The 113,837-nt window shown below is 72.3% G+C and carries 106 protein-coding genes (2 of these 106 running past the window's edge); 37 read left to right on the forward strand and 69 right to left on the reverse strand.

Annotation, left to right across the window (positions count from 1 at the left end; genetic code table 11):
* Nucleotides 1-1,172, forward strand: the 3' portion of a protein-coding gene (locus ACQEVI_RS04260) for a glycoside hydrolase family 13 protein (protein WP_432895038.1). Its footprint begins 604 nt before the window's first position; only the last 1,172 of its 1,776 coding nucleotides appear in the window; its start codon lies off the left edge, out of view; the stop codon is at nt 1,170-1,172.
* A gap of 40 nt (nt 1,173-1,212) precedes the next feature.
* Here ACQEVI_RS04260 and ACQEVI_RS04265 read toward each other — a convergent pair whose 3' ends face one another.
* Together ACQEVI_RS04265 and ACQEVI_RS04270 are read right to left on the reverse strand one after the other, a co-directional pair.
* The gene (locus ACQEVI_RS04265) at nt 1,213-1,650 is read right to left on the reverse strand and encodes a GntR family transcriptional regulator (RefSeq protein ID WP_432895040.1); all 438 of its coding nucleotides are present in this window, start codon (nt 1,648-1,650) and stop codon (nt 1,213-1,215) included.
* Nucleotides 1,647-2,534: a hypothetical protein gene (locus tag ACQEVI_RS04270; RefSeq protein WP_432895042.1), complete on the reverse strand. Its 888-nt coding sequence runs from the start codon at nt 2,532-2,534 to the stop codon at nt 1,647-1,649. Before ACQEVI_RS04270 ends, ACQEVI_RS04265 begins: the two co-directional genes overlap by 4 nt.
* A 123-nt stretch (nt 2,535-2,657) precedes the next feature.
* On the opposite strand from ACQEVI_RS04270, the gene dusB reads away from it, so the two are divergent.
* Nucleotides 2,658-3,851: a tRNA dihydrouridine synthase DusB gene (gene dusB, locus ACQEVI_RS04275; RefSeq protein ID WP_432895044.1), complete on the forward strand. Its 1,194-nt coding sequence runs from the start codon at nt 2,658-2,660 to the stop codon at nt 3,849-3,851.
* 3 nt (nt 3,852-3,854) lie between these two features.
* Here the strand turns inward: dusB and ACQEVI_RS04280 are convergent, their stop codons facing one another.
* A complete protein-coding gene (locus ACQEVI_RS04280; RefSeq protein ID WP_432895046.1) occupies nt 3,855-5,066 on the reverse strand; it encodes a hypothetical protein in 1,212 nt (403 codons plus the stop codon).
* Between the two features lie 198 nt (nt 5,067-5,264).
* Here ACQEVI_RS04280 and ACQEVI_RS04285 point away from each other — a divergent pair, with 198 nt between their 5' ends.
* Together ACQEVI_RS04285 and ACQEVI_RS04290 are read left to right on the forward strand one after the other, a co-directional pair.
* Entirely contained in the window at nt 5,265-7,085 is a 1,821-nt protein-coding gene (locus ACQEVI_RS04285; protein WP_432895048.1) for a protein kinase domain-containing protein, read from the forward strand.
* A 304-nt stretch (nt 7,086-7,389) separates the two neighbouring features.
* Nucleotides 7,390-8,499: a helix-turn-helix domain-containing protein gene (locus ACQEVI_RS04290; protein ID WP_432895050.1), complete on the forward strand. Its 1,110-nt coding sequence runs from the start codon at nt 7,390-7,392 to the stop codon at nt 8,497-8,499.
* A 48-nt stretch (nt 8,500-8,547) separates the two neighbouring features.
* Here ACQEVI_RS04290 and amaB read toward each other — a convergent pair whose 3' ends face one another.
* The 7 genes from amaB to ACQEVI_RS04325 all read right to left on the reverse strand — a co-directional run bounded on the left by amaB (nt 8,548) and on the right by ACQEVI_RS04325 (nt 16,053).
* The gene (gene amaB, locus ACQEVI_RS04295; protein ID WP_432895052.1) at nt 8,548-10,101 is read right to left on the reverse strand and encodes an L-piperidine-6-carboxylate dehydrogenase; all 1,554 of its coding nucleotides are present in this window, start codon (nt 10,099-10,101) and stop codon (nt 8,548-8,550) included.
* The gene (gene hglS / locus ACQEVI_RS04300) at nt 10,098-11,507 is read right to left on the reverse strand and encodes a 2-oxoadipate dioxygenase/decarboxylase (protein ID WP_432895054.1); all 1,410 of its coding nucleotides are present in this window, start codon (nt 11,505-11,507) and stop codon (nt 10,098-10,100) included. Before hglS ends, amaB begins: the two co-directional genes overlap by 4 nt.
* A 17-nt stretch (nt 11,508-11,524) precedes the next feature.
* A complete protein-coding gene (locus ACQEVI_RS04305; protein ID WP_432895055.1) occupies nt 11,525-12,742 on the reverse strand; it encodes an NAD(P)/FAD-dependent oxidoreductase in 1,218 nt (405 codons plus the stop codon).
* Between the two features lie 167 nt (nt 12,743-12,909).
* Nucleotides 12,910-13,308, reverse strand: a complete 399-nt coding sequence (locus ACQEVI_RS04310) for a Fur family transcriptional regulator (RefSeq protein ID WP_432895057.1) — start codon at nt 13,306-13,308, stop codon at nt 12,910-12,912.
* Nucleotides 13,308-14,237, reverse strand: coding sequence for a metal ABC transporter permease (locus ACQEVI_RS04315; RefSeq protein ID WP_432905787.1), 930 nt, complete (start codon nt 14,235-14,237; stop codon nt 13,308-13,310). The genes ACQEVI_RS04310 and ACQEVI_RS04315 overlap by 1 nt, the downstream gene beginning before the upstream one ends.
* A gap of 2 nt (nt 14,238-14,239) precedes the next feature.
* Nucleotides 14,240-15,073 carry a metal ABC transporter ATP-binding protein gene (locus ACQEVI_RS04320; RefSeq protein WP_432895059.1) on the reverse strand — a complete coding sequence of 278 codons (834 nt, stop codon included), beginning with the start codon at nt 15,071-15,073 and terminating at the stop codon, nt 14,240-14,242.
* Nucleotides 15,070-16,053 (reverse strand): metal ABC transporter substrate-binding protein, encoded by a 984-nt coding sequence (locus ACQEVI_RS04325; protein ID WP_432895061.1) that lies wholly within the window; start codon nt 16,051-16,053, stop codon nt 15,070-15,072. Before ACQEVI_RS04325 ends, ACQEVI_RS04320 begins: the two co-directional genes overlap by 4 nt.
* Nucleotides 16,054-16,199: 146 nt before the next feature.
* Between ACQEVI_RS04325 and ACQEVI_RS04330 the strand changes: the two genes are divergently transcribed.
* The 6 genes from ACQEVI_RS04330 (at nt 16,200) to ACQEVI_RS04355 (ending at nt 22,485) form a co-directional block, all read left to right on the forward strand.
* Complete coding sequence (locus tag ACQEVI_RS04330) at nt 16,200-17,612, forward strand: glycine--tRNA ligase (RefSeq protein ID WP_432895063.1); 1,413 nt, start codon at nt 16,200-16,202, stop codon at nt 17,610-17,612.
* 209 nt (nt 17,613-17,821) lie between these two features.
* Nucleotides 17,822-18,391, forward strand: coding sequence for a hypothetical protein (locus tag ACQEVI_RS04335; protein WP_432895065.1), 570 nt, complete (start codon nt 17,822-17,824; stop codon nt 18,389-18,391).
* 54 nt (nt 18,392-18,445) lie between these two features.
* Entirely contained in the window at nt 18,446-19,492 is a 1,047-nt protein-coding gene (locus tag ACQEVI_RS04340; RefSeq protein WP_432895066.1) for a FecCD family ABC transporter permease, read from the forward strand.
* The gene (locus tag ACQEVI_RS04345) at nt 19,492-20,529 is read left to right on the forward strand and encodes a FecCD family ABC transporter permease (protein ID WP_432895068.1); all 1,038 of its coding nucleotides are present in this window, start codon (nt 19,492-19,494) and stop codon (nt 20,527-20,529) included. The genes ACQEVI_RS04340 and ACQEVI_RS04345 overlap by 1 nt, the downstream gene beginning before the upstream one ends.
* Entirely contained in the window at nt 20,526-21,320 is a 795-nt protein-coding gene (locus ACQEVI_RS04350; RefSeq protein ID WP_432895070.1) for an ABC transporter ATP-binding protein, read from the forward strand. Before ACQEVI_RS04345 ends, ACQEVI_RS04350 begins: the two co-directional genes overlap by 4 nt.
* A gap of 115 nt (nt 21,321-21,435) precedes the next feature.
* Nucleotides 21,436-22,485 (forward strand): iron-siderophore ABC transporter substrate-binding protein, encoded by a 1,050-nt coding sequence (locus ACQEVI_RS04355; RefSeq protein ID WP_432895072.1) that lies wholly within the window; start codon nt 21,436-21,438, stop codon nt 22,483-22,485.
* A 96-nt stretch (nt 22,486-22,581) separates the two neighbouring features.
* On the opposite strand, the gene ACQEVI_RS04360 is transcribed toward ACQEVI_RS04355, so the two are convergent.
* The 5 genes from ACQEVI_RS04360 to ACQEVI_RS04380 form a co-directional block, all read right to left on the reverse strand.
* Nucleotides 22,582-23,379, reverse strand: coding sequence for an isoprenyl transferase (locus ACQEVI_RS04360; protein WP_432895074.1), 798 nt, complete (start codon nt 23,377-23,379; stop codon nt 22,582-22,584).
* Nucleotides 23,379-24,125 (reverse strand): DNA repair protein RecO, encoded by a 747-nt coding sequence (recO, locus tag ACQEVI_RS04365; protein WP_432895076.1) that lies wholly within the window; start codon nt 24,123-24,125, stop codon nt 23,379-23,381. The genes ACQEVI_RS04360 and recO overlap by 1 nt, the downstream gene beginning before the upstream one ends.
* Nucleotides 24,126-24,188: 63 nt before the next feature.
* Nucleotides 24,189-24,818 carry a hypothetical protein gene (locus ACQEVI_RS04370; RefSeq protein ID WP_432895077.1) on the reverse strand — a complete coding sequence of 210 codons (630 nt, stop codon included), beginning with the start codon at nt 24,816-24,818 and terminating at the stop codon, nt 24,189-24,191.
* Nucleotides 24,819-24,889: 71 nt separating this feature from the next.
* Nucleotides 24,890-25,645 (reverse strand): cytochrome d ubiquinol oxidase subunit II, encoded by a 756-nt coding sequence (locus ACQEVI_RS04375; protein ID WP_432895079.1) that lies wholly within the window; start codon nt 25,643-25,645, stop codon nt 24,890-24,892.
* A 141-nt stretch (nt 25,646-25,786) separates the two neighbouring features.
* A complete protein-coding gene (locus tag ACQEVI_RS04380; RefSeq protein ID WP_432895081.1) occupies nt 25,787-26,503 on the reverse strand; it encodes a nucleotidyltransferase family protein in 717 nt (238 codons plus the stop codon).
* Between the two features lie 170 nt (nt 26,504-26,673).
* Between ACQEVI_RS04380 and ACQEVI_RS04385 the strand changes: the two genes are divergently transcribed.
* Nucleotides 26,674-27,264 carry a hypothetical protein gene (locus tag ACQEVI_RS04385; protein WP_432895083.1) on the forward strand — a complete coding sequence of 197 codons (591 nt, stop codon included), beginning with the start codon at nt 26,674-26,676 and terminating at the stop codon, nt 27,262-27,264.
* 66 nt (nt 27,265-27,330) lie between these two features.
* On the opposite strand, the gene ACQEVI_RS04390 is transcribed toward ACQEVI_RS04385, so the two are convergent.
* The 5 genes from ACQEVI_RS04390 to ACQEVI_RS04410 form a co-directional block, all read right to left on the reverse strand.
* A complete protein-coding gene (locus ACQEVI_RS04390; protein ID WP_432895085.1) occupies nt 27,331-28,197 on the reverse strand; it encodes an ABC transporter permease in 867 nt (288 codons plus the stop codon).
* Nucleotides 28,194-28,976, reverse strand: coding sequence for an ABC transporter permease (locus ACQEVI_RS04395; RefSeq protein WP_432895087.1), 783 nt, complete (start codon nt 28,974-28,976; stop codon nt 28,194-28,196). Before ACQEVI_RS04395 ends, ACQEVI_RS04390 begins: the two co-directional genes overlap by 4 nt.
* Complete coding sequence (locus tag ACQEVI_RS04400; RefSeq protein ID WP_432895089.1) at nt 28,969-29,811, reverse strand: ABC transporter ATP-binding protein; 843 nt, start codon at nt 29,809-29,811, stop codon at nt 28,969-28,971. Before ACQEVI_RS04400 ends, ACQEVI_RS04395 begins: the two co-directional genes overlap by 8 nt.
* Before the next feature lie 2 nt (nt 29,812-29,813).
* The gene (locus tag ACQEVI_RS04405; protein WP_432895091.1) at nt 29,814-30,860 is read right to left on the reverse strand and encodes an ABC transporter substrate-binding protein; all 1,047 of its coding nucleotides are present in this window, start codon (nt 30,858-30,860) and stop codon (nt 29,814-29,816) included.
* A 150-nt stretch (nt 30,861-31,010) separates the two neighbouring features.
* Nucleotides 31,011-31,529 carry a nucleoside deaminase gene (locus ACQEVI_RS04410; protein ID WP_432895093.1) on the reverse strand — a complete coding sequence of 173 codons (519 nt, stop codon included), beginning with the start codon at nt 31,527-31,529 and terminating at the stop codon, nt 31,011-31,013.
* Nucleotides 31,530-31,641: 112 nt separating this feature from the next.
* Between ACQEVI_RS04410 and ACQEVI_RS04415 the strand changes: the two genes are divergently transcribed.
* Entirely contained in the window at nt 31,642-32,622 is a 981-nt protein-coding gene (locus ACQEVI_RS04415; RefSeq protein WP_432895095.1) for a DUF2332 domain-containing protein, read from the forward strand.
* Here ACQEVI_RS04415 and ACQEVI_RS04420 read toward each other — a convergent pair.
* From ACQEVI_RS04420 to ACQEVI_RS04480, 13 genes are all read right to left on the reverse strand, one after another.
* A complete protein-coding gene (locus ACQEVI_RS04420; RefSeq protein WP_432895097.1) occupies nt 32,576-35,305 on the reverse strand; it encodes a molybdopterin-dependent oxidoreductase in 2,730 nt (909 codons plus the stop codon). The genes ACQEVI_RS04415 and ACQEVI_RS04420 overlap by 47 nt on opposite strands.
* Nucleotides 35,302-36,135: an FAD binding domain-containing protein gene (locus ACQEVI_RS04425; protein ID WP_432895099.1), complete on the reverse strand. Its 834-nt coding sequence runs from the start codon at nt 36,133-36,135 to the stop codon at nt 35,302-35,304. Before ACQEVI_RS04425 ends, ACQEVI_RS04420 begins: the two co-directional genes overlap by 4 nt.
* 11 nt (nt 36,136-36,146) lie before the next feature.
* Complete coding sequence (locus tag ACQEVI_RS04430; protein ID WP_432895100.1) at nt 36,147-36,980, reverse strand: MurR/RpiR family transcriptional regulator; 834 nt, start codon at nt 36,978-36,980, stop codon at nt 36,147-36,149.
* On the reverse strand, nt 36,977-38,287 hold the full coding sequence (locus ACQEVI_RS04435) for a Zn-dependent hydrolase (protein ID WP_432895102.1): 1,311 nt from the start codon (nt 38,285-38,287) through the stop codon (nt 36,977-36,979). Before ACQEVI_RS04435 ends, ACQEVI_RS04430 begins: the two co-directional genes overlap by 4 nt.
* On the reverse strand, nt 38,284-39,573 hold the full coding sequence (locus ACQEVI_RS04440; RefSeq protein WP_432895104.1) for a pyridoxal-phosphate-dependent aminotransferase family protein: 1,290 nt from the start codon (nt 39,571-39,573) through the stop codon (nt 38,284-38,286). The genes ACQEVI_RS04435 and ACQEVI_RS04440 overlap by 4 nt, the downstream gene beginning before the upstream one ends.
* On the reverse strand, nt 39,570-41,036 hold the full coding sequence (allB, locus tag ACQEVI_RS04445; protein ID WP_432895106.1) for an allantoinase AllB: 1,467 nt from the start codon (nt 41,034-41,036) through the stop codon (nt 39,570-39,572). The genes ACQEVI_RS04440 and allB overlap by 4 nt, the downstream gene beginning before the upstream one ends.
* On the reverse strand, nt 41,033-41,983 hold the full coding sequence (pucL, locus tag ACQEVI_RS04450; protein ID WP_432895108.1) for a factor-independent urate hydroxylase: 951 nt from the start codon (nt 41,981-41,983) through the stop codon (nt 41,033-41,035). The genes allB and pucL overlap by 4 nt, the downstream gene beginning before the upstream one ends.
* Nucleotides 41,984-42,295 (reverse strand): hydroxyisourate hydrolase, encoded by a 312-nt coding sequence (locus ACQEVI_RS04455; protein ID WP_432895110.1) that lies wholly within the window; start codon nt 42,293-42,295, stop codon nt 41,984-41,986.
* On the reverse strand, nt 42,292-42,810 hold the full coding sequence (uraD, locus tag ACQEVI_RS04460; RefSeq protein ID WP_432895112.1) for a 2-oxo-4-hydroxy-4-carboxy-5-ureidoimidazoline decarboxylase: 519 nt from the start codon (nt 42,808-42,810) through the stop codon (nt 42,292-42,294). Before uraD ends, ACQEVI_RS04455 begins: the two co-directional genes overlap by 4 nt.
* A 78-nt stretch (nt 42,811-42,888) precedes the next feature.
* Nucleotides 42,889-43,287 (reverse strand): metallophosphoesterase family protein, encoded by a 399-nt coding sequence (locus tag ACQEVI_RS04465; RefSeq protein ID WP_432895114.1) that lies wholly within the window; start codon nt 43,285-43,287, stop codon nt 42,889-42,891.
* A 9-nt stretch (nt 43,288-43,296) separates the two neighbouring features.
* Nucleotides 43,297-44,430 carry an amidase family protein gene (locus ACQEVI_RS04470; protein ID WP_432895116.1) on the reverse strand — a complete coding sequence of 378 codons (1,134 nt, stop codon included), beginning with the start codon at nt 44,428-44,430 and terminating at the stop codon, nt 43,297-43,299.
* 168 nt (nt 44,431-44,598) lie between these two features.
* Nucleotides 44,599-45,723: an acetamidase/formamidase family protein gene (locus ACQEVI_RS04475; RefSeq protein ID WP_432895118.1), complete on the reverse strand. Its 1,125-nt coding sequence runs from the start codon at nt 45,721-45,723 to the stop codon at nt 44,599-44,601.
* 27 nt (nt 45,724-45,750) lie between these two features.
* Complete coding sequence (locus ACQEVI_RS04480; protein ID WP_432895120.1) at nt 45,751-46,566, reverse strand: NmrA family NAD(P)-binding protein; 816 nt, start codon at nt 46,564-46,566, stop codon at nt 45,751-45,753.
* A gap of 203 nt (nt 46,567-46,769) precedes the next feature.
* Between ACQEVI_RS04480 and ACQEVI_RS04485 the strand changes: the two genes are divergently transcribed.
* The 7 genes from ACQEVI_RS04485 to ACQEVI_RS04515 are packed head-to-tail and all read left to right on the forward strand — an operon-like array spanning nt 46,770 to nt 52,559.
* Nucleotides 46,770-48,248, forward strand: a complete 1,479-nt coding sequence (locus tag ACQEVI_RS04485; protein ID WP_432895122.1) for an MFS transporter — start codon at nt 46,770-46,772, stop codon at nt 48,246-48,248.
* Complete coding sequence (locus ACQEVI_RS04490) at nt 48,245-49,240, forward strand: AvrD family protein (RefSeq protein ID WP_432895124.1); 996 nt, start codon at nt 48,245-48,247, stop codon at nt 49,238-49,240. Before ACQEVI_RS04485 ends, ACQEVI_RS04490 begins: the two co-directional genes overlap by 4 nt.
* Nucleotides 49,241-49,286: 46 nt before the next feature.
* Nucleotides 49,287-49,982, forward strand: coding sequence for an AAA family ATPase (locus ACQEVI_RS04495; RefSeq protein ID WP_432895126.1), 696 nt, complete (start codon nt 49,287-49,289; stop codon nt 49,980-49,982).
* Nucleotides 49,979-51,019, forward strand: coding sequence for a beta-ketoacyl-ACP synthase 3 (locus ACQEVI_RS04500; RefSeq protein ID WP_432895128.1), 1,041 nt, complete (start codon nt 49,979-49,981; stop codon nt 51,017-51,019). The genes ACQEVI_RS04495 and ACQEVI_RS04500 overlap by 4 nt, the downstream gene beginning before the upstream one ends.
* A gap of 8 nt (nt 51,020-51,027) precedes the next feature.
* Entirely contained in the window at nt 51,028-51,306 is a 279-nt protein-coding gene (locus ACQEVI_RS04505; protein ID WP_432895130.1) for a phosphopantetheine-binding protein, read from the forward strand.
* Between the two features lie 15 nt (nt 51,307-51,321).
* Nucleotides 51,322-51,933 (forward strand): AAA family ATPase, encoded by a 612-nt coding sequence (locus ACQEVI_RS04510; protein ID WP_432895132.1) that lies wholly within the window; start codon nt 51,322-51,324, stop codon nt 51,931-51,933.
* Nucleotides 51,934-51,938: 5 nt separating this feature from the next.
* On the forward strand, nt 51,939-52,559 hold the full coding sequence (locus ACQEVI_RS04515) for an HAD family hydrolase (RefSeq protein ID WP_432895134.1): 621 nt from the start codon (nt 51,939-51,941) through the stop codon (nt 52,557-52,559).
* A 48-nt stretch (nt 52,560-52,607) separates the two neighbouring features.
* Here the strand turns inward: ACQEVI_RS04515 and ACQEVI_RS04520 are convergent, their stop codons facing one another.
* The 6 genes from ACQEVI_RS04520 to ACQEVI_RS04545 form a co-directional block, all read right to left on the reverse strand.
* Nucleotides 52,608-53,414 carry an MBL fold metallo-hydrolase gene (locus tag ACQEVI_RS04520; protein WP_432895136.1) on the reverse strand — a complete coding sequence of 269 codons (807 nt, stop codon included), beginning with the start codon at nt 53,412-53,414 and terminating at the stop codon, nt 52,608-52,610.
* Nucleotides 53,411-54,241, reverse strand: a complete 831-nt coding sequence (locus tag ACQEVI_RS04525) for a helix-turn-helix transcriptional regulator (protein ID WP_432895138.1) — start codon at nt 54,239-54,241, stop codon at nt 53,411-53,413. Before ACQEVI_RS04525 ends, ACQEVI_RS04520 begins: the two co-directional genes overlap by 4 nt.
* Complete coding sequence (locus tag ACQEVI_RS04530; protein WP_432895140.1) at nt 54,238-54,873, reverse strand: thioesterase domain-containing protein; 636 nt, start codon at nt 54,871-54,873, stop codon at nt 54,238-54,240. Before ACQEVI_RS04530 ends, ACQEVI_RS04525 begins: the two co-directional genes overlap by 4 nt.
* A gap of 126 nt (nt 54,874-54,999) precedes the next feature.
* Nucleotides 55,000-55,665, reverse strand: coding sequence for a TetR/AcrR family transcriptional regulator (locus ACQEVI_RS04535; RefSeq protein WP_432895142.1), 666 nt, complete (start codon nt 55,663-55,665; stop codon nt 55,000-55,002).
* Nucleotides 55,662-57,284, reverse strand: coding sequence for an FAD-dependent monooxygenase (locus ACQEVI_RS04540; protein WP_432895144.1), 1,623 nt, complete (start codon nt 57,282-57,284; stop codon nt 55,662-55,664). The genes ACQEVI_RS04535 and ACQEVI_RS04540 overlap by 4 nt, the downstream gene beginning before the upstream one ends.
* A gap of 85 nt (nt 57,285-57,369) precedes the next feature.
* Nucleotides 57,370-57,966: a TetR/AcrR family transcriptional regulator gene (locus ACQEVI_RS04545; protein ID WP_432895146.1), complete on the reverse strand. Its 597-nt coding sequence runs from the start codon at nt 57,964-57,966 to the stop codon at nt 57,370-57,372.
* A 72-nt stretch (nt 57,967-58,038) separates the two neighbouring features.
* On the opposite strand from ACQEVI_RS04545, the gene ACQEVI_RS04550 reads away from it, so the two are divergent.
* Genes ACQEVI_RS04550 through ACQEVI_RS04560 form a run of 3 tightly spaced genes read left to right on the forward strand, consistent with a single transcriptional unit; the run spans nt 58,039 to nt 59,897 of the window.
* Nucleotides 58,039-58,953: a DMT family transporter gene (locus ACQEVI_RS04550; RefSeq protein ID WP_432895148.1), complete on the forward strand. Its 915-nt coding sequence runs from the start codon at nt 58,039-58,041 to the stop codon at nt 58,951-58,953.
* Between the two features lie 27 nt (nt 58,954-58,980).
* On the forward strand, nt 58,981-59,385 hold the full coding sequence (locus tag ACQEVI_RS04555) for an ArsR/SmtB family transcription factor (protein WP_432895150.1): 405 nt from the start codon (nt 58,981-58,983) through the stop codon (nt 59,383-59,385).
* Nucleotides 59,382-59,897 (forward strand): SRPBCC family protein, encoded by a 516-nt coding sequence (locus ACQEVI_RS04560; protein ID WP_432895152.1) that lies wholly within the window; start codon nt 59,382-59,384, stop codon nt 59,895-59,897. Before ACQEVI_RS04555 ends, ACQEVI_RS04560 begins: the two co-directional genes overlap by 4 nt.
* Here ACQEVI_RS04560 and ACQEVI_RS04565 read toward each other — a convergent pair.
* From ACQEVI_RS04565 to ACQEVI_RS04575, 3 genes are all read right to left on the reverse strand, one after another.
* The gene (locus ACQEVI_RS04565) at nt 59,882-60,703 is read right to left on the reverse strand and encodes a DUF3626 domain-containing protein (RefSeq protein WP_432895154.1); all 822 of its coding nucleotides are present in this window, start codon (nt 60,701-60,703) and stop codon (nt 59,882-59,884) included. The two genes, ACQEVI_RS04560 and ACQEVI_RS04565, sit on opposite strands and share 16 nt — an antisense overlap.
* A gap of 40 nt (nt 60,704-60,743) precedes the next feature.
* Nucleotides 60,744-62,462 (reverse strand): 2-isopropylmalate synthase, encoded by a 1,719-nt coding sequence (leuA, locus tag ACQEVI_RS04570; RefSeq protein ID WP_432895156.1) that lies wholly within the window; start codon nt 62,460-62,462, stop codon nt 60,744-60,746.
* Nucleotides 62,463-62,811: 349 nt separating this feature from the next.
* Nucleotides 62,812-64,974 (reverse strand): hypothetical protein, encoded by a 2,163-nt coding sequence (locus ACQEVI_RS04575; protein ID WP_432895158.1) that lies wholly within the window; start codon nt 64,972-64,974, stop codon nt 62,812-62,814.
* Nucleotides 64,975-65,196: 222 nt separating this feature from the next.
* Between ACQEVI_RS04575 and ACQEVI_RS04580 the strand changes: the two genes are divergently transcribed.
* Nucleotides 65,197-65,994, forward strand: coding sequence for a 4'-phosphopantetheinyl transferase family protein (locus ACQEVI_RS04580; RefSeq protein ID WP_432895160.1), 798 nt, complete (start codon nt 65,197-65,199; stop codon nt 65,992-65,994).
* Here the strand turns inward: ACQEVI_RS04580 and ACQEVI_RS04585 are convergent.
* From ACQEVI_RS04585 to ACQEVI_RS04610, 6 genes are all read right to left on the reverse strand, one after another.
* Entirely contained in the window at nt 65,976-67,556 is a 1,581-nt protein-coding gene (locus ACQEVI_RS04585; RefSeq protein ID WP_432895162.1) for an alpha/beta hydrolase family protein, read from the reverse strand. The genes ACQEVI_RS04580 and ACQEVI_RS04585 overlap by 19 nt on opposite strands.
* Before the next feature lie 103 nt (nt 67,557-67,659).
* A complete protein-coding gene (gene era / locus ACQEVI_RS04590) occupies nt 67,660-68,628 on the reverse strand; it encodes a GTPase Era (protein ID WP_432895164.1) in 969 nt (322 codons plus the stop codon).
* On the reverse strand, nt 68,625-70,016 hold the full coding sequence (locus ACQEVI_RS04595; RefSeq protein ID WP_432895165.1) for a hemolysin family protein: 1,392 nt from the start codon (nt 70,014-70,016) through the stop codon (nt 68,625-68,627). Before ACQEVI_RS04595 ends, era begins: the two co-directional genes overlap by 4 nt.
* Before the next feature lie 5 nt (nt 70,017-70,021).
* A complete protein-coding gene (ybeY, locus tag ACQEVI_RS04600) occupies nt 70,022-70,474 on the reverse strand; it encodes an rRNA maturation RNase YbeY (RefSeq protein ID WP_432895167.1) in 453 nt (150 codons plus the stop codon).
* Complete coding sequence (locus tag ACQEVI_RS04605) at nt 70,471-71,535, reverse strand: PhoH family protein (protein WP_432895169.1); 1,065 nt, start codon at nt 71,533-71,535, stop codon at nt 70,471-70,473. The genes ybeY and ACQEVI_RS04605 overlap by 4 nt, the downstream gene beginning before the upstream one ends.
* 103 nt (nt 71,536-71,638) lie before the next feature.
* Entirely contained in the window at nt 71,639-71,989 is a 351-nt protein-coding gene (locus tag ACQEVI_RS04610) for a histidine triad nucleotide-binding protein (RefSeq protein WP_357445759.1), read from the reverse strand.
* Nucleotides 71,990-72,250: 261 nt separating this feature from the next.
* Between ACQEVI_RS04610 and ACQEVI_RS04615 the strand changes: the two genes are divergently transcribed.
* Nucleotides 72,251-74,017, forward strand: coding sequence for a helix-hairpin-helix domain-containing protein (locus ACQEVI_RS04615; RefSeq protein WP_432895171.1), 1,767 nt, complete (start codon nt 72,251-72,253; stop codon nt 74,015-74,017).
* The gene (locus ACQEVI_RS04620) at nt 74,014-74,862 is read left to right on the forward strand and encodes an OmpA family protein (RefSeq protein ID WP_432895173.1); all 849 of its coding nucleotides are present in this window, start codon (nt 74,014-74,016) and stop codon (nt 74,860-74,862) included. The genes ACQEVI_RS04615 and ACQEVI_RS04620 overlap by 4 nt, the downstream gene beginning before the upstream one ends.
* Before the next feature lie 76 nt (nt 74,863-74,938).
* Here the strand turns inward: ACQEVI_RS04620 and ACQEVI_RS04625 are convergent, their stop codons facing one another.
* The 3 genes from ACQEVI_RS04625 to hrcA are packed head-to-tail and all read right to left on the reverse strand — an operon-like array spanning nt 74,939 to nt 77,895.
* Nucleotides 74,939-75,703 carry a 16S rRNA (uracil(1498)-N(3))-methyltransferase gene (locus tag ACQEVI_RS04625; RefSeq protein ID WP_432895175.1) on the reverse strand — a complete coding sequence of 255 codons (765 nt, stop codon included), beginning with the start codon at nt 75,701-75,703 and terminating at the stop codon, nt 74,939-74,941.
* A gap of 10 nt (nt 75,704-75,713) precedes the next feature.
* Nucleotides 75,714-76,835: a molecular chaperone DnaJ gene (dnaJ, locus tag ACQEVI_RS04630; protein WP_432895177.1), complete on the reverse strand. Its 1,122-nt coding sequence runs from the start codon at nt 76,833-76,835 to the stop codon at nt 75,714-75,716.
* Between the two features lie 40 nt (nt 76,836-76,875).
* On the reverse strand, nt 76,876-77,895 hold the full coding sequence (gene hrcA, locus ACQEVI_RS04635) for a heat-inducible transcriptional repressor HrcA (protein ID WP_432895179.1): 1,020 nt from the start codon (nt 77,893-77,895) through the stop codon (nt 76,876-76,878).
* Nucleotides 77,896-78,255: 360 nt separating this feature from the next.
* Between hrcA and ACQEVI_RS04640 the strand changes: the two genes are divergently transcribed.
* From ACQEVI_RS04640 to ACQEVI_RS04655, 4 genes are all read left to right on the forward strand, one after another.
* Entirely contained in the window at nt 78,256-78,453 is a 198-nt protein-coding gene (locus ACQEVI_RS04640; RefSeq protein WP_432895181.1) for a hypothetical protein, read from the forward strand.
* 73 nt (nt 78,454-78,526) lie between these two features.
* Nucleotides 78,527-81,472 (forward strand): helix-turn-helix transcriptional regulator, encoded by a 2,946-nt coding sequence (locus tag ACQEVI_RS04645; RefSeq protein ID WP_432895183.1) that lies wholly within the window; start codon nt 78,527-78,529, stop codon nt 81,470-81,472.
* Nucleotides 81,473-81,553: 81 nt separating this feature from the next.
* Nucleotides 81,554-82,420 (forward strand): DUF3097 domain-containing protein, encoded by an 867-nt coding sequence (locus ACQEVI_RS04650; protein ID WP_432895185.1) that lies wholly within the window; start codon nt 81,554-81,556, stop codon nt 82,418-82,420.
* Between the two features lie 36 nt (nt 82,421-82,456).
* On the forward strand, nt 82,457-82,990 hold the full coding sequence (locus ACQEVI_RS04655) for a DUF4870 domain-containing protein (RefSeq protein ID WP_432895187.1): 534 nt from the start codon (nt 82,457-82,459) through the stop codon (nt 82,988-82,990).
* Between the two features lie 77 nt (nt 82,991-83,067).
* Here ACQEVI_RS04655 and ACQEVI_RS04660 read toward each other — a convergent pair whose 3' ends face one another.
* The 6 genes from ACQEVI_RS04660 to ACQEVI_RS04685 all read right to left on the reverse strand — a co-directional run bounded on the left by ACQEVI_RS04660 (nt 83,068) and on the right by ACQEVI_RS04685 (nt 90,963).
* Nucleotides 83,068-83,946, reverse strand: a complete 879-nt coding sequence (locus tag ACQEVI_RS04660) for a hypothetical protein (RefSeq protein WP_432895189.1) — start codon at nt 83,944-83,946, stop codon at nt 83,068-83,070.
* 90 nt (nt 83,947-84,036) lie between these two features.
* Nucleotides 84,037-85,077: a hypothetical protein gene (locus ACQEVI_RS04665; protein ID WP_432895191.1), complete on the reverse strand. Its 1,041-nt coding sequence runs from the start codon at nt 85,075-85,077 to the stop codon at nt 84,037-84,039.
* A gap of 128 nt (nt 85,078-85,205) precedes the next feature.
* Nucleotides 85,206-86,525, reverse strand: coding sequence for a radical SAM family heme chaperone HemW (gene hemW / locus ACQEVI_RS04670; protein ID WP_432895192.1), 1,320 nt, complete (start codon nt 86,523-86,525; stop codon nt 85,206-85,208).
* Nucleotides 86,526-88,406 carry a translation elongation factor 4 gene (lepA, locus tag ACQEVI_RS04675; protein WP_432895194.1) on the reverse strand — a complete coding sequence of 627 codons (1,881 nt, stop codon included), beginning with the start codon at nt 88,404-88,406 and terminating at the stop codon, nt 86,526-86,528.
* A 140-nt stretch (nt 88,407-88,546) separates the two neighbouring features.
* Nucleotides 88,547-89,578 carry a CNNM domain-containing protein gene (locus ACQEVI_RS04680; protein ID WP_432895197.1) on the reverse strand — a complete coding sequence of 344 codons (1,032 nt, stop codon included), beginning with the start codon at nt 89,576-89,578 and terminating at the stop codon, nt 88,547-88,549.
* Complete coding sequence (locus ACQEVI_RS04685; RefSeq protein WP_432895199.1) at nt 89,575-90,963, reverse strand: hemolysin family protein; 1,389 nt, start codon at nt 90,961-90,963, stop codon at nt 89,575-89,577. The genes ACQEVI_RS04680 and ACQEVI_RS04685 overlap by 4 nt, the downstream gene beginning before the upstream one ends.
* A 289-nt stretch (nt 90,964-91,252) precedes the next feature.
* Here ACQEVI_RS04685 and ACQEVI_RS04690 point away from each other — a divergent pair, with 289 nt between their 5' ends.
* Nucleotides 91,253-91,993, forward strand: coding sequence for a maleylpyruvate isomerase N-terminal domain-containing protein (locus ACQEVI_RS04690; RefSeq protein WP_432895201.1), 741 nt, complete (start codon nt 91,253-91,255; stop codon nt 91,991-91,993).
* A 4-nt stretch (nt 91,994-91,997) separates the two neighbouring features.
* On the opposite strand, the gene ACQEVI_RS04695 is transcribed toward ACQEVI_RS04690, so the two are convergent.
* From ACQEVI_RS04695 to ACQEVI_RS04705, 3 genes are read right to left on the reverse strand one after another with little or no spacing between them, the layout of a single operon-like run.
* The gene (locus ACQEVI_RS04695; protein WP_432895203.1) at nt 91,998-92,849 is read right to left on the reverse strand and encodes a transglutaminase family protein; all 852 of its coding nucleotides are present in this window, start codon (nt 92,847-92,849) and stop codon (nt 91,998-92,000) included.
* The gene (locus ACQEVI_RS04700) at nt 92,846-93,775 is read right to left on the reverse strand and encodes an alpha-E domain-containing protein (RefSeq protein WP_432895205.1); all 930 of its coding nucleotides are present in this window, start codon (nt 93,773-93,775) and stop codon (nt 92,846-92,848) included. The genes ACQEVI_RS04695 and ACQEVI_RS04700 overlap by 4 nt, the downstream gene beginning before the upstream one ends.
* Nucleotides 93,769-95,388, reverse strand: a complete 1,620-nt coding sequence (locus tag ACQEVI_RS04705) for a circularly permuted type 2 ATP-grasp protein (RefSeq protein ID WP_432895207.1) — start codon at nt 95,386-95,388, stop codon at nt 93,769-93,771. Before ACQEVI_RS04705 ends, ACQEVI_RS04700 begins: the two co-directional genes overlap by 7 nt.
* Nucleotides 95,389-95,539: 151 nt before the next feature.
* Here ACQEVI_RS04705 and ACQEVI_RS04710 point away from each other — a divergent pair, with 151 nt between their 5' ends.
* The 3 genes from ACQEVI_RS04710 to ACQEVI_RS04720 all read left to right on the forward strand — a co-directional run bounded on the left by ACQEVI_RS04710 (nt 95,540) and on the right by ACQEVI_RS04720 (nt 97,477).
* Entirely contained in the window at nt 95,540-96,331 is a 792-nt protein-coding gene (locus ACQEVI_RS04710; RefSeq protein ID WP_432895209.1) for an alpha/beta fold hydrolase, read from the forward strand.
* Between the two features lie 55 nt (nt 96,332-96,386).
* Nucleotides 96,387-96,821, forward strand: coding sequence for a type II toxin-antitoxin system PemK/MazF family toxin (locus ACQEVI_RS04715; RefSeq protein WP_432895210.1), 435 nt, complete (start codon nt 96,387-96,389; stop codon nt 96,819-96,821).
* An 83-nt stretch (nt 96,822-96,904) separates the two neighbouring features.
* Nucleotides 96,905-97,477: a type II toxin-antitoxin system PemK/MazF family toxin gene (locus ACQEVI_RS04720; RefSeq protein WP_432895212.1), complete on the forward strand. Its 573-nt coding sequence runs from the start codon at nt 96,905-96,907 to the stop codon at nt 97,475-97,477.
* 32 nt (nt 97,478-97,509) lie between these two features.
* Here ACQEVI_RS04720 and ACQEVI_RS04725 read toward each other — a convergent pair whose 3' ends face one another.
* Nucleotides 97,510-98,634, reverse strand: a complete 1,125-nt coding sequence (locus tag ACQEVI_RS04725; RefSeq protein ID WP_432895214.1) for a calcium:proton antiporter — start codon at nt 98,632-98,634, stop codon at nt 97,510-97,512.
* A 244-nt stretch (nt 98,635-98,878) separates the two neighbouring features.
* On the opposite strand from ACQEVI_RS04725, the gene rpsT reads away from it, so the two are divergent.
* Nucleotides 98,879-99,139: a 30S ribosomal protein S20 gene (gene rpsT, locus ACQEVI_RS04730; RefSeq protein ID WP_432895216.1), complete on the forward strand. Its 261-nt coding sequence runs from the start codon at nt 98,879-98,881 to the stop codon at nt 99,137-99,139.
* A gap of 178 nt (nt 99,140-99,317) precedes the next feature.
* Here rpsT and holA read toward each other — a convergent pair whose 3' ends face one another.
* From holA to ACQEVI_RS04760, 6 genes are all read right to left on the reverse strand, one after another.
* The gene (gene holA, locus ACQEVI_RS04735; RefSeq protein ID WP_432895218.1) at nt 99,318-100,325 is read right to left on the reverse strand and encodes a DNA polymerase III subunit delta; all 1,008 of its coding nucleotides are present in this window, start codon (nt 100,323-100,325) and stop codon (nt 99,318-99,320) included.
* Nucleotides 100,326-100,354: 29 nt separating this feature from the next.
* Nucleotides 100,355-101,209: a neocarzinostatin apoprotein domain-containing protein gene (locus ACQEVI_RS04740; RefSeq protein ID WP_432895220.1), complete on the reverse strand. Its 855-nt coding sequence runs from the start codon at nt 101,207-101,209 to the stop codon at nt 100,355-100,357.
* A complete protein-coding gene (locus ACQEVI_RS04745) occupies nt 101,209-101,898 on the reverse strand; it encodes a hypothetical protein (RefSeq protein ID WP_432895222.1) in 690 nt (229 codons plus the stop codon). The genes ACQEVI_RS04740 and ACQEVI_RS04745 overlap by 1 nt, the downstream gene beginning before the upstream one ends.
* Nucleotides 101,899-101,908: 10 nt before the next feature.
* Complete coding sequence (locus ACQEVI_RS04750; RefSeq protein WP_432895224.1) at nt 101,909-102,700, reverse strand: hypothetical protein; 792 nt, start codon at nt 102,698-102,700, stop codon at nt 101,909-101,911.
* 169 nt (nt 102,701-102,869) lie between these two features.
* On the reverse strand, nt 102,870-105,248 hold the full coding sequence (locus tag ACQEVI_RS04755) for a ComEC/Rec2 family competence protein (RefSeq protein ID WP_432895226.1): 2,379 nt from the start codon (nt 105,246-105,248) through the stop codon (nt 102,870-102,872).
* A complete protein-coding gene (locus tag ACQEVI_RS04760; RefSeq protein ID WP_432895228.1) occupies nt 105,245-106,192 on the reverse strand; it encodes a helix-hairpin-helix domain-containing protein in 948 nt (315 codons plus the stop codon). The genes ACQEVI_RS04755 and ACQEVI_RS04760 overlap by 4 nt, the downstream gene beginning before the upstream one ends.
* 233 nt (nt 106,193-106,425) lie before the next feature.
* Here ACQEVI_RS04760 and ACQEVI_RS04765 point away from each other — a divergent pair, with 233 nt between their 5' ends.
* Nucleotides 106,426-107,304: an alpha/beta fold hydrolase gene (locus ACQEVI_RS04765; protein ID WP_432895230.1), complete on the forward strand. Its 879-nt coding sequence runs from the start codon at nt 106,426-106,428 to the stop codon at nt 107,302-107,304.
* Between the two features lie 27 nt (nt 107,305-107,331).
* Here ACQEVI_RS04765 and ACQEVI_RS04770 read toward each other — a convergent pair whose 3' ends face one another.
* Nucleotides 107,332-108,213, reverse strand: coding sequence for a DegV family protein (locus ACQEVI_RS04770; protein WP_432895232.1), 882 nt, complete (start codon nt 108,211-108,213; stop codon nt 107,332-107,334).
* A gap of 92 nt (nt 108,214-108,305) precedes the next feature.
* On the opposite strand from ACQEVI_RS04770, the gene ACQEVI_RS04775 reads away from it, so the two are divergent.
* Together ACQEVI_RS04775 and ACQEVI_RS04780 are read left to right on the forward strand one after the other, a co-directional pair.
* Nucleotides 108,306-110,021: a helicase HerA-like domain-containing protein gene (locus tag ACQEVI_RS04775; protein WP_432895234.1), complete on the forward strand. Its 1,716-nt coding sequence runs from the start codon at nt 108,306-108,308 to the stop codon at nt 110,019-110,021.
* 179 nt (nt 110,022-110,200) lie between these two features.
* Nucleotides 110,201-110,902 (forward strand): DUF3800 domain-containing protein, encoded by a 702-nt coding sequence (locus ACQEVI_RS04780; RefSeq protein WP_432895236.1) that lies wholly within the window; start codon nt 110,201-110,203, stop codon nt 110,900-110,902.
* A 134-nt stretch (nt 110,903-111,036) separates the two neighbouring features.
* Here the strand turns inward: ACQEVI_RS04780 and leuS are convergent, their stop codons facing one another.
* A protein-coding gene (gene leuS / locus ACQEVI_RS04785; protein WP_432905789.1) for a leucine--tRNA ligase crosses the window boundary here: on the reverse strand, nt 111,037-113,837 show its 3' portion. 151 nt of this gene lie beyond the right edge of the window; only the last 2,801 of its 2,952 coding nucleotides appear in the window; its start codon lies off the right edge, out of view; its stop codon occupies nt 111,037-111,039.

The raw sequence follows: 113,837 nt of genomic DNA on the forward strand, positions 1-113,837 counted from the left end.
ACCTGAACTGGGAGAACGCCGAGGTCCGAGCCGAGCTTGAGGACGTGCTGCGGTTCTGGCTCGACCGGGGCGTGGACGGGTTCCGCGTCGACGTCGCGCACGGCATGATCAAGGCGCCGGGCCTGCCGGACTGGGACGGCCGGGCGGCCATGGTCGAGGGCACCGTGGACGGGCCGGCGACCGACCCGGCCGCGCCGGAGGACGGCTCCACCGGGGCCGGCAACCAGGGCCCGATGTTCGACCAGGACGGCGTGCACGAGATCTACCGCGCCTGGCACGGCGTCCTCGCCGAGTACCCGGGTGACCGCTGCCTCGTGGCCGAGGCCTGGGTGGAGCCGCTGAGCCGTCTGGCCCGCTACGTGCGGCCCGACGAGATGCACCAGGCGTTCAACTTCTCGTTCCTCACCGCCCCGTGGGACGCGGCGAAGATGCGCACGGTCGTCGACGTGTCGCTCGGCACCATGGACGCCGTCGGCGCCCCGACCACGTGGGTGCTGTCCAACCACGACGTCGTGCGGCACGCCTCACGCTTCGGCCTGGCCGAGATCGGCGGCCGCCAGCTCAACGGCATCGCCGCGACCGACCCGCAGCCCGACGCCGCGCTCGGCCTGCGCCGGGCCCGCGCCGCGACGCTGCTGATGCTCGGCCTGCCGGGCTCCGCGTACCTGTACCAGGGCGAGGAGCTGGGCCTGCCGGACCACACCGCGCTGCCCGCCGAGGTACGTCAGGACCCGTCCTTCTTCCGGACCGGCGGCGCCGAGCCCGGCCGGGACGGCTGCCGCGTGCCCCTGCCGTGGGCCGGCGGCGCCCCGGGCAACGGGTTCGGCCCCACCGGGAGGACCTGGCTGCCGCAGCCCGACGTGTACGCCGACCTGGCCGCCGACCGGCAGTACGGCGTCGCGGGCTCGACCTACGAGATGTACCGGACGGCGCTCGAGCTGCGCCGGGCCGAGAAGATCGGCACGGCCGGGCTGGCCTGGGTCGACTCGCTGGCCGGCTCCCCTGACGTCGTCGCCTTCCAGGTGTCCGGCGTCGTGGTGGTCAGCAACCTGGGCGCGGCTGCCGTCACCCTGCCTGCCGAGGTGGAGGTGCTGGTGGCATCGGGCGACCTCACGACGTCGGACGGCGTACGGGCCGTGCCGTCGGACACGACGGTGTGGCTGCGCGCATGATCTCGGCGGTCGAGATCCCTGGCCGGTAGGAACCGCACGGTCACCCTCCGCGCGGCCCAGGGAGCAGCGCACCCCGGACGAGGGCCAGTACCGCCTCGTCGCTCAGCCCCTGCGCGCGCGCCCGGGCCACCAGCGCGCGGGCGTCGTCGACCAGCCCGCTCGTGCTCGACGACGGCCCGTCGGCCGGCCCCTGCGGCTCGCCGCCGGGCTCCGACCCGTCGCGCGGGCCGCCTGCCGGCGGCTCCGCGACCACCGTCCCGACCCGCCGCCGGCTGGTGACGACGCCGCTCGCCTCCAGCTCCCGGTAGGCCCGCTGGACCGTGCCGACGGCGATCCCCAGGTCCCGGGCCAGGTCCCGCGAGGCGGGGAGCCGGTCCCCCGGAGCCAGGCCGCCCACCGCGACCAGCGCGGCGACCTGGCTCCGGATCTGCTCGTAGACGGGGACCGGGGAGGTCAGGTCGACCCGCAGCGCACTCATGCCGCAGGCCCCTGCGCGGCGATGCGCTGCGCGTCCGCCGTGGCGGCGGCGCGCCGAGAGGGCAACGCCGTGGCCGCGATCACCACGGACCCGACGAAGACCACGAGTGCCAGGAGCAGGCAGACGAGTCCGCCCGCCAGTGCGTCGACCCTGAGCAGCGCGCCGGCCGCGAGGGCCAGATGCGCGGCTGCGCCAAGCCCGACCCAGAGCTGCGCGCCGGCGAGCACCCGGGCCGCGGACGTGCGCCGGATCGCGTCGTCCTGCGCCGGGGAGAGCAGCCCTATCGGCGGACGCCGGGTCACGGCGCGCAGCGCCACGAACGTAGCACCGACGGCGAGTGCGAGGACGAGCAGCGTGGGCAGGCCGATCGCCCAGCCGGGGTACGGCCCGGCGCCGTGGGTCTCCCGACCCGCGTCGAGCACCCGCTCGACGCTGCGCCCGTCGCCGGCCGCGGTCAGCCCGAACACCACGAGAGCGACGACGAGCCCCGCCACAGTGCCCGCGAGGAGCGGCAGCCGCCACCCGCCCTGGTCCCGCAGACCCCGCCGCACCAGCGGTGCGCTGCGGACGTCACCGGTGGGGCGCGGCCAGCGCGCCTCACCTACCGCTCGGGCCAGGCCGAACGTCAGGGCCGCGGCGAAGGGCGCCACACCGAGCAGCACACCGGGCTCACCCCAGGTCACCGCCGCGATCCAGAGGGCGACGACCACCACGATGCTCGCCGTGGCAGCTACGGCCGAGATGCGCGTCTCGTGTCCACGGGCCGCCACGACCGTGGCGTCGAGGTCGTGCGGCGGGCCTCCCCGGCGGGCGACCAGCAGCACAAGAAGGGCGACTGCCAGGACAGGCAGTCCCAGGGCGATCACGATGACCAGTGCGTGCACGGTTCCTCCACTAATGAATCAATGCGTTGATTCATTAGATCATGGTGTGGTGCCCCGGAGCAACGAGGCGTGAAGGTCGCCACACACGGCCATCCGCCGCGGCGCAGGTGGAACAATGGCATCGTGACCTCCGCCCTCGACACGCCCACCGCCCTGCTCAAGCCCCTGCAGATCGGGCCCATCACCGTCGCCACGCCGGTGGTGCTCGCACCCATGGCGGGGGTGACGAACCGCGCCTTCCGCACCCTGTGCCGTGAGGCGGGGCAGTCGACAGGGTTCGATCCGGGCCTGTACGTCGCCGAGATGGTGACGAGCCGCGCGCTGGTGGAGCGCAACGTCGAGGCGCTGCGGATCGTGACGTTCGGCGAGGACGAGCAGCCCCGCTCCGCCCAGGTGTACGGCGTGGACCCGGCCACGGTGGGCGCCGCGGTGAAGATCATCGCGGGCGAGGACCGCGCCGACCACGTCGACCTGAACTTCGGCTGCCCGGTGCCCAAGGTGACCCGCAAGGGCGGCGGAGCCGCGCTGCCCTGGAAGCGGCAGCTCTTCACCGACATCGTGAAGGCGGCCGTCGACGCCGCCGAGCCGTACGGCGTGCCCGTCACGATCAAGATGCGCAAGGGCATCGACGACGACCACCTGACCTACCTCGAGGCGGGTCAGATCGCGGAGTCGCTCGGCGTCGCCGCCGTCGCGCTGCATGCCCGTACCGCCGCGCAGCACTACTCCGGGCAGGCCGAGTGGGAGGCCGTCGCGCGCCTCAAGGAGGCCGTCCGCACGGTTCCCGTGCTCGGCAACGGCGACATCTGGTCCGCCGAGGACGCCCTGCGCATGGTCGAGGAGACGGGCGCCGACGGCGTCGTCGTCGGCAGGGGCTGCCAGGGCCGTCCCTGGCTCTTCGCCGACCTGGCCGCCGCCTTCAACGGCTCCGACCTACGGGTCCGGCCGGGCCTGCGCGAGGTCGCCGAGACGGTCTACCGGCACGGCGAGCTCATGATCGAGTACTTCGACGGCGACGAGGGCAAGGGCATGCGCGACCTGCGCAAGCACATGGCCTGGTACCTCAAGGGCTACGCGGTGGGCGGCGAGAAGCGTCACGAGCTCGCCCTGATCGACACCCTCGCCGAGCTGCGCGAGCGGCTCGACGCCCTGGACCTCGACGCCCCGTACCCCGGGGACGACGCCGAGGGGCCGCGCGGTCGCGCCGGTTCGCCGAAGACGCCGCACCTCCCGTACGGCTGGCTCGACTCCCGCGACCTGTCGGAGGAGTTCGAGGCAAAGCTGCGCGAGGCCGAGCTGAGCGTCAGCGGCGGCTGAGCGTCACGGCTCCCCTGGTGGCAGCACCCGCCCCATGATCGACGACGCCATGACCAGCCCCGGTTCGTCCCTGGCCGCGGCCGGCTCCCGGTCGGCCAGGAGTGCGGCGCCGTCCCGCGCCCAGACGAAGTCCTGCCGCTCCGTCGCGGCCCCGTAGAGCACGTCCAGGTGGTCCGGGTGCCGCTCCGCGAGCAGGTCCAGGACCCAGGAGGGGACGTCGGGGTCGGCGAGCACCTGCGCGAGCCGCTCCGGCTTCCACGACGCGAAGGGTGCGGTGTGCACCTCACGGAGCTGGGCGTACCAGTCGAGCAGCCGCAGCCCTTTGACGGGGTGGTGCACCAGGGCGAACGCCTCGTCGTCCGGGTCCGCGGCGTCGTCGGGCAGCCAGCGTTCGTCGCGGAGCGACGGGAACAGCGCGAACTCCTCCGCCGGGGCACCGATCCGGGCCTTGAACCGGAGGTAGCAGTCCATGACGTGCGACGCGGTGCCCTGCACCAGCACGTCCCCGAAGAGGTCGTGGAACGCGCGGTGGTGGTCGGCGACCAGCTCCCGGGCGCGGGCCAGGGTGCGCGGGTTGCGGTAGGCGGGACACGGCGTGGAGGTCAGCAGCCCGACGACGCCCCGCACCACGCCGACGACGGAGTCCGGCGAGAAGACCAGCGGGGTGTCCGCGAAGATCCACGCCGCCCCGACCGGGAGGAGGCGCACGGACAGGGGCAGGCCGGGCACGAGCGCCGTCGAACGGATCCCGGAGCACCCCGTGTACACCCGGTACTCCAGGTCGTCCTCGAGGTTGTGCAGCACCACGTGCTCGTCCACCAGGTCGGTCACCATGAAGTAGCCCAGCACGCCGCCGTCGCGCCACTGCTCGAGCAGCGCACGCTCGGCGTCGGTCACGGTGAGGCCCGCCGGCACGTCGCCGAGGAGCCTGCCGACCAGCGAGCCGCCCGTCTCGCGCGGCCCGGCGTGCACGAGCATGTCGACCGCGCAGTCGCGCGTCATCGCGTCGCGCAGCTCGGTGTCGACGTCGTCGGGCACCAGCGACTGAGACCGCACGTAGGCGGTCTGCCTCCGGACGGCCTCGGCGTTGCCGGGTCGCCGTACGTGCTCGACCAGACGCTGCTCAAGCCGGGTCGCGAGGTCGAGGCGTTCGTGCAGGCCGAGCAGGCTGAGCGGGCCGGCAGCGGGGCTCGTCGAGGATGGTGTCGAGGTCATGCCTCCATGCTCTGTCAGGAAGCGCTACGGAAGCTGTCCAAGAAGCCGCACCTGTGGATAACCAGAATCAGCACGAACCAGGGGGCGGTGGTGCGATCCGGCCCGGACCAGTTCGGTTACGCTCGTGCAGCCGTCCGGCGAGCGCGCCGATCAGTCGGCCGTCCCTGACCGAGCACCCACTACCCGAGGGAGTTCTCCGTGCTGTCCGACGTGGCGCGACGTGTCCGCGCACCCGAGATCGCGCCGCGCACCGCCGACGACCCGACCGAGCTCGGCGGCTACGCGATCCGCGGCCGGCTGGGCAAGGGCGGTATGGGCATGGTGTACCTCGGCGCCACCCGGAGCGGTCGGCTGCTCGCGATCAAGGTCATCCACCCGGAGAGCACCGGCGAGCACGAGTTCCGGGCCCGCTTCCGCCGCGAGGTGTCGGCCGCGACGAGGGTGCGCAGCCGCCGCACGGCGGTGGTCGTCGACTTCGACGTCGACGCGCCCCGGCCCTGGCTGGCCACCGAGTACGTGCCCGGACCCACCCTGGCGCAGGCCATCGCCGAGCTGGGGAGCCTGCCCGAGGCCGCGGTCCGCGAGCTCGTCGCAGGCCTCGCGGAGGCCCTCGACGCGATCCATCGCGAAGGTCTCGTCCACCGCGACGTGAAGCCCACCAACGTGCTGCTCGGCCCCGACGGGCCGGTGCTGATCGACATGGGCATCGTCTCCGACTCGGATGCCACGTCGTTGACCAGCACGGGCATCCAGCCCGGGACGCCCCAGTTCATGTCGCCCGAGCAGGCCCGCGGCGAAGCCGTCACCACCGCCTCCGACATGTGGTCGCTCGGCGCCGTCGCCCACCTGGCGGCGGCCGGGACCCCACCGTTCGGGACGGGCAGCCTCGCGACCGTCACCTACCGGATCGTGCACGAGAGGCCCGACCTCGGCACCCTGCCGCCCGGCCTGCGTCACGTGGTCGGCGCCTGCCTCGCCAAGGATCCCGCCGCGCGCCCGACGGCGTCGGCGGTGCTCACCTCGCCCGCCGACCCGCCGTACGTCGAGCCGGTCGACACCGGCCTGGCAGGTCCCGGCCTGGCCGACCTGGACACGGTGCTGGGCTCGGCGGCACCGCCCGCCGACCCGACCGCGGAGGACAGTGCGGAGGCACCGGCGCCGGCCGACCGGATACGCCGCAGGGTCCTGACCGGCCTGGTCGCGGTGGGTCTGGTGCTGGCCGGCGGGGGCGCTGCGGCAGCGGTCGCGCACTTCCTGGCCCCCGACGACTCGACGGCGGTCGCCGCACCCCGGGGCGGGGAGCCGACGTCGGCCGAGCCGTCCGGCGCACCCAGCCCCGGTGCGTCGAAGAAGACGGAGCCGTCGGCGTCGCCGTCGCCCGAGACATCTCCTGTCGCCACGCCCGTCGACGAGCCGGCCGGTACGCCCGAGCAGGACGCGGCCCCGGCCCGGTTCCGGCCGGGCACGGTGGTGATCCCGACGCGGGTCCAGGTGGGCCAGGAGATCGTCGCGGAAGCTACCGGCTGGACGCCGCGACCGGCCGGCACGACGTGCCTGTGGAGCATCGGCGGCGAGGAGCGGGACAACCTCGGGTCGTGCACCTACACCGTCGTGCTCGACGACGTGGGCAAACCCGTCCAGGTCAGGCTCACCGCGACCCGGTCCGGATATGCCGAGGCGGCGGTGCTCTCCAATGCCACCGGCACGGTGCCGCAGCCGACCGTGCCCCAGCCGAGCTGTTCGATCCTGCTGAGCCCGGGCAAGGTGAACTCCGGCTGGTTCGCCCACTGCGACGTCGACCAGGACCCGAACGTCACCTACACGTGGTCCTGGGTCGACGTCACCCAGGACGAGACCATCAGGTGGGCGAACTACACGCCCAGCCGGCGGATCTGGATCGGGGGCGGCCGGGCCGGTCACCAGGCGAGAGTGACGGTGACCGCGGAGCGGCCGGGCTACCGTTCCGCCGAGTTCGGCACCACGTTCACCCTGCCCGACGAGTGGGTCCCGAGTGGGTGAAACACCCGCCTCGGTAGCGCGTCACCGGGGCTACAGAGGCTAAATCTTGCTCGTAAAGAGCACAAAGGGCCCAACATGGTCCAAGATCAGCCTTGCACCATGTCTTCTTCAGTCGGGTTCCGAGCACGCGTCCCGGCAGTACCGCCTCACCGACCCGTACCGACCCGTACCGACGGAAAGGGATACACCCATCATGGCATCGGAGAAACGCCCCCGACGCGTTCCTGCGGTCATCGCCGACATACGCAGAAACCCAGGGTTCTTCCTGGGGGCCTTCGGCCTCTCGGCCTGGGCCTACATCGGCATGTCACACACCATCGCCGCCTATGAGGGGCCCGAGCTCGGCTACGCGCTTGGTGTCGCGTACGAGGCGCTGGTGATCGGCCTGGCCTGGGAGGGGCGGCGCCGAGCCGACAGGGCGCTCGAGAGCGGCCGTCCCCCTTCAGGTCACGGACGCTGGCTCGGCGGCGCGATCATCGTCGGCATCCTGTCCGGCGCGCTCGCCGCCTGGCACGGCTGGCTGCTCGGTGAGGGCATCTTCGCCGCCTCTCGCGCCGTCGCACCCGTCCTGGCGGCGGTAGCGGTGCACCTGTTCTTCCAGTCGGCGTCGAGTGCGCGCGACCTCGACCGGCTGGCGCAGATCGAGCTCGACCGTGAGACGGCCGTGCTGGACATGCTCGACGCGGTGCGGCTGGCGCAGATCGCCCCCGAGGACGAGCGTGACGCACGTATCGCGGACGTGAACACCGCGGTGGCCCGGGTCCACCGCCACGTGCCCGCCGGTGTCACCGCGGAGGTGACACGCCCGCACCTGGAGTCGGAGCGCACGATCCGCGACGTCGTCCAGGAGGCCGCGGCGCTGGCCGGCGAGTGGATGCCCGACCAGAGCGAGCTCGAGCGGGTGGCGTCCGACCGCGCACTGACCCGTGTGCACCTGCCGGAGCTGTCCCTTCCCGCCGGCGTCCAGCTCGGCCTGGCCGTGACCGACGGCGGCGAGCACGACCGGTCCGCGCACGACGAGCCTGCCCTGACCGGCCGTACCGACCCCGAGCCGGCCGCCGCGCCCGAGCGCATCCGGTCCGAGCCCGCGCTGACCGGTGAGACCGAGCGCGTGCAGCTGGAACGCAAGTACGCGCCCGTGACGCCGGCAACGGACTGGGAGACGCGCCCCAGCACCGGGACGGTGCCCACGGTCACCGGGTCGACGCCCGCGGTCACCAGCTCGGCGCCGTCGCTCAGCACGCACCAGATCAGCCAGATCCGCGTGCTCCGGTGGGAGCAGAACCTCAGCCTCGACGAGGTCGCGGAGCGGGTGGGAGTCTCCGTGAGCGCGGTGAACAAGTACGCCCCCAGCACCGACGTGCCGACCACCGAGACCGGCTCCATGGCCAAGGTCTCCGCGGGTCTTTCCTGACTTTCGCTGGTCGAGCCACCAACGGTGGCTCGACCAGCGATGGCCCGGTCAGCCGAAGTTGACGCCCTGCGCCAGCGGCAGCTCCGTCGAGTAGTTCACCGTGTTCGTGGCGCGGCGCATGTACTGCTTCCATGCGTCCGACCCGGACTCGCGCCCGCCGCCCGTCGACTTCTCGCCGCCGAACGCGCCACCGATCTCCGCGCCGGAGGTCCCGATGTTGACGTTCACGATGCCGCAGTCCGAGCCGGCCTCCGACATGAACGTCTCGGCCTCGCGCACGTCCATCGTGAAGATCGCCGACGACAGGCCCTGGGGCACGTCGTTGTGCAGCGCGATCGCCTCGGACAGCTCCGAGTAGGTCAGCACGTACAGGATCGGCGCGAACGTCTCCCGCTTGACGACGTCGGCCTGCGTCACCATCCGCACGATCGCGGGCTGCACGTACGCCGCGTCCTCGGCACCGGGCACGGTGACCGCTGTGCCGCCCACGACGAGCCTGCCGCCCGCGTCCACCGCCTCGTCGATCGCGGCGAGCATGCGCTCGCGCGCACCGGCGTCGACCAGCGGGCCGACCAGGGTGCCCTCGGCACGCGGGTCGCCGACCGGCAGGTCGGCGTAGACCTTGGCGAGCCGCGCGACGACCTCGTCCGCCACCGACTCGTGCACGATCAGGCGCCGCAGCGAGGTGCAGCGCTGGCCGGCCGTGCCGGCCGCCGAGAACACCGCGCCGCGTACGGCGAGATCGAGGTCGGCCGACGGCGCGACGATCGCCGCGTTGTTGCCGCCCAGCTCGAGGAGGTACCGGCCGCCGCGCGCCGCGACGACGGGGGCGACCTGCTGGCCCATCCGCTCGGAGCCGGTCGCGGAGACCAGCGCCACGCGGGAGTCGGCCACGAGGGCCTCGCCGGCCTCACGGTCGCCGAGGAGCAGCTGCGAGACGCCCGCCGGGAAACCTGCCTCGGCCAGCGCGCGGTCGAGCAGCGCCGAGGCGCCCACTGCCGAGAGCAGCGTCTTCTCGCTCGGCTTCCACACCACGGTGTCGCCGCAGACGAGCGCGACGGCGGTGTTCCAGGACCACACGGCCACCGGGAAGTTGAACGCGCTGATGACGCCGACGACGCCCATCGGGTGCCACGTCTCCATGAGGCGGTGCCCCGGGCGCTCCGAGGGCATCGTGCGTCCGCCGACCTGCCGCGACAGCCCGACGGCGAAGTCGCAGATGTCGATCATCTCCTGGACCTCGCCCAGGGCCTCGCTCGTGACCTTGCCCGCCTCGATGGTGACCAGCTCGGCGAGGTCGGTCTTGTGCTCGGTCAGCAGCTCGCCCAGGCGCTTGATCACCTGGCCGCGCACGGGGGCGGGTACGGAGCGCCACGTCGTGAAGGCCTCGGCGGCCCGGTCGACGGCGGCGGTGGCCTCTGCGGCGCCGTCACGACGCACGTGGAGCAGGGGCTGGCCGGACAGCGGCGACACGACGGCGAGGTCGCCGTCGGTCGAGCCTGTCGAGACCCCCGGAGCCGTGGCACCCAGCCGCTCCAGGGCGGCAAGTGCGGCCTCCCGCAGCTCGGTGGTCAGCGGGGTGTGGGTGGTGGTGCTGGTCATCGCGATGCTCCCGTTGTGCGGTTGGGCGTGGTGAGGGTGGCCGGGTCGACGCCGAGGGTCTCGGCGGCGGCGGCGAGCGACCTGTCCACCTGGTCGGCGTACAGGTCGAAGGGGTCGTTGAGCTCGCGGCCGAGCGCGCCGGACATCCAGTCGGCGTCCCGGTCCGTGCCCTGCTGGCTCGCGTCCTTGGCGCCGTCCGAGGTCAGGTTGGACTGGAAGATGCCGGCCGCGGAACGCGGCAGGAAGTCCTCGTAGACGACGGGCTCGCGGCGGACGCCCGTGCCGTCGCCGTCCACCTCGTAGGTGAACCAGCCGAGGCCCTGGGCGGCGAGCTCCGTCTCCGTCGTCGGGAAGGTCCGCTGCCAGACGGCGCGGGCGGTCTCCTGGCGCTGGGCCTCCGTGAAGCCGGGGTCCTCGGCGCGGGCCGCGGCGGCGGCCTCGTCGATCTGGACGACCGCGGCGTCGTACGCGGCGCGGCCCTCGCGGGTCAGCGCGATGCCGCGCGCCTCGACCTCGCCGAACCGGACGCGCAGGGAGTCGCTCACGATCTCGCCGTCGGCCGTGCGGAAGGTGCGCGGCTCGGCGAGCGCGCGGAACGACGTCTGGCGCAGGAGGACGTCCGGACCCGCCCAGCGCGGAGGGCCCTGGATCGCGTCGATCATCGTGATGCCGCGGGCCTCCATGCGCGCGTACAGGTCGTCGATGTCGAGCACGCGGGGCGTGAGGTGGTTGATGTGCGTCGAGGCGATGCCGCCGATGTCGGCGGCCACGGCGCTGACGGCCTCCAGCTCGCGGTACCAGGCCTGGTCCACGGGCTCCCGGGACAGCTCGAACGCCTCGGTCGCCAGGCGCAGGAACTCCGCCGCCTGGTCCTCCGGCAGGCCGCCCTCGGCCTCGGCACGGTCGGCCAGGGCCAGCAGCTCCGGGCCGAACAGCGTGCGGGCGCCGAGGAAGTTCTCCAGGCGCCGCTCCAGGTCCGCGGTGAAGAACCGACGGTCCGCCGTGACGAGCATCGACGTGAAGACCCGGAACGGGTTGCGCGCCAGCTCCGCGCGCTCGATCGGGCGGAACGCCGTCGAGATCACCGGGACCGAGCTCGACGACGCGTCGCGCAGGTCGTAGAACCCGACCGGCTGCATGCCCATGGCGCCGAAGATCCGGGCGACCTGCGACATCTCGGTGGGCGTGCCCACGCGGATCGCGCCGTGCCGCTCCGCGGTGACGCGCGCGATGGAGCCGAGCCGTTCGGCGTCCGCCCCGTGCTTCGCCACGAAGTCGGCGTTGACCTCGTGCGACACGTCGAGCAGCGTGGTGTAGGCCGGAACTTCCTTGCCGTACATGTCCGAGAGGCTGCGCGCGAACGCGGCCCTCAGCCGCCAGGGCTCGAGGAACGTCGGTGCCGACATCGGTGTCTCCTTCTCCGTCAGATGATGTTGGCCTCGGGGCCTCGTCGCCCCGGGCCGGTAGTGGTCGTGCCGGAGGCGTCCGTGGCGAACCGGTCGGCGCTGAACCCGGACACGTCGATCGGGGGCGTGCGGCCCGCGTACAGGTCGCGCACCGCCTCGCCGACCGCGGGTGCCTGCAGGAACCCGTGACCGGAGAAGCCGGCGGCGTAGAGCACGCGACCCGGCACGCCGGTCGCCTCGCCGATGAGGGCGTTGTGGTCCGGCGTCATCTCGTAGAGGCCCGCCCAGCCGCGCGCGACGGGCACGTCGGACAGCTCAGGAGCGCAGGCCCCCACCGCGCCGCGCAGCAGCGGCAGCCAGGCCGGGTCGTACGTGCGCTCGAAGGCGATGGGCGTCGCCGGGTCGGCGATCCCGAGGAGCAGGCCGTCGGGCGCCGCGTTGTGGAAGTAGAAGGTGGTGCCGTAGTCGATCGTGAACGGGATCCGCGACGGCGCCGGGTCCAGCGCGGGGGTGAAGCCGATCTGTCGCCGGTAGGGGTCGACGGGCAGGTCGAGCCCCGCCTTGGTGGCCACGTCGCGCGTCCACGCGCCCGCGCACAGCACGACGGCGCCGGTCCGCACCCGGCCCTGGTTCGTCCAGACCGCGACGACGTCGTCGCCCCTCGTCTCGACGTCGACGGCCGTCACGTGCGTGCGGACGGTCGCGCCGTGGCGCTCGGCCCCCGCGGCGTACCCCTCGACGACGGCCTTGGGGTGGGCGAACCCGTCCCGCGCGGCATAGGCGGCGCCCCGGTACCTGTCGACGTCGACGTACGGGTTGAGCCGGCGGACGGCGTCGGGGCTGAGCATGCGGCTCGCCACCCCGCGCTCGTTCTGCATGGCCACCGACTCCTCGAAGAGCGTGACGTCGGCGGCGTCCGGCAGGAGGAACAGGTAGCCCGGCTGCTGCAGCCCGATGTCCGCGCCCGGACGGTCGGCGAAGTCCTCGTACAGCTCGAGGCTGCGGTTGCCGAGGTCGACGTTCGCGGGGTCGGAGAACTGCGCCCGCACTCCCCCGATGGGCTTGCCCGAGCTGCCCGAGGCGAGCTCGTCGGCCTCCAGGAGCAGCACGTCGACGCCGTCCTCGGCGAGGTGGAACGCCACCGACGCGCCGATCGCACCGCCGCCGACGACCACGACCTCAGCGCGCGCGGGGAGCCTGCCCCGCCGGTCCGCGGGGTGCCGTGCTGAGGTCATGCACGCATCCTGCCACGTGCTCCTGCGAATGCGGACACCCGCCGGAAGTCTTCCTGCCGTGGCAGCCCTGATCCGGGAACACACCTGTCAGACGCATGCCCACGTGTCAGACGTACAGGTCACCCGAGTGACCTGTACGTCTGACAGGTCGGGGCGGGTCTGACAGGTCAGCTCGCGGCGGACGCGCGGCAGTCCGCGCAGGTGCCCCAGAGCTCGATGGTGTGCTCGATGTCGTCGAAGCCCTGGGCCGCGGCGACCTTCGAGGCCCAGGCCTCGACCGTGGGGCCGTCGATCTCGACCGTCCGGCCGCACATCCGGCACACCAGGTGGTGGTGGTGCTCGCGGCGCGCGCACCGGCGGTAGAGGCTCTCGCCGTCCTCGGCCCGCAGGACGTCCACCTCGCTCGCCTCCGCGAGCGCCTGCAACGCCCGGTACACCGTCGCGAGACCCACGGACTCGCCGCGGGCGCGCAGGGTCTCGTGCAGCTGCTGCGCCGAGCGGAAGTCCGCGATCTCGTCGAGCGCCTCGACAACGGCTGTCCGCTGGCGGGTCATACGTGCGGCCATCAGCGGCACTCCTTCGCGGCGGCCACCGCACGTTCCGTTGCGGCGGCAGGCAGGTCGACGTCGTCGGGCAGGTCTGGATGCGGGTCGTGCGCGGGGCGCCGCCGGGTCAGGAACGGCGCCACCACCGAGACCACCGCGTAGACCGCGATGGCAAGGACCACGATAGTCGCGCCCGGCGAGACGTTGTACCAGTAGGTGATGGTCAGGCCGGACACGCAGACCACGACCCCGACGACGCAGGCGGTGAGCATGGTGCGCCCGAAGGCGTGCGTGACCTGCTGCGCCACGGCCACGGGAACGATCATGAGCGCGCTGACGAGCAGCAGGCCGACGACGCGCATGGCGACCGTCACCGTGAGGGCGGAGACGACCGCGACGATGATGTTCAGCGCCCAGACGGGCAGGCCGGACGCGACGGCGAACTCCTCGTCGTGGCTCACCGAGAACAGCGCGTGCCGCAGGCCGACCCCGACGGCCAGCACCACGAGGGAGAGCACGACGGTGAGCCAGAGGTCGCTGTCGGTCACCGTGGAGATGGAGCCGAACAGGTACTGCATGAGGTTGCCGGAGGAGCCGCCGGCGATCCCGATGAGGAAGACGCCGCCGGCGATGCCGCCGTAGAACATGATGGCGAGCGCGAGGTCGCCGGAGGTGCGTCCGCGACGCCGGACCACCTCGATGAGGACCGCACCGATCACCGCGGCGACGACGGCGCCGGGGATCGCGAGGGCGTCGTTCGGCGTCAGCCCCATGCCCGCGCCGACGAGCCAGCCGAGGGCGACGCCCGTCAGGGCGACGTGCCCGATCCCGTCGCCGAGCAGGGACAGCTTGCGCTGCACCAGGTAGGTGCCGACGACGGGGGCGGTGATGCCGACGAGGAGCGCGGCGACGAGCGCCCGCTGCATGAACGGGTCGGTCAGCATGAGCATGATCACGGTCGCACCTCCAGGTCGAGAGCCCTGGCTTCGGCGTCCCGAGCTGTCCGGTTGTCGTTGTCGTCGGCGTGCGGGTGCTGGTGCCGGTGTCCGACGCGGTCGTGGTCGTGCCGGGCGCGCGGCGGGGCGCCGTCGTGCACCACCTTGCCGTGCCGCAGCACGACGGCGCGGGTGACGAGCGGCTCGAGCTCCCCGAGCTCGTGCAGGACGACGAGCACGGTGAGGCCGCCGTCGACCAGCCGCTGCATGGTGGCGGCGAACGCCTCCTGGCTGGCGACGTCCACGCCCGCGACGGGCTCGTCCAGTACAAGAACATCGGGTTCCCGGACCAGGGCGCGCGCGATGAGGATGCGCTGCTGCTGGCCGCCCGACAGGAGGTGCACGGGGTCGCGCACCCGGTCGGCGAGGCCCACCTGCCCGAGGGCGGTGTCAACCCGGTCGCGCCAGCCGCGCGGCGGCCACAGGCGGCGTCCGTGCAGCAGGCCGGAGGCGACGACCTCCTGCGCGGTGGACGGGATGCCGCCGCCCGCGGTCGCACGCTGGGGCACGTAGCCGATGCGGCTCCAGTCGACGGCGGCCCCGCGTGGGCCGGCCCCGAGAGACTTGCCGAGCAGGCGGACGGTGCCCTCCGACGGCGAGTTGATGCCGACGAGCGCGCGCACGAGGGTCGACTTGCCGGAGCCGTTCGCGCCCAGCAGCGCGACGACCTCGCCGCGGTCCACCGTCAGGTCGATGCCGCGCAGGATGTGGCTCGCGCCCGCACGGAAGTGCAGGCCGCGGGCCTCGATGACGGGTTCGCTCGTCTCGGTCACCTGCCTAGTGTCCGTCATTCGCAGACCAGGCCCTCCTCCAGTGCGGCGAGGTTGGCCCGCATGACCGAGACGTAGTCGTCGCCGGCGGCCGTGGACTCCTCGGACAGGCCCTCCAGCGGGTCCAGCACGGCGGTGTTCACACCCAGGTCGGCGGCCAGGGTCTCGGTGACCTTGGGGCTCACGAGCGTCTCCGAGTACAGGGTCTTGATGCCGCGCTCCTCGACGATGTCGCCGATCTCGCGCAGGCGGGCCGGGGACGGCTCCACCTCGGGGTCGAGCTCGGAGATGCCCACCTGCTCCAGCGCGTACCGGTCGGCGAGGTAGCCGAACGCGGCGTGGCTCGTCACGAGCGTGGCGCCCTGGCACGCGGCCAGCCCGTCCGCGAACTCCTGGTCCAGCTCGTCGAGCTGCTGGCCGAGGCGCTGGGCGCCGGCGGCGTACTCGTCGGCGTGCTCCGGGTCCACGGCTGCCAGCTCGTCGGCGACGACCTTCCCGACGGCGGCGAGCCGGCTCGGGTCCAGCCAGAAGTGCGGGTCGGTGGCGCCGTGGCCGTGCTCGTCGGCGTGCTCCGCGTGCTCTTCCTCGGTCTCGCCCGCGTGCTCCTCCTCGGCCTCCTCGGCATGCTCGACGAGGCCCGCGGCGTCGGCGGCGTCGACCACGTGCTGGGGTGCGCGGGCCTCGACGCCCTCGTCGACGGCGTTCTGGAAGCCGGACAGGTAGACCACCAGGTCGGCGGTACCGATCTCGCGGACCTGCGCCGGGGAGAGCTCGAGGTCGTGCGGCTCGGCGGCCGGGGGCGTCAGGTTGTCGACGGTGACCAGGTCGCCGCCGATCTGCTGCGCGATGTACTGGAGCGGGTAGAACGAGGCGAGTACGGTGACGCCGTCGGACTCGTCGGAGGAGCCGCCTGCGCCCTGCGTCGAACAGCCTGCGAGCGTCGCCGTGGCGACAAGAGCGAGGCCGGCGAGAGCAGCGCCGGTGGCGCGAGTCTTTATCATGAGAACGATTCTCACGCCTGTTGAGAACCGTTGTCAAAGATCGGTGCCGAGAGGTCCGTCACTGGGTTATTCGCGCAGGCTCCAACCTGCCCGGACGGTAGGCTGGGCGGACATTGTTTACCGCCTGTTCCCCTGGAGAGACCCTCGTGTCCGACAAGTCAGTGCGCTCTGCGCAGACCGCCAAGCTCGACGCCGTCGTCTCGCTCGCGAAGCGACGAGGTTTCGTCTTCCCGTCGGGTGAGATCTACGGCGGAACGCGCTCTGCGTGGGACTACGGCCCCCTCGGTGTGGAGCTCAAGGAGAACATCAAGCGCCAGTGGTGGCGGTCGACCGTCACGAGCCGTGACGACATCGTCGGCCTCGACTCGTCGGTCATCCTGCCCCGCCAGGTGTGGGTCGCCTCCGGCCACGTCGGCGTGTTCACCGACCCGCTCACCGAGTGCCTCTCGTGCCACAAGCGCTACCGCGTGGACCAGATGCAGGAGGCACACGCGGAGAAGAAGGGCATCGACGACCCGGACTCCGTGCCGCTGACGGACCTGGTGTGCGTGAACTGCGGTACCCGCGGCCAGTGGACCGAGCCGCGCGACTTCAACATGATGCTGAAGACGTACCTCGGCCCGGTCGAGGACGAGTCCGGCCTGCACTACCTGCGCCCCGAGACCGCGCAGGGCATCTTCGTGAACTTCGCCAACGTCGCCGCGGCGGCGCGCAAGAAGCCGCCGTTCGGCATCGGCCAGATCGGCAAGTCGTTCCGCAACGAGATCACGCCGGGCAACTTCATCTTCCGCACGCGCGAGTTCGAGCAGATGGAGATGGAGTTCTTCGTCAAGCCCGGCGAGGACGAGGAGTGGCACCAGTACTGGATCGACCAGCGCACCGCCTGGTACACCGACCTCGGCATCTCGGCCGACAACCTGCGCCACTTCGAGCACCCCAAGGACAAGCTGTCGCACTACTCGACCCGCACGGTGGACATCGAGTACCGCTTCGGCTTCCAGGGCAGCGAGTGGGGTGAGCTCGAGGGCATCGCGAACCGTACGGACTTCGACCTGAAGACCCACACGGAGAGCTCCGGCAAGGACCTCGCGTACCGCGACCCGGTGACGAACGAGAAGTACTACCCGTACGTCATCGAGCCGGCCGCGGGCCTCACCCGGTCCCTCATGGCGTTCCTCGTCGAGGCGTACGCGGAGGACGAGGCGCCCAACACCAAGGGCGGCGTCGACAAGCGCACGGTGCTGCGCCTTGACCCGCGCCTGGCGCCCGTCAAGGCGGCGGTGCTGCCGCTGTCCAAGACTGCGGACCTGCTCCCGGCGTCCGAGGCTCTGGCCGCCGAGCTGCGCAAGTACTGGAACGTCGACTACGACGTGACGCAGGCCATCGGCAAGCGCTACCGCCGTCAGGACGAGATCGGTACGCCGTTCTGCATCACGGTCGACTTCGACACGCTCGACGACCAGGCAGTGACCATCCGGCACCGTGACTCCATGCAGCAGGAGCGTGTGGCGCTGGACAAGGTCGTCGGCTACCTGGCCGGCCACCTCGTCGGCGCCTGAGGCTCTCGACAGCTCGACCAGCGGCGATGACCATGCGGTTGCTGCCAGACCACCACCCGGTCTGGCAGCAACCGCATGGTCGTTCCTGCCGCCCTCCCCCGACGACCTCACCCGGGTGAGGTCACCACGGATCCAGTCAGAATGTGCGGCCCCGGAGGTCTGGTAGTCGTAGCGGGCCCCGTCCAGGGTGCCCCAGGACCCAGAAGAGGTTGATCCCCATCATCCGCCGAATCATCGCCGCCACCGCGAGCGCTGTCGCGCTGGCCCTCGCGGCGTCAGTGCCCGCGCACGCGGCTCCCGCACCCGCACAGGCACTCCAGGCCGCCTACGCCACCGAGCTCGCGACCAACGCCAAGCCCGAACCGGTAGCCAGGCGGAAGCCGGTCACCGTGACGGGAACCCTCAAGGTGCAGCGGGGTGGGAAGTGGTACCCGCTGACCAACCAGGTCATGGCGATCTACTTCGACCCGGCCGGATCGGTCGGCATGAGCAAGGTCGGCACGGTCCGGACCACCAGCACCGGCAGCTACACGAACAGGTTCGCCGCGACCCGCACGGGCACGTGGATCGTGAAGTACGCGGGCAACAGCCGCTTCCGGCCCGCCCGGGCGACCGACTCCGTCTGCGTCTACGCCGAGGGCAGGTGGCAGTGCCCCGTCTCGCGCACCAACCCCGACCTCGACTGCGATGACGTCCGCAAGAAGGTCTGGGTGGGGACGGTCGACTACCACCGCCTCGACGCGGACGACGACGGCTGGGGCTGCGAGTCCTACTCCTGACCTTCGCAGGTATGCGCGTACCGACCATCCCAGGCATTGTGGAAGACTTAGGCAATGCTTACCTCACCTGCGGCAGCGCCCGCGGGACGCCGTGAGGGTGCGGAAGCCGTAGCTCACCGTGCCCGCCGCAGGACGCTCGCGCTGGCGACGGCGCTCGTGGCCCTGCTGCTCGTCGTCCTCGCGAGCCTCGCGCTCGGCGTCCGCGACATCAACCCGGCAGAGGTCTGGCGGGCACTGACGGCGCCGGTCGCCGGGTTCGTGGACCACGACGTGGTCCTGGACCAGCGACTGCCGCGCACCGTCGTGGGCCTGGCGGCCGGGATCGCGCTCGGCACCGCGGGCACCCTGATCCAGGGAGTCACGCGGAACCCGATCGCCGATCCCGGCCTGCTGGGCCTGAACTCGGGCGCTTCGCTCGCCGTGGTCTGCGCGGTCTGGCTCTTCGGCATCACCTCGCCGATCGGCTACGTCTGGTTCGCGTTCCTCGGCGCCGCCGCCGCCGCGGCGATCGTGTTCTCGGTGGGGCGCGGCCAGCCCGTGCGGCTCGTGCTCGTCGGCGCCGCCGTGACGGCGCTCATCACACCCCTCATCACGCTCGTGCTCCTGCGCGACCAGCAGGCGTTCAACCTGTACCGGTTCTGGTCCGTCGGCTCCCTGACGGGACGCGGCCTGGACACCGTGCTGTGGCTGTGGCCGTTCATCCTGGTCGGCGTGGTCCTCGCCGCCGTGCTCTCGCACCGGCTCAACATGCTGGCCCTCGGTGAGGACGTCGCGACCGCGCTCGGCCAGCGGGTGGGCACCACGCGTACCCTCTCCGCGATCGCCATCGTGCTGCTCGCCGGTACCGCGACGTCGCTCGCCGGGCCGATCGCGCTGGTCGGGCTCGTGGTCCCGCACGCGGCGCGCCGCCTCGTCGGCACCGACTACCGGTGGGTCATGGCGATCGGCGCGCTCCTGGGCCCCGTGATGCTGCTGTCCGCCGACGTCCTCGGACGGCTGATCCTGCCCCGGTCGGAGCTCGAGGCCGGCGTCGTCGCCGCGCTCCTGGGTGCGCCGGTGCTGATCGCCGTCGCCCGGAGCCGGAACGTGGTGGGAGCCTGATGACCGCCGGCACCGTCGACACGACTGCCGTCGCCGGCCTGCGCGCCGTCCGGCGCCGCCGTCAGATCCTCGTCGTCGCAGGGATGACCCTCCTCGTGCTCGTCGCCGGGACCGGCGCCCTGCTGGTCGGCGCCGCCGGGCTGACCCCGGGCCAGGCGATCGCCGGCGCCGTCGGGCTGGGCGACAAGGGTGACGTCTTCATCATCCAGAAGCTGCGCCTGCCCCGCATCGAGGCCGCCGTGGTGGTCGGTGCAGCCTTCGGGCTGGCGGGCGCCCTGTTCCAGTCGACCCTGCGCAACCCGCTGGCCTCGCCCGACATCCTCGGGATCTCCAGCGGGGCGAGCCTCGGGGCCGTGACCGGCCTGCTCGCGCTGGGCATGAGCGGGGTGGCCCTGTCCGGCCTGGCCTTCTCGGGCGCCGGCCTCGTCGCCCTCGCGATCTGGCTGCTGGCCTGGCGCAAGGGCCTGCACTCGATCCGGTTCGTGCTGGTCGGCGTCGGGTTCGCGTACCTGTGCTCGTCGATGGTCGCCTGGGCGATGGCCCGCGCCGAGGAGAACGAGGCAGCGGGTGTGCTCATCTGGACCGTCGGCTCCGTGTCCGACATCCGCGGCGAACAGCTCGCGCTCGTCGCCGCGGGCACGCTCGTGCTCGCCGTCGTGGTCGCGCTCGTCGCCCGGACCCAGGGGCCGCTCTCGCTCGGGGACGACAACGCGCGCGCCCTCGGCGTCCACGTCGACGCCGCCCGGGTCGGCACGCTGCTGATCGCGGTCGCGCTCGTCGCGCTCGCGACCAGCGCGGCCGGCCCGATCGCCTTCGTCGCCCTGGTCGCCCCCGCCATCGCCCGCCGTCTCGTGAACGACGGCGGCGCCGCGCTCGTCGCGTCCAGCGCCACCGGTGCGGCCCTGACCCTGGTGGCGGACGTCGTCGGGCAGCACGCGCTGCTCGGCGTGGCCGCCCCCGTGGGCATCGTCACGGGGCTCGTGGGCGCCCCCTACCTGCTGTGGCTGCTCGCCACGAACGAGAAGAGGAGCCGATGACCAACCTGCGCGCCGAAGGCGTCAGCCTGGGCTACGAGGGCCTACGCGTCATCGAGGGCCTCGACCTGACACTGCCCGACGGCAAGATCACCGCCGTCGTCGGGCCGAACGCCTGTGGCAAGTCCACGCTGCTGCGCGGCCTCGCGCGGCTGCACCCGCTCGACGGCGGCCGGATCACGCTCGACGGCACCGACATCACGGCGATGCCCCGCAAGGAGCTGGCCCGCAAGGTCGGCATGCTGCCACAGTCGTCCATCGCGCCCGACGGTGTCCGCGTCGCCGAGCTCGTCAGCCGCGGCCGCTACCCGCACCAGGGCTGGTTCGGCCGCCACTCGTCCGACGACGACGCCGTGGTCACCACAGCGCTCGAGTCCACCGGCGTCGCGGAGCTCGCGGACCGGCCCGTCGCCGAGCTGTCGGGCGGCCAGCGCCAGCGCGTGTGGATCGCCATGGTCCTGGCCCAGCAGACCGACATCGTGCTGCTCGACGAGCCGACGACGTTCCTCGACGTGCGCCACCAGCTCGACCTGCTGGACCTGCTCACGGAGCTGAACCGCGACCGCGGCACGACCGTCGCGATGGTGCTGCACGAGCTCAACCTCGCCGCACGCTACGCCGACCACCTGGTCGTGATGTCGGCCGGGCGGATCGTCGCCGAGGGGGCGCCGTCGGACGTGCTGACCCAGGAGGTCGTGAGCGAGGCGTTCGGGCTGCGCGCCCAGGTGGTGCTCGACCCGGTGGCGGGCTCGCCGCTCGTCGTTCCGGTCGGCCGTTACCACTCCGGCGCGTAACGCACCTCACTTCAGGCTCCCCAATTTCGCAACATCGTCGTTACCTAATGTGGTTAGGCTTACCTCATCTCGACCGGCATCCGCCGGTCGTTCGCCTGAACCCCCAGGAGTAACCGTGCGCCCTCGCCGTTCCCTCGCGGCGGCCGTCGGCATTGTCGCCGCGTCCGCCCTCGCCCTGTCGGGCTGCGCGTCCGAAGCCCCCGCCGCGGACGACGCGACGCCGTCGGCCGATGCTTCCGGTGCGACCGACGAGTTCCCCCTGACGATCGAGCACGCCCTCGGCGAGACCACCCTCGACGAGGCGCCCGTGCGTGTCGCCACGTGGGGCTGGGGTTCGACCGAGGCCGCGATCGCCGCGGGCGTCTACCCGGTCGCCGTCGCCGAGCAGACCTGGACCGTCGGCGAGGGCAACCTCCTGCCGTGGGTCGAGGAGGCCTACGACGAGGCAGGCATCGACAAGCCCACCGTGCTGACCGACGCCGAGTCCGGCGCGTCCGTGCCGTACGAGGAGTTCGCGGCCGCGGAGCCCGACGTCATCATCGCTACCTACTCGGGCATCACGCAGGAGCAGTACGACCTGCTCAGCGAGATCGCCCCGACCGTCGCCTACCCGGAGACGGCGTGGCAGACGCCGTGGGACCAGATCATCACCTCCACGGCCGACGCCCTGGGCCGCAGCGCGGCGGGCGAGACCAAGGTCGAGGAGATCAACACCTACCTGGCTGAGCAGGCAGATGCGCACCCCGAGTTCGCGGGCAAGACGGTCGCCGCGATCGTGGACTCCCCCGAGGAGGGCCTGGTCTACGTCTACCGTGCCGGTGACCCGCGCGCCGGGTTCCTGGAGGGCCTCGGCTTCGAGACCGCCCCGGCCGTAGAGGAGCTCGCGCCGGACGACGGCCAGTTCTTCTACACGCTGTCGTACGAGGAGCTCGACAAGCTCGACTCCGACCTCGTCGTCGCCTACACGTACACCGAGGAGCAGGCCGAAGCGCTCCCGACCAAGAAGGAGCTGCAGGCCCTGCCCGCCGTCAAGGACGGCATGGTGGTCCAGCAGGTCGGCACCGTCGCGGTCTCCGCGGTCTCGCCGCCCACGGCCCTCTCGGTCGAGTACCCCGAGGGCATGCCGAAGCTGATCGACTCCCTGGCCACGACCCTGGCCGAGTAACCCGTCCCGCCGAAGCAGAACTGTGGCGAGATAGACTGTGGCGAAGTAGAACCCAGCTCGGGTTCTACTTCGCCACAGTTCTATCTCGCTGCCGCCCTACTTCGGCGTGGGGGTGTCCAGGGCGCCGCCGTAGCGGCGGTCGCGCCTCGCGTACTCCTCGACGGCGCGCCAGAGGTGCCGGCGGTCGACGTCGGGCCACGGCTCGTCGAGGAACACCATCTCGGCGTACGCGGCCTGCCACAGCATGAAGTTGGACGTGCGCTGCTCGCCGGACGACCGCAGGAACAGGTCCACGTCGGGCAGGTCGGCCAGGTACAGGTACTTCTGCACCGTCTTCTCGTTGATCCGGTTCGGGTTCAGCCGGCCGGAGGCCGCGTCGCGCGCCATCGCCGCGGCGGCGTCGGCCAGCTCGGCCCGGCCCCCGTAGTTGACGCACATCGTCAGGGTGCAGAGGTCGTTGTCCTTGGTGCGCTCCTCGGCCTCCTGGAGCACGTTGATCACCGACTTCCACAGCTTCGGACGGCGTCCGGCCCAGCGGATCCGCACGCCCCACGACGCCATGACGTCGCACTGACGCCGCATCACGTCCTGCGTGAAGTTCATCAGGAAGCTCACCTCCTCGGGCGAGCGCTTCCAGTTCTCGGTGCTGAACGCGTACGCCGAGACGTACTCGACGCCGACGTCGACGGCCCCGGCGACGACGTCGAGCAGCGACATCTCACCCGCTCGGTGGCCCTCGATACGAGGCAGGCCACGGGCGTTCGCCCAGCGCCCGTTGCCGTCCATGACTATGGCGACGTGGCGCGGCACGAACTCCTTCGGGATCCGGGGGGCCTGCGCGCCGGACGGGTGCGGGAAGGGCGTGACCAGCTCGCGGCTCGTGGTCCGGGCCATCAGCGCTCCACCATCTTCAACGATCGCAACGTTCTCTCCAGGTAGTACTGGCCATAGGCGGCGACGAGGCCGCTCGCCTCCTTGCGGTGCCGCGCGTCGGACGCGTCGGCGGTCTCCCAGTCGCCCGCGAGCAGCGAGGACAGCAGAGCAAAGGTCTCGGACGCCGGCGCGGTCGAACCCGGCGGGCGGCAGCGCGGGCAGACGGCGCCGCCCTGCGCCACGTTGAACGAGTGGTGCGGCCCTGGCTCACCGCAGCGCGCACAGTCCTCGAACGACGGCGCCCAGCCGGCCACCGCGAGCGCCCGCAGCAGGTACGAGTCGAGCACCAGGCCGGCGTCGTGGTGCCGCTCCGCCAGCGCGCGCAGCCCGCCGGCGAGCAGCCAGTACTGCTGCACGGACGGCTCGTGCTCCTGCGCGACCAGCCGGTCGGCGGCCTCGAGCATCACGGTGCCCGTCGTGTACAGGTTGTAGTCCTGGCTGATGGCCCGGGCGTACGCCCCGATGGTCTCGACCTGCGTCACGGTGTCGAGCCCCATGCCGGGGCGCGGGCTGCGGCCGGTGTGGAACTGCACGTCGACCGCCATGAACGGCTCGAGCCGCGCGCCGAACTTGGACGACGTCCGCCGCACCCCCTTGCCCACACCGCGCACCTTGCCGTGCTCGCGCGTCAGGAACGTGACGATGCGGTCCGCCTCACCCAGCTTGTGGGTGCGCAGGACAATCGCGTCGTCTCGGTACAGGGGCACGAGAACATCATCCCAGGTGCGTCTGACACTCCGCGCCCCTGGCGGGGTCGAGCCTGTCGCGACCTACCGCTCGACGAATCGGGTGCCGTCCGACGTCAGCTCCGGCTCCCACACGAACCGGTGGATCACGTGCTTCTCGAGCACGCCGCGGACGATGAGCGCGACGGTCCCCCAGATCGCGAAGAGCAGGACGGTCTGCAGGAAGTTGTTGGCGATCTTGTCGAACCCGGTGAGGGCGAGCGTGGGGATCAGGAACATCAGGCCGAGGAACGCGGGCAGCAGCTGCACGCCTACCCACTGCACCACCGAGAGCAGCTCGACGCGGCGTTCGGCGAGGACGCCGTGGAAGTCCATGACGTTGACCACGTGGTCCGCGCGCCACTTGGCGACGTGCCGGGCGACCGTCCACTGCGCGTCCCTGGCGTCCAGGGAGGAGCTTCCGGTCGGCAGCCAGATCCCGAGGATCTGGTGGATCTCGGCGGGCGTCAGGTAGCCCTTGTCGAGGATCGTCAGGCCGTGCACCGGCGGCTGGCGCGTGTTCGTCGGCAGCACGAGCGCGGCCAGGAACAGCAGGACGCCGCCGGAACCGAGCAGCGCCACCAGCGCGTCCGGGAGCCATGGCAGGAGCAGGGTCGCGGTGGCGAACGCCAGCGCGCCGAGCAGCGCGCAGACGATGCGGTTCTTCATGGTCATGGTGAGCAGGACTTTACCGGCATCTCGCCCTGGCCTGTAGCAAAAGTCTGGCAGCTGACCAGAGGAACCGATCAGAAGAACAGGTTGTCCCGCCTGCCCAGCGGGCGCGCGATGAGCCACCACGCGAGGACCTGGAGCGCGAGGATCACCGGCAGCACCGCGATCGCCACGAACCCGAGCGACGCCATGGCCTCCGGGGAGATCCCGCCCTCGAGGAGGCGTTGCCACGCGGCGACGGCGGTCCCGACGACGGGCGCCGTGATCATCACCGAGGTGACGATCACCGGCAGCGGTCCGGTGCGACGCAGGCGCCACGCGACGACGGCGTCGCCGTGCAGGCGCGTCACCACCACCGCCACGATGCCGAGGGCCAGGGCCGCGAGACCGTTCCCCCACGCCACGCCGAGCAGCGCGCCCCAGCTCCCGGCGAGCGCGATGCTCGCGACCACGAGCACGACGTCCCACACGTCCCGCCAGATCTTGCCGGACCGCCTGCTGCGCAGCCAGATCCCGGCGTCGCGCAGCACCCATGACCCGATCAGCACGATCGCCACCGGAGACGCTGCGTCCAGCAGGTCCGCCGTCGCGTGCGGGAACACACCGATCAGCACCCCGAGCGCGGCGACCAACCACACCTCGCCGGGCACGAGCAGCGGCCCGACGGCACCCAGCACCACGCGCCGCGCCGCCGGTCCGCGCCGCCGGTTCCCGCCGTCGTGGCCGCGCTCCTGCAGCAGGGTCGCGCCGGCGCCCTGAACGGCGCCGTCGAGCAGCACCCACCCCGTCACCAGGACGGTCAGGAGGACTGCCCAGACCGCTGCGTTCATCGGACCACCTCCGGATCGGGCCTCGCGTCCGGTGTTCCGGCACGCTCCAGAGACTACGTAGCCGGACCGGCCACTGCGACAGGATTCGGGCAGAACTGGGGAAAGGTCAGGGATCACCCCGAGGAGGTGTTCGGGCTGGCCCTACCCACGGCCGGGCCGGCCCTCCCCACGGCCGGGAGAGCCCGCGGGACCGGCCCGGTCGACGTCGTCCCCGCCACCCAGGTCCGTGCAGTCGACGGCGGCGGCGGCATGGGCGCGCAGGTACGGACCGGCGCCGGTGTCGCCCTGTACCGCGTCGGCCAGCGGCCGCCAGTGCGCGCGGCCTACCAGCACGGGGTGCCCGGGCTCGCCGCCGTAGACGGCACGGGCCAGCGCGTGGCGCGCGGCGTCCGGCTCCCCGGACACGGCGAGCACCCGGCGGACGGCGTCGGCCCGCAGGCCGGGCAGGTCCACGAGGGAGACGACGGCGACGTCGGCTCCGCTCGCCCCGCCGGCCGATCGTCCGGACGCCGTCGCCCTGCCGGCCGGCAGGCTCTCAGCCGCTGCGAGGCCCGCCCGCAGCGACGCCGCTATCCCGGACGCCCAGTCGGTGGCGACCACTACCGTGGCTGTGGCGGGCACCAGGTCGCGCGCGTCGTCGGCCCGCGCCCCGAGCACCACGACGACGTCCACGCACCCGCCATCGAGCAGCGCCCGGCACGCGAGCTGGACCCACGGGACACCGTCATCGTCCCGGACCAACGCCTTGGGCATCCCGAACCGGCTCCCGGCCCCTCCTGCCAGCACGATCCCGACCCCTGCCACCTTCCCCGGTCGCCCAGGACCAGTGAGAACGGGGCTATGTTCCTCAGGGTCCATGACAGGAACATAACCCCGTTCTCACCGGTGGCCGGCTACCCGGCCTGCATCCGAACGACCTGAGCCGGCTCCGCTCGGCCTGGCTGGCGCTGCTCGCCTATCCAGGTTCCGCCGCCGTCGGGGCCTGCGCGCTCGCACTCCTGGGAGTTGCCGGGCTACCTCCGAACATCGTGCCCGAGGCCGCGTTCCCCGACGGGTCGGGCCACGAACCGCGCGACGGGATCGTGCTCCGGCAGTACCGGCGGTTCCCGCGCGTCGCGGCAGGCGGCCGGTTCGCGGCCGAGCCCGCCCACGCACTTGCTCAGGCCCTGCCCACGCTCGACCGCGAGCACGGGGTGGCGGTCATGGACTCGCTCCTGAACAAGCGGATCCTCACGCGGTCCGGCCTGCGCAAGGCGAGACGACTCATCGGGAAGCGCCGGGACTGCGCCAAGACCGAAGGATGGTGGGAGCTGGCCGACGGCAGGTCGCAGTCCCCCGTCGAGACAGCCGCACGACTGCGCTGTGTCGATGCGGGGATCCCGCCCGACGACCTGCAGCGCGACCTGGTCGACGCCGCGAACCAGTTCCTCGGTCGCGCCGACCTGGCCTGGTACCTCGGCTACGGACGCTGGCTCCTGGTCGAGCTCGACAGCGACGAGTTCCACACGTCGGCCGACCAGGTACGCCGGGACGCCATCCGGTCCGTCCTGACCCGCGAGGCCTGGGCCCCGAACCGCCCCATCCCACCCCGCCCGCCGGCCCGCCGCCGACGCGGCTGATCGAGAACCGGGTTGTGTTCGCCCAGAGGACGCCTGGGAACATAACCCCGCTCCCGACCGGCTTGCTTATCCGCGGCCGTAACGGGCCAGGACGATCGACTCCGCGATCTGGGCCACCAGGTACAGGACCAGGGAGGCCAACGTCACCACCAGGACGCACGTCCAGACCAGGTTGTTCTCGGACCGGCCGACGGCGTTGACCACCATGCTGCCGATCCCCCGGCCGGTGATCAGCCACTCCGCGAGCAGCGCGCCCGTGATGGCGCCCGGCACCGAGATCCGGATCGACGCGAACAGCGCGGGCAGCGCCGACGGGAACGCGACCTTGACCAGCAGGGCGAACGGTCCGCCGCCGTACACGTGCACGACGTCGGACATCTGCGTGGACACCGAGCGCAGCCCCTGGACGATGTTCACCAGGGCAGGGAACAGCACGACGATCCCGGACACCACCGCCACGCGGACCAGCTCGTCGGAGAAGAGCAGCCGGATGATCGGCGTCAGCGCGATGAGCGGCACCGCGCGCAGGATCAGCGCCACCGGCATGACGGCGGTCTCGACCGGCCGGAACAGCACGATCAGGGCCGCCACGACGATCGCCGCGAGCATGCCCGCCACGAACCCGATGGCGGCGTCGCCCAGCGTGATACCGAGGGCGGTGACGATCTCCGCGCGGGTCTGGGCGGCGTCGTCGTCGGCGAAGACGAACTCGTAGACCTCGGCGGGGCCCTTGGCGACGAAGGTGTTGTCCACCAGGGCCACCGACACGACCCACACCACGGTGAGGATCACGAGCATGAGCAGCGCGGTTCCCACTGCCCTGCCCAGACCGGTCGCGAGGGCGCGGCCGGTGCCTCCCTTGGTCAAGACCCTCGAGGCCCGGCTCGCCGCATCAAGCTGTGCCCGGACCAGCTCTGTCGAGAGCCCGCTCATCCTCGTCCCCCTCCGGTCGACCACGGCACCGCTACCCGGCCCAGCACGCCGAACACCGCGTACCCGAGCCCCGCGACGAGCGCGCAGGCGAACATGATTCCCCAGGCACGCTCGACCATGAGGCCCTGGCCTGCGGCGATGAGCGCCGGTCCGACGCCGCGGTCCACGCCGCCGATGTACTCCCCGAGGATCGCGCCGAGGAACGCAGCGGGCGCCGCGATCTTCAGCGCGCTGGTGATCTCCGGCAGCGCGGACACGAGCTGCACCGTGACGAGCTGCTTCCAGCGGCCCCCGCCATACACGCGGACGACGTCGAGCGCTGCTCGGTCCGCCGAACGGAACCCGAGCACCGCCCCGACGACCGTGGTGAAGAAGACGGAAAGCGCCGCCAGCACGACCGCGGTCGGCGAGGGGTCGCCCGAGTCCGGCGGGCCGAGCACGATGTACAGGATCGGCAGGACCGCGATGGTCGGCACGCAGTAGCTGATGACCGCGATCTGCGAGATCACGGGTTCGAGCCGCGGCGTGAGCAGCACGAGGGCCGCCAGCACGAGCGCCAGGCCGTTGCCCCACGCGAACCCGATCAGCGCCTCCACCACGGTGCCGCTGAAGTTGTTCGCGTAGAACGCCCAGCCGTCGGCGGCGTACTGGCGCAGGACGCCGGGCGGCGTCGGCATCGACGAACCGTCGAACACGGTGACCGCGAGCAGCCACCACAGCGCCACGAGGCCGACCAGCCCGGCACCGCCGCCCAGCCAGGCGCGGGCGCGGTCAGGCATCGTCGTCCGCCGTGAACAGCAGCTCCGACGCCTGGTCGTGCAAAGCGTGGAACTCCGGGCTGCGCATCATCTCGGGCAGGCGCGGGCGCGGCAGGTCGACCTCGATGATCTCCTTGATCCGACCGGGACGCGGGCTCATGACCGCTACCTGGTCGGACAGGAAGATGGCCTCCGAGATGCCGTGCGTCACCATGAGCGTGGTGGCCGGCTTCTCGGTCCAGATCCGCAGCAGCTCCAGGTTGAGGCGCTGGCGGGTCATGTCGTCCAGCGCCCCGAAGGGCTCGTCGAGCAGCAGCACCGACGGCTTGACCACCAGGGCGCGCGCGATCGACACGCGCTGCCGCATGCCGCCCGAGAGCTGACCCGGCTTGGCCTTCTCGAAGCCGGTCAGGCCGACGAGCCGGATGAGCTCGGCGATCAGCTCGCGGTCGACGGGCTCGCCCGAGACCTCGAACGGCAGCCGCAGGTTGGACTCGACGGACCGCCAGGGCAGCAGGGCGGAGTCCTGGAACGCGATCCCGAGCTCGTGGCCCGCGCGCAGCTGCTGCGCGTCCTTGCCGTCCACCTTGGCGGTGCCCGACGTCGGCGCCTCCAGCCCCGCGAGGATCCGCAGGATCGTGGACTTGCCACAGCCGCTCGGGCCCAGCAGGGACAGGAAGCTGCCCTGGTCGGTGTGCAGGGTGACGTCGTCGAGCGCGGTCACCGTCCTGCGGCCCGACCCGAACGACTTGGACAGGTTGGCGATGTGCAGGCCGGTGCCGGCCCCACCCTCCAGGGCGCGGCCGGCACCGGACGTGACAGCTGTGCCGGGCTGAGTGACGGACTGGTCTGTCACGATCAGCCCTTGAGCTCGGGCTTCTCTGCCAGCAGCTCGTCCAGGAGCGACAGGTCGAAGACGTCCTCCTGGGCGGCATCGATCCCGGCCGCCTCGAACGTCGCCATGTTCTGGGCCAGGAGCTCGTCGCTGATCGTGAAGAGGCCGTTCTCCGCCGTCTCGTCGGAGTTGATCAGCTCCTCGCACTGGATGGTGTTCTGCTCGATCTCCTTGTCCAGGTCGAGGTCCAGGTCGGCGCCGTACTCGTCGACGGCGAGCTTCGCGCCGCCCTCCAGGTCGGTGCAGGCGTCGGTCCAGCCCTTGATCTCGGCCTCGAGGAACGCCTTGACCACCTCCGGCCGCTCGGCGATGGTCTCGTCGGTCGCGATGACCGACTCGGCCACGAACGGCAGGCCGTTGTCGGCGAACAGGAGGTTGGTCACCTCCTCGCCCTGCGAGGAGACGATGATCGACTCGTTGGTCACGTACGCGAGGAACCCGTCGACCTCACCGTTGACCAGCGGCTGCGGGTCGTACTGCACGGGCACGATCTCGACGTCGTCCTCGGTGAGGCCGTTGGCCGCCAGGAGGGCGGAGAACAGCAGGCCGTTGCCGCCGTCCTGCACGCCGATCCTCTTGCCCTTGAGGTCCTCGATCGTCGCGATGTCCGCGCCGTCCTTGAGGGACAGGATCGTGAACGGGTTCTTCTGGAACGTGGTGCCCACGATCTTGATGGGTGCGTCCTCGTTGGCCACGACCTGGCCCACCGTGACGGCGTTCGTGAGGCCGAAGTCGGCCTTGCCGGAGGCCACGAGGTTCTCGGTGGCGCCCGGGCCGGCGTTGAACGTGACCTCGCCGAAGCCGGCGTCCGTGTAGTAGTCCTTGCTGTCGGCCATGAACTCGCCGGCGAACTCCGCGTTCTTGATCCAGGAGAGCTGGACCGTGAGGTCGCCGAGGCCCTCCCCCTCAGCAGGGGCGTCGTCGCCGGAGGCGCACGCCGCGAGGGCGAGCGAGGCAGCGGCCGCGACGGCCGTCAGGCGCGCAGCGCGCCCAGGACGGGAAAGCATCATGAGTGATTCTCCTGTTGTGCTAAGTGGGGTGAGCCGAAACCCGCGTTTCTTTTCGAGCCGGACGCTAGGGACCCGTGGTTTCGCGCCTGGCGTCCACGGGTTACGCCGCCGTAAAACGTGTGGCGCGCGACCGGATCGTTACCCGGGCGGTCAGTACGGGGTGCGCGCGGTGTACGCACGCCATGCCTCGAAGGGCTCTCCCGCGCGGGTGATCCTGTGCTCGACGACGGGGTTGGGCCAGGTCGAACGGTCCCGCGCCAGGAGCTCGTAGAACTCGCGGTCGTCGAAGCCTGCCCGCTCGGCGTCGTGCCGGTCCGCGGCGAAGACGACGCGGTCCGCGCGCGCCCACAGCGCCGCGGAGAGGCACAGCGGGCAGGGCTCGCACGACGCGTAGAGCGTCGCCCCGGCCAGCGAGAAGGTCTTGAGGGCCTGGCAGGCGGCCCGGATCGCCACCACCTCGGCGTGTGCGGTGGGGTCGAGGTCGCGGGTCACCCGGTTCCCGGCCGCCGCCACCTCGACGCCGTCGCGCACGACGACGGCCCCGAAGGGGCCACCGCCGTCGGCCACGTTCTGGGTGGCGACCTCGACGGCGCGGGCGAGCCAGGTCTCGTCGTCCGGGCCCACGGAGGCCGGGGACGATGTGCCGGACTTCTCGATATGGCTGATCACCCTCCGATGCTCGCACCGCGGCGTTTCAACCACATTCCCAGCAGGTCACCCCCACGAAACACCTGTTTCGCCCCCGTCTCGCACCCGCGGTCCGGTCGGTAGCGTGAGAGGTGTGGATACCGCCGCCGTCTACCGCCAGTTCGCCGGGAGCCAGGCGCGTAACGGCGGATCGCCCACCTACCAGGACTGGGCGCGCGGGGTCGCCGTCGACCCAGGGCTGTGCGCCCTGCTCGACACGCTGCCCGAGCCCAGGCGGCAGCCCAACCTGCTGTTCGCGGCGGCACGGCTGGCCGGGGCGCCGACCCGTGCCTGGGCCGAGGTGCGGCCCTGGCTGCACGCCGCGTGGCCCGATGTCGAGCGCGTGATGCGCACCCACACCACCCAGACCAACGAGTCGCGGCGCTGCGCCACGCTCCTGCCGGCCCTCGCGGCGATCGAGGGGCCGATCGCGCTGGTCGAGGTGGGCGCGTCGGCGGGACTGTGCCTCTACCCGGACCGGTACTCGTACCTGTACACCTCCCCCGACGGCGGCCGGACCCGCCTCGACCCGGCCGACGGCCCGAGCGCCGTGCTGCTGCCCTGCACCATCGAAGGTCCGGTGCCGACGCGGATGCCCGACGTCGTCTGGCGTGCCGGCATCGACCTCAACCCCCTGGACGTGCGCGACCCGGCCGACCTCGCCTGGCTGGAGGCACTGGTCTGGCCCGAGCACACCGACCGGGTCGCGACGCTCCGCGCGGCCGCACGCGTGGTGGCTCAGGACCCGCCACGCCTGGTCGCGGCCGACATGCTCGACGGCCTGCCGGACCTGGTGGCCTCGGCTCCCGCCGAGGCCACCGTCGTCGTGCAGAACTCCGCGGCGCTCTACTACCTCACGCCCGCCGAGCTGGTGAGGTTCGAAGCAATGATGGCCGGCCTGCAGCGGACGCGCGGCACCGTCTGGCTGAGCAACGAGGGCTGGACCGTCCTGCCCGACGTCGCGGCCAGGCTCCCCGAGGGCCTGTCGCCCCAGTTCATCCTGGCCCGCGACGGCGAGCCGGTAGCGCTCACCGACCCGCACGGCCGGTCGGTGCGGCTGCTGCAGACCGTGTGATCGGTGCGCGCAGCAGCTCCCACAGCCGGTCCCGCTGTATCGGCAGGTCACGCGGGCGGACTCCCGTGGCGTCCGCTATCGCGTTCGCCAGCGCCGGGGCCACCGGGTTGTACGGGGCCTCGCTCATCGACTTCGCACCGCGGGGTCCGAGTCGGTCGACCGTGTCGGCGAACAGCACCTCGGTGACCGGGACGTCGGACAGCTGCGGCACCCGGTAGTGCCGCAGGGCGCGCGTCACGACGACGCCGTCGCGCACCACCATCCGCTCCGTCGTCGCCGAGCCGAGCGCCTGCCCCACCCCACCGTCGATCTGCCCGCGCAGCTGCTCCGGGTTGATGACGACTCCGGCGTCGGCGGCGTGCACCGACTGCAGGACCCTTACCTCCCCGGTCCCCTGATGCACGGCCACCCGAAACCCATGAACGTTGAACGCAACCGACCGAGGCGACCCGTCATGCGTGGCCTCGGCCCACACCCCAACCAGCTGAGTGCTGGGTATTTGTCCTGCCGAACCGTTTCGATGGGGCAAATACCCAGCACTCAGCTGGTCCAGCTTGAGCTTGAGGGACGATGCCGCTTCTTGGACCGCCAGGCCCGCTACCACCGAGCCCGCCGAGCCGAAGGCGCCCGTGTCGTAGCCGGCCGTCGACGTGTCCGACGGGCGCACGCGCACCCGGTCGACCGGCACACCGAGCTCCGTGGCCGCGAGCTGCGCGTGCACCGTGGTGGTGCCGTTGCCGAACTCGGCGGTCCCGACGTCGACCACGAAGTCGCCGTCGGCGTCGACCGAGACCTTGGCGTGCGTGAAGTGGCCACGCGGCGGGATGGTCGCGATCATCGCGAGGGCGACGCCGCGGCCCTCGGTCCAGCCGTCCGGGACGGAGTCGCCCCGCCCCGAGGCGAGCGCGTCCTCGACCAGGTCGAGGCACTGGTCCAGGCCGTAGGACCCGTACTCCAGGTCCCCGTCCACCGGCCGCCCGACGACGAACGCGTCGCCCGGCCGGACCACGTTCCGGCGCCGCATCTCGACGGGATCGATGCCGAGCCGCGCGGCCAGCTCGTCGATCGCGCCCTCGATGGCGAACTGCACCTGTCCCAGCCCGTACCCGCGGAACGCCCCGGACGGCACGTTGTTCGTGTAGACCGACTCGGCGTCGACCCGCTTGTTCGGGGCCCGGTAGACAGCCATCGACTCGTGCACGCCGTGGAACATGACGCCGGGCGCGTGGTTGCCGTAGGCGCCGGTGTCGGCCAGGACGTCGATGGCGAGCGCCGTCAGCCGTCCGTCGGCGTCGGCGCCCGCGCGGACGCCGATCCGCATCGGGTGCCGGCACGGCACGATCGTGAACTGCTGCTCGCGCGTGAGCTCCCACTGCACGGGCCGGCCGGTGCGCAGGGTCGCGAGCGCCACGACGTCCTCGACGAGCAGCTCCTGCTTGCCGCCGAACCCGCCGCCGACGCGGCCCGCCACCACACGCACCCGCGCCTGGGGGAGGTCCAGGAGCCGGGCCAGCTCGTCGCGCACGAGGAACGGCACCTGCGTGGAGGTGCGCACGTGCAGGACGTCGCCGTCGGGGCCGGGCGCGAGCCACGACCGCGCGCCGTGCGTCTCCAGGGCGACGTGGTTCACGCGGTCGGTGGTCCAGGTGCCCTCCACGGTGGCGGCCGATGTCGTGAGTGCCGTGGCGACGCCGTCGTGCCCCGGCTCGGCGTACTCCTCGTGCAGCTGCGCGACGACGTTCCGGCTCGCCTCCGCGACGCGGTGCTCGCCAGGTGTCTTGTCGGGGTGGAGCTGGGGCGCACCGGGCTGTCTGGCGGCCTCCGGGTCGAGGACGGCGGGCAGCGCCTCGTAGTCGACGTGCACGAGGGCGAGCGCCGCGCGGGCCTGCCGGGGCGTCTCCGCGACCGCGACGGCGACGCGCTGGCCCACGAACCGGAGCACGGGGTCGAGGATGCGGGTGTCGTCGGGGTCGTCCAGTCGGTTCTCGTGACGGGCGGTCGAGTAGAGGGTGCCGGGGACGTCGTGATGCGTGAGCACGAGGTGCACACCGGGCGCTCCGCGGGCCGCCGTCGCGTCGATGCGGGTGATCCGGGCGTGCGGGTGCGGGCTGCCGAGGACCGCGACGTGCAGCAGTCCGGGTGGGGCAGGCTCGTCCAGGGTGTAGGCCTCGCGGCCGCTCACGATCCGGGCGGCGGCAGGTGCGACGACGGCGCGGCCGAACGCCTGGCCGGGCTCCGCCACCTCGGTGTTCACACGACCGGCGAGGGCGTCCCGGATCGACCGGTACCCGGTGCACCGACACAGGTTCCCCTTGAGCTCGTCCCCGGCCCCGCTGCCGGCGATCGTGCACACCATGCCCGCCGTGCAGAAACCGCACTGGAACCCTGCGGCCTCGACGAACGCCCGCTGTACGGGGTGCAGGTGGTCGGCGTCCGCGGCAGGGTCGCCACCCGGCCCGAACCGTCCCAGCCCTGCGGCCGTCACCACCTCGGCGTCGACCGCCCGGTGCGCGGGGACCAGGCACGACTGCACCGGGGCGCCGTCGAGCAGCACCGTGCACGCGCCGCAGTCGCCCGCGTCGCAGCCCTTCTTCACTGCCGTGGCGCCCTGCTCCCGCAGGTAGGTGCGCAGGCACTGGCCGGGACGCGGCTCTGCCGCCGCCTCGCTGCCGTCGATCCTCATGACCCACCGACCAGCTCGTCCAGCGCCTCGTGGGCGAGCCGTCGGGTCATCGCGGCGCGCCACTCGCGGCTGCCGTGCACGTCCTCGAACCACGCACCGGTGCTGTCCAGCAGGTCGATCCACCGGTCGACCGCTGCGTGGTCGTGGGCGTGCAGGCTGAGCGGTGACGGCACGGATGCGGTCACGATGATCGTCGGCCCCTGGCCGCCCGCCCGCCCCGTCACCATCGCTGCCGTACGACCGGTCGAGGTCAGCGACACCCGGAGGAACACCGTTCGCTGCGCGAGCACGGCAGAAGGCACCCGCACCTCACGCAACACCTCCCCCGGCGCCAGGTCCACGACCTCCGCGGCGGTGACGAGATCCGCCACGGCAACCTCCCGCGAGCCGCCCTCGACCGAGCCGCCCGTCCAGATCACCGCCACCGCGTCCAGCGCCGCGAACAGCCCGACCATGGACCCGGCCGGCAGCCCCAGTGCGAGATTCCCGCCGACGGTCGCCACCCGAGCCACCTTGGACGAGAGCGTCAGCGCCGAGACACACGGCGCCACGAGCCCGAGCGCACGATACGGCCCACTCGTGTCCGCGCCCAGAGCACCCGGCCCGGACACGAGCTCGGCGAGCGTGCACGTGCCCGCGACCCGCAGCCCCGCGCCGTCCACGGACCACGGCTCCCAGCCCAGCCCGGTCAGGTCCACCAGGCCGGTCACCCCCGCGGGAACCGGCTCGGAGTACAGGGACGTGCCCCCGCCCAGGAAGGCCTCGCCAGGCCGGAGCACGCAGTCCGCCCGGGTCCGCGCCACCCGCACGGTGTCGATGTCGAGGTCCATGAGGCTACTGATCACCCTTCGTCGATCTCGCGCAGCAGCGCGTACCTGGCGTCTATCGCCTCGACGCGGCCGGCCGCGCCGTCGAGCACCTCGTGCACCCGGTCCGACAGGACCGCCACCACGCTCACGGGCGCCACCATCGAGTCGAAGGCCCCCTCCGTGGTGATCGGGCACTCGATCCACCAGGTCACGGCGCTCGCGAGGTGCCGGAGACTGGAGTCCGCGAGCAGGAGCACCCGGACGCCGTCGGCCAGCAGGGCCTCGACCATCGCCGGCACCTTGAACGCGTGCCGGCGGATCGAGACCACGACCACCACGTCCTCTGGCCCGAGCCCGACGAGGTCGTCGGCGAGCGACTGGCCGGGTCCCGGCGCGAGGTGCACCCGGCCGCGCACCTGGATCAGGTTGCGCCGCAGCTGGGTGGCCGGCCCGAGCGAGCCACGGCGTCCGACGACCACCACGTCGCGCGCGGTGGCGAGCGCCCCGGCGACGTCGTCGAGCATCGTGTCGTCGAGCGTCGAGTAGACCTTCTCGAGGTTCTTCACCTCCTGCTCCAGCCGCTCGCGCAGACCCGGCGACGGGTCGACGGCGATCGGCAGCCCGCGCCCGCGCTGCACCCGGAGGTGCTCGCGCAGCCCTTCGAAGTCCTCGTACCCGAGCTTGCGGAACAGCCTGCTCATCGTCGCCTTCGAGACACCGGCGAGCGCGGCGAGCTCCGTGGCCCGGTACGTCCCGAGGTCGCCGAGGTGGTCCAGCAGGGCGTCGGCGGCCCGCCGCTCCTGCGGCGACAGGTCGCGGTAGCCGGCGGTTATCCGCGCCTCGAGCGGTGTCGACCCCGTCTTCATCGCGCCTCCTCCTGCTCGCGAGCCAGCGCGAGCACGGCCTCCGTGAACGCGTCGAGCGCGACGCCGACGTCGTCGGCCTCCACGTGCTCGTCCGGGTGGTGGCTGATCCCGTCGCGGCACCGCAGGAACAGCATGCCGACGTCGGTCACCGCGTCCATCGCCATGCCGTCGTGCCCGGCGGGGCTCCAGAGCCCGAGCACAGAGTTCGATGGCGCCGCCGCCCCTGCGGCGCTGGTGGCCGACGTCGTCCCCGTCGCCTCCCTGATCCCCGCCGCCACCGCGGCCTGCATCCGTTCGGCGCAGGCGGTCGACGGCGCCCGGTGGGTCTCCACCACCTCGAGCTTCACGCCCCGCTCCTGCGCGATGTCGTGGCCGGCCGCCGAGATCTGCTCCCACAGCGCATCGCGTCCGTCGTCGGTCCGGCCGCGCAGGTCGAGCGTGAGCTCCGCCAGGCCGGGGATCACGTTCACGGCGCCGGGCTCCACCCGGATGTCGCCGACGGTGGCGAGGCAGTCGGTCGCCCTGGCCAGCTCCTCGATCCGGGTGACGAGGTGCGCGGCGGCGACCAGTGCGTCCCGCCGTCGGCTGAACGGGGTGCCGCCCGCGTGCCGGGCCTCGCCGGTGAACGTGACCACGAACCGCCGCGCCCCCGCGATGGACGTGACGTAGCCGAGCGGCAGGTTCGCCGACTCCAGCACCGGCCCCTGCTCGATGTGCGCCTCGAGGTAGCCGACGAGGTCCGCAGGGTCCCGGGCGGCGTCGCCCACGCGGTCCGGGGCAAGGCCGAACTGCAGGAACGCCTCGCGCAGGGTCACGCCGTCGGCGTCCGCCTGGTCCCACCAGGCGGAGTCCCACTGGCCCGACGCCGCGCAGCTGCCCAGCAGCGCCTTGCCGAACCGGGTGCCCTCCTCGTCGGAGAACCCGACGACCTCCAGCGCGAACGGGAGCGGGACGTCCCGCAGCCGGTGCGCGACCGCGATGGCGAGGACGACGCCGAGCATGCCGTCGTACCGTCCGGCGTCAGGCACTGTGTCGAGGTGCGAGCCCAGCACGAGCGCCGGCTCGCCGGGGGTACCCGGCCGCTGAGGTGTGCCGTCGGCGGCGCGGCGGCCCCAGAGGTTGCCCGCGGCGTCGGTCTCGGTGTCGAGGCCCGCGTCGAGCATCCAGGCCCGGACCGCCATGTTCGCGGCGGAGTGCTCTGGCGACAGGTAGACCCGTTCGAGCGCGTCGGCCCGGGACGAATGGCGGGTGAGGTCGTCACACCGCTCCATCACCCACTCGGCGGTTCCGATCCCGGCCCCGTTCACGGCTGAACCTCCGAGGCGAGAGCGGGGTTGTGCTCGGTTCCGGTGCCCACGGGGACATAACCCCGTTCTCGCTCGGTCTCGTACTCCGTCAGGGCGGCCTGGACGCCGCCGCTCGGGGGGACCGTCAGGCCCGCGCGGCGGAGCTCCGTCTCCAGGGCCGCGAGGGTGGTGAGGACGGCGTCGCGGCGGGCGTTGAAGCCCATGGTCCCGATCCGCCAGACGACGCCGTGCAGCGGACCGAAGGACGTGCCGATCTCGATCCCGAAGTTGTCGAGGAGCCCGCCGCGGACGGCGTCCCCGTCCACGGCGTCGGGGATGCGCACGGCGACCACGTTGTGCATCTTGTGGCCGACGTCGCCGAAGACCTCCAGGCCCAGGCCCAGCACCCCGGCCAGCATCGCGCCGCCGTGCCGCGCGTGCCGGTCCACCGCCGTCGCCATGCCCTCGTCCTTGAGCAGCCGCGCGCACTCGCGGGCCGCGTACAGCATCGACGTGGCCTCGGTGTGGTGGTTGAGGCGACGCGGGCCCCAATACTCCATGATCTGGGCGAGGTCGAGGTAGTTGGACACGATCGGGGCGCCGCCCGGGGCGACGTCGCCCGACGTGCGGATGCCCGCCTCGACGTGCTTGCGCCGGTCGATCGCCGCGGCCGCAGCGGGCGACAGCGTCACCGGCGCGCTGCCCGACGGCCCGCCCAGGCACTTCTGCAGCCCGGCGGTCGCCGCGTCGATGCCCCACTCGTCGGTGTGGAACGGGTTGCCGCCGAGCGTGGCGGTGGCGTCGACGTACAGCAGCGCGTCGTGCTCGTGGGCGATCCGGCCCAGCTCGGCGAGCGGCTGGGCCATGGTCGTGGAGGTGTCCCCGTGCACGACGGCGACCACACGCGGCCTGACCCGGCGGACGGCGTCCTCGATCTGCCCCGGGTCGAAGACCGTTCCCCACTCGGTCTCGATGGTGTGCACCTCGGCCCCGGCGCGCGCGCAGATCTCCGCGAGGAGGTGCCCGAACCGGCCGAACACGGGGACCAGCACCCGGTCCCCCGGCTCCAGCAGGGACACCAGTGCCGCCTCGATGCCGGCGCGTGAGGTGCCGTCCACGAGGAAGGTCTGCTCGTTGGCGGTGTCCCAGACGGTGCGCCACAGCGCCATGGCCTCGGTCATCGTGTCGGTCATGAAGGGATCGAACTGCCCTACGAGCGGCGCGGCCATGGCGCGCAGCACGCGGGGATCGGCGTCGACGGGCCCGGGCCCCATCAACAGCCGAGCCGGTGGATGAATCTGCCTCATAGCGACCTCCTCAAAAGCGTCCCAGCCGTCGTTGAGTGCGGGATTTTCGCCCTGTCCAGGCCCCCTGACAGGGCGAAAATCCCGCACTCAACGACGGCGCCGGTGACGGTCAGGCCGTCGTAGGCGCTGATCTTGTTCTTGTGCGCCATCTCCGACGCGCGGAAGGTTGTCGTCGCGTCAGGGGTGTAGACGATCAGGTCGGCGGCGGCGCCCTCCGCGATCACGCCCTTCGGACGCGCGCCCCGGTCCAGGCCCACCAGAGCGGCGGTGTTCGCCGACGTCCAGCGGGAGACGTCGGCGAGGGAGACGCCGCGACGTCGGGCGGCGTCCGCCAGGGCGAGGAACCCGGCCTGCAGGCCGGAGATGCCGCCCCAGGCCTGCTGCAGGTCGACCTCGCCCGGGGCCGCGCCCCGGTACTTCTCCTCGGCGGTGGCCGGCGAGTGGTCGCTGACCACGCAGTCGAGGATGCCGGCGCGCAGGCCGTCCCAGAGCGCGTCCTGGTTGCCGCGGTCCCGGATGGGCGGGCAGCACTTGAACGCCGCGTCGCCGTCGGGGATGTGCTCGGCGTCGAAGACGAGGTAGTGGTGGCAGGTCTCGGCAGTGACCGGCAGGCCCTCGTCCTTGGCCTCAGCGATCAGGTCGAGGGCTCGCGCGGACGACAGGTGCAGCACGTGGGTCCGCGTACCCGTCTCGCGGACGGCGTCGAGCAGCCCGGCGATCGCCGTCGTCTCCGCCTCGTCCGGGCGCGAGAGCAGGAAGTCCGCGTACGCGCGGCTGCCGCCGTGCGGGGCGGCCGCGAGGGCCGCCGGGTCCTCGGCGTGCACGATGAGCAGGCCGCCGAACCGCGCGATCCGGTCCGCCGCGTCCAGGAGCTGGTCCGGCGCGAGCGGCGGGAACTCGGGCACTCCCGAGTCGGCGAGGAAGCACTTGAAGCCGAAGACCCCCGCGTCCCAGAGCGGCTCGAGGTCGTCGGCGTTGCCGGGGACGGCTCCGCCCCAGAAGCCGACGTCGCAGTGCAGCTCGCCGCGGGCGCGGACGGCCTCGGCCGCCGCGCGCTTCGTCTCCAGGGCCGCCGCGGTGGTGGTCGGCGGGAGCGAGTTGAGCGGCATGTCGACGATCGTCGTGATCCCGCCGAGCGCCGCGGCCCGGGTCGCCGAGGCGAACCCCTCCCATGCGGTGCGGCCGGGCTCGTTGACGTGCACGTGGGTGTCGACGACGCCGGGCAGCACCACCCTGTCGCCCAGCTCGACGACCTGCGGCGGGGGTGCGGGGACGGCGCCGAGCACCTCGCCGAACAGATCGTCGGCCGGCTTCAGGACGGCGGCCGGGTCGGACGTGCCCCACCAGACCTGGTCGATCCGGCCGCCCTCGATCCGCAGGACGGCGGGCCGGAGCTCGTCCTCCACCAGGACCCGCTCGGACGCGACGACCAGGCTCCTGCTGTCCTGCGGGGTGGCACTCATACGAATCCTCCGATGGTGGACCAGACGGGATGCTCGGCCGCCGGGGCGCCGGAGCCGTCCGGGACGGCGTCGTCCGCGGAGCGCTGGACTGCCGCCTCGATCAGCCCGTAGGGCCGGTCGGCGGCGAAGAACACCTCGCCGGGGTTGTCCAGGCCGAACGGGTCCAGGTCGACGAGGAAGTGGTGATTGTTGGGGCACGAGAGCCGGATCTCCGCGATGTCCGGAAACGCCTCCAGCACCGCCCTGCCCATCGCGTAGACGGTCTGCTGCAGGGCCAGCGAGTGCAGGTTCGCGAAGGTCGCCAGCAGGATCGAGCGGACGGCCGCGAACCGCTCGTCGTACTCCCGAGGGCCCGCGGTGTCGACGAACGACGGCGCGTACCGCCACCAGGCGCTGACGTCGGTCGCGAGGACCCGGTCCTCGGTCTCCGCCAACGTCGTGTACCGGTCACGCGGGAACCCCGCGAACTCCGAGCCCGTCGACTTCAGTACCGTGACGTCCCGCAGCCCCGCGAGCACGGTCAGGCCGGCGGAGTCGGCGTGGACCAGCGCCGTCCGCCGCTCGGCGCCGCCCCGCACGAACGAGTGGTCGTGGCCGACGCCGCCGCCCCGCCCCGGATCCGTCGCGATGCGCTCCCAGCCGTACTGCTCCGCGAGCCAGCGTCCGCCGCTGATCTGCGGCTCCTGGAGGAAGTGCCGGGCGAGCCGCAGCAGGAACGTCTCCGGCGACCCGACGCCGTCCCGTGCGAACGCGTACACGGTGTTCTTCTGCGTGTCCGTCGCGACGACGCCGGTGTTGTCCCCGGACTCGTGCGGGGCCCGGAAGTCGCCGCGGAGCTGCGAGGTGACGCTGAGGTCGGTGATGCGGTGCCGTGCCGTGTCACGGTCGACCCGCACGAGCCGCACCTCGGCCTTGCCGTACTGGTTGGGACCCAGGACTATCGACATTCAGCTCCCCCGGTAGGTGGTGTAGGCGAACGGGCTCAGCAGGAGGGCGACGTGCGTGTGGTCCGCCCCGAGGACGACGTCGAGCACCACCTGGCCGAAGAACGTCTCCCGGTCCTGCGCCGCGAACCAGTCGCCGGCTGCGAAGGTCAGGACGTGCCGCCCGGGCGTGACCTCGCCCCAGCTGATGCGGCCGTCGTCGTCGGTCACCGCGTGCCGCTCGGTGGTCGATCCAGTCGGGACCAGCGTGACCGCCAGCCCCGCTGCCGGGAGGCCACGGGCGGCGTCGAGCACGTGCGTCGAGGCGGTGCTCATGACGCCGCCTCAGCAGGGTCCGCCGCCGGTTCCTCGACGAGCGTCTCCAGGCGCAGCAGCGCGATCTGGCGGAGCTGCTCGGCGGTCACCAGGGCCTCGGTGGCTGGGTCGTTGCCGAGGCGTTCGGTCAGGTTGGCGAGGATGTCGTCCGCCGTGCGCCCGGCGGCCCGGACCAGGTAGATCCGGCCGAACCTCGCCTCGTACGCCGCGTTGCCGGCGGCGATCCGGGCGGCGGTCGCCTCGGCCGCCGTCGGCTGCTCGGTGCGGGACAGCCGCGCCTCGGTGCTGTCCCCCGCCGCACGCTCGCCGATGCGGGGGTGATGCGCGAGCGCCGCGTCGACGTCGGCGGCCGTCCACTCGGCGGCCGCCCGCATCGCGCGCAGCAGTAGCGAGTCCCGGCACAGGTAGGGACGGCCGGCCACCACGTCGTCGACCCAGGAGCCGATGTCGGCGCACGGGCGGACCGTCGTAGCGGCGTCGGCGGCGGGCAGGGCGTTGAAGGTCGTGAGGTCCACGAGGACAAACCTAGTTTCAAACTGTCCCCCACGGTGAGACGCGCGTTTCAGATGGGTAAATCTTCACCTGCTCCGGCGTCAGGCGAGCCGGCCCGTCCGGAGCATGTGGGCGAGGGCCGGCTGGCCCAGCTCGTCCGCCGACAAGGCGAGCACCCCTGCGACCGGCTCGACGGTGAGCGGGAGCGAGCCGAGCCACGCGCGGTCGGCGTCGGCCAGGACGCCCGAGGCGATGCGGTCGACCGTGCCCATCTCGTCGTACGGCAGCGTCAGCACCTGGCGTTCGTGGTTGCCGCGGACGGTCACGATGTCGGGCCGTGTGGCCAGCAGGTCCAGGGTCCCGCGCGGGTCGACGGCGCCGGAGATGATGTCGCCGAGATTCAGCACGAGGTCCACCGCCTCGGCGTCGACGGCGGCGAGGACCGCCGCGAGCGCCGGGGTGTTGCCGTGGACGTCGGAGAGGACGGCGATGCGGGTCATCCGCGCAGGCTAACGGCCCGCCAGCTCGAGCAGTGCCCGGTCCGACCCGGCCGGCCCCACGAGGCACGCGCCCGCCGGCAGTCCCGACACGGTAGTGACCGGCACCGAGACGGCGGGCAGCCCGCCGATTCCCGCGATGCAGGTGAGCAGCATCGTCGCCTCGCGCGCGGCCTCTGCCTCCTCCGGGCGGGGTGCCGCGGTCGCCGTCGACGGCAGCACGAGCACGCGCTCCCCCAGCCGCTCCCGGATCTGCGCCCTTGCCTGCCCGACGGCGGCCCGGGCCGCCTCGGTGTCCGCCGCGCCGATGGCGCGCGCCCGCTCGAACCGCCCGCGCACCGCCGGCCCGAGCGTGTCCATCCGGCCTTCGAGCCAGCCGCCGTGGACGGCCCAGGCCTCGGCCGCCTGGAGGGTCTGGAACGCGGCGAGCCAGGCAGGCTCGGGCGCCCAGTCGAGGGGCCGCGCCCCGGCAGCGCGTGCGAGCTGCCCGACGGCGTCGCGCACCTCGGGCGCCGCCAGGGCGAGCAGGGCGTCGCTCAGCACGAGGGGGGCCGGGTTCGGCAGCGTGACCATGTCAGCCGGGAGCAGCACGTCGCCCACCCGGGCCAGCGTGGCGGCGTCGCGCGTGAGCCAGCCGACCGTGTCGAACGACGGCGCGAGCGGCAGCAGCCCGTCGTCGGACACCGCGCCGTGCGTCGGGCGGATGCCCCACAGCCCCTCGTAGGCGGCGGGCACCCGCACGGAACCGCCGGTGTCGGTCCCGAGCGCGATGCTCGCCTCGCCGGCCGCGACCGCCGTCGTCGGGCCCGACGTCGAGCCGCCGCTGATGCGCCCTGGTGCCCGCGGGTTGGGCGGCGTGCCGTAGTGGGCGTTCGCGCCGGTCAGGGAGTAGGCGAACTCCTCGGTCTGCGCGATCCCGGCGAGTGCCGCCCCGGCATCCAGCAGCCGCGCGACGGTTTCCGCGTGCGTCCCCTCGACGGGCGCGTTCGCGAGCCAGGCCGGGTTCCCCGCGCCGACCCGCTGCCCGGCGACGGCGAACAGGTCCTTGACGGCCACGGTCTCACCGTCGAGCACGCCGGAGCCGGTCGGGGCGGTCAGCGGGCCGGGCTCAGGGCGCACACGCCACACGCTGGGGTCGGAGGCCATGCGCACATGCTGCCAGGGTCTCGGCGCTGCCGAAGCAGGACGACAGCCGGACCAGACCTCTGACTCGGCGCGCAAGGTACGCCGAGTCAGTTCGTCGGTCCGACCACTGTGCTGACTCGGCGCCGGTCGGACGCCGAGTCAGTCAGCCGGTCCGCCAGCCCGGCCGGCCTACCTCAGCAGGAAGTCCGCCTTGCGGATCTTCGCGTGCACGCCCTTGACGACGTCGACGACCTGCGAGATGTCGAAGTCCGTCGCGGCCGACAGGTACGCGTAGGCGTGCGCCGACGACATCCCGTACCGGACCTCCAGCAGCGCGATCGCGGCCCGGACGCAGTTCTGCACGGCGACGTCGAGGTCGCGGTCCAGGCCGGTGGGGACCAGGAACTCGGCGGTCTCGGCGAGCGGCCCGGCCAGCTTCCCGAACGTCGCGACGGCGTCCGACGCCGGGATCAGGTCGAAGCCCAGCCGTACCCGCAGCGATGCCTCGAAGGCGGTGAGCGCCACCTCGCCGTCCCCCTGCGCGAAGTGCGGGTCGCCCACGTAGGCGAGCGCCCCAGCCGCCTGGACCGGGAGATAGAGCGTGGACCCGGCGCCCAGGAGGTTGACGTCGATGTTGCCGCCGAACGGGCCGGGCGGCACCGAGTGCGGCCGTTCGTCCCCCGCGGCGGCGACGCCCATGATGCCGAGGAACGGGTGCAGGTCGAAGCCCACGGTCCGGTCGGACCCCTCGAAGAGCGGGAGGCTCCCGCGCCCGGCGCCGTCGGACCAGGAGTCCACCTCGGCGAAGACGCTGACGCTGTCCGCGCCTCCGGCCGGGTACTCGTCCGGCAGGGCCCCGCGGCCGTGCCGGTTGGAGATCACCCCGTACGGGACGCGGGGCTCGGTGGCCAGCACGCGGATCGCGAGCAGGTCGCCGGGCCGGGCGCCGCGGACCGCTATCGGCCCGGTCACGACATGGCCGCCGTGCGCGCCGGGCACCCCCGGCAGCCCGGGCACCCGGTCGCCCAGCAGGGAGCGACGGGCGCCCGCCAGCTCGACGGCGTCCGCCAGGACGGCGGCCTCGGCGACGCCACGCTCCGCGAAGTACGCGAGGGGGTCGCCGCCCTGGTCCTCGAGGATGCCCTCGTGGGACAGGGTGTCGACGATCACCTCCTGCCCGGGGTCCACGGACAGCACCGCGCGGTCCGCCGCGCAGGGCAGGCGGCCCCAGTAGGCGGTCTCGACAGTGGTGGGCAGGTAGGCGGCCCCGTCCGGGAGGTGGCTGCCGGGCTGGAGGATGGTCTGCTGGTGCACGGGCCGAGGGTAGCGGGCCGACGGGACTCAGACCCGGTCCGGGCGCAGCACCGCGACGCTCCGGGCCGCGGCCGCCACAGGGTCGGTGATCGGACGCCCGAGGAGCGTGCGCAGGTCAGGGCTGGTGCGGCTCAGCAGCCCGTGGCGGACGCCGGAGGCGATCGACGCGAGCATGGGTGCCTGGAAGGGCAGCAACCCGTCCGACGCGAGGAGGCGTGCCCGGTACTCGCCCAGCCCGATGCTGCCGTGGCGGACGCCCAGATGACGAGCGACGTCTGCCGCCGTGATGGGATCGCCGACAAGGTCGTAGGTCTTTCCCGCGTGGTCGGAGGGCGCGGCGGCGACGACAGCTGCGGCGACGGCGAGATCCTGCCGAGCCACCGCGGACAGTGCGCCCGTACCGTAGGCCGACTCGAGCCCGTCCGTCGTCCAGGTCATCAGTGCGCCGAAGAGCTCGGCGTACAGGCCGTTGCGCAGGATGGTGAAGCCGAGCCCGCTGTCCCTCAGGAGCTGCTCTGTCACGCGGTGCGCCAGGGCGAAGCCGAGATGGTCGCCGGCGGTGGTCAGGCTCGTGTAGACAACATGGGAGACGCCGTCGCGTCCTGCCGCGTCGACGACCCTCGCGTGGCGGGCGATCACCCGGTCGTCCTCCGCATATCCCGCGGACACCAGCACCAGGGTCGACACCCCCCGCAGGTCCAGGCTCGCCGGGTCGTCGAAGTCGAGGTACCTGACACCGTTCCCCGCTGTGCGGCTGCCCCCTACGGCCCGAGCTCCGCGCGCTCGCAGCTCGGCCAGCGCCGCGGACGCCAGCTGGCCAGTGGCCCCGGTTACCAAGATCATGTGCGTGAGTGCCCTTTCGCGGTCATCATCGATGACTACCGATGATCCGTGCGCACCCGGGGTCGTGCACCCGGAGAACGGCGGCGGGGCGGCAGCGCGGCCGGGGAGACGGTCCGCCAGCCTGGTGGTCCTGGTACCAGGTGCGGCAGTCCTGCTCTGACGCGGTCCTGGATAGGTCGGGCGCCCGCTCCCACGATGGGGCCATGGCCCAGACACAACCCGCGACGCTCGAGCGGCGAGGCACCATCGTCCTCGTCGTCCTGCTCGCTGCACAGTTCATGTTCGCCCTCGACTTCTCGATCGTCACCGTAGCCCTCCCCGTGATCGGTGCCGACCTCGGCATGGGACCGGGTCAGCTCTCGTGGATCGTCACGCTCTTCGCCCTGTCCGCGGCGGGGCTGATGCTCCTGATGGGGCGCATCGGCGACTACTACGGCCGCAAGAAGCTGTTCCTGATCGGCATGGCTCTGCTGACGATCGGCTCGTTCATCGGTGGTGTCGCCACCGAGCCGAACGTGGTCTACGCCGCACGAGTACTGCAGGGCATCGCCACCGCGATCACGACGCCGTCCGCGCTCGCCCTGCTGACGACGTCCTTCGCCGAAGGGCCGGCCCGCAACCGGGCGCTCGGGCTCAACGGGGCACTCCTGTCGCTCGGGTTCGCGGCCGGATCCGTGCTCGGCGGGGTGCTGACCGAGCTGCTCGGGTGGCGCTTCACGTTCTTCATCAACGTGCCGGTCGGGCTCGCCGTGCTCGCCATCGCCCCGTTCGTCATCCGGGAGTCGTCGGAACCGTCCCGCAAGAAGCTCGACGTGCCTGGAGCGATCACGCTGAGCCTCGCCCTGCTGGCCCTGGTCTACGGCCTCACCCAGGCAGGTGAGACAGGCTGGGCCGCACCGCTCGCCCTTGGACCGATCGCCGCGGCGATGCTGCTCCTGCTCGCGTTCTGGTTCATCGAGTCCCGGTCGCCGCACCCGCTCGCCGCCGTGACGATCCTGAAGCGTCCCTCCGTGGCGCTCGGCAACCTGGGTGGCCTCGCCACGTTCGCGATGGAGAGCGGCAAGGTCTTCCTGCTGACCATCTACCTCCAGCAGGTTCTCGGTGCGTCACCACTGCTGACGGGCATCGCGTTCACCGTGCTCGGCGCAGGAGCCTTCACCGGCGGCATGCTGGCCGCCCGGATCATCAACAAGCTCGGGGCACGCAACACCCTCGTCCTCGGGCTGCTGATCCAGGGCGGCACCGCACTGGCCTTCCTGGCGCTCGGGCAGAACTTCGCCGCCGGCTATGCGATCATCCTCGTCGCCACCGCCCTCGGCGGGTTCGGCCACGTCATGGTCATCGTCTCGTACACGGTGGCGGTGACCTCAGGCCTGCCCGACGAGGAGCAGGGGCTCGCGACCGGCCTCACCGCCATGACCCAGCAGGTGGCGTTCACGCTGGGCACGCCGGTGCTGGCCGCGGTGGCGATCGCGGCAGGGGTGTCGGCCACGGCATCGCCCGACCAGTATCTCGGCGGCGTGCACACCGGTCTCCTCGTCAACTCTCTCGTGCTCCTCGTGGTCGCCGGCCTGATCGCGGCGTTCTACCGGCAGCCACGGACCGCCACACCCGCGCCGACCGTCCCGGTCGGCGCCGAGCACGACGACGCCGAGCGCGACGAGCAGGTCACCGCCCGATGAGCACGCCGATGTCCGCCGTCGGCGGCGCCCGGGAGCACCAGGCGTGGCGTGACGTCGACGACTACCTGGGCCCGGCCCGCGACCGGTTCTTCGGATCCGGGTACCGCGGGACCAGCCCTCGCCTGCTGGACACGACGATCCAGCACCACTCCGACCGGTCCACGCTGCTGGCGACGGGCAGCCTCGCTGTCGCCGGCGCGTGGTCCGTGAAGGACGGGACGGTCCAGCGACCGCACCTGGCGACCACGGACGTGCTGGCCTTCGCGGCGCAGGCTGCCGGTGCGCTGCTCACCACCCGGTTCGACCGGACGAGGGCGGACGACGCCCTGGTGACGGCGGTGGACATCCGCGCCTCGACGGCTCCGCTCGAAGATCTCGACGCCTTCCCCGTCGAGGCGACGCTCGAACCCGCGAGTGCCGAGGAGACGAGCGACACGACGATGTCGCTCTCCGCGACGGTCGGGCCGCTGCGGGCCACGGGAACCATCACGTGCCCCGTCACCACGCCGGACGCGGCACCCGCTGGTGGCACCGCCGTGTCCGACATCCTGTCCGACACCGCGGGAAGCACCTACACCACACGCCTCGTGTCCCGGATCCTCCGGCTGCGTGACGTGCGGATGCACGACGGCGCCATCGCGGCGTCGCTCCAGGTCTCGGACGAGCCACCGGTCACGCAGCCGGTCGGGATCGAGGCCGGTCACCAGCCCGCGTACTCGCTCGTCGACGTGTTCGTCGCCGCGCTGCAGCTCGGCCAGGTGCTGCTCTACGAGCTCGACGGTCTCGATCGCGGTTCCAGCAGCACGCTGTGGATGCGCAGGACGACCATCCGGACCGACCGACCGCTACCTGTGGGCTCCCCCGTGCCCGCCCGGGTGGCCCTCGAGCGTGGCCGCCTCGTCGAACGCGACGGTGAGCCCTGGCGCCTCGCCGACATCGTCGCGGAGATCGGCCCGTACCGGGTCGTGTGCTCCGTGGCCCATCAGATCTGACCTCGACCGATCGAACCCCAGACCGAATCGACCGAAGGAAACACCTGTGCGCCTCGCCGTCTCCGGAACCTATTCCACGGGCAAGACTCTCACCACCATGGCCTTGTCCCACTACACCGGCATCACCCGCAGCGCCGCCATGACCATGCGCGAGCTGCTCCCCATCTCCGTGCCCGGCAAGACCCTCGAGCAGTGCACGGGGGCGGAGATCCTCATGCTCATCACCCGCCGCAACCAGGAGCGGGCGGTCAGCGAGTCCCACCTGGGCGACACGTTCATCTCGGACGGGTCCTCGCTCCACGAGTGGATCTACGGCACCGTGCGGGTGCTCGTCGGCATCAACCCGTCCGCGACGACCTCCCTGGCGAACGTGGAGCGGACCCCGGAGCTGGAGTTCTTCGAGGACGTCATCACTCAGCTCGGCGTCCCGGCGAAGCAGCACGCGAAGGCGGGCTACGACGCCTTCGTACGGCTGCCCATCGAGTTCCCCATGGTCGACGACGGGCACCGGCCGGTGAACGAGCGGTTCCGTGCGCTCGCCGACGAGATGATCCAGGACGAGGTCGATGCGCTCGGCATCCCGACGATCACCGCGGGAGGCAGCATCGAGAAGCGACTGGAGACCATCGCCGGGCACTTCGACCTCCCCCGCGTGATCAGCATCGACGAGGCCGTGCGCCGCGCCAGGGCGGACTACGACGCGATCGACACCCGAGGCGAGCTCGAACGGGTCCAGTCATGACGGACCGCGTAGCGGTGCTGGCCGGCTACGGGGCCGACGCCCCGGACCGGGTAGTGACGAACCTCGAGCTGGAGAGCACGCTGGACACCACCGACGCGTGGATCACCTCCCGCACCGGGATCCGCGAACGGCGGTGGGCCGACCCGGGGACCTCGACGGGTGACATGGCCGTCCGCGCGGGACGCATGGCGATGCGCCGTGCCGGAGTCACGCGCGTGGACCGGGTGGTGCTGGCGACCTCGACGCCGGACCACAGCTGTCCGGCGACCGCGCCGTGGGTGGCGCACCAGCTCGGGCTCGGCACCGTGCCCGCGTACGACGTCGCAGCGGTGTGCTCCGGGTTCCTCTACGCGTTGGCCGGGGCTCGCGAAGCGGTCCTCGCCGGGACGTCGGACACGGTGCTCGTCATCGGCGCGGACCGGTTCACGAGCATCGTCGACCCTGGGGACCGCGGCACCGCCGTCATCTTCGGGGACGGAGCCGGCGCCGTCGTCATCCGGGCGGGAGCGTCCGGCGAGGTCGGCACCCTCGGTGACGTCGTCCTCGGGTCCGACGGGTCGCAGTCGGACCACATCATGGTGCGCGCCGGCGGCGCACGACAGCCGCTCACGTCGTCGACCCCGCAGCGGGACCGTCATTTCGCGATGCGCGGTCCAGAGGTCTTCACCGCCGCGGTCTCCCGGATGACCGATGCGGCCGCCACCGCCCTGGACCGGTCCGGGTGGGCCACCGGTGACTGCGACTGGCTCGTGGCGCACCAGGCGAACTGGCGCATCCTCGCCGCGGTCGGCCGCGCGATCGGCATCCACGAGGACAGGGTGGTGTGCGACCTCGACCGGTTCGGCAACACCTCCGCCGCGTCGATCCCGATGGCTCTGGCGCACCACGCCGCCGGGTTCCGGACCGGCGACCGGCTGGTCCTCGCGGCCTTCGGCGGCGGGACCACCTGGGGCGCCACGACCCTGACCTGGCCGGGGCGGACCAGCAGGTCCGCCACCACCGGCCGTACCGAAGTCCTGTCCGAGCTCACGAGATGAGGCCACCCATGACCCACGAAATCACCGGACACCCCGCTCTTGACCTGACCGAGATCGTTCGCGCCATCACGGAGTCGGTACCCGACATCCCGGCGGACCTGGACCCGCACGCCCAGTTCGACGACGTCGACATCGACTCCCTCGTGCTCGCCGAGACCGCCGTCGTCGCCACGCGGATCTTCCGAGTGAACATCGAGGACTGGGAGCTGCGTGACGCGGGGACCCTCTCCGCCGCCGCGTCTCTCGTCCAGCACCGGGTCGCGGCGGCCCGCGCGACCGACGTCTAGGACCGAGGACAAAGAGTGCGGGTAGCCCTCGTCGGCGCTTACGGAGCCGGCAAGACGACCTTGGCCGACGCCGTCTCGGCGGCGACCGGATGGCCGATCCCTCAGGTCGGTCCGATGGCCGATCCGGTGCGTGGCACGCCCAGGACGCTCGGCCAGTGCTCACTGGACGAGGTGTTCCGGCTCAGCCTGCGCCGGCTCGACGAACGGGCACGGTCGGAGGCGGCGTTCGGGAGCTCGTTGATCTCCGACGGCTCCGTGCTGCACGAATGGGTCTACCTCAGGGTGCTGGCGGCCGGTGTCCACCGGCCGCCAGCACCCGGCACGCGGCGGGCACCGGACGCCGAGGTGCTGGAACGCCTTGCGGAACAGGCCCTCGCCGAGCACGCCCAGTCGCTGCCAGAACGGTACGACCTCGTGGTCCACGTCGCGCCCGAGCATCCCCTGCCGCCGACGGCGCCGATCGGGGCCGCGTTCCAGCACGCGCTCGACACCGAGACGAGGCGTGTCCTGGCCGGTTCCGCGGCACGCGTCGTCACGGCCGGCGGGACGGTGCACGAGCGGACGCTCGCAGTGCTCACCGCTGCCCGTCATGGCTATCCGGCCGACACCACGAACGGGACACAGTGATCGACGTGAAAGCCGTCTACACCGACATCGACGGCACAGTGACACAGGGCACCTCGATCTTTGACCTGCTGCGGTTCGACGCCGGCCGCCGCGACCAGGTCCGTGTGGGCGAGGCGTTCATCAACGCGCTGACCGAAGCCGCACGTGCCGGCACACCGCGTGCGGTGACCAACCGCCGCTACTTCAGGTGGTGGACCGGCCGGACCGTGGACGACGTCGACAGCACAGCCAGGGAGTGGCTCGACCGGCAGCGCTCCGACGGCGGTCCCTGGTTCGTGGACACCGTCGCCGACGAGATCGAGACGCACGTGGCACGCGGCGCGCGCCTCGTCGCCGTCTCCGCGTCCTTCCCACCGGCGCTGGTGGCGGTCCGCGCCCGATGGCCTGGAATGTGCCTGCTCACCACCGAGGCTCACGTGCGCGACGGCCGGTACACCGGGACGGTGGAGACACCGCTGGTGGGCCAGGCAAAGGCCGACGCGGTGCTCGAGCACGCCCAGCTCTACGGCGTCGACCTGTCCCAGACCGTCGGCTACGGCGACCATGCCTCGGACCTGCCGTTCCTCCGGGTCCTCGGGGCCGGCTACCTCGTCGGGCAGCACGGCCGCACGGTGCGGGTCGGCTGAGCCGGTGCGGGTCGGCCGAGCCGGGGCGCCGCCGCCCGACGAGCCCGGTCAGGCCACGGGCTCCCACCGGCCGGCCCGCACCCGGCCGAACGGCACGTCGGCGAAGTGGGTGGCGACCGCGACCGTTCCCGGGGTGTCGAGCTCACGCAGCATGCGGGCGCGCGAGTCACGCGAGCGGGCAGGGTCCACGTCGAAGCACGAGCTCAGCCGGGGGACCTCGACCTGCAGCGAGCTGTGGAACGTGTCGCCGAGCACGACCAGCCGCCGGTCCTCTCCTGCCACGACCAGCGACAAGTGCCCCGCGGTGTGTCCCGGCGTCGCGATCGCGGTGACACCGGGGACGATCTGCTGCCCGTCGTCCACGTGCTCCCAGCCCCGGGGCGCCGGCTCGTCCCGCCCCACGAGGTGCGGCGCTCTCGCGACTCCCGGCAGACCAGGCCAGCCACGCCGCGCCCATCCGACGTGGTCGTCGTGCGCGTGGGTGAGCACGACGGCGTCCACCTCGCCGATCACCTGGGCGAAGGACGCCAGGCCGCCACCGCGCATGACGCCGAGCGCCGGGTGCGTGGCGTCGGCAGGCACCGACGTCGGGCCGAGCCCCGCGTCTACGAGGATCCGCCAGCCGGGGCCCTCGAGCAGGAGCACACCGATCGAGGCGACAAGGTAGCCGGACGCGGCGACCAGCTCCGGCCGGTCGTCGTACAGATCTGTCGTCTCGTCGAGCGAGAACCACCGTGCGGGATGCAGCTCGACGTACCCGTCCGGAAGGTACGTGGCGGTGATCTCGCCGAGCGTGAGGCTCCGCCGTACCGCGGGCTGCGCCCAGCGCGCACCCGAGAGGGCGCTCGGCCTCATGCCACTCCGTCCAGCAGCGCCGCGGTAGGTGTGCCGTCAGCGGGGATATAGACGAAGACCCGCACGTCGTGCACGCCGAACGGCGTGAGCACGGCAGTGGAGAACGTGAGGTGGCCCAGGCTCGGGTGGTCGTAGACCAGGTCACCGTGCGGGTGCATGCCGACGATGTGCGCGTCCCACAGACAGCGGAACGCCGGCAGGTTCTCCTTGAGCTCGTCGATCAGGTCAGCGAACCGCTGGTCACCGGCGTACCGCGCGGCATGCTCGCGGAACTGCGCGACGAGCATGCGGCCCACCGCGGCGCGGTCCGGGAAGCGCTGCGCCACCGACTCCTCCATGAAGAAGTCGACGAGACAGTTGCGGCCAGGACGCACGCCGAAGACGTACTCGGCCATGCGGTTGGTCGCCATGACCGTCCAGTACCGGTCCACGCTGTAGGCCGGACGGCCCTGGACCGAGTCCAGGAGCTCCTGCTGTCCCTGTGGTGGGAGGTCCTCGCCGTCGGACGGTGAGAGAGGTACGCCGGCGACCTCCCTGAAGTAGGCGTTCTCCGCCGCGGTGAGCCGCAGCGCCCGTGCGATCCCCTCGAGCACCGGTACCGACATCGTGAGCTCGCGGCCCTGCTCGATCCACGTGTACCAGGAGACCCCCACGTGGGCGAGCACCGCGACCTCCTCGCGGCGCAGCCCAGGGGTGCGCCGCCGTTCGCCGGCGGGCAGGCCGACGTCCTCGGGCCGTGTCGCTTCTCGTTTGCGCCGCAGAAAGCTGGCCAGCTCGGCCCGCCGGAACGCGCCTGCCCGGTCATGGGCCTCGGTCTTCGCACTCAAGCGGCTTCCTCCACGGTGTCTTCCTGACCGAGTACGTTCCGCAGGACTGCACTCACGTCTCCGCCAGGTGCGATGTGGAACAGGTGGCCGGCATGACGCAACGTGTGCCAGCCCGACCCCATACTGCCCCGGACCGTCCAGGCCCGCGCGTCGCGCTCGTCCACGACGCCGTCGAGCTCGCCCCACAGCACGTGCACGGGGATTGGGAGGACAGCGCGCGACGGCACGTACTGCCGGACCCGTTCGAGGCCCTGGACCGTCCGGATGCTCAGTGCGTGGTCCGGCCCGAGGGCCGGAGCCGGTCCCGGCCCTCCGGGCGCCGGCGGTGATCCGAGCACGACCGCGCTGGGCACCTGGTGCGGGTCGCCGTCCGCGAACGCGGCCACGGCTGCCTCGAAGGCGACAAGAGCACCCATGCTGTGGCCGTAGTAGATGCCCGACCGGTCGCTGGTGCTCTGCCTCCAGTGCTCGGCCAGAGCACCGATGGTGGCGTGCTCGGCGCCACCCGTCGTCTCGAGGTCCGCCGGGATCACGCGCATTCCGGGAAGCTGTTCAGGCCACCGCCGAAACGCCTCAGGACCACCGCCCGCGTGATGGAAACAGTGGACGAGCCTGGTTGCACGAGTACTCATGTCACCCCCCACGGTCACATCCGCCGTCCCGTCCAGAACAATCGAGGCAGAAGCGGCCGAGAAAGCGGACAACACTGCGATTTTATCCCAGGCCGGACAGGGTGTCAGCGAAAGTCGATCCCACCTTTACCCAGGACGGGGTGATTTGCGGAGGCGGGACAGCGGCTCTCGTTGTCGCGGGATCATCCCCGCCTGCCCGTAGACGGAGCGCAGGTACTCCAGCAGCTCGTCGGCGTCGGGCGGCCCCGGGCGCAGCAGACGGTAGACGACGGCCCCGACCGTCATGTCGATGAGCGCCTCGATGTCCGTCTCCGGCGGCAGCACCCCCTCCTCGACGGCGCGCGACAGCGCGAGGTGCGCGGTATGGCGTCTGGGCAGGATGTGGTTCTGCCAGAAGGCGGCCATGAGTCCCGGGTGGGTGACGCTGGAGCCGAACACCTGGGCGAGCATCGCGCGATAGCCGGGCTCGGCGAGGGTCCGCGCGCTGACCGGCAGCGCGTCGACGATCACCTGGGAGATCTCGGCGTACGACATGCCGGCGAGATCGTCCGCGCCGGGGCTGGGTATCTCACCCCGGGCCGACTCCACGGCCGCCGCGATGAGCTCGTCCTTGCTCCCCCAGCGCCGGTACACGGTGAGCTTGCCGACGCCGGCCCGCCGCGCGATCGCCTCGATGCTGGTCCCCGCGTGGCCGTGCTCGGTGAACAGCTCCAGCGCCGCGCGCAGGATCGCCTTGTCGGTGCGGGGGTCGCGCGGTCGTCCGCGACCGCGCGCCGCGTCGTCGGCGCTCACCGGGTCCGCCCGGTGCGCAGCAGGTCGGCGAGCCATGGCGTGGCCGACGCCGGGTCGGTCCCGCGCCAGGCCAGGTGACCGTCCGGTCGCACGAGCCAGGCCTCGGCTACGCCGTCCGTCCGGGTGAGTCCTGTCGGCTGGACGGCCAGTTCGGCGCCGTGCTCGGGCTCGGGCTCGGCACCCGTGGTGTCCGACGGCGGCACGAGCAGCGCCCAGCCCCCACCCAGCACGGTGTAGAGCTGGGCAGGTGTCCCGTCACCCCGGGTGCAGTCGAGGTCCGCCACCCGGTCACCGACGCAGGTTCGCCGACCGATCCGGGCGTCCACCCGCTCGGCCCTGCCGACCCCCAGGGGTCCGGACCGGTAGCTCACCCAGAGCTGGGAGGTCGTGAACGTGACCCAGCGCTGGACCCACGGCTGGTTGAAGAGCCGGATGAGCACCTGGTCCCGCAGGAACCGCCCGACGGGGCTGCGCGCCACGTTGACGCGGGTCACGTTGGCGGTGCCGCGCAGCACGTCGGTGGCCAGCGGACGCCGTTCGGCCTCGTAGGTGTCGAGCAGCGCGTCGGCAGCCCGGTCGTGCGCGACGAGAGCGAGCTTCCAGGCCAGGTTCTCGGCGTCGCCGAGGCCGGTCAGCATGCCCTGCCCGCCGAACGGTGCGTGCGCGTGCGCGGCGTCGCCCGCGATGAGGACACGGCCGCGCCGGTACCGGTCGGCCAGCCGACGGTGGATGGTGAACTCGGACAGCCACTCGCTGTCCAGGATGCGTACGTCGCGGCCGGTGCGCTCGGGCAGGATCGCGCGGAACCGGTCCAGGATCTGCTCCTCGGTCAGGCGGCTGCGCCGGCCGTAGGCGTCGGCGGCTCGCGGCTCGCCCGCCGTCCCGGGCACCGACGCGTCCGCCGTCCGCTCCAGCTCCGCGCTCGCGGGGTCGTACGCGATCAACCGCCAGAGGTCGCCCCGGCCCTCGTCGTCGGGCATCGGCATGGCGCCGAGCATCCCCGTCGGGTGCACCCAGCCGGAGGTCCCGGTCCGGTCCGCGTCCCAGTCCAGGTGCAGGTCCGCGAGCAGGAACCGCTCGCTCAGGCGCACGCCCGGGGCGTTGATGCCGACGGCCTTCCGCACCGCGCTGGCCGTGCCGTCACAGCCGACGAGCCACCGCGCGCGCACGGTCCGCCCGTCGTCGAGCTCAGCGGTGACGCCGTCGTCGTCCTGCGTGAGGGACGCGAGGGACGCGCCCCACTCGGGAGTCACCCCGAGCTCCGCCAGACGCCGCCGCAGCTCGCCCTCCACCAGCGCCTGCGAGACGACCATCGGCGGCGCGGCCGTCCGCAGGCCGGGGTCACCGAACCGGATGCGCATCATCGGCCGGTCGCCGAGGTAGGTGGTGATCCGCATCGCCCGTACGGACCGCTGCGGCAGGTCGCCGAGCGCGCCCAGCCGGGCGAGCACCTCCGACCCGCGTACGTGCACGAAGTTGGCCCGCGACGTCGTCGCCGGAGCGGGCAGGCGGTCGACGACGCGCACGCCGACCCCCTGCAGCCTGAGCCCGCACGCCAGGGCGAGCCCGGTGGGTCCGGCTCCGACCACGAGCACGTCGGTGACGCCGTCGTCTGCCATCGCGGCTCCTTTTGTTAACGGATCGGTACCGTTAACAAAATAGCGCGGAAAGGACCCGACCGGAAGCCCCTGCCGGGTGACCGCTTCAGCCGGCGGGCGCGAGCAGCCCCCGCGCCGCCGCCCGGGCGGCGGCGAACGCGTTCGGCTGTGCTCGTGTCGTGTACGCGACCATCGCGCCCTCGTAGAGCAGGTGGACCTGCGCTCCGAGCTCCTCCGCGTCGGGCCGCCCGGCGTCGCGCAGCAGGCCCGTGAACACGCCGAGCATGTACAGCTTGTCCGTGAGGATCACCGCGTTGCCGGGGTGCTCGGACCCGCCGATCTCGCCGTGGGCGTTGACGAACGCGCAGCCCCGCTCGTTCTCCCGCGCCCACTCCTCCGCGAGCTCCAGTGCGGCCACCACCTGCTCGACACCCCGCGCGGCCCCGGCCCCGGCCGCGCCACGCGCCGCGAGCCGCTCGCCGAACCACGCCGCCCAGCGCTCGTGCCGGCGCGTCAGATAGGCCGCCACCAGCGCGTCCTTGGAGCCGAACCGGTCGTAGAGCGTCTTCTTGGTGACCCCTGCCTCGTCGGCGATCAGGTCGACGCCGACAGCGCGGATCCCCCGGTGGTAGAAGAGGTCGGCCGCCGTGGTGAGGATCTTCTCGCCGGCCGGCGTGTGCGGGTTGGGGCTGCGTCGCGGCATGCGGATCGCTCCGTCCGGGCTGGGGTCAGGGTGCACTGCGAGTATACCGACCTGTGTGGTTACCTGGCGATCATGCGAAAGAGCCATCTGGGACACCTCGCCCCCGCGCTGCTCGTCGTGCTGTGGAGCTCGGGCTTCGTCGGCGCCACCTTCGCGGCGCCCGTCGCCCCGGCCACGACCACGCTCCTGTGGCGCTACGTCGTCGCAGCACCCCTGATGCTCATCGTGGTGCTGGTGCTCCGCCGCCGCTACGGGGCCCGCTACCTGCGGCGCGAGGCCGTGCTCGGGGTGCTCGGCCAGGCCGGATACCTCTACGGCGTGTTCCGCGCGGTCGAGGCAGGGCTGCCGGCCGGGACGGCGGCCCTGCTCGCCTCGCTGCAGCCCGCCCTGGTCGCCGTCGTCCTGTCCGGCTTCGGCAAGAAGGGAGGACGCCGTCAGGCGGCGGGCCTCGCCGTCGGCTTCGCGGGAGTGGCCCTCGCCGTCGGGCCCGACACCGTCGCCGGGACGGGCACGGAAGGGGCCCTCTGGGCGCTGGCGGGCATGCTCTCGCTCTCGGCCGCCGCGGTGCTCGGCGACCTGTGGCCGGCACCCGACGAGAAGCACGACGTGCTGGACTCCCTTGCCGTGCAGGGAGCCGTGGCGCTCGCGCTCTTCGCCGTGGTGGCGTTCGCGACCAGGCAGGCGGCGCCGCCGTCCGATCCATCGTTCTGGCTGGCGATCGCCTGGCTGGTGGGCCTCGCGTTCCTCGGCGGCTACGGCATGTACCTGTACGTGCAGCGCACGCGCGGTCCGGTCGCGGTGAGCACGTGGCTCTACCTCACCCCGGCGGTCTCCGCGGCATGGGCCTGGGCCGTGTTCGGCGAGCGGCTGCCGCTGCTCACGGTGGTCGGGTTCGCGATCAGCCTCGCGGGCGTGCTCGTCGCCCGGCCGGCGCCGGACCGCGAGCAGGCCCACCGGGACCGCCCGCTAGCAGCAGCTCGCACTTGACAAATTGGTAACCCCAGGGTTACCAATATGACCATGGATGCCTTCGCCGCCCTCTCGGACCCGGTCCGTCGCGAGCTGCTGCGCCAGCTCGCGGCCGGGCCGGCGAGGGTGGTCGACATGGCGTCGGCCCATCCGATCAGCCGCCCGGCCATCAGCAAGCACCTCCGGGCCCTGGGCTCGGCGGGGCTCGTGACCGCCGACGACGTCGGCCGGGAGCGGCACTACCGGCTGGACCGGGCGGGACTCGCACCCGTGTCCGCGCTCCTCGCCGAGCTCGCACAGCCGGCTCCTGCCCCGCCGATCGCCGAGCAGGCGTTCGACGGCCTGGAGCTCGAGGTGCGGCGCGTCGGCCGGGACCGGCGGACGGCGCCGACAGCACACATCAGCACCGAGCACGTCACGACCGAGCACATCGACGAGGAGACAGCATGAGCACCGACATCACCGCCACCGGCCGTACGGAGCAGCGCCCGGACGGCGCCTACATAGTGCTCACCCGCACGTTCCGCGCCCCGATCGACGACGTGTGGGCGGCGGTCACCGAACCGGACCGCCTGGCCCGCTGGATCGGCCGCTGGACCGGCGATCCGGCGACGGGAAAGGTGGCTGTCGAGATGCTCTACGAGGGGGACGACGTCGAACCCGAGGAGTACACGATCGACACGTGCAAGGCCCCCCACCAGCTCGAGCTCACCTCACAGGGGACCTACGGCGAGGACGTACCCGCGACCTGGCACCTGAAGCTCGACCTGGCCGAGGCGGACGGCGTCACCACGCTCACCTTCGCGCAGTCGATGGACGACCCCGCGATGGCCGAGAACGTAGGGCCCGGATGGGAGTACTACCTGGACCGGCTCGTCGCCGCCGAGACGGGCGGCGACCCTGCCGCCATCGACTTCGTCGACTACTACCCGGCGATGTCCGAGCACTACCGCACCCTGTAGTCCCCCCAGCGGGCCACGTGGTGCCAGACCTTCTTGAGGTCCTGCGGGTCGTGCTCGCCGGCGAGCACCGCCTCCCCGGTCACCCGCGCGTCGAGCCAGCCGTCGCGCGTGTGCCCGACGGCGACCGCGCGCGCCACGTCCACGATCGCCGGTCCGCGGAACTCCGGCCGTTTCGCCAGCTCGTCCACGTGCAGGCGGAATCCGTGGTGCCACTCGACGTCGACGCCGAGCCCACGGGCGGCGTCTGCCACGGGGGTATCGCGGTAGCAGGGGTCCAGGACGAGCGCGGCGACGTCGTCGGGCAGGGCTATCGCGCCGTGCACCTGGGCCTCGACGTAGTCGTCGAGGAGGTCGTGAGCACCGGCCGCCGTGTCGGCGTCGGCCATCGCGACCAGCGGCTCCGGGTCCACGGCGGCGAAGTGCTCGGGCTCCAGGACGGAGTCGGGGTAGCAGAAGGTGGTGCGGGCCAGCACGTGCGGGCGGAGCCGCAGGTGGGCGGACCCGAACCGGACGGCGCCGCCCGCGGCCCGGCCCCGGTGGTTCAGGGCGCCGTAGCGCGGACGATCGTGCGGAGGGCCGTCGTCGTACCGGCCGTCGAACATGCGCCGCTCCCAGCGCCACCGGTCCCCGCCCGGGTGCGCCGTGAGACCGCCGTTGCTGGTGCCGGTCTCGAACTGGGAACGCCAGACGCGGTCGTGCGCGAGGCGCTCGATCAGGATCTCGCTCCCGTCAGCGACGAGCCGATCAGGGTGGAAGTTGATGGTGACCGGCCAGTCTTCGCTGAGTGCTGGGTATTTGCGCTTCATGGACAGTGAAAGCCGCAAATACCCAGCACTCAACGGGGGGTCAGGACGTGCGGTCCGCTCGGTTGACCGCCGAGACGATCGCCTTCAGCGACGAGAGCGTGATCGACGGGTCGATGCCGACGCCCCACAGGACGTCGTCGCCCACCGCGCACTCGACGTAGGCGGCGGCGCTGGCGTCGCCGCCCTCGGACAGCGCGTGCTCGACGTAGTCCAGCACCCGTACCTTGACGCCGACCTGCGCGATCGCGTCCACGAACGCGTCGATCGGCCCGTTGCCCGTGCCGGTCAGGGTCAGCTCCTGCCCGCGGTCCAGCACGTCGACCTCGAGCGTGTCCTGCTCGCCCTCCACCGACACGGCACGCGTACCGCGCAGCTCGAGCCGGCCCCAGTGCTCCAGGCCGGACGGGGCGTTCTCCTCGATCGGCAGGTACTCGTCCGTGAAGATGCGCCAGATGTCCGCGCCGGTCACCTCGGTGCCCTGGGCGTCGGTCACCTTCTGCACCGCGTGGGAGAACTCGATCTGCAGGCGCCGGGGCAGGTCCAGCTTGTGCTCGCTCTTGAGCAGGTAGGACACACCTCCCTTGCCCGACTGCGAGTTGACCCGGATCACTGCCTCGTACGAGCGGCCGACGTCGCGCGGGTCGATCGGCAGGTACGGCACGCCCCAGGTCAGCTCGTCGACGGTGACCCCTGCGGCCTCCGCGCGGCCGGCCATGTGCTCGAAGCCCTTCTTGATGGCGTCCTGGTGCGAGCCGGAGAACGCCGTGAACACCAGGTCGCCCACGTACGGGTGCCGCTCGTGGACGGGCATCTGGTTGCAGTGCTCCACGGTCCGACGGATCTCGTCGATGTCGTGGAAGTCGATCTGCGGGTCGATGCCCTGGGAGAACAGGTTGAGGCCCAGGGTCACCAGGTCGACGTTGCCGGTGCGCTCGCCGTTGCCGAACAGGCAGCCCTCGATGCGGTCGGCACCGGCCAGGTAGCCCAGCTCGGCGGCCGCGACGGCCGTACCGCGGTCGTTGTGCGGGTGCAGGGACAGGATGACGTTCTCGCGGTGCGCCAGGTGCCGGCTCATCCACTCGATCGAGTCGGCGTAGACGTTGGGCGTGGCCATCTCGACGGTCGCGGGCAGGTTGATGATGACCTTGCGCTCCGGCGTCGGCTCGAAGACCTCGATGACCTCGTTGCAGATGCGCACGGCGAACTCGAGCTCGGTGCCCGTGTACGACTCGGGCGAGTACTCGTAGTAGATCCGCGTGTCCGGGACGGTCTCCTCGAGCTTGCGGCACAGCTTGGCGCCGTCCAGCGCGATGCTCACGATGCCGTCCTGGTCGGACCGGAAGACGACCTCGCGCTGCAGCACGGACGTCGAGTTGTACAGGTGCACGATCGCCTGCTTCGCGCCGGTGATCGCCTCGTACGTGCGCTCGATCAGGTGGGCGCGCGCCTGTGTCAGGACCTGGATCACGACGTCGTCGGGGATCCGGTTCTCCTCGATCAGCTTGCGGACGAAGTCGTAGTCGGTCTGGCTCGCGGAGGGGAACCCGACCTCGATCTCCTTGTAGCCCATGGAGACCAGCAGCTCGAACATGCGGAGCTTGCGCTCCGGGTTCATCGGCTCGATGAGGGCCTGGTTGCCGTCACGCAGGTCGACCGCGCACCAGCGCGGAGCCTTCTCGATGCGCTTGGTGGGCCAGGTGCGGTCGGGGAGGTCCACGGTGATCTGCTCGTGGAACGGGAGGTACTTCCTCGTCGGCATGCCAGAGGTCTGCTGCGGGTTGTCTTCGATGATTCCGCCCGCTGCGCCATGCACTCCTGCGCCGTTCGGTCCAGTGTCGTGAACTCCGCCGGGGGTGGTGGCGGTGATGCTGTTCTCCATCATGTGTCCTTCGCTCGGTGAGGTTGGCCGGCACACCAAGCCTCCGCGACGAGGGACCGACCTGTCTAGGCCTCGTCGCGGCAGGGAAGGAGAAGGATCACCGTCATGCGCACGCCGTCACTGTACCCCCGGAGCTGACTTCGACCACCCAGCACGCCCACGATCCGGACGTCTCCGGCGAGGTAGAGCGCCTGTCCGGCTGCACGCTCTACCTCGCCGGAGCAACGGGTCAGCGGCGGTTGCGCAGCGCGGCGTCGACCTGCGGGTCGCCGAGGGCGCCCAGCCAGTCCAGCAGGGCGGGGTACGTGGACGGGTTGGCGGCGACCTGCGGACGCAGGTGCGGCGCCTCCTGCACGATCTTCGCCAGGTCCGCCAGCGGGGTGGCCGGGTCGAGCGCCACCGCCGGCGTCCACCTGCCGCCCACGGGGGGCAGCACTGCCGTGTGACCCGACTCCGACCCGTAGTCCGCGGACGCGGGACGCTGGCTCTGGTCCTGCCCCTGGCCGACGACGACGCGGCGCGTGACCTGCTCCTGGACCGCGTCACCGGCGGCCGCACCGGCGCCGGCCTGGGCCGCCTGCTGACCGGTCACGGGCCGGATACGCGCCGTCGGCTGGGCGGAGGCCGCCGGCTGGGCGGGTGCCACGGGCTGCGCGGCGGATACCGGCTGGGCGGACGCCACCGGCGTGGCACCGGACCGGACCGGCGGCATGGTCGCCGTCTCGCTCGTCGACGAACCGGCGGGCGCGCCCGCTGCCCGCATCTCCTCGACGGTGCGCATCGCGCTGATCGGGACCTCGCTCGACTCCGGCTTCGCGGACTGCACGGGAACCACCCCGTGCTGGACGGCGGCGGCACCCGCGACGGTGCGCACGGCGCCCGTCGAGGTGACCCGGCGCGGCTCGGCGGGACGGCGCAGCTCGGGCGCCGACCGCACGGGCTGCTCCGGGAGCGAGACGGGCGGCGCCTTGTCGCCCTTGGGGCGCGGCGGGGCCCACAGGTAGGCCTGGCTGCGGTCGACGTCGGTGTCCCCACCGATGCCGACGGTCTGGAAGTGGTCACGCACCGCCTTGGGGATCATCAGCGCGGACGCCGCGACGACCGGCAGGCCGAGGGCCATCAGGAGGTCGCCGAGGTTCACGCCGAGGCTCGCACCGGACGTCGCGATGACGACGACGAGCCCCAGCACGCCGGCCACGCACGCCGCACCGACGGCGGGCACGTGCCCCGTGCTGGGGTCGCGCTGCAGCGAGCGCCGCGCGAACCAGGCGATACCGCCGACGACGACGCCGAGCACGAGCCGCACCACCAGCGTCACGCCGGCGCCGGACCCGATGAAGCCGGGGTCGATGAGCTGCACGAGCGCGGCCAGCGCGCTGCACACGGCGAGCAGCACGATGACGTCGAACGCGCGCATGGCGACCCGCACCCACAGGCCGGCGGCCTGCTCGGTGCTGACGTCCTCCTCTGCCGCGGGGTCGCGGCGCACCGCGGGCGCACCGGCGACGGCGGCGGCCAGCGGCAGGAGCACCAGGCCGAACCGGCTCGGGTCCGTGACGCCGGGGCGCATGGACTCGAGGCCGGTCAGCGAGTCACCGGAGGTGAAGATGAAGAGCAGCGCCAGCACGATGCCCGCGGCGACCAGCACGAGGCGTGAGGGACGGTCGTGGCGGACGGTGCCGCCCACCAGCAGCCACGCCAGGCCGACGACCAGCGCGAGCCACACGGGCGCGAGCAGGCGGTCGCCGAGCGTCGCGTCCTCGGCGAGCTCCGCGAGCAGCGTGGCGGTGACGGCACCCACCGCGATCAGGATGCCGACGCCGGCGAGGCCGAGGCGCCAGCCGCGCACGACGGCGCCGTCCTCCTCGATGGGTCCGAGCTCGCTGTCGCGCGGGGTGGCGGCGAGCGCCGCACCCGCCAGCGCGAGGCCCAGGCCGGTGCCGACGCCCGCACCGCTGCGGACGTCGAAGACGAGGTGCAGCAGGGCGATCACGGCGAGCGGCAGCCCGGCGAGCAGGCGTGCGCGGCGCGTGGAGTGCACGGTCCACGTGGCCGGCAGCACGCCGAGGCGCGCGAGGTAGGGCAGGGTCAGCGAGGCGAGGGACAGTGCGACGGCCAGGACGACCTCTACGCGGTCCGCTCCCCGGTCGGCCAGGTTCCACGGCAGCGCGAGCGACACGAGCAGGGCGAGTGCGGCGATGGCGTCGCGCACGTAGTCGGCCACCGCGATGTTGGCGAAGGGTCTGGTGTCGTCGGGCATGTGCCCGGAGCCGGTCTCCGCGGAGATCGTTGCGACGTGCTCGTGGCCGAGACGTTCGGTCGGCGCGCCGTTCGCGTCCTGCGCGCCGTCTGCCGAATCTCTCTCGTCACGCTCGGAAGCGTGCTGGTCCATCATCCGTTCACTCCTCGATAACGCCGCTGGTCGAGACTGGGGAAGTGTGGCTGGTGGCGTTGGGTCCCCGACGTTACTACCCGCCGGGTACGGAGCCTGTCAGGCCGAACCACGGCGAGTCCGGTCACACCTGCATTTCTGCGCACGTCCATCACATTCGACGTGCGTGGAACACCGCCGTCGGCCGCAGCCGACAGCTCGCCGAGGTCACAGGAGAACGCAGTGGACTTGAGCGCCGCACCGGCACCCCGCACCTGCGACGTCTGGCTCGTTCCGGTCCGACGTCGGAACGCCTGGACACGCCTGCTGACCGTACCGGATCGCGAGCACCTCGTGGGCCTCGACGAGGTGGCCACCACGGTCCACCTGACGTCGCGTGCCGCCCAGCGGCTGATCCTGTCGCGCTACCTCGGCGTCCCGCCCGAGGACATAGCGGTGGACCGGTCGTGCGAGCGCTGCGGCGACCCGCAGCACGGGCGACCGCACGTGTCGGGTGCGGTCCTCGACTACTCGGTGTCGCACACGCGGGCCTGGGTGCTGGTCGCGGTGGTGGGTGACGGCAGGGTCGGTGCGGACCTCGACGCACGCCCGGCGGACGGCGACCTGGAGGACCTGGCGGCCGCCGCGCTCACGCCCGCCGAGCGGCGGGCCTGGCGGCGCCTGCCGGCCCGCGACCGGGCGGACGCGCTGCTCGCGTACTGGACCCGCAAGGAGGCGACCGCCAAGCTGACCGGACACGGGCTGACGATCCCGCTGCGCGATCTCGACGTCAGCGGCCCGCGGCCGACCCTGCTGGGGCGGGACCCGTCGGTCCGGCTCCCCTACCCCCGCCCGTACCTGACGCACATGCCCGCCCCGGCGGACCACAGCGCCGCGCTGGCCACGACGACGCACGTGGACCAGGTGCGGCACCTGCGCCTCCCGGACACGGTGCCCGACGACGTCGTACCGCGGCCGCTCGTGCGCCGGGCGCCGGAGCTGTTGCGGCTCGGCGGGTCCGGTCAGATGCCCAGCTGGTAGGCGCCCCAGTACGCCAGGGTGACGAGCAGCGCCGTCGCGCCGAGCACCGTCGCCCAGAAACCCGTCCGGACGACGACGCCCGCGGCGCCGGCCTGCTCCGCGACGGTGACCCGCTGCGCCGTATCCATCCCGGCCGGGCGCACGACCCTGCCCCGCAGGTCGCGGAGCCGGTTGAGCAGCAGTGCCGCCGCCACGACCGTCGCGATGCCGAGCAGCCGGACGCCGACCCAGCCGCCCTGCACCACCAGCGCGTTCTTCTCGTAGTCCAGGGCGAGGCGCGCGACCGCCGCCAGGTACACGGCGAGCCCGACGGTGGTCACCACCGCGCCGATCGCCAGACCCGCCAGGGGCGCGCGCAGGCCCTGGGCGAGGTGCGTGCCCGGGCGACCGGGACGACGTCGGGCGAGGCGGCCCGCCAGCGCCGTACCGCCGATCAGCAGCGGGCCCACCAGCAGCAGCCCGGCCGCGGTGATCACCACCCCCACCAACCAGTCGCCGTCGCCGTACCACTGCGGCTGCGGCACCGGTGCGGCGAGGTAGTCCTGCCGGGGCTGGGCACCGGCGAGCTGGGGCGGGGCCGACGCCGTCGCGGGCAGCCCGAGCACCCAGTCGGCGACGTCAGTCGCGAAGTCGGGGTGCAGCACCAGCCCGTCGGGCGTCTCGACGTTGATGCCGTGATTGGCGTGGTCGTAGAACCGGACGGTCACGTCGCGGGCGGTGTCCAGGAGCTCCTGCGTACCCTGCTCGAGCGGCATCGACGCGTCGTTCGTGCCGTACACGGCGAGGATCGGGTCCTCCTGCCGTTCGAGCCAGGGCCGCACCTCGAAGTCGGCGTACTCGAACCCGCCGCCGGGCAGCCTCATCCCCACCGCGCGCGGGATCGCGCGGAAGACCCCGGCCGGGACGTCGGTGTTCCGCAGGTAGTTGTCGACCGCGTAGGCGGCCTGCTGCCGGGGCGGGACCACCGGAGCGGAGACCAGGATCTGGAACGCGAGCCGTGGGTCGTCCACCATCATCACGGGCGACACCCACGCGCCCTCCGACTCCGCGTACAGCCCGATGTCGTCCGGGTCCACGCCCGGGACGTCGCGCAGGTAGCGCACCGAGTGGGCGTAGTCGCGCGCCATGGCCTCGTAGTCCCGGTGCCGCGTGGAGTAGTTGTCCAGCCGCTTGTCCGGCACGAGCGTGGTGATCCCCGCGCTCGCCAGCGCCGTCGCGGCAAGGGTGAACGCGTCGACGGCCTTGCCGGTACCCGCGCCGTGCACGAACACGATCCCTGGGTGGTCCTCGGAGCCGGCGTCGACCGGCTCGCGGAGCAGCCCGCCGACCTCCAGCCCGTCGGCGAGCGGGATCGTCACCTCGGTCTCGCGCACCTCGTGGTCACCGGGCTCCCCGCCACCGGACCCGCCGCCGGACAGGGCACCACCGATCGCCGTCGACGTGGAGCCGAGGCGCAGGTGCGAGGTCACGGGCGCGGGCTCCCAGACGGGACCTGCGACGGCGCCGGTCAGCGCCAGGGCGACAAGGACTGCGGCGGATGTGGCGACCGTCCGAAAGAACACCATCGGATGCTACGCCCGCGGGCCCCGGCCATCGCCGTGGCGGGCGCGGCGAGTCATTCGGGCGACCGCGAGCAGCACAACGTGCACGGCGAGACGCCGAACACTAGAAGCCCAGCTTGCGGAGCTGCTTCGGGTCGCGCTGCCAGTCCTTCGCGACCTTGACGTGCAGGTCGAGGTAGATCCGCTGGCCGAGCAGCTTCTCGATGCCCTGGCGTGCCTCGGTGCCCACGGCCCGCAGCCGGGACCCGCCGCGGCCGATGATGATCGCCTTCTGGGAGTCACGCTCCACGAAGAGGTTGACCCGCACGTCGAGGAGCGGCGGCCGGCCCTTGTCGGGGTCGCCCGTCCCCTCGCGCGGAACCATCTCGTCCACGACCACCGCGAGGGAGTGCGGCAGCTCGTCGCGCACGCCCTCCAGGGCCGCCTCACGCACGAGCTCGGCGACCATGACGGCCTCCGGCTCGTCCGTCAGCTCGCCGTCCGGGTAGAGGTCGGGGCCCTCGGGCAGGTGCGAGATGAGCACCGCCTCCAGCTCCTCGACCTGGTACCCGTCCTTCGCGGAGACGGGCACGATGTCGGCCCACTCGCGGTCCACGGCTCTGGCCAGCTGGTCCACGGAGAGGAGGTGCTGCATGAGCGTCTCGCGCGGGACGAGGTCGGCCTTCGTGACGACGGCGACGACGGGCACCCGCCGGCGCCCGGTCATCAGCTCGGCGAGCTGCGCGGCGATGTAGCGGTCGCCGGGGCCGACCTTCTGGTCGGCGGGCATGCAGAACGCGATGACGTCCACCTCGGACAGCGTGTCCCGCACCAGGTCGTTGAGCCGCTCCCCCAGCAGGGTCCGCGGCCGGTGCAGGCCCGGCGTGTCCACCAGCACGAGCTGGGCGTCCGGCCGGTGCACGACGCCACGGATCGTGTGCCGCGTGGTCTGCGGCCGAGCCGACATGATCGCGACCTTCTGCCCCACCAGCGCGTTCGTCAGGGTGGACTTGCCGGCGTTGGGGCGGCCCACCAGGCAGGCGAAGCCGCTCCGGTGCTCGGCGGTCTGTTGCACTGCGGGCTGGTCGCTCACGAGGTCACTTCCTTCTGGTCACGCTTCTGATCACGGTGGTCGTGCTGATCCAGGCCACCGTTGCTGTCGTCCGGCTCGGCGGCCGGCTCCGTACGATGTACGAGTATCGTCGAGATCTGCTTGCGGCGGCCCTCCACACGCTCCGCCTCCAGGTGCACGCCGCCCACCTCGACGGACGAGCCCGCGAGCGGCACCTTGCCCAGCACCTTGGCGAGCAGGCCTCCGGCGGTGTCCACGTCGTCGTCGTCCAGGCGCAGGTCGAACAGGTCGCCGAGTTCGTCGACGGGTAGTCGCGCGGGCACACGGAACACGCCGTCGCCGAGGTCCTCGACCTCCTGGACGGGCACCGTGTCGTGCTCGTCGGTGAGCTCGCCCACCACCTCCTCGAGGAGGTCCTCGATGGTCACCAGCCCCGCCACGCCGCCGTACTCGTCCACGACGAGCGCGATGTGGCTGGCCGAGGCCTGCATCTCGCGCAGCAGGTCGTCGATCGGCTTGGACTCGGGCACGAAGACGGCGTCGCGCGCGACGTCGGCGGCGGGACGCTGCGAGGGCCTGCGCGCGGAGCCGTCGTCCACGGGCCAGTGCACCGCGGCCACGACGTCCTTCAGGTAGGCGACGCCGACGACGTCGTCCACCGACTCGCCGACCACCGGCACGCGCGAGAAACCGGACCGCAGGAACAGCCGCAGCACCCGGTCCAGCGAGGTGTCGGCGGTGACGGTCACCATGTCGGTGCGGGGCACCATGACCTCGCGGGTGATGGTGCCGCCCAGCTCGATCACGGAGCGGATGAGCTCCCGGTCGGACTCCTCGAACGCGCTGCTCTCCGAGAGGCTCTCGCCCACCCGGTCGGCGATGTCGCGCAGCTCGGCCTCCGTGGGCGGGGACGGGTCGTAGCGCGGCACCGAGAACCTGGTGAGCCAGGCGACGGCACGCGACACCCCGGTCAGCGGACCCACGAGCGCGAGCAGCACGGCCACCGGGTTGCGGAAGCCGAGCGCGCGCGGCGAGACCCGCACGAAGATCACGCCGATGACGACCCCGACAACCAGCGCGACGAGCATCACGGGCAGCTCGTCGGGAACGCCCTCGCCGGGCATGGTCTGCTGCACCAGCAGCGTCCCGGCCGCGATCGCGACCACCTCGGACATCACGCGCACGAGCGCGAAGGAGGCGACGATCGCCGTCGGGTCGACGACGAGCGCCTGGGCCCGCCGGATGCGCGAGGCGCGGTCCGGATCGGGCGACCGCCCCAGCTCGGCCTCCGCCAGCGCCTCCGTGAGGGAGGCGCGGGTGACCCGCAGGAGCGCGGCCTCGCCGGCCGAGAGCATGCCCGCCAGCGAGAGGCCGACCAGCATGACAAGGGTGAGGAGCAGTGCGATCACGCCGGTCACCGAGTCGCGAGGAAGGTCAGGAGAAGTTTCCGCTGCAGCGTGAACATCTCCTTCTCCTCCTCCGGCTCGGCGTGGTCGTAGCCGAGCAGGTGCAGGATCCCGTGCGTCGTCAGGAGCAGGAGCTCCTCGGTGGTGGAGTGGCCGGCGGCCTTGGCCTGGGTGACCGCGACCTCCGGGCACAGGACGATGTCGCCGAGCGTCCCGGCCGGGGTGACGTCACCGTCGCGGCCGGGGCGCAGCTCGTCCATCGGGAAGGAGAGGACGTCGGTGGGACCCGGCTCGTCCATCCACTGCACGTGCAGGTCGGTCATGACGGTGGTGTCGACGAAGATGATCGACAGCTCCGACTGCGGGTGCACCCGCATGGCGTCCAGCACGAACCGGCCGAGCGCGGCGAACTCCGCCTCGTCGACCTCGAACCCCGACTCGTTGTTGACCTCGATGCTCACCGGCGCTGCCTCTTGCTCCCCTGGTTGCTGCCCTGACGATAGTCCTGCGGCTGGCGGCCCGGACGGCGGTCGTCGGTGAGGACGTCCCACCGCGCGTACGCGTCGATGATGTCGCTGACCAGCCTGTGCCGCACGACGTCGGACGACGTGAGGCGGCAGAACTCGACGTCGTCGACGCCCAGCAGGATGTCCTCGACCACGCGCAGGCCCGAGGTGGTGCCGCCGGGCAGGTCGATCTGCGTGGCGTCGCCCGTGATGACCATCTTGGAACCGAAGCCCAGACGCGTCAGGAACATCTTCATCTGCTCGGTAGAGGTGTTCTGCGCCTCGTCCAGGACGATGAAGGAATCGTTGAGAGAACGACCCCTCATATAAGCCAGAGGAGCTACCTCGATGGTGCCCGCCTCGATCAGCTTGGGCACCTGTTCCGGGTCGACCATGTCGTGCAGCGCGTCGTACAGCGGGCGCAGGTACGGGTCGATCTTCTCCGACAGCGTGCCGGGCAGGAACCCGAGGCGTTCCCCCGCCTCGACCGCGGGACGCGTCAGAATGATCCGGTTGACCTGCTTGGCCTGCAGCGCCTGGACGGCCTTGGCCATGGCGAGGTAGGTCTTGCCGGTACCGGCCGGGCCGATGCCGAACGTGATGGTGTTGGTGTCGATCGCGTCCACGTACGCCTTCTGCCCGACCGTCTTGGGCCGGATGGTGCGGCCACGGCTGGACAGGATGTTGAACGTGAGGACCTCGGCCGGGCGTGACGCCGACGCGGCGCTCAGCATGGCTACCGAACGCTTCACGACCTCGGGGGTGAGCTGGGTGCCCGCCTCGACGACCTCGATCAGCTCGTCGAGCAGCTGGGTGACCAGGGCGACGTCGCCCGCCGGTCCGTTCACGGCTATCTCGTTGCCACGGGCGTGGACATCGACGCCGGGGAAGCCCTCTTCGACGGCCCGCAGCACCGAGTCCCGGCTCCCGAGGAGCGCGACCGTCGGGATGTGGGCCGGAACGACGATCTTGTGCTCGATCCGGGTCTGCGACTGTGTGCTGGGCGTAGTTGTCATGAGCCGGCCCGCGGGGCCGATCCGCTCCTTTGTGCGGTAGGGATGACTATGTTCCACATCCTATCGACCAGAAGGGACGGCGCCACGGTCTTTCCGTCGCACATCAGGCGAAGCCGGGTAGCTCCCCGCCCGCGAGCAGGTGCGCGTGCACGTGGAAGACGGTCTGCCCGGCCTTGGGCCCGGTGTTGAAGACGAGGCGGTACTGACCGTCGGCCAGCTCGCTCGCGACGCCGTCGGCGAGCCCGATGACGCTCGCCAGGCCCGCGGCGTCCGTCGCGGCGAAGGCCGGCACGTCCGGGTAGTGCTCCTTCGGCACCACGAGGACGTGTACGGGCGCCTTGGGGGCGATGTCCCGGAACGCGATCGCCGTGTCCGACGACGCCACGACGTCCGCGGGGATCTCCCCCGCCACGATCTTGCAGAAGAGGCAGTCAGGGCTGTCGGTGCTCGTCATGCTCTGCAGGCTACCGGCGAGGGTCGGGACCGACCCCCGGAGCCGGCCCGGACGCCCGCCCGGACGCCCGCCCTGGCGGGGCTCGGGGCATATTTTTCCGTACCGTTACACAGTTCGTAATGCCCGGGTGAAAGGGATGTGGGAGAGTTTGCGGCATTCGATGGAGATTGGCGCGCTGCGACACCATTTCGTCGCCCTCCGTCCCGCGGGTCCCGTCGTCACCCTCACACCACACATCGCAGTAGTCACCTGGAGGTTCGCGTGGGTTGGTTCATCGCCCAATCGCTCGCATTCATCATCATCGCGGCCCTGATCGGCCTCGCGATAGGCATCTGGATCGGCTGGCTCGTCTGGGGCCGCCGGGCCAAGGGCAAGCACACGGCGGAGAAGGCGGAGGCAGCCGCGCGCACGGCCGCCGTCGCCGAACCGGTATCCGGCGCCGAGGCGGAGTCCGCCGAGCCCGCTCCCGCCCTTGCGGTCGCCGCCACGGGCACCGCGGCGGAGGCAGGCGCCGAGACGCCGGAGGCCGAGCCCGCGGCCGGCACGGTCCTGCCGGTCGCGGACAGCACGACGGGATCTGACGACACGTCCGACACCGATGGTGCGGGCACCGGCGAGGCAGGCGCCGGCGGCACGGGCGAGGCAGAGGTCGAGGCCGCCGGGTCCGACGTCGTCGCCGAGGCCGAGGCCGTCGCGCGCAAGGCCGCCGAGGCGGAGGCCGCGACCAAGGCCACCGCCGTCGCCCCCGCCGACGAGGCTGCCGACTCCCCCGCCGACGAGGCCGCCGCTGCCACCGAGCCCGACGACCTGCAGCGTATCGAGGGCATCGGCCCGAAGATCGCGTCCGCACTGGTCGCCGCGGGCTACCCGACGTACGCGTCGATCGCCGCGTCGAACGAGGAGGAGCTGCGCCAGGCCGTCGCGGGCCAGGGCATCAAGTTCGCGCCCGCTGCCGCCAGCTGGGCCGATCAGGCCCAGTACCTGGTGGACAGCGACACGAAGGGCCTCGACGAGTACCAGGACTACCTCATCGGTGGCCAGGAGCGGCGCGCGAAGTTCAGCGAGAAGGTCGACTACACGGACGTCGACGAGATCGCCGACGCCGACGCCAAGGCCGCGGCGATCGCCGCTGACGAGGCGGAGGCCGCCGCCGTCGTCGCCCCTGAGCCCGAGCCAGAGCCCGAGCCCGAGCCCGAGCCCGAGCCCCAGGATCTGCAGCGCATCGAGGGCATCGGCCCGAAGATCGAGGCCGCACTCAAGACGGCCGGATACACGACGTATGCCAAGGTCGCGGCCGCGTCCGAGGCGGAGCTGCGCGAGGCGCTGACCGCGGCGGGCATCAAGTTCGCCCCCGCCGCCACGAGCTGGGCCGACCAGGCCCAGTACCTGGTCGACGGTGACGAGGACGGCCTGCGCGAGTACCAGGACTACCTCGTCGGCGGGCAGGAGCGGCGCGCCAAGTTCAGCGAGAAGGTCGACTACACGGACGTCGACGAGATCGCCGACGCCGACGCGAAGGCCGCGGCAATCGCGCAGGACGAGGCGAAGACCGCCGCCGCCGTCGTCGCCGCTGAGCCGGAGCCGGAGCCCGAGCCCGAGCCCGAGCCGCAGGATCTGCAGCGCATCGAGGGCATCGGCCCGAAGATCGAGGCCGCACTCAAGGCCGCCGGATACACGACGTACGCCAAGGTCGCGGCCGCGTCCGAGGCGGAGCTGCGCGACGCGCTCGCCACGGGCGGCATCAAGTTCGCGCCCGCGGCCGCGAACTGGGCACACCAGGCGCAGTACCTCGCGGACGGCGACGAGGACGGCCTCCAGGAGTTCCAGGACTACCTGGTCGGCGGGCAGGACCGCGCGGCGAAGTTCAAGAAGAACGTCGACTACACCGACGTCGACGAGATCACTGACGCCGACGCCAGGGCCGAGGCGATCGCCGAGGACGAGGCCGAGGCGGCGGCAGTCGGCGACGGCACCGAGTCGGACACCAAGTCGGACACCAAGTCGGCGGACTCCGGGGCGAAGGCATGAACCTGAGGTCGGTACTGCCCCCGGTCATCGTCGCGGTCCTCGGGCTGGGCGCGCTCTCGGGTGTCCAGGACACGGGGTTCCGCGAGGGCATCGAGGCCGACCTGACCGAGCGTGCGGAGAGCGCGCTCGCCGCTGCCGACCTCCACGGTGTGGACGTCGAGGTCACCGGCCGGGACGCGGACGTGACCGCGGCGACCGACGTCGACGCGCTCCTGGCCGCAGACGTGGTGAGCGACGTGGAGGGTGTCCGGACAGCGGTGGCGTTCGGGCCGAACGGGCCGGTGTCCGGAGACCTCGGGCCGGCCCAGGCTTCCTTGACCGAGAGCGATCCACAGGCCACGGCGGTGCAGGACGCGACGGACGACGCCTCCGTCGAGGCGACGCCCTCGCCCGAGGCGAGCGACCCGCCGTCCGACGGCGCCTCGGCCGACCCGGTGAAGGACGAGGCCGAGGAGGACGAGCCGAAGCGTGAGCCGACCCGTCAGGAGCGCGAGGAGGCCCAGGAGGACCTGGTCGAGATCCCGAACATCACGTTCGTCACGGACAGCGCGAAGCTGACCAAGAACGGCCGCGCGGTGGTGCGGGAGGCCGCGGAGGTGCTCGAGGAGCACCCTGAGGTCGAGGTCCGCATCGAGGGGCACACGGACTCGCGCGGGACCTGGGAGGGCAACCAGGAGCTCAGCGAGCGCCGCGCCGACGAGGTGCTCGACCGGCTGGTGGACCTCGGCGTCGACGAGGACCGGCTGACCGCGAAGGGCTACGGCGAGTCGGACCCGCTGGTCGTGCCGAAGACCTTCGCCGACCTGGAGAAGAACCGCCGCGTGGAGTTCATCGTCCAGAACTGACCCCTCCCATCCGTTGAGTGCTGGGTATTTGTGGGATTGACGCGTCACCACTCACAAATACCCAGCACTCAACGGGCTACCAGCGGTCTAGGCGGGTACTTGTCAGGGCTATCGCCACCGGGCCCGCCGTCGACGTGCGCAGGACGTGCGGGCCCAGGCGGGCGAGCACCGCGCCCGCCTCGATCAGCACGGCGACCTCGGCCTCCGAGATCCCGCCCTCGGGGCCGACGACGAGGAGCACCTCGCCAGCGGAGGGCAGCGCAACCGTCGCCAGGCCCGCCTTCGCCTCCTCGTGCAGCACGGCGACGGTCCCGCCCGCGGCGACGACGGAGCGGGTCCTGGCCGCGAGCTGCTTGGTGCTGAGCGGCGGCTCGACGTCGGGTATGCGGCAGCGGCGGGCCTGCTTGGTCGCGGCCCGCACGGTGCTCACCCAGCGTGCCCGCGACTTCGCGGCCCGGTCCCCGCGCCACACGACGACGGACCGCTCGGCCTGCCACGGGATGATCGCGTCCACGCCGACCTCGGTGGCGGCCTCGATGGCCATCTCGTCGCGGTCGCCCTTCGCGAGGGCCTGCACGAGCGTCACGACGACGGTGGGCGCGGGCTCGGTGTCCACCTCCTCGACCCGGAGGTGCACCTCGGCGCCGGCCACCGACTCGACGACGGTCCGCAGGCGCACGCCCGCGCCGTCGACGACGTCGATCCGCTCCCCCGGGCCGCGCCGCTGGACGACGCCGGCGTGCCGGCCTTCCGCGCCGTCGAGCACGTAGACCGAGCCCGCGGCGTACTCGGACAGCGGATGGGCGGTGGACGCCTCCGCGAGAAAGACTGGCGCGCTCATGGGTCGGCGGTCAGCGCCCGCTGAGCTTGTCGCGCAGCCGCGAGAACACGCCGCCGTGCACGGACGCGAGGCGGGACTCGGGCCGCTCCTCGCCGCGCAGGACCGCGAGCTGCTGCAGGAGCGCCGTCTGCTCCTCGTCCAGGGCCGTCGGCACCTGGACCTCGATGTGCACGTTGAGGTCGCCGCGCCCGGTCGAGTGCAGGTGCCCCACGCCGAGGCCCTTGAGGGTCATGACCTGGCCGGGCTGCGTGCCCGGGCGCAGGTCGATCTCCTGGAGCCCGTCCAGGGTGTCGAGCTCGAGGACGGTGCCGAGCGCGGCCGCCGTCATCGGGACCTGGAGGGTGCAGTGCAGCTCGTCACCACGCCGCACGAACGTGTCGTGCGCGCGCTCCCGGATCTCGACGTACAGGTCGCCGGCGGGGCCGCCACCGGGGCCTACCTCGCCCTGCGCGGAGAGCTTGATGCGCGTGCCGGTGTCGACGCCCGCCGGCACGTTCACGGAGACGGTGCGGCGCGAACGCACGCGGCCCTCGCCGGCGCAGTCGGTGCAGGGCTCGGGGATGACCGTGCCGAAGCCGCCGCAGGCGGAGCAGGGCTGGTTGGTCATGACCTGGCCGAGGAACGAGCGGGCCACCCGCTGCACGGAACCGCGGCCGTGGCAGACGTCGCAGGTGCGCGCCGAGGTGCCGGGCCGTGCGCCGTCTCCGGCACAGGTGTTGCACACCACTGCCGTGTCGACCTGGATCTCGCGCTTGGCACCGAACACCGCCTCGGCGAGCTCGAGGTCGAGCCGCACCAGCGCGTCGTTGCCGCGCCGGGCGCGCGGGACCGGCCCGGCGGGCTGCCCGCCGCCGAAGAAGGTCTCGAAGATGTCCTGGAAACCGAACCCGGCGCCGAACCCACCACCGGCGCCGCCACCCGGCGCGGTCGGGTCGACGCCCATGTCGTACTGCTGGCGCTTGTCCGGGTTGGACAGCACCTCGTAGGCGCGCGCGACATCCTTGAACCGGTCCTCGCCCACGTCGCCTGCCACGTCGGGGTGCAGCTCGCGGGCCAGCTTGCGGTATGCCTTCTTGATCTGCTCGGGCGAGGCGTCGCGCGGAACACCGAGGATCTCGTAGTAGTCGGTCACATTTCTCTCTTTGTGGGGAGGTTTGTGGAAGGTGGGGATGTCAGCTGGGCAGCACTCGCGACAGGTAGCGCGCGACGGCGCGCACCGAGGCGATGGTGCCCGGGTAGTCCATACGGGTGGGGCCGATCGAGCTCAGGATCGCGACGGTGTCGCCGTCGGACGAGCCGTAGCCGGACGTGACGACCGAGGTCTCGGACAGGCCCGCCAGCCGGTTCTCGTGGCCGATGCTCACGGCGACCCCCGCGTCGTCGGTCATGTCGGTGAGGAGGCCGAGCAGGACCACCTGCTCCTCGAGGGCCTCGAGCACGGGACGCAGGCCCTGCTCGAACCGCATGCTCGAACGCGCCAGGTTGGCCTGGCCCGCCAGCACTATGCGCTCCTCGCTCTCCTCCGCGAGCGCGGCGGTGACCACCTCGGCCACGGCCGTACCCAGCGCGCGGTGCTCGTCGGGCATCGCCTCGGTGACTCGCGCGAAGGCGGTGCCGATCTCGGTGAGCCGGTGGCCGGCGGCCGCGGCGTTGAAGCGCGCGCGCAGCTCGCCGAGCGTCGCGTCGTCCATCCCGAGGGGCACGTCGAGGTACCGCTGCTCCACCCGTCCCGTGTCCGTGATGACGACGACGAGGAGGCGCCCCTCGGCGGAGGGCACGAGCTCCAGGTGCCGCAGCCCGGAGCGGCGCAGCGACGGGTACTGCACGACGGCGACCTGGCCGGTCAGCTGCGCGATGAGGCGTCCGGCGCGGGCCACCACGTCGTCCAGGTCGACCGCCTCGGACAGGAACGTCTCGATGGCGCGCTTCTGGGGCACGGTCAGCGGCCGGACCTCGGCGAGCTGGTCCACGAACAGGCGGTAGCCCTTGTCCGTGGGGATGCGACCGGCCGAGGTGTGGGGCTGGGCGATGAGGCCGGCCTCTTCCAGGGCGGCCATGTCGTTGCGCACGGTCGCCGGGGACACACCGAGCTTGTGCCGCTCGGTGAGTATGCGGGAGCCCACGGGCTCCCGTGTCCGGACATAGTCCTCCACGATCGCTCGCAAGACATCGAGCCTGCGTTCCTCGCTCACCGCGCTCACCTCCGTCCCAGGTAGAACGTCCGGGACCTGCACCCGGGTTCCGGCCGGCGCTCCAGCACTCTCGCCAGCCGAGTGCCAATCCTACGCGGCACACGCCACAGGCCAAGTCCCCGACCCGCCACCCGTCCCCGCCGGCCGGACCCGAACGGACAGACCCGCAGGTCAGGGTGCCTCACCCTAGTCCGCCGCGTTCGCGAGGGGCCGCCTAAGGCATTTGCCCTAGGCGCCGCAGAACGCCTCGGCAGACCCGGCCCGAAAGATGCGGCGACCGCCCGATCCGCCGGCGGTACCTCACGGACGAACCTTGAGTCATCGCCGGCGACGGGCCGGCGACGACCAGGAGGCAACACCATGTTCGGTTTCACCGACTACGCCGAGTACCGCACGAACGAGCAGGACCTCGACCGCCGGGCCGAGCAGTCGCGGGTGGCCCGCGAGCGCAAGGAGATCGCCCGCCGGCAGGCGGCCGAGCACCGCACCGCCGAGCGTGCCGCAGAGCACGCCGGGCGGGCCAAGGCCGCGGGCACGGCCCGCCCCCGCGTCGCCTGACGCACGGCGCGAGCCCGTGCAGGACAGCCATGACCAGCGGACCGACAAAGAACCGGCATGGGACGATGAGCCCATGCCGGTTCCCCGCGCCCGTCTGGTGGGTCGAGCCCGAGAGCTCGGCGAGCTCACGGCCGCCCTCGACGCAGTCCGCTCGGGTGGCAACCGCACGATCGTGATCGCGGGCGAGGCAGGGATCGGCAAGACCCGCCTCCTCGACGAGCTCACCGCGCGCGCCGACGGCGTCGCCGTCCTCACCGGGCAGTGCGCCGACGAAGGGTCCGGGCCCCTCCCCTATGCCGCCCTCGCCGGGCTGCTGAGCGGGATCGTCCGGACCGTGGGGCCCGAGGCAGTGGTCGCCGCGGCCGGGCCCGCGGCAGGCGCCCTGTCCGTCGTCGCTCCGCAGCTCGTCGCCCCGGCGTCCGACGCCGGAGCGGACCGCCTTCCCGAGGTCCTCGCGAACCTGCTCACCGAGCTCGCCGCCCAGCACCCCGCCGTCGTGATCATCGAGGACCTGCACTGGTCCGACGACGTCACCCGCGCCGTCGCCCTCCGCCTCGCCCGCACCGCACCCGACGGCCTGCTCCTGCTGCTCACCTACCGCAGCGACGACGTCGGCCGGGCGCACCCCCTGCGCACCGTCATGGCCGAGCTCGACCGGGCCCGGCTTACGACCCGCCTCGACCTGGCCCGCCTGGGCGTCGCAGAGGTCCGGGAGATGGCGCACGACCTGCTCGGCGGCTCCCCCGACCCGCAGAACGGCCCGGCGCTGGACCGGGACACGGGCCTGGACGCCGGTCTCTCCGCCGAGCCGTTCGCCGACCTGGCCGACCTGGCCGACCTGGCCGACCGCAGCGAGGGTGTCCCCTTCTACGTCGAGGAGCTGGTCGGCTTCCTGGACACCGACCTGCCCGACTCCCTGCGCGACATCCTGCTGCTGCGTTACTGGAACCTGAGCCGCGAGGCCCAGGCCCTCTGCCGGATCGTCGCGGCCGCCGGCCCGCGCGTCTGGCACGACGTGCTCGACGACGTCCTGACCGATGTCACCACCGGCGTCGGGCCCGAACCGGAGGAAGGACTGCGCGAGGCGGTCGACGCGCAGGTGCTGGTCACCACCGACATCGGCTACGCGTTCCGGCACGCGCTGGCCCAGGAGGCCGTGTACGCCGAGCTGCTGCCCGGCGAGCGACGCCGTCTGCACGCCGCGTACGCGCGGGCGCTGGAAGGCGCCCTCGTCCGGCGCGCCCGGTCCGTCGCCAAGCTGTCGCGGATAGCGGACCACTGGTGGCGGGCCGGCGTCCTGGACCGGGCGCTCGCGGCGGCCGTCGTCGGGCACCGGGCGGCGGCGGACGGCGCCGCGTCGTCCACCGCGGTCGCGCTCGGAGAGCGCGCCCTGGAGCTCTGGGAACAGGTTCCCGACGCCGAGGCCGTGGCCGGCCTGCCGCACCACGCGCTGCTCCGCACCGTCGCCGAGTCGCTGCGCGGGTCCACCCGGACCACCCGCGCCCTGGCCGTGGCCCACGAGGCGATCGCCGAGTGGCCCGACGACGATCCCGCAGGCCTCGCCGGCATGCTCTCCGACACGGCGCTCATCGCGGGCCACGCCGGCTCGGGCGAGGGGCCCGCGCTCATCGAGCGGGCCCTCGCGCTCGTGGAACCCGGCCGGGACGACGCCGTCCGCGCCCACCTCCTGATGCTGCGGGCGCGCCACGCCATGCTCGACGGCCGGACCCAGGAGGGCATCGAGGCCGCGACCGCTGCCTACGAGGCCGGGCTCGCGATCGGCAGCCCCGAGGTCGTGTCGGTGGCCCTGAACCTGCGCGGCGTGAGCCGGGTCCAGCGCGGCGACTCCGGCGGCTTCGCCGAGATCGACGCCGCCCGCGATGCGGCCGGGGGCGTCTGGCAAGGCCTGAGCCGTTACTACACCAACGGGTCGGACTCCCGGATCCTCGTCGGCGAGTGGGACCGGGCGGTCGAGATCGCCCAGGAGGGCGTCACGGAGGCACGTCGGCACGGCGCCTCCGAGGGCTCGCGGATCATGATCGAGGGGAACGTCGTCGAGGCCTGGATCGGGCGTGGCGACTGGGCCGAGGCGGCCGCCTGGTACGAGCGCACGGTGCCCCTGATCCACGACAGCGTGTACACCGCCTACCTGACCGAGCGCCGCGCCTGGCTCCTGATGTGGCGCGGCGACGTCGAGCGGGCGCAGGCCGAGGCCCGCCACAGGGCCGCCACCTGGGAGCGGTTCGGCCGCCTGGAGGAGCAGATCCGGTCGCGCAGCAGGGGCACCCAGGCGGAGCTCGAGCTGCTGCGCGGCGAGCCGGCGGCGGCGCTGGAGCGCCTCTCGGTGGTCGTCGCGCCGGACCATCCGCGCAGCCCGGCCTACGACCTCACGTCTCTCGCCCTGTCGGCCCGGGCGATCGCCGAGCTCCGGGCGACCGGCCAGGACGTGGACGACGCCCCGTACCGCGCGGCGCTCGCCGAGTGCGCCCACTGGCCGACGTTCCCCGTGTGGTCCGCGGTGTTCGAGGCGGAGCTGGGCGGCGGCCCGTGGACGGCTGTCGCCGAGCAGCCCGGCCCCGGGCCCGCCCACCTGCGCCCGTACGCGCTGTACCGCGAGGGCGCGCGACTGCTGGAGGCCGGGGACCGGGCGGGCGCCCGGTCGATGCTGGGGTCGGCGATCACCGAGGCGGAGAAGATCGGCGCGGGGCTGATCGTCCAGCGGGCGCAGGGCATCGTCGACCGGGCCGGTCTGACGGGCCGTGGCGGGCCGGCCGAGTCGCCCGCGCCGTCGGCGGCGATGGCGTCGGCGTCGGCGTCGGCGTCGGCGGGCGGCGTGCCCGACACGCTCACCCCGCGGGAGCAGCAGGTGCTCGCTTTGGTCGCGGAGGGCCTGACCAACGGGCAGATCGCGGAGCGGCTGTACATCTCGACCAAGACCGCTTCGGTGCACGTCTCGGCGATCCTGCGCAAGCTGGGCGTGTCGACCCGCACGGAAGCGGCCCTCCGCGTCCCCCGTTGAGTGCTGGGTATTCGCCCCGGATGACACTCCGAAAGGGCGAATGTCCAGCACTCAGCGGGGCGGCGGAACTAGGGTCAGCTTGTGGTTGACGAACGGTATGGGCCCGATGTGCTGTCCCCCGCGTTCCCCGGCGCGCAGCGGGGGCGGAGCCGGCCGACGTCGCAGCCGATGCCCGCCGACACCGGGCTCGTGGTCGAAGAGGTCGAGACCGGCTGGGTGGGCGCCGTCGTACGCGTCGAGAAGTCGGGCGGGATGCACGTGGTGGTCCTCGAGGACCGTCGCGGCCGCACCCGCACCTTCCCGCTCGGCCCGGGCTTCTGGGTGGAGGGCAAGCCGGTGGTGCTCACCGCGCCCGTCCTGCGCCGCGCGCCCGCCCAGCCCACGCGCACCGCCTCCGGATCGGTGGCGGTGCACGGCGCGCGGGCCCGCGTGGCACGCGGCAGCCGCATCTGGGTGGAGGGCAAGCACGACGCCGAGCTCGTCGAGAAGGTCTGGGGCGACGACCTGCGCGTCGAGGGTGTGGTGGTCGAGATGCTCGACGGCGTGGACCACCTCGCCGAACGTCTTGCCGAGTTCGCGCCCGACGCCGACCGCCGCGTCGGCGTGCTGGTCGACCACCTGGTCCCCGGGTCGAAGGAGCAGCGGCTGACCTCCGATGCACTACGCCACGTCCCGCAGGGCACCGTGCTGGTGCTCGGCCACCCCTATGTCGACGTGTGGCAGGCGGTGCGCGCCGAGCGGCTCGGGCTGGACCGCTGGCCCGTCATCGACCGGGGTACCGAGTGGAAGCTCGGCACCCTGCGTTCCCTGGGCTGGCCTGCCGAGACGCAGGCCGACGTCGCCCGCGGCTGGCAGCGGATCCTCTCCGCCGTGCGCGACTTCCGGGACCTCGACCCGGCGCTGCTGGGACGAGTCGAAGAACTTATCGATTTCGTGACCACGTCGTGAGCCATCTCGTACGCCACAGCCTCTACGGTTATGGCCATGTCCGAGAACCCGCAGCAGCCGCAGTCGCCCCAGCCGCCTGACCAGCCGCAGCAGCCCGGCCCGCCGCAGCCGGAGCAGGCCCCCGCCTACGGCTCACCCCAGCCCGGCCAGCCTTATCCGAACCAGCCCGCGCCCGGTCAGCCGCAGCCGGGACCCGGGTACGGCCCGCCCCACAGCCCCGGCGCGCCCTACCAGCCACAGCCGCTCACCCCGTCGGACGAGCGCATGTGGGCGATCTTCGCCCAGCTCGGCCCGGTCCTGCTGTCGTTCATCGCACCGCTGGTGATCTGGCTGCTGTTCAGGGACCGCAGCCGGTTCGTGGACCAGGAGGCCAAGGAGTCGCTGAACTTCCAGATCACGCTGGTCTTCGTGCACATCGCCGCCCTGATCATCACGCTCGTCACGTTCGGGTTCGGCTCGATCGTGTACCTCGCGTTCATCGCCGCGCTGGTGTTCATGATCCTGGCCGCCGTGGAGAACAACAAGGGCGCGCCCTACCGCTACCCGGTGAACATCCGCCTCATCAAGTAGGCCCGCTCGGCGAGGCCGACCATGCACTTGCTGCCAGGATCCGAGCGATCCTGGCAGCAAGTGCATGGTCATCCTTGTCAGGCCGCGACGGGCCCGGCCGCGACCGGGCCGCCGGTGATCCGGCGGAACGCGAACGCCATCGCGACGATCGAGAGCGGAGCCGTGATGAACAGGCCCAGCCCGCAGGGGATCGAGCCCAGGATGTTGATACCGAGCAGCGCGAGCTCAAGCAGGAACACCGCGCCGAAGTTCTTCCCCACCAGGCGGAACGACGAGGCCAGGGCCGTCCAGGCGCCCAGGCCCTTGTCGACCACGTGGTGGTAGGTGAACGGCGCGAAGATCGCCAGGGCGATACTTCCGAGGCCGCACAGGCAGGCGCCGATCACGTTGGCGACCAGGAGCAGGAGCGCGGTGAGGATGATCTTCCCGTAGCTGCTGACCTTGAAGAGGTTGCCCCAGGTCGCCTTCTCCCCGGAGACCTCGCGCAGCCCCGCGTTGATCCCCAGGGCCGAGAGCACCGACAGGATCAGGAAGCCGATGAGCCCGAGCGACCCGCTGCCGAAGCCCACGCCCGTCCAGATCCCCATGCCCATCCCCACGCCGCTCGACGTCTGGGAATCAGCCGCATCGTTCACCCGGTCGCTGTACTCGGCGATCGTGCTCCCGTTGAAGATGCCGAACACGACGATCATGAGCAGCACGAACAGCACCCAGAACAGCCAGTTCCCCTTGAACCGGTCCCATGCGAAGCGCAGCGCCTCACCGACCTGGAACGGGCCCGACGGCTGCGTCCCGTACGGCACGGCCGGTCCGCCGTAGGCAGGGGGCTGGCTCGCCCCGCCGTAAGCCGGCGGCTGCACCGGGCCCGACGGCGGCGGTGTCGGCCCGTCCGACGGCGGCGGGGTGGCGCCACCCGCGTTCGGCTCGTACGGGTCCTGCGGCGTGTTCTCACTCATGTGTTCCCCTTGGCTGGTCATTGATCCAGCCCCACCTTCACCTCTTCTCCGCATTTGCGCATGTGCAACTGCCGAGTCGTTACCGGGTGGTCAGCCCTGGACGGTCTCCCCGGTCCAGCGCTGGACCAGATATGCCCCCACCAGCAGCATCGCGGGCACCACGACGACGAGGCCGATCCCGCACGTGGGGATGGAGGCGATCACCAGCCCGGCAAAGATGCCGAAGACGCCGAAGGCGGTCCCGAGGTGCGAGAGCACCAGGCCGATACCGCGGACGAACGCCCTGCCGAAGCCCACACCGCCCAGCAGCAGGAAGGGCACCGGGACCAGGACGAGCGTGACCACCACCTGCACCAGCACGCCGGCCGTGGGCACCGCCGTGCCGGCGAACCCGAGCGCTCCGGCGACCACCGCGAACCCCACGAGCCCGCCGAAGCCGCGGAGCACGAAGAAGTCGCGGATGCGGACCTTGCGGGTACGCGTCGCCGCGAGGGCGCCGGCGTACAGGAGCGCCTGCAGCAGGAAGCCCACCGCGGTGCCGGCCGCCGCCAGCCCCCTGGCCTCGAGCGTCCGCCCCGCGGCCAGTGCGGCGTCGACCGCTGCCGGGTCGGTCGAGTTCGCCAGGGCGGCCATCGTGGACGGGCTGAACGCGAGGAGGACGGCGACCTGCGCCAGGCCGAGCAGCAGGCTCATCAGCACCCAGACGCCCCAGCTCGCGCCGAACGCGCTCCAGGCCCAGCGCCACGCGTTGCCGATCGTCGTGGGCCCGTCCGCGTCTGGCCGACGTTCCGTGCCGGAGGCCGTCGGGTACTGCGGCGGACCGGGCTGGGCCGGGGGCTCCTGGTACCGCTGCGGAGGTGCGGGCTGCTGCGGCTGCGGTTCCTGCTGTTCCGGCCGCCGCAAGGGCTGGTAGTCGGGCCTGCCGTACGGGTTGGCGGGGCGGCCGTAGGGATCGCGCGGGCCGTAGGGGTCGAACGGCTGAGGCTGCGAAGGCTGAGCCGGTTGCGGCTGCCCCTGTTGCGAGGGCTGGGTCTGCTGCTGCGGGACCTGCGGGGGCTGCGCTCGCCAGGGCTCAGGGTCCTGCCCACGGTTCGGATCCTGTGGGTTCCAGCCGCCGTAGGTGCTGCTCATGCGGGTACCCCTCGTCAGGCGTGCTGGTGCCGCTTCGTAACGGTATGAATCGGCACAAGATATCGGCGATTTCGCCCACCATGCAAACAAACCCTGCGGCACTCCGACACCGTGCGCCGACAGCGGTCTCAGGCGGTGAGGTCGCGCACCACGGAGTCGGCGAGCAGGCGTCCGCGACGGGTCAGCACCGCACGTGCCGGGCCTCCTCCGGCGCCGACCGCCGCCCGCCCGTCGAGCAGCTCGCGCGCGACCAGACCCGCCACCGCGGTGCGGCCGGCGTCGGACAGCACCCCGAGGTCGAGACCCTCGCGCAGCCGCACGCCGAGCATCACCCGCTCCAGGTGCGCCTCCGCACGCGTGAGCAGCTCGCGCCCCGCGCCGGGACTCTGTCCGGCCTCGAGCCGGGTGGCGTAGGCACGGGGATGCTTGACGTTCCACCAGCGGACGCCGACGGGGGTGCTCGCGCCGTCGACCACCGGTGCCGACACATAGCTGTGCGCACCCGGGCCGATGCCCCACCAGTCGTCACCGCGCCAGTACCCGATGTTGTGCCGGCACTCGTGCCCGGCACGCGACCAGTTCGACACCTCGTACGAGCGCAGGCCCGCCTGCGTGAGCAGGTCGTCGACCAGCTCGTACTTGGCGGCCTGGTCGTCATCGGAGGGCAGCGCCACCTCCCCGCGGCGCACCTGGGCGGCCATCTTCGTGCCGGGCTCCACCACCAGCGCGTACGCGGACACGTGGTCGACGCCGGTCGCCAGCGCCGTCTCGACGCTCGTGCGCCAGTCGTCGAGGGACTCGCCGGGCGTGCCGTAGATCAGATCGAGGGACACGTCGAGCCCGGCGTCGCGCGCCCACCGGACGACGTCGGGGATGCGCAGCGGGTCATGGGTGCGCTCGAGCGTCGCGAGCACGTGCGGCACCGCCGACTGCATCCCGAAGGAGACCCGGGTGAACCCGGCGTCGGCCAGGACCCGCAGGGACTCGGGCGTGACGGAGTCCGGGTTGGCCTCGGTCGTGACCTCGGCCGCGACGGCCAGGCCCCAGGCGCCCCTGATCCCGTCGAGCACCCGGGCGAGGTCCTCCGCCGGGAGCATCGTGGGCGTACCGCCCCCGAAGAACACCGTGGAGACCGCGGCGGGCGCGCGGCCGGCGTCGGCCAGGACCTTCGCCGCGAGGTCCACCTCCAGCAGCGCCGTCGTGGCGTACTGCGCCTGGTTGGCGCCGCCGCCCAGCTCGGACGCCGTGTAGGTGTTGAAGTCGCAGTAGCCGCAGCGCACCGTGCAGAACGGGACGTGCACGTAGACACCGAACGGCTGCGTGTCAGACACCTGTGTCACCCGGGTGACCTGGGCGTCTGACACCTCGGCGAGGTTGGTCGACGGCCGCACCCAGGCGGGCAGCGCGCCGTCGTCGGGCACGGGGATGCCGGAGGGAAGAGCGGGCACCTACTTCTTCTTGTCCTTCGGGGCGTCCGAGTCGGAGGAGAGCGCGGCGATGAACGCCTCCTTCGGCACCTCGACCGAGCCGATGTTCTTCATGCGCTTCTTGCCCTCCTTCTGCTTCTCCAGCAGCTTGCGCTTACGGCTGATGTCGCCGCCGTAGCACTTGGCGAGCACGTCCTTGCGCATGGCGCGGATGGTCTCGCGGGCGATCACGCGCGCGCCGATGGCGGCCTGGATCGGCACCTCGAACTGCTGGCGCGGGATGAGCTCCTTGAGCTTGGCGGTCATCATGACGCCGTACGAGTACGCCTTGTCGCGGTGCGCGATCGAGCTGAACGCGTCGACGTGCTCACCCTGGAGCAGGATGTCGACCTTCACGAGGTCCGCGACCTGGTCACCGGACGTGTCGTAGTCGAGGGACGCGTACCCGCGGGTCTTGGACTTGAGCTGGTCGAAGAAGTCGAAGACGATCTCGCCGAGCGGCAGGTGGTAGCGCAGCTCCACGCGCTCCTCGGACAGGTAGTCCATGCCCTGCAGCTCGCCGCGCTTGGACTGCGAGAGCTCCATGACCGCGCCCACGAACTCGCTGGGGGTGAGGATCGTGGCCTTGACGACAGGCTCGCGGACCTCCTTGATCTTGCCCCCGGGGAACTCCGACGGGTTGGTCACCACGATCTTCGTGTTGTCCTCCATCGTCACCTCGTAGATGACGTTCGGGGCGGTGGAGATCAGCTCGAGGTTGAACTCGCGCTCGAGGCGCTCGCGCACGATCTCGAGGTGCAGCAGGCCGAGGAACCCCACGCGGAAGCCGAAGCCGAGCGCCACCGACGTCTCGGGCTCGTAGTTGAGCGCCGCGTCGCTGAGCTTGAGCTTGTCCAGGGCGTCGCGCAGGATCGGGTAGTCGGAGCCGTCGATCGGGTACAGGCCCGAGAAGACCATGGGCTTGGGGTCGCTGTAGCCGGCGAGCGCCGTGGTGGCGGGCTTGGCCGCGTTGGTGACGGTGTCGCCGACCTTGGACTGGCGCACGTCCTTCACGCCCGTGATCAGGTAGCCCACCTCGCCGACGCCGAGCCCCTTGGTCGCGTGCGGCTCGGGCGAGCTGACCCCGATCTCGAGGAGCTCGTGCGTGGCCTTCGTCGACATCATCGCGATCTTCTCGCGCGGGTTCAGGTCGCCGTCGATGACACGCACGTAGGTCACGACGCCGCGGTAGGTGTCGTAGACCGAGTCGAAGATCATGGCGCGGGCCGGGGCGTTCGGGTCGCCGGTCGGGGCCGGGACACGCTGGACGATGCGGTCGAGCAGCGGTTCGACGCCGACGCCGGTCTTGCCGCTGACCTGGAGGACGTCCTCGGGCTCGCAGCCCACCAGCTTCGCGAGCTCCTCGCCGTACTTCTCCGGCTGCGCCGCCGGGAGGTCGATCTTGTTCAGGACCGGGATGATCTCGAGCTCGTTCTCCATGGCCAGGTACAGGTTGGCCAGGGTCTGCGCCTCGATGCCCTGCGCGGCGTCGACCAGCAGCACGGCGCCCTCGCACGCGGCCAGCGAGCGGGAGACCTCGTACGTGAAGTCGACGTGTCCCGGGGTGTCGATCATGTTCAGCGCGTGCGGCGTGAGCGTGCCTGCCTCGTCGGCGACCGCCCACGGCATCCGCACGGCCTGCGACTTGATGGTGATGCCGCGCTCGCGCTCGATGTCCATGCGGTCGAGGTACTGGGCGCGCATGTCGCGCGACTGGACGACGCCGGTCAGCTGCAGCATGCGGTCGGCCAGCGTCGACTTGCCGTGGTCGATGTGCGCGATGATGCAGAAGTTGCGGATCAGCTCGGGCGCTGTGGCGTTCGGCTGGAGGCGCGCCGTGAGCGCAGGACCGGGGATGGGCAAAGCGTTCTCGCTCCGTAGTGAGGGTGGGCGGGGGCCAACCGCCATTCTCCCATGCCCCACCCACCTCCTCGCTGAGTGCGGGCCATTTGCGCTCGAGACCCGTGAACCGGCGCAAATACCCCGCACTCAGCGGTGGCGGATCAGGCGACTCGCGTCGCCGTCGTGCGTGGGAGGAGCTTGCGGAGGACGTCGGCGAGGGTGACCACGCCGTAGCCGGCCGCCGCGCCGTCCGGCCGGGCCACTATCGCGAGCAGGTTGCCGGTCTCCCGCATGCTCGTCAGAGCACTGTGCAGCGGCAGGTCGGCGGCCAGCTCGAAGACCGGCCGGGTGACGTCCGCGACGGACGCGTCGTCGGCCAGCAGGAGCGTGTCGCGCACGTGCACGACGCCGTCCGGCAGGCGGCCGGGTTCCTGCACCAGGATCCGCAGGTGGCCGGAGGCGCGGGACGCCTCCTGCACATCGGCGGCCGTCGCACCGGGCCCGACGGCGGCCGGGGTCGCGGGCGCCGCCAGCAGATCCTCGACCGTGAGCCGGCGCAGGTCCAGCGCTCCGGAGAGCTGGTCGGAGTAGGCGACGTCGAGGGCCCCGACGCTCACCGAGTGCTCCACGAGGTGCCGCAGGTCCTCCGGGCCCTGCCCGGATGCCACCTGGTCCGCCGGCTCGACGCCTATGCGGCGCAGGCACCAGTTCGCGGCGCCGTTGAGCGCCGCGAGCACCGGCCGGGTCACGACCATGAACGCCCGCATCGGGAGCGCGAGCATCGTGGCGCTGGCCTCGGGGTGGGCGATGGCCCACGACTTGGGCGCCATCTCCCCCACCACGAGGTGCAGGAACGTGACGATGATCAGGGCCAGCACGAAGCCCGCGACGTCGGCGGCCCAGAACGGCGCACCCCACGTCTCGAACACCGGCGTCAGCCAGTGGTGCACGGCGGGCTTGGTGATCGCGCCGAGGGCCAGGGTGCAGACGGTGATACCGAGCTGCGATCCCGCGAGCAGCAGCGTCAGCTCGCTCGCGCTGCGGAGTGCGGCACGTGCGGAGCGGCTGGTGGACGCGGCGTCCTCGAGCCGGTGCCGCTTGGCGGCGAGGAGCGCGAACTCCACCGCCACGAAGAACGCGCTCAGCGCGATGATGACGACGGTGGCCGCGACGACCACCCAGGGGTTGCTCATCGGGCCTCCTCGTTCGCGGTCACGGTGTTCTCGGCGTCCGCCGGTGCGTCCACGACGGTGACCCGGACGCGGGACGGCACGTGCCGCTCCACCTCGAGCACCTCGATCCGGAGCACCTCTGCCGCGTGCGGCTCCGCCGCGACCAGGTCGGCAGGGTCGGCGGGCAGCGCGACGTCGACCACGTCGCCCGCCGCGGGCAGCGAGCCGTGGACGGCGATCGCCAGCCCGGCGATGGTCTCGTGGTCGCCCTCGGGCAGGTCGCGCCCGACGGACCGCTCGACCTCGTCGAGGTGGACGTCGCCGGCCATGACCCACACCCCGTCCGACGCCGCGGTCACGGGGTCGATCTCGTCGTCGTGCTCGTCGGTGATCTCGCCGACCAGCTCCTCCGCGAGGTCCTCGACGGTGAGCACGCCGGCGAACCCGCCGTACTCGTCGACGACGCACGCCATCTGGTTCCGCGTGGCCGACAGCTCGCGGAGGGCGTCCGGCAGCGCCATGGCGGTCGGCAGGACGAGCGCCGGACGCTGCAGGTCGGCGACGGTCGCCGCCGCGGGCCCCGCGGACAGCAGGTCCGTCAGGTGCACGACGCCGACCACCTCGCCGTCGTCGTCGACCACCGGGTAGCGGGAGTGGCCGCGGGCCATCAGCTCGCGTACCTGCGCGAGGGTGTCCCCGGGGTGCACCACGCCGACCCGCGCCCGCGGGATCATGGCGTGCTCCACGTCCTGCCGGGGGAAGTCGAGGATGCGGTCCAGCAGCACCGACAGGTCGCCCGGGAGGTCACCGCTGGCGCGCGAGTCCGCGACGATGTGCTCGAGGTCGCGGACCGTCGCCGAGTGCTCGACGTCGTGCACCGGCTCGATGCGGAGCAGGCGCAGCAGCGCGTTCGACGCGGCGTCGAACACCCTGATCAGCCAGCCGAAGACCGCGAGGTAGACGGTGGTGGAGCGCGCGAGCCACAGCGCGACTGGCTCGGGCCGCGCGATCGCCAGGTTCTTGGGGACGAGCTCGCCGAACAGCATCTGCACGAGCGTCGAGAGCACGAGCGCCAGGACGGTGCCTATCGCGACACCGGTGCCGACCGGCACGCCGACACCACCGAGGGCCTCACCGAGGGCCTCACCGACCAGCGGCTCGGCGACGTAGCCGACCAGCAGGCCGGTGACCGTGATGCCGAGCTGCGCACCGGAGAGCATGAAGCTGGTGCGCCGGGTCACACCGAGCGCGCGCCGCGCCCCGGCGTCGCCGGCCTCAGCGCGGGCTGCCAGGCGCGCCCGGTCGACCGCCATGTACGCGAACTCCTGCGCGACGAAGTAGCCCGTCACGGCGGTGATCGCGAGGATCACCACGACGCCCAGCAGGAGTGAGATCACCCAGCTCAACGCCACCACCTCCGCCCTGCGGGGTTACGGCGTACGGCTGGGCAGGGACTATGACTGTCGGCGTCCATGATCCTTCACGAGATGTGGTGCGGTTCGGTGGCGGCCCGAAGGTCTCCGGCCGGATGCCGCTTGGGCATCGCGTGGAAGAACGACGGACGTGCCCTTACAGTTCCACGGCGCGCGGCAGCAGTCATCCTGAACGCCCATCCTGAACGCCCATCCTGCGTGCCCATCCTGCGTGCCCATCCCGCGTGTCAGGGTGTCGGAGGCGGGCGGTACCTTTCGGCACATGAGCCTCGACCACCTCACCCTGCTGGCCCGGTTCCAGGACGATTTCCTCGCCGCGGTGCCGGACGCCGACGCCGACGCACGGGTCCCCGCCTGCGGGGACTGGACCGTCCGCGGGCTCGTGGAGCACCTCGCGGAGGTCCACCATTGGGCTGCCGACAACGCCCGCGGGGTCAAGGGGCGGGGCCTGGGCGGCGGGCCGTTCGACCTGGCACCGCACTACGCGGCCCAGGCGGCGACCCTGCGTGAGGCCTTCGCCGAGATCGACCCCGACTCGACCGGCCGAGTACTCACCCATCCCGAGCCCATGGGGCCCGGGCCGGTGCGGTTCTGGCACCGGCGGCAGACCCACGAGACGCTCGTGCACCTGCACGACCTGCTCGCGGCGCGCGCCGGGGCGAGTTCCGTCGGCCTGGTCGGGGCCGAGCCCGCGGTCTGGGCGGACACGGTCGACGAGGTGGTCACCGTGCTCCAGCCACGCCAGGTGGGGCTGGGCCGCATGACGCCGCTGCGGCGCCCGGTCGCCCTCCTGGCGACCGATGTCGACGGCACGCGCACGTGGGTGCTCGGCGCTCCCGGCGAGCGCGCAGAGGAGGTCGCGCCCTTCACCGTCGTCTCCGGACCGGCCGAGGGTCTCGCGCTCATGCTGTGGCGCCGGCTCACGCCCGCCGAGGCAGGGCTGACCGTCGAGGGCGACCGCACAGGCCTGGACGCGGCACTGGCGGAGCCGATAGTGCCGTGACGGGCTACCCGAGCCGCGTGATGTCCACCGTCACCGCGAGCGTCGACGAGGCGGCGCCCGCGTAGACGCCCTTGAACGGTGGCACGTCGCCGTACTCCCGCCCGCGCCCGACCACCACGTGGTCGCCGCCGACGAAGATCCGGTTCGTGGGGTCGTAGCCGACCCACTCGCCCGTCCACCACTCGACCCAGGCGTGCGACTCGCCGCGCACCTGCTCGCCCATACCGGCATCGGGCTCGGGGTGCACGTAGCCCGACACGTACCGCGCGGGGATGCCCACCGAGCGCAGGGCGCCGAGGGCCAGGTGCGCCATGTCCTGGCACACGCCCTTCCGCGCCTCCCACGCCTCGACCGCGGGCGTGTGCACGGTGGTCACGCCGGGCACGTACTCGAGCCGGTCCCGCACGGCGAGGCAGATCGCCTCCGCCGCCCGGTCCGGGTCCAGCCCGCCCGCGGCCTCCAGGGCGAGCGTCGCGAGGCCCGACGGCGGCGTCGTGACCGGCGACTCCGCGAGGAAGGCCGACTGCGCGTCCAGCACGGCCTCGCTCGCCAGGTCCCCCCACCCGGGCACGTCGCCGGCGGGACGCCCGTCCGCGGAGTAGCCCGAGGCCTCGACCAGAGCCTCGGCGACGATCTTGAGCTGCGTGTGCGGCCGCAGGATCTCGAACGCCGTCACGCTCGTGCCCCAGTAGTCCGTGTGGTCCGAGGACCACGTGGTGGGCGATATCGCCAGGGTCGCCGAGCGCACCGTCTGGCGCCCGTCCTCGACGGGGCGCATGCGTGTCTGGTTGTACGAGTCGGTGACCGGCGACGCGTAGTCGAACAGGGTCGTGTGGACCACCTTCAGCAGCGTCACAGCGCCTCCTCCACCCAGGCCGTCGTGGCCACCGCCGGAAAGTACCGGTGCTTGATCGCGCTGCTCGCCCGCGTGCACGCCATCTGCACGCGCTGCATGGTGTCGGGGAGGTCGGCGAGCAGGTCGCCCAGGCGGGCGAACTCCAGCTCGGAACGCATGATGCCGAGCGCCCGGCGGGCGTCGTCGGACACCGCGTGCCGGCCCTCCACGGGCTCCAGCTCGCGCAGGGCGCTCTCGGCGGCGTGCAGCGCGTAGACGATCGAGCGCGGGAACAGCCGGTCGAGGATGAGGAAGCCCGCGGCATCGGCGTCGGACGCCCGGCCGCGGTACGTCCGCAGGTACGCCTCGTAGGCCCCGCAGGACCGCAGCATGGCGTTCCAGCCGGGGCCTCCCGTCCCGAGCCGGGCCTGGGTGGTGATCAGGCGGGCCGTCATGTCGGCCCGCTCGATGGCCTGGCCCAGGACCATGAAGTGCCAGGTCGAGTCGCGCGGCGTCGCCGACTCCATGAGCCCCGCCACGACGGCGGCGCGTTCCCGGACCCAGGAGAAGAACTCGTGCGGCCCTCTCCCCGCGTGGGACGGGAGCGTGTTGCGCGTCGTGTTGAGGCACTCCCACAGGTCGGTCGAGACGATCTCGCGGGCGCGGCGGGCGTTCTCCCGCGCCGCGAGCATCGATCCGGCGATCGACGACGGGTTCTCCCGGTCGTGGGCCAGCAGCCGGAGCACGGTGTCGCGGTTCACCTCGCCGTCGTCGGGCCGCGCCGGATGGTCCATGATCGCCAGCAGGGAGCGGCAGGCAGTCGCCTCGTCGGCCCACGGGTCCTCCGACAGCAGCTGGACGTGGACGTCGAGGATCCGGGCCGTGTCGTCGGCGCGCTCGACGTACCGGCCGATCCAGAACAGCGACTCCGCGATCCGGCTCAGCATGCGGCACCTCCGGTCGGGGTGGTCGAGGCCTGTTGCTGTTGTTGTTGCTGTTGTTGTTGCTGCTGGTTCGCGGCCGCGTCGTCGGGGTTGGTCGCGCGGGGCACGCCCGCCGTCGGCTCCGCGGGACGGGCGCTCGCCCGCGGCTCCTCGACCGGTGCCGGCGCCGCCTGCCGGGGTCCCGTACCGTCCTCCAGCACCCAGGTGTCCTTGGACCCGCCGCCCTGGGACGAGTTGACGACGAGCTGCCCCTCCGGGAGCGCGACCCGGGTGAGCCCGCCGGGCAGCACCCAGACGTCGGAGCCGTCGTTCACTGCGAAGGGGCGCAGGTCCAGGTGACGGGGCCGGAAGGCGCCGTCGACGAACGTCGGCCCGGTCGAGAGCTGCACCACAGGCTGCGCGATCCAGCCGCGCGGGTCCTCGACGATCCGGGACCGCACGGCGTCGATCTCGGCGCGCGTCGCCAGGGGGCCCACCACTATGCCCTTGCCGCCCGAGCCGTCGACGGGCTTGACGACGAGCTCGTCGATACGGTCGAGCACCTCGGCGCGCGCGTCGGGCTCCTCGAGCCGCCAGGTGTCCACGTTCGCCAGCACGGGCTCCTCCGCCAGGTAGTAGCGGATGAGGTCGGGCACGTAGGTGTAGACGAGCTTGTCGTCGGCCACCCCGTTGCCGAGCGCGTTCGCGAGCGTGACGTTCCCGAGCCGGGCGGCGTTCACCAGGCCGGGCACGCCCAGCATGGAGTCGCCGCGGAACTCGACGGGGTCGATCCACTCGTCGTCCACCCGGCGGTAGATGACGTCGACGCGGCGCGACCCCTCTGTGGTCCGCATGTAGACGCGGCCGCCCTTGGTGTACAGGTCACGCCCCTCGACCAGCTCCACCCCGAGCAGCCGGGCCAGGAGGCTGTGCTCGAAGTAGGCGGAGTTGTAGACACCCGGGGTGAGCACCACGACCGTCGGGTCCGGGACGCCGTCCGGGGCGCTCGCCACCAGGGCGGCGAGCAGCCGCTGCGGGTAGTCGACGACGGGCTGCACCCGCAGCCGGCTGAACAGCTCGGGGAACGTGCGGACCATGGCCCGGCGGTTGCTCACCACGTAGCTCACGCCCGAGGGGACGCGGACGTTGTCCTCCAGGACGCGGTACCGGCCGTCCTCGTCGCGGATCAGATCGATGCCGCTCACATGGCAGCGGACGCCGCCCGCCGGCCGGATGCTCGCGGCGACCCGCTGGAAGTCCGAGCTGGACTGGATGAGGCGCTGCGGCACGACGCCGTCCTTGACGGCCTGCTGCGCGCCGTAGACGTCGTCGAGGAACGCCTCCAGGGCCCGGACCCGTTGCTGGACGCCGAGCGCGATGTCCGTCCAGTCGTCCTGCTCGATGACGCGCGGGACCACGTCCAGCGGGAAGGGCCGCTCCTCCCCCGCGAAGTCGAAGGTGACGCCCTGGGCAAGGTAGGACCGGGCGAGCGCGTCGGCGCGGGACGCCACCTCGTCGGCGGTCAGGCGGGTGAGCCGGCCGTGCACCTGCTCGTAGCAGGACCGCAGCGCACCGTCGCGGTCCAGCATCTCGTCGAAGGCCTGCTGGAGAGGATATCCATCGAACAGGTCTGTCATGTCCGAACTTTAGGACGACGGGTAAGACGTACCGGTTCCGGGCGTGTTTCAGCTCGGTGTCGCCTTGGCCGCCCGTCACCGAAACCGACCAGGCCTACGTTCGGCGGCTGCTCACCGATGAGTTCGGAGGGGCAACGTCGTCGGACCGACCATGACCAACTACGCGACCACCAGCCAGGGCGACCGCGTCGCCTACGACCTGCGCGGCGGCACCGGACCGGCCGTCGTCTTCGTGACGGGCGCCGGACCGGACCGGGCCGACGACCCGATCACCGCCGAGACCGCCCAGCGCGTCGCCGACGCCGGACTCACCGCCATCACGTTCGACCGGCTCGGCCGCGGGGAGAGTCCCGCAGAGGGCCGTCTCGACCTCGACCGTGAGCTGGCCGCCATCGCCGCGATGGTCGAGGTCGCGGGCGGATCCGCGGTACTGGTCGGGCACTCGTCAGGTTGCGCGCTCAGCCTCCGGGCCGCCGCGGCCGGGCTGCCGGCCACCGGCCTGGCCCTCTGGGAGGCACCCCTGGGCGACCCCGCGGAGACGACGCAGGCGTGGGCCGACGAGATCGAGCGCCTGCTCGACGCCGACGACCACGAGAACGCGATGCGGCACTACATGAAGGACATGCCGCCGGAGTGGCTCGCCGAGATGGAGGCCTCCCCGGCCTGGTCGGCGATCGCCCGCACCGTCGCCGCCTACCGCGCCGACGCGCAGTCGCTCGCCTGGGCGCAGCGTGCGCTGGAGAACAGCACGCTCGACGTCGCGGTTCCTGTGCTCGCCATGTACGGGGTCGAGACCTTCCCCGAGATGCCGGTCGCGGCCGCCAGCATCGTGGCGGCGGTGCCGAAGGGCACGGAGAAGGAGCTGCCGGGTGCGATGCACAGCTGGGAGCCGGAGCCGATGGCGGCGGAGCTGGTCGAGTTCGGCCGGGCGTGCGCCGGCTAATTCCCTCCGGTAGGTCCCTGATGTGCGGTTAACCCGTTCCGGTACGGTTTCGGGCGTGACCTTCGCATCAGACAACACCTATCCCGGCGACTTCGAGGGTGAGGTCCACCCGATCTACAACCCCGAGCTGGACGGTGACCCGGACCCCGGTGAGGTCGTCTGGACCTGGGTGCCGTACGAGGAGGACCACAGCCAGGGCAAGGACCGTCCGGTGCTGCTCGTGGGCATGGACGGACCCTGGCTGCTCGGCCTCCAGCTGACCAGCCAGGACCGCGACCGGGACGACATGCTGCACGAGGCGCGCGCAGGCCGCATCTGGATGGACGTCGGCACCGGCCGCTGGGACAGCTCCGGCCGCGCCTCGGAGGTCCGGATCAACCGCGTCATCCGCGTCGACCCGGACGACGTGCGCCGCGAGGGCGACATCCTCGCGGAGGACGTCTTCAACGACGTCGTGAAGTACATGGAGCGGGCGCTCGACCTCACCTGAGCGGGACGACGCCGGCGGCCGGGCACGGTCACCGGCGTCGGCACGCCCTGCTCGCGGGCCGACGCCGGGCTACTCTGCCCTCCGTGAACCAGAACCCGTGGATCAAGCTGCTCGGCGACGTCGTCGAGGCCGTGGCAAGCACCTTCTTCGACCAGAGCGACCGCCGCACCGACGGCGACCGCCGCCCGGACGGCGATCGGCCGGCGTCACGGCCGACGCCCCGGGACCGCCGTCCGGCATCGAGCCGGAACCTGCCCGAGACCGATGGCTACCCCGGGGACTTCGAGGGCACGGTCAGGCCCGTCTACCGCCCCGAGCTCGACGGCGAGCCCGACCCGGGCGAGGTCGTCTGGTCGTGGGTTCCTTATGAAGAAGATCACAGCCAGGGCAAGGACCGCCCGGTGCTGATCGTGGGCAACGACGGCCCCTGGCTCCTCGCGCTGCAGCTCACCAGCCAGGACCACGACCGCGACGCCGAGCAGGAGGCCCGCGCCGGCCGCCGCTGGATGGACATCGGCACCGGCGCCTGGGACAACAGCGGTCGAGCCTCCGAGGTGCGGCTCAACCGCGTCATCCGCATCCACCCGGACGCCGTCCGCCGGGAGGGCGCGATCCTCGACAAGGCTGTCTTCGACGAGGTCGCCGCCGCGCTGTAGCTCGTCCGGCGGAACGCGTCCGGCGGACCGGGTTACGGCTGGATCGACACCACGAGGAACGCGGCAAGAAGCACGAGGTGCACCACGCCCTGCAGCGTCTTGGCCCGGCCCGGCGCGATGCTCAGCATGGCCACGACCACCGATACCGCGAGCAGCACCATCTGGACCGGCTCGAGGCCGAGGGTCAGCGGCACGTCCATCCAGATCATCGCGACGGCGATGGTGGGGATGGTCAGGCCGATCGACGCCATGGCCGAGCCATAGGCGAGGTTGAGGCTGGTCTGGACGCGGTTGCGGAGCGCGTTGCGGACCGCGGCTATCGACTCGGGGGCGAGGACGAGGAGTGCGATCACCACACCGACCACCCCGTACGGCAGGCCCGCCGCGGCCACCCCGTACTCGATGGTGGGCGAGAGCATCTTGGCCAGGAACACCACCGAGACGAGCGCGAGGACCAGCAGCGCGAGGCTGATCCACGCCTCCTTCGCGGCCGGCGGGTCGGCGTGGTCGTCGCCGTCCTCGTCCTTGATGACGCCCGTGACGCGGCCATACTTGTCGCTCGTGACCGGCAGGAAGAAGTCGCGGTGCCGCACGGTCTGCGTGAAGACGAACGCCCCGTACAGCACCAGCGACGCCACCGCCGCGAAGGCGAGCTGGAAGGGTGTGTAGGCGCCCCCGTCCGCCGACGTCGTGAAGCGGGGCAGGACCAGCGTGACCCCGGCCAGCGCGATCACCGTGGCGAGCGCCGACCCGGTACCCGACGCGTTGAAGCTGACCAGGTGATGCTTGCTCGCGCCGACGAGCAGGGACAGTCCGACGATCCCGTTGAAGGTGATCATGACGGCGGCGAACACGGTGTCCCGGGCATAGGTGCTTGCCGCGTCGCCGCCGCTGCTCATCAGCATGATGATCAGGCCGACCTCGATCACGGTCACCGCCACCGCGAGGATGAGGGAGCCGAACGGCTCGCCGACCTTGTGCGCCACCACCTCGGCGTGGTGCACCGCCGCGAGCACCGACCCGACCAGAGCGGCGCCGATCGCGGCCAGTGTCACCGGGTGGTCATGACTGCTCCACGTCACCACGAGGAGGACCGCGGCAAGGACTGGAACCACCACGGTCCACTGGAAACGGCCTCTTAGCGTCGCGGTCGTCATGGTTCGGATTCTAAGGCGGCTCGTCAGGGCCCATTTTGACCAACGACGGGCGTAGCCGGTGTCACACCGGACGGGCCGCCCGGGGCGGCCGAGCCTCTGGTAACCTTGGAGGTCGCGTGTCCGCCCAGGTCGGCGGGCACAGTCTCAGTTCCTCTCCACGGGTCCCCACCCCAGTCCCGGAGCTGCGACCGCCCTCTACGACCTATCCGCTCGCCGTCAGGCGAACACACCAGGAAGTCCCATCGTGGCAAACATCAAGTCCCAGATGAAGCGCATCAAGACGAACGAGAAGGCTCGTCTGCGCAACAAGTCCGTCAAGTCGGAGCTGAAGACCCACGTGCGCAAGGTGCGCGAGGCCGTCGCAGCCGGCGACAAGGAGACCGCGACGGTCACCCTTGCCACCGCGTCGCGCAAGCTCGACAAGGCAGCTGCCAAGGGCGTCATCCACGCGAACCAGGCCGCGAACCGCAAGTCGGCCCTCGCGAAGTCGGTCGCCGCTCTCTGAGCAAGCTTCGAAAGACGCCGTCCACCCCACGGGGAGGACGGCGTCTTTCGCGTGCCCGCGCTCACTGTTGAGTGCGTGATATCTGCGCTCTCGCGGGCTCCAGAGGCGCAAAAGTCACGCACTCAACGGACGGGTTGCGTCAGCTGGTGGGGGTCTTCGGAGTCAGGGCGCCCGATGGTCAGGACCGGCGGGAGCGAGCGATGGTCAGGACCGCGCGCTCGACGGCGAACACCGGGTCCCTGGACTCGCCCTTGACGTCCGCGTCCGCCTGCGCGACGGCGGAGATCGCCGCAGCCAGGCCCTCCGGCGTCCAGCTCCGCAGGTCCTTGCGGGCGCGGTCCACCTGCCAGGGCGCCATGCCGATGTCGCGCGCGGCGAACCCGCCGCCGCGCATCGACGCGACCTTCGCGAGGTTGCGCAGCCGCAGCGCCAGGGCGGCGACGATGGGCACCGGGTCCAGCCCCGTGTCGAGCGCGTGCCGCAGGAGCGCGACGGCGCCCCCGGCGTCACCGGCCACCGCGGCGTCGGCGACGCGGAAGCCCGTCGCCTCGACGCGCCCGCCGTAGTACTTGTCCACGGTGGCCGCCGTGATGGTGCCGGTCGTGTCGGCGATCAGCTGCGAGCAGGCCGCCGCGAGCTCGCGCAGGTCGCTGCCGAGGGCATCCACCAGGGCACGCACCGCCTCGGCGTCGGCCCGACGGCGAGCGGCCTTGAACTCGCCCGCCACGAACGACGCCTTCTCGCCGTCCTTGGTCACCGGCTCGCACACCATGACCGGCGCACCCGACTTCGTGATGGTGTCGAGCATCTTCTTGCCGCGCTGACCCCCGCCGTGCACGACCACGAGGACGGTCTCCTCGTCCGGCGACCCGACGTACGAGATGAGGTCGGCCATCAGGTCCTCGGTGCCGGACTCCGCCGACCGAACCACGACGATCTTGGCCTCGCCGAACAGAGAGGGGCTCGCGGCGACCACCAGCTGGCCCGGACCGTACGTCGTACCCTCCAGCTCGACCTTCTCGATCTCGGGGTCACGCGCACGCGCCAGCCCGACGACGCCGTCCACCGCACGTTCGGCCAGGAGCGGCTCGGCTCCACGCACGAGCACCACCGGGGCGAGCGTCGGCTCGTCCCAGCTACGGCCGGTGGCGGGGGTGGCGGTACGGCGCTTGGTCGCTGGAGGCACTGACACAGCCTGCCACGCACCACCGACAATCACTCCCAGAGGAGGTCGGCCACCGCCATGCGTCCGCCGTCGGTCCAGGCGTTCGCGACCACGCACGCACCCGCCACCGCACAGTCGGCGACACCACCGCCGACCAGCTCGATCTCGCGCTCGACGGCCAGCCGGGTGAGCACCGAGCCCGTACGGTCGGCGACCACCCGCTTGCCGTCGTCGTACAGGCAGTTATCACCGTCAACACTGCCGTCAACACTGCCGTCGACGCCGCCGTCCGGCGTGGTGGCGCACTGCACCAGCCGCACCGTCGCGCCCTGCGCGTAGCCCTCGCCCGTCACCGTGACCTGGCCCTTGTCTGCGCCGAGCTCCAGCTCCGAGAGAACGAGCGTCGGCGCGTCGGGCGGCTCCGAGCCGTCGGGCAGCGGGGCGGCCGCCGCCGCGAGCACCACGTCGGACAGATCGGCTACGGCCAGAGCGCACGGGTCTCCCGTGCAGTCCACCTCGGACACCGAGCCGACGTTGACGAACGCCCGGGCAGGCCGCGTCGCCGAGATCCGGCCCTCGGCGTCCGCCACCACCTGCTCGCTGGTCGACATGTCGCACTCGTCGAGCGCCTTCGCCCCCGCCGTCGTGTCGCCGGTGCACTGGACCAGGTACTGGTTGCCGCCCGTGAAACCCGTGCCGCGCACCACCCAGGCGTCACCGGCGGCACGGACGGTGATGGCCGGCTCGTCGCCGGAGCCCTCCGGGTCGCCCGACGCCGACGGGCCGGCTCCGGGGCTGCTCGTGGCAGCGGGCTCCTGCGCCGGGCCCGGGTTCGGCGGGGCTGCTGTGCAGGCGGCGAGCGCGAGCACGACGGCGGTGACCGGGACCAGCAGACGCGCCCGCATCACGGGTAACCCAGGAAGACGTCGATGCTGCCGGCGATGCGCCAGCTCCAGGTGTTCCGGTCCCGCATCCAGCTCACTCCCTCGTCCCACACGTGGTACTCCTGCTCGAGATAGCAGGCGACGGCGTTGGTCTGGTTGAGCTCGCCCAGGTCGGTGCGGTACTGCCGGGCGTCGTTCGTCCCGGGGCTGGCCGAACCCACTATCGACGTCATGATCCGCGCGCACTTGCGGCCGGCCGCCGACACGTACATCACGTGCGTGCCGAACCGGTCGGCCGAGAGCTTGGTCTCGCACGACCGGTTGATCGCGTTGGAGTGGATCGGCACGTGCACGTCCGCTCCCACCCGGTTCGAGTTCGCGATGTTGGACGTGGTCAGACCGGTGCCGCGCACGACCTTGTAACCACGCTCCAGGAGGTTCAGCTGCTTGGTGCCCGTGTGGGTCGTCGCGGTCATCGCGACCAGCCGGGAGTTCGCGTTCTCGCTGAACCCGTCGCAGCCCGTGTTCGTGTGGCACACGGTGTCGCCCCGGTCGTGGCACGCCTGGGAGAGGTAGACCACCTTGCCGTTCCAGTTCTCCGGGACGTAGGTGACGTCGGCCGACGCCGCCGGGGCCACCGCGAGGAGCCCGGTGAGGACGAGCGCCAGGGCAGCGAGGAAGGTCGGGAGCCTGCGGGGTGTCGCGCGCATCGTGGCCTCCTCAGCCCAGGTCGATCGGCAGGTCGGTCGTGGCGCACATGTCGCCGCCCGTCGCGTAGGCGAAGGCGAGGCAGTCCCCGGCGAGCGTGAACCTCACCGAGTCGATGTTGCCGTTGCTGTGCGCGGTGAACAGGAGTGCCTGCCAGACGTCGCCCGGGTACACCCCGGCGTCGGACAGTGCCTGCTCGAACCCGGCCGCCACGTCGACCGTCGCCTCACCCTTGTGGACGCGGACCTTGGTGGGCGCCAGTCCGGCGCCCGGCAGGTAGGACGCGAGGACCTCGTCGACCGCCTTGGCCAGAGTGGTTCTCGCCGAGCCCTTCCCGACCGACCGGGCGGTGGCCTGGACATCTCCGTCCGGCTCGCAGCCCAGGTAGGGGGTGGTGGCGCCGTCGGCGGAGCGGGGAACCTCGGGAATCTCCGGGCACGGTTCGTCCGTCGACCGCGGGTCGCCCGCGACCGCCTCGGCGTCGAGCTTCGCGCGGTCCTCGCCTGACGTGGTGTCCATCCCTGCCACGACGACGGTCCAGCCGTCCAGCACCTCCGCCGACTCCTCGAGCCAGGCGTCAGCGGCCGCGGGATCCGCGGCGACGTCCACCCGGACCGTCTGATCGGCCTCCGAGACGTCGGTGACCACGGACTCCGCCAGGAGCTCCTGTCGCAGCTCGAGCTGTGCGGCGGCCTCGTCTCGCCCCGCGGCGCTGAACGCCATCGCCGGTACGAGCAGAGCCGCCGTCACGGTTACCGCGATGGTCCGGCGATACCGCCGGACGGTCAGCTTGAGATCAGCCACGAAGCCCCCCTTCGTAAGTGCTGACGAAACTCTCCGTCCTCACCCACGTTAGAGCGGCCCACAGGATCCGCAACGTTTCGCGAAGTGTGGCGAGCCTACGGCCAGACCTCGGTGTGACCTGGTACAAGAGGTGCGGCACGCCGGGCGGCGACCGCCCGGGAGAACTCGGTCAGCAGCCCGCCAGCGAAACCTCCTGCCCGCGCACCACGAGTGCCACGGTGCCGCACTCGTCGGTCCGGACGACGGCGGCGCCGACGCCCGCGTACAGGTCGAGCGCCTCGTCGGTCGGATGGCCGTAGTCGTTGTCCCGACCGGACGAGACCAGCGCTACCGCCGGGCGCAGGCGTTCCGCCAGGGCGCGGGACTGCACCGCCGAGCCGTGGTGGGCCACCTTGACGACGTCGGTCCGCCCGGCCAGGGGCACCAGCTCCATCTGACCCGCGTCCTCCAGGTCCCCGAGCGCGAGCACGTCGAGCCCACCGGTCCGTGCCGCGAGCGCGATGCTCGAGTCGTTCGCGCCCGCCCCCGCGCCCGCGAGCAGCACGTGCCAGGTCAGGTACCCCGCCGTCCCCCGGTCCCCGGTGTGCGCGACGCCGACCGGCACTCCCGCGGCCGCCAGTGCCGCCCTGGTCGCCGCCGCGTTCGCGGCGGGCTCCGGCACCGGGGACACGAGCGCTGCCGCCACCTTCCGTCCCGCCAGCACCGGCCCGAGGCCGCCCACGTGGTCCGCGTGGAAGTGGCTCAGCACGAGCAGGTCCACCCTGGCCACACCGAGCTCGTCGAGGCAGCGGCCCGCCGCGGGCCCGTCGGGACCGACGTCGACCACCACCGCCGACGTCGGTCCCGTGCGCAGCGCCAGCGCATCCCCCTGCCCGACGTCGCACGCCGCCACCAGCCAGTCCCGCGGTATGTCCGGGCGGACGGCGAGGCGCGGCACCGCCACCACGACCACGAGGACCGCCACCGAGCCGGCCGCAAGGAGCGCCACGACGCCGGCCCGTGTGAGCCGCCGGCGCCGCGTGGTGAGCGCCTCGCGCAGGCTCGACCGGGCCGCCGCGCGCCAGGACTCGGGCCAGCCCGGACGCGGGGCACGCCGCAGTACCACCCACAGCACGACGCCGGTGAGCACCGCCAGCAGGAGGGCGCCCGCAGGCCCGCCCAACCAAGGGACCACGGCGCCGGGGAGCGCGGCGCACCAGTGCGCGACCGCCGCGATCCACCACGTGGCGCCGCTCGCGGCCCAGGCCACGAGGCCCGCGAGCGTCGGCAGCCCCGGTGCGAGGACCGTCGCGACGAGCCCCAGCACCGTCGCGGGCACCAGTGCCGGGGCCGCCAGCAGGTTCGCAAGGACCGACACGGTGGACACGGACGGATCGAGCAGGACCAGCACCGGGCCGCACGCCGCCTGTGCGGCGAGCGGGACCGCCACGGCGAAGGCGGCCGCTTCCCCCGTCCAGGGTGCGAGCCGGGCGGCGAGCGGCGCCGCGAGCAGCACCAGCCCTCCGGTCGCCGCCGCGGACAGCACGAACCCGAACGAGCGGGCCAGCCACGGGTCCACCACCAGCAGCCCCACCACCGACGCCGCGAGCGCCGGTACCGACTGCGAGGGCCGCCCGATGGCGACTCCGGTCAGGGCGAAGGCTGCCATGACCGCGGCGCGGAGCACGGCGGGCTCCGGACGGACGAGCGCCACGAAGGCGAGGGAAGCGAGCGCGACGAGGGCCACCCTGACCGGCCTCGGTAGCCGGGCCAGCGAGCAGAGCAGGGTCAGGACGGCGACGACCACCGCGAAGTGGCCGCCCGAGACCGCGGTGATGTGAGCCAGGCCGGTGCTGCGCATCTCCTCGGCGAGGTCGTCAGGGAGGCGGGTGGTGTCGCCGATGGCGGCGCCCGGGACCAGCCCGCGGCCTTGTGCGGACAGCGGGTCCGTCACGTCGAGGAGTGCCGTGCGGTGGGTGTCGAGCACGCGCAGGCCCGCGGGTGGGGCACGGATCTCGCTCGTGCTGTCGGCGGTCAGGCGGGCGGCCTCCGCCGCACCGGGCTCGGCGGGCCGCAGCGCGCCCGAGACGGTCACGGTCGCCCCGTACCGGGGTGCGGTGCTCGACAGCACCTGGACGTGGGCCCGGGCCGCCGAGCCGACTCCGCGTGCTTCCAGGCCGCGGGCCGCGAGGACCCAGCGGTGCTGCCCTGACCCGGGCGGCCCGGGGGCGAAGGAGAACGGCTCCGGCTGGCAGACGACGAGGCCTGTGAGCGTCGCGGTCACCCGCTGTTCCGCGAGGTCGCCGAGCGGAGCGCGACCCGCGAGCTGGACGTGCGTGGAGACCGTGACTGCCAGGGCGCAGGCAGCGGCGAGGGCCGTGTGCGCGGCCGTGGGCCGGCCTGTGCCTCGCGTCAGGGCCGCCGTGAGCAGCAGGTGGAGGCAGGTGGCCGCGACGAGTGCCGCGGCCACCCACGCCGCCGGTCCGGTCCAGCCGGCCCCTGGCCCGGTCAGCATCCAGGCCGCTGTCCAGACCGCCAGGGCCGCCGGCGCCATCCGGAGGTCGGTCATGGCCCTACCCGTGCGCTGTCACGGATCTCGGCCAGCGTCGCCGGGCCGATGCCCGGCACGTCCTCGAGCTCGTCCACGCTCGCGAACTGCCCGTTGGACGTGCGCCACTCGACTATCGCCTGGGCGATCGCCGGCCCGATACCGGGGAGCGTCTCCAGAGCCGCCACGTCCGCGGTGTTGATGTCGACGGTGGCAGCCGTGGATCCGCCGCCGGTGCCCGGTCCGCCGGCTCCGGGCGCCGCTGGCCCGGGCACCTGCTCCCCCGGCTCGGGCACGTACAGCTGCTCACCGTCGACGACCGTGCGTGCCAGGTTCACGGCGGTCAGGTCGGCCTTGCGGGTGGTGCCGCCGGCCGCCTCCAGGGCATCGGCCACACGAGCGCCGTCGGGCACCGTGACGAGGCCCGGCTCGGCCACCTCGCCGACGACATGCACGAGCAGGCCGCCGTCCGCTGCGCCGGCGGGGCCCTGTACCGGGGCCGGCGGCAAGGGGCCGCTCGGTGCAGGCGGCGCGGACGACACTGCTGGTCCCCCGGCCAGCCTGCCCGCCGGTTCCCCATCGGCCGCCAGCTGGGTCAGCGGCTCGACGCCGTCGCCGCGGAGGGACAGCGCCGCCACGCCCACGCCGAGCAGGAGCACGGCCACCACCGCGACCACCGCCGTCGTGCCCTTCAGTGCCCACCTGCGGGCGCCCTGCTCGGGCCGAGGGTCGGTCGGGTGACCGTGCGCGGCCGCGTAGGCAGCGGCCACCCCGGAGGCCGACCGCCTGGAACGTAGCCGGGCCACCAGCTCGTCGGCGTCGGTGCGCGTCCCGTCCGGTCGAGCCTCGTCGGGACCGCCTTGCCCGGGGACCGGCTGGGTGCCAGGCGCGTGGCCGCCGGGCCCGTGCACCGGGCTGAACGGCCACGGGTCGGGAAGTCGCTGTTGCGCGGTCTCTGGCTGCATGGATCAAGACGCTAGGCGGGCGTCGCCGTCCTCCGGTGAGCTTCGCGACCCACCTGTGCACAGACACGGAAGAACGTGACCTGTGGTCGGGCTCGAAGCTGCACCGGGCCGTCGCGAGGGTCTGCACGCAGGACCGGCAAGATTTACGGACGGTGCCCGATGAGTTCTTCCGGGCACCGTCGTCTGACCTGGTAGAGAGCGCGAGAAGCGCCACCGAGCCAGGAGCGAACACGATGACGGACAAGAAGACCTTCACTCTCGAGGTGCCGAGCGGCGTCCTCACCTACGACGTGCGCGACGCCGCGACGCCGTCCGACGAGCCGCCGCTGGTGCTGATCGGCCTCCCGATGGGAGCGGAAGGGTTCACCACGCTCGCGGGCCACTTCACGGACCGGACCGTCGTCACCTACGACCCCCGTGGCGTCGAGCGCAGTACCCGTGACCTCGACACCGAGACCGAGCTGCCCGGCGTCGCCACCCATGCCGAGGACGTGCACCGCGTCATCGAGGCGGTCGGCGGTGGACCGGTCGACCTGTTCGCGTCCAGCGGCGGCGCGGTGGTGGCGCTCGAGCTGGCGGCGACTCATCCGGAGGACGTGCGCACGGTCGTCGCGCACGAGCCGCCCCTGGCCACCGCGCTCCCCGACCGGGAGGCGATGACCGCCGCCATGACGGACATGCACGGCACCTACCAGGCGAAGGGCTTCGGCGCCGCCATGGCGAAGTTCATCACCGTGCTCATGGCAGAGGGCGAGCTCACGGCGGACTACGCGAAGCAGCCCGACCCCGACCCTGCCGCGTTCGGCCTGCCGACCGAGGACGACGGCTCGCGCGACGACCTGATGTTCGGTGTGAACATGCTGGTGCTGCCACCGTACGAGCCGCGGTACGAGACGCTCAGGTCCGGCGGACCGCGTGTCCTGATCGCCGTCGGCGCGGACACCGGCGAGCAGATGACCGGCCGTGCCGCTCGCGGGGCGGCTACGCGACTCGGCTCCGAGCCGGTCGTCTTCCCGGGTGGGCACGGCGGGTTCGGCGGCGGCGAGTACGGCCAGCCCGCCGACAAGCCCGTGGAGTTCGCGGCGAAGCTGCGCGAGGTCCTGACCAGCTGAGCACTGGCCGGGCCGAGCTCTCGAGCCTCAGTGCGCGTGGTCGCCCAGGTCGGCGACGACCACCGCGAGCGTGCCCGGGCCGACGTGGACACCCAGCACCGCGCTCAGCGGTGTGACCTCCACGTCGACCCGGGTACGCGTGTGCAGGCGGCCCGCGAGGGCCAGCGCCCGGTCGTGCGCACCGAAGTGGTGCACGGCGACGACCGGCCGCGTGGCCTCGGCGACAAATCCCGCGGCCTGCTCCAGGAGGCGCTCGGCACCGACCGCTCGGGTCCGCACCCGCTGGGAGAGCTCCACGGCGCCGTCCGAGAGCTTGAGGATCGGCTTGACCCCGAGGACCGTGCCGAGCGCCGCCGCCGGGCCGGACAGCCGGCCGCCGCGCCGCATGTGCTCCAGGGTGTCGACGACGAACAGGGCGTGCGCGGCCCCGGCGACCTCGATGGCCCGGGCCGCCACGTGGGCGGCGTCGGCCCCGGCGGCGGCGCACTCGGCGGCGGCCCGGGCGGCGAAGCCGAGGCCTGCCGCGCTGGTCCGCGAGTCGACGGCGCGCACCTGCAGGGGCGAGCGCGCCGCGGCCGTACCGGCAGAGCCGACCGTGCCGGACAGCGCCCCGGACAGGTGCACCGACACGATGGACCGGGCGCCCTCGTCACCGAGGCTGCGGTAGACCGCCGCGAAGGCCTCCGGCGGCGGCTGGGACGTCGTCATCTGAGCGCCCCCGGCGACCAGCTCCGCCAGCCGCTCCGGCGTGACGTCCTCGCCCTCCGCGTAGACCTCGTCGCCCACGAGGACACGCAAGGGCACCACGACCGGGCCGCCCGACAGACCGGTGGGCAGGCAAGCGGTGGAGTCGGTGACGACCCGCACCTCCTGAGGTGCCGGGCGGGATGTACGACGTCGGGTGCGCATGACCGCGCCACTCTATCCGCGCGAGGATCCGGACGACGAAACCGCACGTTCTCCCCGCGCGCGGCGCGCAGGCCCGACTTAGCATCCGAGACATGTCCGATGCATCGAAGCCCGACCTCGCCGCGCTGCGGGAAGCTGCGGAGGCAGCCCAGAAGGCGCTCGAAGATGCGGAGCGCGCTGCCCCGCCCGCCGCCGCCCAGCCCGTCGCGGCCGCTGTCCAGGGCTACGCGGCCGAGGTGGCCGCTGGCTATGCGGCCGAGGCCACGCTGCCGCTGGGCGCCCTGCTCGAGGGTGAGCCGGGCGGGGACGCCGTCCCGAACCCGCAGGTCCAGGTCGGTTTCGCGCTCTCGATGCTGAACCGGCACGGCCTGGTCGCGGGCGCGACGGGCACCGGCAAGACCAAGACCCTTCAAGGCATGGCCGAGGGGCTCTCCCTGGCCGGCGTGCCCGTCTTCCTCGCGGACGTCAAGGGCGACCTGTCCGGGCTCGCACTCCCCGGCTCCGACAACCCGAAGGTCGCGGAGCGTGCCGCGAGCATCGGGCAGGACTGGACGCCGACCCAGTACCCGGTCGAGTTCTACTCGCTGGGCGGGATCGGCAAGGGCGTCCCGATCCGCACGACGGTCACGGACTTCGGGCCGCTGCTGATGTCGAAGGTGCTCGGCCTCAACGAGACGCAGGAGTCGAGCCTCACGCTGATCTTCCACTGGGCCGACAAGAAAGGCCTCGCGCTGCTGGACCTCAAGGACCTGCAGTCGGTGATCGCCCACCTGACCTCGGACGAGGGCAAGGGCGAGCTCAAGGGCATCGGCGGCGTCTCGGCGGCCACGGCCGGCGTCATCCTGCGTGAGATCGTGGGTCTGGAGGGCCAGGGCGCCGACGTCTTCTTCGGGGAGCCCGCCTTCTCGACGTCGGACCTGATCGCCACCAGGGGCGACCTCGGGGTGCTGAGCGTGCTGGAGCTGCCCGCCGTGCAGGACCGGCCACAGCTGTTCTCGACCTTCCTCATGTGGCTGCTCGCGGACCTCTTCCAGGAGCTGCCCGAGGTCGGCGACGTCGAGAAGCCGAAGCTCGTGTTCTTCTTCGACGAGGCGCACCTGCTGTTCACGGACGCCTCGAAGGACTTCCTGCAGCAGGTCGTCCAGACGGTCCGGCTGATCCGGTCCAAGGGTGTCGGCGTCTTCTTCGTGACGCAGTCGCCGAAGGACGTGCCGTCCGACGTCCTGGCCCAGCTCGGCAACCGGGTGCAGCACGCGCTGCGTGCCTTCACGCCCGACGACGCCACCGCGCTCCGGGCAGCCGCACGCACCTTCCCCACGTCGCCGTACGACCTGGAGCGTCTGCTGCAGGAGCTCGGCACCGGTGAGGCGGTGGTCACCGTGCTGACCGAGAAGGGTGCGCCCTCCCCGGTCGCGTGGACCCGGGTGCGGGCCCCGCAGGCCTCGATGGACCCCGCGGGCGACGCCGTGATCGACCGGGTGGTGTCCGCGTCACCCGGTCAGGCGAAGTACGGGACAGCGGTGGACGCCGAGTCTGCGTTCGAGCTGCTCCAGGCGAAGGCCCAGGAACAGGCCGCGGGACGCGCCGCCGCAGAAGGCGAGGCCTCGGCAGCCGACGACGAGCGCGAGATAGCCAAGGAGCGCGCCCGGATCGAGAAGGAGGCCGCTACGCGCGAACGGGCGGAAGCTCGGCACAAGGAGACGGCTGCCCGCGAGCGGAACCGGGTAGTCGGATCGCTGGCAAGAACGGCGGGCACGGTGATAGTCCGCGAGCTAACCCGCTCCCTCTTCGGCACCCGCCGCCGCTAACTCCCCCGCTCCACACGTGACTCTCCCTGAACAAGCGTTGGGGTGCACCCCCGGATGCTTCGGCTTCTCATGGCCACGTCGTTGGGTAGGCCTGCGCGCGACCGGAACCGAAATGGTGGCTCACTGCCGAGGCCGCGGCCCCAACGAGCGCCCGCCTGCAGGGCATGTGAAACTCGGTCGTGCTCTTTGCTTACATAGACGAGACATCCAACATCCGGTGCTACCGCACGGTGGGCCTCGTCGTGCGTGCTGCCAACGTGCGCCAGTTCGCTGAGCAACTCGACGCGGTGGTTTCCCGGGCAGCTGAGTCGTTCGAGGGAATCGACGCCGACGTCGAACTCCACGGCCACGACTTGTTCGGGGCGACACAGGAGTGGGCTCCACTCAAACCGGTCGTACGAGCTCGCATCTCGATCTATCGACAAGCGCTTGATGTGACTGCAGAGCATGCGGAGGGCATCTGGATCGAGGGACTGGACCGGAAAGGATTCCGGGACCGCTACGCCGACCAGCATGACGAACACATCGCAGTGCTCCTCCATCTCCTCGAGAAGCTGAACCGGTACGCAAATCGGCACGGCGAGGATCTCGTGGTCATAGCTGACGAACACCGGACCGCGAAGAGCGCTCAAGCCGCGTTGCGTAAGGCACGCCGTGAACGCATCTGGGGATATCGAGGCAAGCCGCAGCGCATTGCCGACACGGTCTATTTCGTCTCGTCAGCAGGTAGCCACCTCGTCCAGGCGGCCGACCTCGTGGCATTCCTCTATCAGCGACTAGCGGATGGGGTAGACCGGGACGAGCGCGCAGCCGCAGCGAACAGGGGCCTCTGGTCCGCCCTGGAAAACGTCCCGGTACACGACCGGCTCTGGGAGCCGTAGACGCACAACAGCCCCCGACTGTGCGGGGGCTGAAGGCAGGGCGCTCAGGATTTCTCCCTCTTGCGCTCTCTCACTATAGGCCTGGCGCCGATCACGGTCCAGAGGGCAAGACCGTGATCGGGACGACTGAACAGCTACGCGGGAACTATGTTGACCAGCTTCGGGGCGCGGACGATCACCTTGCGGACGCCTCGGCCGTCCAGGAACTTGACCACGTTCGGCTCGCTGAGCGCGGCCGCCTCCAGGTCCTCCGCGGAGATGTCCGGCGCGACCTCGAACCGCGCGCGCACCTTGCCCTGGACCTGGACCACGCAGGTCACGGTGTCCTGGACCAGGTACTGTGCCTCGGCCGTCGGGAACGGCGTGTGCGCCAGCGACTCCTCGTGCCCGAGCCGGGACCACAGCTCCTCCGCGATGTGCGGCGCGATGGGCGCCGTCATCAGGACGAGCGGCTCCACGGCGGAGCGCGGCACGGCCGGGAGCCCCGTGAGGTGGTTGTTCAGCGTGATGAGCTTGGCGATCGCCGTGTTGGGCCGCATGTGCTCCATCTCGACGCGGACGTCGGCGATGGCGCGGTGCACGGCGCGCAAGGTCGCGGTGTCGGGCTCGGCGTCGGTCACCGTGAGCTCGCCGGTCTCCTCGGAGACGACGTTGCGCCAGAGCCGCTGCAGGAACCGCTGCGAGCCGACGACGGCGCGGGTGTCCCACGGGCGCGAGAGGTCCAGCGGGCCCATCGACATCTCGTAGACGCGGAACGTGTCGGCGCCGTACTGCTCGTACATGTCGTCCGGCGTCACGACGTTCTTGAGCGACTTGCCCATCTTGCCGTACTCACGGTTGACGGCCTGGCCCTGCCAGGTGAAGCCGGACTGCTCGTCACCCTCGACCTCCTCGGCCGGCACGTACTGGCCGCGCGAGTCGGTGTAGGCGTACGCCTGGATGTAGCCCTGGTTGAACAGCTTGCCGAACGGCTCGATGCTCGTCACGTGGCCCAGGTCGAACAGGACCTTGTGCCAGAACCGCGCGTACAGCAGGTGCAGCACGGCGTGCTCGACGCCGCCCACGTACAGGTCGACGCCGCCGGCCGGCCCGGACGTCGGGTTGTGCTGCGGCCCGAGCCAGTACTGCTCGAGCTCCGGCAGCGCGGCGGCAGCGGTCTCGGTCGGGTCGAGGTAGCGCAGGTAGTACCAGCACGACCCGGCCCAGTTGGGCATGGTGTTGGTGTCGCGGCGGTACTTCTTGGGCCCGTCGCCCAGGTCGAGCGTGACGTAGACCCAGTCGTCGTTGCGGCCCAGCGGCGCCTCGGGCTCGGAGTTGGCGTCCTCCGGGTCGAAGGTGCGCGGAGCGTAGTCCGGCACGTCGGGCAGGTTCACCGGGAGCAGCTCGTCGGGGATCGCCACCGGGCGGTCGTTCTCGTCCCAGACCACGGGGAACGGCTCGCCCCAGTAGCGCTGGCGGCTGAACAGCCAGTCGTTGAGGCGGTAGGTCGTGGTGCCCTCGCCGATGTTCCTGCTCTCCAGCCAGGCGATGATCTTCGCCTTGGCCTCGACGACGCCCAGCCCGTCCAGCGAGATCTCGTCGTTCGAGGAGCGGACGGCGACGCCGTCACCCGCGTACGCGCCGACGTGGTCCGCGGGCAGGCCACCCTCCGGCTCGACCGTGTGGATGACCGGCAGGTCGTAGGCCTCGGCGAACGCGAAGTCGCGCTCGTCGCCACCGGGCACGGCCATGATGGCGCCGGTGCCGTAGCCCATGAGCACGTAGTCCGCGGTGAACACCGGGACCTGCAGGCCGCTGGTCGGGTTCACGGCCAGGTGCCCGGTGAACACGCCCGTCTTCTTGCCCGCGTCGGCCTGGCGTTCGACGGCGGTCTTCGCGGACGCCTCGCGGCGGTAGGCGGCGACGGCCGCGACCGGGGTGTCGTACCCGCCGGTCCAGCTGCTGCGCGTGCCGTCGGGCCAGGCCGAGGGCACCTCGTCGAGCAGCGGGTGCTCCGGGGCGACCACCATGAAGGTGGCGCCGAACAGCGTGTCGGGGCGGGTGGTGAAGACCTCGAGCGTCCCTGCCGCGCCGGCCGGGTCGCCCTCGGCGGTCCCGACGACGTCGAACCGCACGTTGGCGCCGATGGACCGGCCGATCCAGTTGCGCTGCATCGACTTGACCTTGTCCGGCCAGTCGATCAGCTCCAGGTCGTCGGCCAGGCGGTCCGCGTACGCGGTGATGCGCATCTTCCACTGGCGCAGGTTGCGCTGGAAGACCGGGAAGTTGCCGCGCTCGGACCTGCCGTCGGCGGTGACCTCCTCGTTGGCGAGCACCGTGCCCAGGCCCGGGCACCAGTTCACCGGGGAGGAGTCGACGTAGGCGAGACGCTGCGCGTCGATGACGTCGCGCTGCTCCTCCGCGCTGAGCGCCGACCAGACGGCGCCGCCGGTGTTGTCGCCGTCGTGCCCGGGGACGGGACGCGTGCCCGCGGCCAGCTCGTCGCGCAGCTCCGCGATGGGACGGGCGCGGCCGGCACCCGAAACCGTCGACGGGCCGGGGCGCTCGGCCTCGGCGTCGTACCAGGAGTCGAAGATCTGCAGGAAGATCCACTGCGTCCAGCGGATGTACTCGGGGTCGATCGTCGCGAAGGTGCGGCGCGAGTCGTGGCCCAGACCGAGGCGGCGCAGCTGGCGGCGCATGTTGAGGATGTTGGCCTCGGTGGTGGTGCGCGGGTGCTGGCCGGTCTGGACGGCGTACTGCTCGGCCGGCAGGCCGAACGCGTCGTAGCCCAGCGCGTGCAGCACGTTGTCGCCGCACATGCGGCGGAAGCGTCCGGTCACGTCCGTGGCGATGTAGCCCAGCGGGTGGCCGACGTGCAGCCCCGCACCCGAGGGGTACGGGAACATGTCCATGATGAAGTACGGGTCGCCCTCGGCCGGGCTCCCGCCCGGCC

The sequence above is a fragment of the Promicromonospora sp. CA-289599 genome, from assembly GCF_050936155.1.
Taxonomy (GTDB): domain Bacteria; phylum Actinomycetota; class Actinomycetes; order Actinomycetales; family Cellulomonadaceae; genus Promicromonospora.

Coding starts and splice junctions, on each gene's coding strand:
- ACQEVI_RS04265 (WP_432895040.1), bottom strand. CDS start 1,650: ATGAGTGCGCTGCGGGTCGACCTGACCTCCCCGGTCCCCGTCTACGAG.
- ACQEVI_RS04280 (WP_432895046.1), bottom strand. CDS start 5,066: ATGACCTCGACACCATCCTCGACGAGCCCCGCTGCCGGCCCGCTCAGC.
- ACQEVI_RS04290 (WP_432895050.1), top strand. CDS start 7,390: ATGTCACACACCATCGCCGCCTATGAGGGGCCCGAGCTCGGCTACGCG.
- amaB (WP_432895052.1), bottom strand. CDS start 10,101: ATGACCAGCACCACCACCCACACCCCGCTGACCACCGAGCTGCGGGAG.
- hglS (WP_432895054.1), bottom strand. CDS start 11,507: ATGTCGGCACCGACGTTCCTCGAGCCCTGGCGGCTGAGGGCCGCGTTC.
- ACQEVI_RS04305 (WP_432895055.1), bottom strand. CDS start 12,742: ATGACCTCAGCACGGCACCCCGCGGACCGGCGGGGCAGGCTCCCCGCG.
- ACQEVI_RS04310 (WP_432895057.1), bottom strand. CDS start 13,308: ATGGCCGCACGTATGACCCGCCAGCGGACAGCCGTTGTCGAGGCGCTC.
- ACQEVI_RS04315 (WP_432905787.1), bottom strand. CDS start 14,237: ATGCTCATGCTGACCGACCCGTTCATGCAGCGGGCGCTCGTCGCCGCG.
- ACQEVI_RS04320 (WP_432895059.1), bottom strand. CDS start 15,073: ATGACGGACACTAGGCAGGTGACCGAGACGAGCGAACCCGTCATCGAG.
- ACQEVI_RS04325 (WP_432895061.1), bottom strand. CDS start 16,053: ATGATAAAGACTCGCGCCACCGGCGCTGCTCTCGCCGGCCTCGCTCTT.
- ACQEVI_RS04340 (WP_432895066.1), top strand. CDS start 18,446: ATGCTTACCTCACCTGCGGCAGCGCCCGCGGGACGCCGTGAGGGTGCG.
- ACQEVI_RS04345 (WP_432895068.1), top strand. CDS start 19,492: ATGACCGCCGGCACCGTCGACACGACTGCCGTCGCCGGCCTGCGCGCC.
- ACQEVI_RS04350 (WP_432895070.1), top strand. CDS start 20,526: ATGACCAACCTGCGCGCCGAAGGCGTCAGCCTGGGCTACGAGGGCCTA.
- ACQEVI_RS04360 (WP_432895074.1), bottom strand. CDS start 23,379: ATGGCCCGGACCACGAGCCGCGAGCTGGTCACGCCCTTCCCGCACCCG.
- ACQEVI_RS04370 (WP_432895077.1), bottom strand. CDS start 24,818: ATGACCATGAAGAACCGCATCGTCTGCGCGCTGCTCGGCGCGCTGGCG.
- ACQEVI_RS04375 (WP_432895079.1), bottom strand. CDS start 25,645: ATGAACGCAGCGGTCTGGGCAGTCCTCCTGACCGTCCTGGTGACGGGG.
- ACQEVI_RS04380 (WP_432895081.1), bottom strand. CDS start 26,503: ATGGACCCTGAGGAACATAGCCCCGTTCTCACTGGTCCTGGGCGACCG.
- ACQEVI_RS04390 (WP_432895085.1), bottom strand. CDS start 28,197: ATGAGCGGGCTCTCGACAGAGCTGGTCCGGGCACAGCTTGATGCGGCG.
- ACQEVI_RS04395 (WP_432895087.1), bottom strand. CDS start 28,976: ATGCCTGACCGCGCCCGCGCCTGGCTGGGCGGCGGTGCCGGGCTGGTC.
- ACQEVI_RS04405 (WP_432895091.1), bottom strand. CDS start 30,860: ATGATGCTTTCCCGTCCTGGGCGCGCTGCGCGCCTGACGGCCGTCGCG.
- ACQEVI_RS04420 (WP_432895097.1), bottom strand. CDS start 35,305: ATGAGGATCGACGGCAGCGAGGCGGCGGCAGAGCCGCGTCCCGGCCAG.
- ACQEVI_RS04425 (WP_432895099.1), bottom strand. CDS start 36,135: ATGGACCTCGACATCGACACCGTGCGGGTGGCGCGGACCCGGGCGGAC.
- ACQEVI_RS04430 (WP_432895100.1), bottom strand. CDS start 36,980: ATGAAGACGGGGTCGACACCGCTCGAGGCGCGGATAACCGCCGGCTAC.
- ACQEVI_RS04440 (WP_432895104.1), bottom strand. CDS start 39,573: ATGAGGCAGATTCATCCACCGGCTCGGCTGTTGATGGGGCCCGGGCCC.
- allB (WP_432895106.1), bottom strand. CDS start 41,036: ATGAGTGCCACCCCGCAGGACAGCAGGAGCCTGGTCGTCGCGTCCGAG.
- pucL (WP_432895108.1), bottom strand. CDS start 41,983: ATGTCGATAGTCCTGGGTCCCAACCAGTACGGCAAGGCCGAGGTGCGG.
- ACQEVI_RS04455 (WP_432895110.1), bottom strand. CDS start 42,295: ATGAGCACCGCCTCGACGCACGTGCTCGACGCCGCCCGTGGCCTCCCG.
- ACQEVI_RS04465 (WP_432895114.1), bottom strand. CDS start 43,287: ATGACCCGCATCGCCGTCCTCTCCGACGTCCACGGCAACACCCCGGCG.
- ACQEVI_RS04470 (WP_432895116.1), bottom strand. CDS start 44,430: ATGGCCTCCGACCCCAGCGTGTGGCGTGTGCGCCCTGAGCCCGGCCCG.
- ACQEVI_RS04480 (WP_432895120.1), bottom strand. CDS start 46,566: ATGATCTTGGTAACCGGGGCCACTGGCCAGCTGGCGTCCGCGGCGCTG.
- ACQEVI_RS04485 (WP_432895122.1), top strand. CDS start 46,770: ATGGCCCAGACACAACCCGCGACGCTCGAGCGGCGAGGCACCATCGTC.
- ACQEVI_RS04490 (WP_432895124.1), top strand. CDS start 48,245: ATGAGCACGCCGATGTCCGCCGTCGGCGGCGCCCGGGAGCACCAGGCG.
- ACQEVI_RS04500 (WP_432895128.1), top strand. CDS start 49,979: ATGACGGACCGCGTAGCGGTGCTGGCCGGCTACGGGGCCGACGCCCCG.
- ACQEVI_RS04505 (WP_432895130.1), top strand. CDS start 51,028: ATGACCCACGAAATCACCGGACACCCCGCTCTTGACCTGACCGAGATC.
- ACQEVI_RS04520 (WP_432895136.1), bottom strand. CDS start 53,414: ATGAGGCCGAGCGCCCTCTCGGGTGCGCGCTGGGCGCAGCCCGCGGTA.
- ACQEVI_RS04530 (WP_432895140.1), bottom strand. CDS start 54,873: ATGAGTACTCGTGCAACCAGGCTCGTCCACTGTTTCCATCACGCGGGC.
- ACQEVI_RS04540 (WP_432895144.1), bottom strand. CDS start 57,284: ATGGCAGACGACGGCGTCACCGACGTGCTCGTGGTCGGAGCCGGACCC.
- ACQEVI_RS04545 (WP_432895146.1), bottom strand. CDS start 57,966: ATGCCGCGACGCAGCCCCAACCCGCACACGCCGGCCGGCGAGAAGATC.
- ACQEVI_RS04550 (WP_432895148.1), top strand. CDS start 58,039: ATGCGAAAGAGCCATCTGGGACACCTCGCCCCCGCGCTGCTCGTCGTG.
- ACQEVI_RS04555 (WP_432895150.1), top strand. CDS start 58,981: ATGACCATGGATGCCTTCGCCGCCCTCTCGGACCCGGTCCGTCGCGAG.
- ACQEVI_RS04560 (WP_432895152.1), top strand. CDS start 59,382: ATGAGCACCGACATCACCGCCACCGGCCGTACGGAGCAGCGCCCGGAC.
- ACQEVI_RS04565 (WP_432895154.1), bottom strand. CDS start 60,703: ATGAAGCGCAAATACCCAGCACTCAGCGAAGACTGGCCGGTCACCATC.
- leuA (WP_432895156.1), bottom strand. CDS start 62,462: ATGCCGACGAGGAAGTACCTCCCGTTCCACGAGCAGATCACCGTGGAC.
- ACQEVI_RS04575 (WP_432895158.1), bottom strand. CDS start 64,974: ATGGACCAGCACGCTTCCGAGCGTGACGAGAGAGATTCGGCAGACGGC.
- ACQEVI_RS04605 (WP_432895169.1), bottom strand. CDS start 71,535: ATGACAACTACGCCCAGCACACAGTCGCAGACCCGGATCGAGCACAAG.
- ACQEVI_RS04610 (WP_357445759.1), bottom strand. CDS start 71,989: ATGACGAGCACCGACAGCCCTGACTGCCTCTTCTGCAAGATCGTGGCG.
- ACQEVI_RS04620 (WP_432895173.1), top strand. CDS start 74,014: ATGAACCTGAGGTCGGTACTGCCCCCGGTCATCGTCGCGGTCCTCGGG.
- ACQEVI_RS04625 (WP_432895175.1), bottom strand. CDS start 75,703: ATGAGCGCGCCAGTCTTTCTCGCGGAGGCGTCCACCGCCCATCCGCTG.
- ACQEVI_RS04640 (WP_432895181.1), top strand. CDS start 78,256: ATGTTCGGTTTCACCGACTACGCCGAGTACCGCACGAACGAGCAGGAC.
- ACQEVI_RS04645 (WP_432895183.1), top strand. CDS start 78,527: ATGCCGGTTCCCCGCGCCCGTCTGGTGGGTCGAGCCCGAGAGCTCGGC.
- ACQEVI_RS04655 (WP_432895187.1), top strand. CDS start 82,457: ATGTCCGAGAACCCGCAGCAGCCGCAGTCGCCCCAGCCGCCTGACCAG.
- ACQEVI_RS04660 (WP_432895189.1), bottom strand. CDS start 83,946: ATGAGTGAGAACACGCCGCAGGACCCGTACGAGCCGAACGCGGGTGGC.
- ACQEVI_RS04665 (WP_432895191.1), bottom strand. CDS start 85,077: ATGAGCAGCACCTACGGCGGCTGGAACCCACAGGATCCGAACCGTGGG.
- ACQEVI_RS04680 (WP_432895197.1), bottom strand. CDS start 89,578: ATGAGCAACCCCTGGGTGGTCGTCGCGGCCACCGTCGTCATCATCGCG.
- ACQEVI_RS04690 (WP_432895201.1), top strand. CDS start 91,253: ATGAGCCTCGACCACCTCACCCTGCTGGCCCGGTTCCAGGACGATTTC.
- ACQEVI_RS04700 (WP_432895205.1), bottom strand. CDS start 93,775: ATGCTGAGCCGGATCGCGGAGTCGCTGTTCTGGATCGGCCGGTACGTC.
- ACQEVI_RS04705 (WP_432895207.1), bottom strand. CDS start 95,388: ATGACAGACCTGTTCGATGGATATCCTCTCCAGCAGGCCTTCGACGAG.
- ACQEVI_RS04710 (WP_432895209.1), top strand. CDS start 95,540: ATGACCAACTACGCGACCACCAGCCAGGGCGACCGCGTCGCCTACGAC.
- ACQEVI_RS04725 (WP_432895214.1), bottom strand. CDS start 98,634: ATGACGACCGCGACGCTAAGAGGCCGTTTCCAGTGGACCGTGGTGGTT.
- ACQEVI_RS04740 (WP_432895220.1), bottom strand. CDS start 101,209: ATGCGGGCGCGTCTGCTGGTCCCGGTCACCGCCGTCGTGCTCGCGCTC.
- ACQEVI_RS04745 (WP_432895222.1), bottom strand. CDS start 101,898: ATGCGCGCGACACCCCGCAGGCTCCCGACCTTCCTCGCTGCCCTGGCG.
- ACQEVI_RS04755 (WP_432895226.1), bottom strand. CDS start 105,248: ATGACCGACCTCCGGATGGCGCCGGCGGCCCTGGCGGTCTGGACAGCG.
- ACQEVI_RS04760 (WP_432895228.1), bottom strand. CDS start 106,192: ATGCAGCCAGAGACCGCGCAACAGCGACTTCCCGACCCGTGGCCGTTC.
- ACQEVI_RS04765 (WP_432895230.1), top strand. CDS start 106,426: ATGACGGACAAGAAGACCTTCACTCTCGAGGTGCCGAGCGGCGTCCTC.
- ACQEVI_RS04770 (WP_432895232.1), bottom strand. CDS start 108,213: ATGCGCACCCGACGTCGTACATCCCGCCCGGCACCTCAGGAGGTGCGG.
- ACQEVI_RS04775 (WP_432895234.1), top strand. CDS start 108,306: ATGTCCGATGCATCGAAGCCCGACCTCGCCGCGCTGCGGGAAGCTGCG.